Raw genomic sequence first — 113,444 nt, 5'->3', positions numbered from 1 at the left:
CGAGGCGATCCGCTCGCTGCAGGAGGCGGGCTGCGTGGAGTCCCGGCGGGGCCGCTACGGCGGCACCTTCGTCACCTACCGGCTGCCCGCCCCGGACCTCGGCCAACTGCGCCGCGCCGTCCAGGACATGGGTACTGAGCTGGAGGACGCCCTGACCTTCCGGATGGTACTGGAGACCGGCGCCGCCGAGCAGGCCGCCCGGCGCGGGCTGAGCGCGGACCAGTGCGCCTACCTGGAGCTGCGGCTGGCCGAGCTGGAGGGCGCCGACATCGAGGAGTACCGCCGCCTCGACTCCCGCTTCCACCTGGCGATCGCCGAGCTGACCGGCTCGCCCTCGCTGGCCGCCGGGGTGGCCGAGAGCCGGATGCGGCTCAACGACCTGCTGAACGCGATACCCGTGCTGGAACGCAACATCGAGCACGCCAGCGTGCAGCACCGCGCGATGGTGGAGGCGATCCTGGCCGGTGACGTCGCGGGGGCGCGCCGCTCGACCGAGGAGCACCTGGCGGGCACCGCCGCACTGCTGCGCGGCTTCCTCGGCTGACGCCGCCGCCGACGCGGACGTGGACGCAGACGGCGGACGTGGACGCAGACGCGGACGTGGACGCAGACGGCGGACGTGGACGCAGACGCGGACGTGGACGCAGACGGCGGACGTGGACGCAGACGCGGACGTGGACGCAGACGGCGGACGTGGACGCAGACGCGGACGCCGACCTCGGGCCCCGGCAGCGGGCCCCAGTGGCGGGCCCCGGCGGCCGGACCGGGCACGGACTACGGCGCGGGCGCGGTGTTGACCGTCTTGTCGGAGTCGTTCCCGCTCTGTGCGAAGTCGGCGGTGACATGGCCGGCCAGCCCCAGCACCAGGAAGGCCACCAGCAGCGCCTTGCCCGGCCCGCCCAGCACCAGCGGCCGGGTGGCCGAGACCGGCGGCTCCTCCCCCGGCGCCGGCCACTCCTCGCCGAAGAGGTACTTCGGGTAGGCGGAGGTGAGCATCAGCACGTAGGCGTTGAACCGGAAGCGGTAGCGCACGAAGGCCGCCGTGGCCTCGAAGACCGGCCGCGGCAGCCGCCCCAGGACCAGCGCCAGCAGCCAGATGAAGAAGGAGAGCACCACCCAGCCGGCGCCCAGCAGACTGTTGATGACGGCCGCCGGGATCATCAGGATCAGCCGGAAGAGGACGGCCAGCCGGTTCAACCGTCCCGGCCGCACCTGCACCAGCACCGGGAAGTCGGGGCGCTGCCGCAACGAGAACGGCGGATACCGGTCGATCAGCAGGGTCCCGCTGGCCGTCACCCGGGTGTCGTAGCCCAGGTAGCCGGTCAGGTACCGGGCGATCGGAGCGGGCAGCTCGGCGGTGACGAGCGCGGCGAACCAGCCGATGACGGCCGCGAAGAAGGCGATCACCGACAGCACCCACAGCACGATCGCCTGCGGCACCAGCAGGAGCCAGCGGAAGAGGATGGTGAGCCGACGCTGCCGCCCGGGCTCCGGGATGTCCAGGATCGGCAGGAACTCCGGCGGGCCGGGCGCCACCGGCATCGTCCAACCACCCGGGCCAGGCGTCTGGGCCATCGCGTGCTCCTTCGATTCGCGGCTGACTCCTCCTCAGCACCCTGGCAGCCGGGCCGCCGTCCGGCATCTCCACGGCGCCGGACGGGGTGCCCGCGGCGGGCGCGGCGCACGCAGCCCTCGGGCTTCACCCAGCGGGCCTCATTTCTGGCTGATGGCCAACGCGCTGATCGCCGTCGAGGGCCGGCTGCGCGAGCAGGCCGACGCCGCCGGCGACCGGCTCTGGCGCGACTACCTGGTGGCCGGCCGCCGCCAGGAGACCGCCGAGGTGGTCACCTTCGTGGTGCGTCCGCTGGACGGCGGCCCGCTGCCCGCGCTGCGGCCCGGACAGTACGTCTCGGTGCAGGTGGTGCTGCCGGACGGCGCACGCCAGATACGCCAGTACAGCATCTCGGGGCGCACCGACGACGCGCTCTGCTTCAGCGTCAAGCGGGTCGCCGCCGCGAGCCCCGAGGGCCCGGCCGGGGAGGTGTCGAACCACCTGCACGACCACGTCCAGGCCGGCCCGGGTGCTGCGGCTGAGCCCGCCGTTCGGCGATGTCCAGCTGGACGAGGACGGCGAGGGGCCGGTGCTGCTCGTCTCCGCCGGGATCGGCTGCACGCCGATGATCGGCATGCTCGACCACCTGGCCGCCACCGGCGCCACCCGCCAGGTGATCGCGGTGCACGCCGACCACAGCGAACAGACCCACGCCTTCCGCGAGACGCTGCGGCAGCTCACCGGGAAACTCGCCAACGCCAGCGCGGAGGTCTGGTACGAGCAGCCCGTCGGCGCGTGGCCCGCCGAGCGCACCGGGCGGATCGACCTGAGCACCCTCGCGCTGCCCACCGGCCTGACCGCCTACCTCTGCGGCCCGCTGCCGTTCCTGCGTGCCGCCCGCGCGCAGTTGCTCGCCGCAAAGGTCCCCGCGGCCGACATCCACGACGAGGTCTTCGGCCCCGACCTGTGGCTCGGCGAGCAGTCCTGACGGGCCATCACTTCGGCTCGCCGATCCAGGACATCCGTTCCGTGGAGCGGAACTCCCCCGGCGTGCGGCCGGTCTCGCGCAGGAAGAACTTGCCGAAGTTGGTCGGCTCGCCGAAGCCCACCCGCCGGCCGACCGCCGCGACCGGCAGATCGGTGTGGACCAGCAGGCGGCTGGCCTCCAACACCACGCGCTCCTCGATGAGTTGCTTGGCACTGCGCCCGGTGGCCGCCTGGCAGGCGCGGTTCAGGGTGCGCGGCGCCCAGCCGAGCCGGTCGGCGTAGTCCTGGGCCCGGCGCGTCTCGGCGAAGGAGCGCTCCAACTCCGCCTGGAACCGGCGCAGCACGGAGTCCGCCGGCAGGCCCGGGCCCGCAGCCGGGGTGCACCTGGCCAGCCGGACCAGCAGCCCGGCGAGCAGAAGCCGCAGCAGCTCGACGGTCAACTCACCGCCGGACGGCAGGCGTTCGTACTCGGCAAGCACCTCGGCGGCGGCACCGGCGAGCGGCGCGTACTCGGCCGGGGCGAGCGACCAGAGAGCGGCGGCCGGCGCCTGGAGCAGCGCGTCGACCTGCCCGGCCGCGCCCGACGCACCGAAGGCCGGGACGAAGGCCGGGGTGAAGAGCAGCACCGTCGCGTCCAGCCTGGCCGGCGCACCGTCCCGCGCGGTCGGCAGGCGCTGCAACTGCCCCGGGCGCACCCACAGCACGGTACCGGCCTGGCACGGGTGGGCGACGAAATCGACCATCGCCATGCCCTCGCCCCCGGTCACCAGGATCAGCTGGTGGAAGTCGAGCCGGCTGACCGGCCGGAACCGTCCCGGCTGCAGACGGCCGGAGAGCTCGGCATAGCTCAGCGCCTCGAGACCCAGCCGGGGGCGGCGCGGATTGTCGTAGCCGATCTCGACGACATCGGCGGCTTGTCCAGTTCTGACCATGATGAGGCCTCACCCTACCTCGCCCGCAGCACCCCCGGCGGCCGAAGCTCGGGTGGCGACGAGAACACCTCGCCGCCGGACCACCCACGCACCAGAACAGGAAGGCGACCGCACCATGCCCTTCGCCGCGATCGACCGCCGACGCTTCCACTACCAGGACACCGGCGGCCCCGGCCCGGTCGTCGTCCTGAGCCACGGCAACCTGATGGACCACTCCATGTGGCAGGCCCAAGTCGCCGCCCTGCGCGATGAGTTCCGCTGCATCAGCTGGGACGGGCGACTGCACGGGCGCACCGAGGACGACGGCGCGCCGCACGACTACTGGGACTCGGCGCGCGACCTGCTCGCCCTGCTCGACCACCTCGGCGTCGAGCAGGCCGCCCTGGTCGGCCACTCCCAGGGCGGCTTCCTCTCGCTGCGGGCCGCGCTGCTGGCGCCCGGCCGGGTGCGGGCCCTGGCCCTGGTGGACAGCGCGGCCGTGGCCTGGCCGACCCCGGCGCTGGCCCAGATGGCACTGGTGGCCGAGGGCTTCCGGGCCGGCGGCCCCGAGGCGGTCGCTCCCGAGTTGCTGGGCCTGCTGCTCGGACCGCGCGACCGGCACCCCGATCTGCACCGCACCTGGCTGGCCGGCTGGCAGCGCCAGCCGCGCGAGCGGCTGGCCACGGCGGTCGGCGTACTGATGGGCGTGGACGACCTGGCCGCCCGGCTGTCGGAGATCAGCGCGCCCGCCCTGGTGATCCACGGCGAGGCCGACCAGCCGGTACCGCTCGACCTCGGCGCAATGATGGGCGAAGTCCTGCCCGGCGCCCGGCCGTTGGTGACGATCCCGGGCGCGGGCCACACCCCGCCGCTCACCCACCCGGAGCCCGTGAACCTCGCCCTGACCGCCTTCCTGCACAGCCACGCACACCCGACGGCAGACGCGGCAGGCTGACCGGCTACCGGCGAACAGCTCACCGGTCCCGCTATGGTGACAGTCAGCACGGGTTCAGTCACTCCTGGTCGCCAGAAGAGTCGGAACGGGTTCCGGCTGCGCGACGACTGCGCCCGTGCGCTGTCCTGTTCCGGGTACTGAGGAGGCGTCACATGGCGAAGGCGAAGTTCGAGCGGACCAAGCCGCACGTCAATATCGGCACCATCGGTCACGTCGACCACGGCAAGACCACACTGACCGCGGCGATCACCAAGGTGCTCCACGACGCCCATCCGGACCTGAACCCGTTCACGCCGTTCGACGAGATCGACAAGGCGCCCGAGGAGCGGCAGCGCGGTATCACCATCTCCATCGCACACGTCGAGTACCAGACGGACGCCCGGCACTACGCCCACGTCGACTGCCCGGGCCACGCGGACTACATCAAGAACATGATCACCGGCGCGGCCCAGATGGACGGCGCGATCCTGGTGGTGGCCGCGACCGACGGCCCGATGCCGCAGACCAAGGAACACGTCCTGCTGGCCCGCCAGTCCGGCGTCCCGTACATCGTCGTGGCGCTGAACAAGGCCGACATGGTGGACGACGAGGAGATCATGGAGCTCGTCGAGCTGGAGGTCCGCGAACTGCTCAACGAGTACGAGTTCGACGGCGACAACACCGCGGTCGTCAAGGTGTCCGCCCTCAAGGCCCTGGAGGGCGACAAGGAGTGGGGCCAGAGCGTGCTGAACCTGATGAACGCCGTGGACGAGAACATCCCCCAGCCCGAGCGCGACACCGACAAGCCCTTCCTCATGCCCGTCGAGGACGTCTTCACGATCACCGGCCGCGGCACCGTGGTGACCGGCCGGATCGAGCGCGGGGTCCTCAAGGTCAACGAGACGGTGGACATCATCGGGATCAAGACCGAGAAGACCACCACCACGGTCACCGGCATCGAGATGTTCCGCAAGCTGCTGGACGAGGGCCAGGCCGGCGAGAACGTCGGCCTCCTGCTGCGCGGCATCAAGCGCGAGGACGTCGAGCGCGGGCAGTGCATCATCAAGCCCGGATCGGTCACCCCGCACACCGAGTTCGAGGCCACCGCCTACATCCTGTCCAAGGACGAGGGCGGCCGGCACACCCCGTTCTTCAACAACTACCGCCCGCAGTTCTACTTCCGCACCACGGACGTCACCGGGGTGGTGACCCTGAAGGAGGGCACCGAACTCGTGATGCCGGGCGACAACGTGGAGATGCACGTCAGCCTCATCCAGCCGGTCGCGATGGAGGAGGGCCTGCGCTTCACCATCCGCGAGGGCGGTCGCACGGTGGGCGCCGGCCAGGTCACCAAGATCACCAAGTAGGCGTACCACGGCGCCACCCCGGGCCCCTGCTCGCGCGCACCCGGCGCGTGAGCGGGGCCCGTACCGCGACCGGCTCAGTCCTCCAGTGACTCGCGGATCCGCCGCGAGGGGCTGAAGGCGTAGAGGTCGAGGACGCCCGGCGGCTCCACCGCGCCGGGACCGCCGGCCGCCACCCAGGCGGCGATGTCCCGGGCCGCCTCCTCATCGTTGACCTGCCCCAGCCAGACCGGACGCCTACCGGCCCGCCGGCCCTGCGGCGAGGGCTGTATGACGATCACGTTCGCCCGCTCACAGGCGTCCAGGCAGCCGACCGGACGCACCTCGGCCACCCCGGCGAGCGCCGCGCGCAACCCGGTCAGCTGGGCCGCATGGTCGAGACCCGGCACCTTCTCGGGCGTGCCGCAGCAGCACCCCCGGCACACCGTGACGGTGCAGCGCCCCGTCCCGCCGCGGCCTGCTGCCGCACCCTCCGCACCACTTCGCCGCCTGCTCACCCGGGCACGGTACCCCAGCCGGGGCAGAGTCGATCAAGCCCCGGCCCAGGGCCTTTCTCACGAAAGGCCCTGGCCCCGCCGCCAGCGGCCCTTCCGCACCCGGCTCCAGAACCAGCCCGCCGGCGGTCGGTCGGAGCGCCAGGGCTCCGGCTGCGGCGGCTCGCGGCGCCAGCGCGCGGCGAGCATCCGGGCCCGCCCGGACGGCTCGACCACCGGCGCGGAGCGGACGAACGCCTCGTCCAGCTCCACCGCGTCCCAGTCGTCCGCCGGTCCGGTGCCGTCCTCGGGCCCCTCGGACGGCGCGTCCGCGTTGCTCATCGACCCACCACCCGTGCTCGTTCCCCTGCTGCGCCCGTCTGTGGCTATCAACGCGCGACCGCCCCGCGCAGTGCCCGCAGACCGTTTGCCGGGCCGGGAGCGGCGGGCTACCCGACGTTCTGCCGGGCTCCGGTCTCGTCCGAGCGCCGGATCGCGTCCAGCAGCCGGTGCAGACGCACGCCGTCCTCGAAGTCCGGCACCGTGCGCCCACCCGTGCGCAGGTCGGCGGCGAGCTGCGCGTACTGCCGCGCCACATGGAAGCCCTGCTGCCCGACCGCCGCCGGGTCGAGGGCGAAGTAGTTCTCGGGGACGGGCAGTTCGGCCAGCTCCCGACCCGGCTCGGTGGCCCCGAGCAGGCGCAGCTCGCCGATCTGCAGACCCATCGGACCGGCCGGACCGGTGGTGACCAGAGCCAGGTCCCCCCGGGTGCCGGAGAGCTCGATCCGGGTGCGCGGGGTGGCGATCCTGCCCTCCTGGATGTGCGCGCTGAGCAGCCCGCCGCCGACCAGCGTGCCGTGCAGCACCAGCTCGTCGGGGCTGGTGACGGCCACCTCGGCACCGGTCTCCGCGACCCGCAGGACGGGCTGCCGCACCGCCATGGTGGCCGAGACCCGCTCGATGTCGCCGACCAGCTGCCGCACCGCGTCCAGCGTGTGACCGCCGGCCACCTCCAGCGTCCCGGCGGCCGTGGCGCGGTCCAGGGTGTACACCGCCCACTCGGGCAGCTCGCCGCCCGCCCCCTTGGGCTTGGTCGCGTGGACGGTCACCGCCTTGAGCTCGCCGAGGTAGCCGTCGGCGATCAGCCGGCGGGCGTGCTCGAGCGCGGGCGCCGACCGGGCCTGGAGCCCGAGTGCGGCGTGCACCCCCGCCGCCGCGGCCGCCTTGGCCAGCTGCTCGGCCTCCTCGGTGGTGCGGCCGAGCGGCCACTCGCAGTAGACGTGCTTGCCCGCGGCCAGCGCCGCCGAGACCAGCGCCAGGTGCGCGGGCACCCGGACGGTGACCACGACCAGGTCGACCTCGGGGTGCTCGGCCAGCTCGCGCGGATCGGCGAAGGCGTGCCGGACCCCGACGTGCTCGGCAGCCGCCCGGGCGCTCTCGATCCGGCTGGTGCCCACCGCGGTGATCTCGTAGTCGGGCAGCGCGCGCAGCGCGGGAATGTGCGCCCGGGTCGCCCAGCCCTGCTGCGGATTCACACCGATGATCCCGACCCGGATCGGCTTCGCAACCATGCCTGTCGCTCCCCTTCGAACAGCAAAACGGACAACTGCTGTCCGCTTCTCTGACTCTAGCTAACCGGACAGAGCTGGTCCAGTTATTGCTAGAATCCGGTCATGCCAAGGTCCAGCAGCGCCGTCGAACGCCTGATCGCCGACCCGGCGGGCCGTCAGCCCCGCGCCGACGCGCGGCGCAACGTGGAGCGCCTGGTGGTGGCCGCGCGGACGGCGATCGCCGAGATCGGCGCGGACGCCTCCGCGCACGAGATCGCCGCCCGGGCCGGGGTCGGCATCGGCACCTTCTACCGGCGGATCCCCTCCCGCGAGGCGCTGCTGCTCGCCGTACTGGAGGAGGTGCTCGACTCGATGGCCGAGGCCGGCGACCGGGCGCTCGCCGAGCCCGACCCCTGGCGGAGCCTGGCCGACTTCGCCCTCGCCTACGTCGGGCTGCGGGCCGAGAGCACCGGACTCTGCGAGGCGCTCGGCGGAGCGCGCGCGGAGGAGCTCGCCCGGGCCCTGGCGGCGCTGCGCGAGCGCTTCCGCCTGCTGGTGGAACGCGCCCAGGGGGCCGGCGAGATGCGCGCGGACATCGCCTGGCAGGACGTCCCGTTCCTGCTCGCCTCGGTGACCGGCGGCGAGCGGACGCTGGGCCTGCAGGCGACCAGCGACCAGTGGCGGCGCACGCTGCAGGTCCTGCTCGACGGGCTGCGCACCAGCGCGCCCAGCCCACTGCCGGGCACCGCGCCGAGCTGACCGGCCGCAACGGCATCACGCAACGCGGCCGGGCCGGGCAGCGGAAGTCTCGACAACCTGTCCCACGCCCCGCCGGCACCCGTACCAGGGCCCGTTCCGATCGCGTCAGGATCCGGCGCCCCGTCAGCCGCCGCTCCCGGCGAGCACGCCGCGCAGCCGCGCCAGCCGCTCGCGCCAGCGCTCCTCCTCGCCGGAGTCCGCCCACAGTTCGGCGAGCTCGCACTCCGGCAGGCCGACCCGGTCCAGCACCCGGACGGCCAGATCGGCCAGCTCCGCACCGACCAGCGGGATCGGCGACTTCGGCCCGTACGCCGGATCCACCGGCTCGCCGCCCGGACACTGCGCGGCCACCAGGGCGGCGGCGGCCACGGCCTCCGCCGCCTCGTCGCTCTCCAGGTAGCCCGGCACCAGCGCCTGCTCCAGCGCCGCGCGCAGCAGGCCGGTGCGACGTTCGGGAACGGCGGCGTCCAGCCGGCCGGCGAAATCCGCGGCGGTGTCGTTGTCGAACGGGCCGGCGTCCCAGGTACCCATGACTGCGCTCCTTGTTCGAGTGTTCACCGACCACCCTGGCAGCGGCCACTGACAATCGCGGAGAGCACCGACCGGATACCGGTCACCCGAGCCGTTCGACAGTCGATCCGTTCGACAGTCGATCCGGACGGCCGGCCCGGCCGGCCCGGGGTCACACCATCCGGCGCGGCGCCGCACCCGGCGGCTTGGCGAGCACGGTGAACCGGATCCCGGCCGTGCGCAGCCGCTCGATCAGCGCCGTACCCATCGCCGCCGCCGGCGTCACCTGACCGGCCGTCACCGGCAGTTCGTCGAAGGCCAGGCAGAGCGCCGCCTCGCCCAGGATCTTCGCCGTCTCGGTGTAGCCCGGGTCGCCCCCGCTCACCTCGGTGTAGACCCGGGCCCCGCCGCTCTCCGCGACGAACCTGACGGTGAACCAGGACTTCGCCCGCTGCGCGACGCTCGGCCCCTGTCCGGGCTTGAGCAGCGCGCCCAACGCCTTGCGGGTGAACGGGAGCTGGGCTGCCGCCAGCACCGCCGCGATGCCCGCGCTGCCACCGAGCGCGACCGCCAGGTGCTTGACGGCGGCGTAGTGCCGGTAGCGGAAGTCCGGGCCGTAGTCGTCCAGCGCGGCGGCCGAGCGCCCGACGACCTGCGCGTCGATGGTCGGCAACGGCCAGGCCCAGGCCCGCGCCTCGGGCGACCAGCGCGGCCGGTCCGGAGTGACCTGGATCCGCCGGCCCACCGGGCGGTCCTCCACCGCCTGCCGCTCCCGGGCCGCCCGCGCCATCGCCCGCGGACGGGACATCGCGACGAGCGCGGAGGCGAAGGTGCCGCCCGAGAAGCTGCCGCCGGCGCGGACGAAACCGCTCACCGAGACCGGGAGGTCCTTGGTGGCGATGGGCAGCCGGCCGAGGGTGAAGAGCACCCCGAGGTCGTACGGGACCGAGTCGAAGCCGCAGGTGTGCACCAGCCGGGCACCGGTGGCCCTGGCCCGCTCGTGGTGCAGCAGGTACATCCGGTCCACGAACTCGAACTCGCCGGTCAGGTCGAGGTAGTCGGTGCCGGCGTCGGCGCAGGCGGCGACCAGCGGCTCGCCGTGGCGCAGGTAGGGCCCGACGGTGGAGACGACCACCCTGGCCGAGCCGGCCACCTCGCGCAGCGCCGCCCGGTCGGCGGCATCCGCGGTGAGCAGTGGCAACTCGGCCGACCCGGGGTCGATGGCGGCGAGTTCGTCCCGCACCTGGCGCAGCTTGGCCGGGTCGCGGCCGGCCAGCGCCCAGCGGCAGCCCTCGGGCACCGCGCGGGCGAGGTACTCGGCGGTCAGCCGGCCGGTGAAGCCGGTGGCGCCGAAGAGGACGAGATCATAGGGGCGATCGGAGTCCATGACTGATCCCTACTGGCCGGTAGTCGAGCGGCTCACGCTAGGGACCGTACCGCCGGGGTGTCAATGCGCCGTTCAGGCCCCGGCGGTACGGCCCCGGCCGGAACGCGTCCAGTCGAGCAGCCGCTCCACCGGCCAGGTGGTGACCACCCGTTCCGCGGGCACTCCGGCCTGCGCGGCCCGCACGCACCCGTGGTCCTGCCAGGTCAGCTGGCCGGGGGCGTGCGCGTCGGTGTCCAGCGAGAAGAGGCAGCCCGCCGCCTCGGCCTGGCGCAGCAGGCGCAGCGGCGGATCCAGCCGCTCGGGGCGGGAGTTGATCTCCACGGCCGTGCCGTGCTCGGCACAGGCCGCGAAGACCTGCGCCGCGTCGAACTCCGACTCCGGGCGCGGCTTGTCACCGAGCAGCCGCCCGGTGCAGTGGCCGAGCACGTCGACCAGCGGGTTGGCGACCGCGGCCAGCAGCCGCCGGGTCATCGGCCCCGCCGCCATCCGCAGCTTGGAGTGGACGGAGGCGACCACCACGTCCAACTCGGCCAGCAGCTCGGCCTCCTGGTCGAGCGAACCGTCGTCCAGGATGTCGCACTCGATCCCGGTGAGCAGCCGGAACGGCGCCAGTTCGCGGTTCACCTCGGCCACCACGTCGAGCTGTTGGCGCAGCCGCTCGGCGCTCAGGCCACGGGCCACGGTGAGCCGGGGCGAGTGGTCGGTGAGCACCGCCCACTCGTGACCGAGGTCGCGGGCGGTGCGGGCCATCAGCTCGATCGGGCTGCCGCCGTCCGACCAGTCGGAGTGGAGGTGGCAGTCGCCGCGCAGGGCGGCGCGCAGGGCGGCGGCCGCGGGGTCGAGCTCGGCCAGCGGGGCGGCGGCCCGCTGCTCCAGCTCGGCCAGGTAGTCGGGGGTGCGGCCGTCGCGCGCCTGGCCGACCACGGCGGCGGTGACCGGCCCGAGCCCGGGCAGTGCGGCCAGCCCGGCGGTGGTGCGGGGCAGCTCGGTCCTGGACCGCAGGGTGTCGGCCGCCCGGCGGAAGGCCTGGACCCGGTAGGTGGAGGCGTGCTCCCGCTCCAGCAGGAAGGCGATCCGTTCCAGGGCCGCGATCGGGTCCGTCGGGTCGGTCATCCGCCCATCATCGGACGGGTCCTCCCGCGCGCCGTCCACGACGCGCCGGGCCGCGGTGGGCGCGGGCTGCCACCATCGGTGCCATGCCCGACCCCACCGCCACCGTGACCGAGGTGGCCGGCCGCCGACTGCGGCTGACCCATCTGGACCGCGTGCTCTATCCGCGCACCGGCTACACCAAGGCCGCCGTGCTGCGGTACTACACCCTGGTGGCGCCCGCGATGCTGCCGCAGCTGGCCGGGCGCCCGGCCAGCTTCCTGCGCCTGCCGGAGGGGGTCGAGGGGCAGCACTTCTGGGCCAAACGGGTCCCACCGGGCGCCCCGGCCTGGGTGACCGCCCTGGAGGTGCGGCACCGCCAGGAGACCATGCGGCAGGCCGTGGTGGCCGACCTGCCCACGCTGCTCTGGGCGGCCAACCTGGGGTGCCTGGAGTTCCACGTCCCGCAGTGGCGCGCGGAACCGGACACCCACGACCGGCTGATCATCGACCTGGATCCCGGCGAGGGGACGAGCGTCGTCGAGTGCTGCCGGGTCGCACTCGCCGCGCGCGAGCTCCTCGCGGCGGACGGGCTGGACTGCTGGCCCAAGACCACCGGGAGCAAGGGCCTGCACCTGAGCGTGCCCCTGGTGCCCGCGCCCGCCGAACGGGTGCAGCACTACGCCCGCGACCTCGCCGGGCGCCTGCGCCGGGCGCTGCCGGAGCTGGTGGTCGACCAGATGACCAAGCGGCTGCGCACGGGCCGGGTCTTCGTCGACTGGTCGCAGAACAACAGCGCCAAGACCACGGTGGCCGCCTACTCGCTGCGTGCCCGCCCCGAGCCGACCGTCTCCGCACCGCTCGACTGGCGCGAGGTGACCGAGTGCCGGCGCCCCGAGCAGCTGGTCTTCACCGCCGACCAGGTGGTGGCGCGGCTGACCGGGACGGGTGACCGGCACGCCGGCCTCACCGACCCCGCCCGGGCCCACCAGCTGCCGCCGAACGGGTGAGGGACGGGGGCGTGCGTCAGGAGACCGCGCGGAGCCTGCGCTTCTTCGCGCCCTTGCCCGCGCCCTGGAGGGCTTCGAGCAGTTGGTCCCGCGTCATCGAGGACCGGCCGGCGATGTCGCGCTCGGTCGCCAGCTGGTAGAGCTGCGCCTTGCTCAGCCCGTCCAGCCCGGCCGACGGCTCGTCCGGCTCCTGCGCCGCCCTGCCCTTGCCCTTGCTCTTCGCGGCGGGGCTCTTCGCGGCGGGGCTCTTGGCGGCGGGCGCGGCGGCCGGCTCCGGCTCCTCGCTGCCGGCCTGCTTCAGGCTGCGCTCCAGGACCGCCATCAGGTCGACCACATTGGTGGACTCCGGCGCGGGTGCGGCGGTGACCACCTCCTTGCCCGCCAGCTTCGCCTCGACCAGCTCGCGCACCTGCTCGGTGTAGCTGTCGTGGTAGTCGGCCGGATTCCACTCGGCGCTGAGCATCTCGATCAGCTGGCGGGCCGCCGCCAGCTCCTTCTCGGAGGGCTCGGCCACCGTCTCGGGCAGGTTGTCGATCTCCTGGTGCGGATCACGCACCTCCTCGGCGTAGTGCATGGTCTGCAGCACCAGCACGTCGCCCTCCACCCGCACCGCCGCCAGGTACTGCTTGCCGCGCATCACGAAGGTGGCCAGCCCCGCCCGGTTGGTGTCCGCCAGCGCGCGGTGCAGCAGCCCGTAGACCCGCGCGTACTCCTTGCCGCGCGGCCCGAGGTAGTACGTCCTGTCGAAGTAGATCGGGTCCACCTCGGCCAGGTCCACGAAACCGCTGATCTCGATGGACTTGGACCGTCCCGGTGAGATCTGCTCCAGCTCGGCGGGCTCCAGCACCACGTACTCGCCCTCGGCCAGTTCGAAGCCCTTGACCACCTCGCGGAACTCGACCTCCTCACCGGTCCGCTCGTTGACCCGCTGGTTGCGCACCCGGTCGGAGGTCCCGCGCTGCAGCTGGCGGAAGTGCACGGAGTGGTCCTCGGTCGCCGAGTACAGGCCGACCGGTACGGTGACCAGTCCAAAACTCAGCGTGCCCGTCCAGATCGGCCTGGCCATCGCCACCACCTCCTTGCCTTCACCGGGCCTCCAAGTATTTCACCGGATCATCAAGCATGCCGCCGAGCGGACCCGGTCGGCGGAACCTCCCGCGGGGCCCCGCGCAGTAGCCTGGCGCGGTTGCGAGCCGGGAGGGGAGAACCGCCGATGGGTGCGTTGGGCCAGCTGCTGCGAGCCGACCAGGGCCTGACCCGCTGGTGGGACCGGCAGGCGCCACAGGACGCCTGGCCGACCGGGGTGCGGCTGCCCGAGGCCGGCCAACTGCCGGGGCGACTGCTGGACCTGACGGTGCCGCACGAGGACATCAACCCGTTGCTGGCCGCCTGCGCGCTCACGGCCGGGGAGCCGGTCGCCGGCCGGCTGGTGGAGCGCTGCGCCGCACGACTCGTCCGGGAGATCGGCACGGTGGGGCGGCCAGCGCCCGAGCCGCCGCCACTGCCCCCGCTGCCGCCGGGGCTCGCGGCGTTCGGCCGCTGGTTCCCGGTCCTGGTCCATCTGACCGCACTCCCCCACACCCGCGCCTACCACCGGCAGCGCGGCATCCCCGTGGAGGTCTCCCGGCACACGCTCGCCGATCTCGGCCGCACCATGGCCCTGCACCGGCGCCGCCACGGCACCGGCGGCCTGCTGCACCCGCACTGGTTCGCGCACCACGTGCGCGGGGAGCTCTACCAGCTGGGGCGGCTGCAGTTCGAGCGCACCCGGCTCGGCGGGCGCTGCGGGCAGTCGGTCGCGGCCGCGGGGCTGCCGTACGGGCCGGGCACCCCCAGCCTGGCGATCCACATCCCGGACCACCTGGGCCCGTTGACGCCCGCCGCCTGCGAGGACGCGCTGGCGCGGGCCCGCGCGTTCTTCCCCCGGCACTTCCCCGAGCAGCCGCTCACCGTCGCCACCTGCCACTCCTGGCTGCTCGACCCGCAGTTGCGCGGCTACCTGCCGGCCGGCGCCAACCTGCTCCGCTTCCAGGACCGGTTCCACCCGTGCTACGAGCAGACCGAGCCGGACGACACCGCGCCGCTCGTGTACGTCTTCGGCACTCCCGACCCGCCCCTCGACGCACTGCCCGCGAGCACCACCCTGGAGCGGGCCCTGGTCGACCACCTGCGCGCCGGCGGCCACTGGTACGGCGGCAACGGGTGGCTGGAACTCTGAGGCGACGCCTACCTGTTCAGGCCTCCAACCTGCGCACCCGTTCCTCGTCCCCCGTGCGCGGGCAGGTGATGCAGGTGTCGGCCGGGCGCACCACGTAGTAGAGGCAGCAGCCCAGCCGGGTGCGCGTCAGGTGCTCGGCGCCGCCGCTGCCCGCCAGGCGCCGGAAGTCGGCCGAGCCGACCATCGGCGCCGTGCCGCCGGGCAGCAGCTCCGCGGCCCGCGCCACCGCGTCCTCCTCCCGGCCGAGTTCGCGGCCCAGGTACCAGAGCGCGGAGACCAGGTCGTCGGTGACCATCCCCCACAGCGCACGGCTGCCGCGCTTGGCGACCGGACGGAAGGCTGCCAGCACCGGCTCGGCGTGCTCCGCCACCGCCGCGCGCAGCTCCGCGCGCAGCTCGGACCCGCCCGGCACCACCCGCACACCCGCCACGCCCCGGGCCGCCGGATCGTCGGACAGGCAGGCGAAACCGCCGGGCCGGAAGGCCAGTTCACCGCTGTGCGGCGCGATCCACAGCTGATCGGCGCCGAGCACGGGGACCCGGCGCTCCAAGTACCAGGGCCCGACGGCGAGCAGGCAGACCGACCAGAGGTAGTGGTGCAGCAGGCGGGCGGCCGACACGTGCGGGGGCACCGCGCAGCCGTGGTCGGCGCGGATCCGGCGGGCCTCGCCGGCGACCAGCTCGTCCATCCGCTGCGCGAAGTCGCGGGCCGCGACCCAGCCGGTCGGCTCCGGCGCCGACCCCGGCCCGCCCTCCTCGCACACCCGCACCCGCAGCGCCGGACAGTCGGCGTTCAGCTGCCGGCAGGCGTCGGCGAGGAGCTCGGGGGCCGTACGGGGCGTCAACCCCGGGGGCACCATCAGCGTTTCGACCATCGCGAGAACTCCCCGTCAGATTCGGATCTTCAGAGTAAGGTAAGGCTCACCTTATAGGCGAGCTTGACTTTCTTAGGTTTGCCTAACCTAATATTGATCTCGTGTTGAGAATCGACCTGCCGGCCCCCGCCGGCCCGGCCCAGCGCTCGTCGGCACCCCGGCAGACCCTGCTGTTCGCCCTGAGCCTCGCTGTCCTGCTGCTCTGCCTGGCAGCGAGCCTGGCGCTGGGCTCGCGCTCGGTCCCGCTGTCCACCGTCCTCGACGCGCTGAGCGGCTCGGCCAAGCCGACCGACACCGGCGCCCAGGTGGTGACGGGCCTTCGGGTGCCGCGCACGGTGCTCGGACTGGTGGTCGGCGCGGCGCTCGGCGCGGCCGGCGCCATCGCGCAGGGCGCCACCCGCAACCCGCTGGCCTCACCCACCACCCTGGGCATCAACGCCGGCGCGAGCTTCGCGGTGGTCACCGCCATCTACGCGCTGCACCTCCACCAGCCCGTCCAGTACGTCTGGTTCGCCGTGGCCGGTGCGACGGTGGCCGCGCTGGCCGCGCACGCGATGGCCCGGCAGACCGGCGATCTCGACCCGACCAAGCTCGCGCTCGGCGGTACCGTGCTGGCCGCGGTGCTGACCTCCTGGACCTCCGCGCTGATGCTGTTCAGCCGCCGGACTCTGGACGAGGCGCGGTTCTGGCTGGTCGGCTCGCTGGACGGGCGCGGGCTCGACGTGCTGACGCCGGTGCTGCCGCTGCTGGTCCTCGGCCTGGTGCTGGCGATCGCCGTCGCCCCGGCGCTCAACGCGCTCGCGCTCGGCGACGAGGCCGCCCAGGCGCTGGGCGTGCCGGTGGCCCGGATCCGCGGCGCCGCCGGGCTGAGCGTGGTGCTGCTGGCGGCCGGCGCAGTGGCGGTGGCGGGGCCGATCGCCTTCGTCGGCCTGGCCGCCCCGCACCTGTGCCGCCAGGTGTTCGGCAACGACCACCGGCTGCTGCTGCCCGGCTGCCTGATCGGCGGTCCGATCCTGCTGCTGGCCGCCGATGTGCTCGGGCGGCTGGTGATCCGCCCCTCCGAGCTGGAGGTCGGCATCGTCACCGCCTTCCTCGGCGCCCCGCTGCTCGCCCTGCTGGCCCGGCGGGCCGCCCGATGACCACGACCCCGACCTCGCCCACCCGCCCCGCACCGCGCGGCGCCCGGGTCCGCCGGCGCCGGCGCACCCTGCTGATCTGCCTGCTGGCGCTGGCCCTGCTGGTGGTGCTCACCGCGGTCGGCCTGAGCACCGGCGAGGTGTCGATCCCGCCGCTGACCGCGCTGCGCGCGCTGTTCGGCTTCGGCGACTCTGGCGACGTCCTGGTGGTCCAGCAGTTCCGGGCGCCCCGGGTGCTGGCCGCGCTGATCGCCGGCGCCGGACTGGCCGTCTCCGGCGCACTGCTGCAGCGGCTCTTCCGCAACCCGCTGGCCTCGCCCGACGTGGTCGGGGTCACCGGCGGCGCCTCGTTCGGCGCGGTGCTGCTGCTCGCCCTGGGCGCCTCCCAACTCCTCGTGCCGCTGGCCGCGCTGGGCGGCGGACTGATCGCCGCCGCACTGCTCGGCGCCTTCGCCTGGCGCTCGCGCGCCGCGGTGGGGCGGCTGGTGCTGGTCGGGCTCGCGGTGCAGTCGGGGCTGGCGGCGGCGGTGAACCTGATGATCGTCCGCTTCCCGGCCGAGCTGGCCTCCTCCGCGCTGCAGTGGACCACCGGTTCGCTCTACGGGCGGACCTGGACGGAGATCTGGGTCGGCGGCGGCGCGATCGCGATCGCACTGACCGCGGTCCTGCTGCTGGACCGCCGGGTGGCGGTGCTGGACCTGGGCGACGACTCGGCCGGCGGCCTCGGCCTGCGCCCCGACCGGGCCCGGCTCCAGCTGCTGCTGCTCGCCATCACCCTCGCCTCGCTGGCGGCCGCGCTCACCGGCCCGGTCGGGTTCGTGGCGCTCGCGGTGCCGCACCTGGTGCGGTTCCTGGCCGGCCCGCCCACCCCCGCGACGCTCGCGCTGTGCGGGCTGCTCGGCGCCGTCCTGCTGCTCGGCGCCGACCTGACGGTGCTGCACCTGCTGCCCGTGGCCGGCCTGCCGGTCGGCGCGATGACCGCCACCCTCGGCGCCCCCTGGCTGCTGGTCCTGATGATCCGTCAGGGCCGACCGATGAACCGGAGTACCCGATGAGCCTGCTCGCCCCGCCGTCGACGGAGCACCCCAACCAGCTCGCCGCGCAGGGCCTGAGCCTGCGCTACGGAGCACGCACCATCGTCGACGGCCTGGATCTGACGCTGCCCGGCGGCGCGGTGACGGCCGTGGTCGGCCCCAACGCCTGCGGCAAGTCGACCCTGCTGCGGGGCCTGGCCCGGCTGCTCGACCCCGCGGGCGGCACCGTCACGCTGGACGGCTCGGACCTGCACCGGATGCCCGCCCGGGCGCTGGCCAAGCGGATGGGCCTGCTGCCCCAGCAGCCGGTCACCCCCGAGGCGATCACCGTCGAGGCGCTGGTCCGGCTCGGGCGCTACCCGCACCAGCGGCTGCTCAGCCCCTGGTCGGCCGCCGACCAGGCGGCCGTGGAGGCGGCGCTGGAGCGCACCGGCACCGCCGCGCTGCGCGACCAGCCGGTCGACCAGCTCTCCGGCGGGCAGCGCCAGCGGGCCTGGATCGCCCTGACGCTGGCCCAGGACACCGAGCTGCTGCTGCTGGACGAGCCCACCACCTTCCTGGACCTGCGCCACCAGCTCGACGTGCTCGACCTGGTCGCCCGCCTGCACGAGGAACTCGGCCGCACCGTGGTCATGGTGCTGCACGACCTGGGCCAGGCCGCCCGCTACGCCGACCACCTGGTCGTCCTGCACGACGGCCGCCTGGCCGCCGCCGGACCGCCCGCCGAGGTGCTCGACGCCGAGCTGGTGGAGCGCGTCTTCCAGGTGCCGTGCCGGGTCATCCCCGACCCCGAGACCGGGACGCCGCTGGTGATCCCGCGCGCCCGGGTCACCGCCGGCTGATCCCCCACAACGACCGACCGCCCCTTCCCCCTCGCAGAGAAAGCTCTCCCATGTCCCAGCGCACCACCCGTCTTCGCCGTCTGCCCGTCGCCGTCCTGGCCGCCGCGCTCAGCACCACCCTGCTCGCCGGCTGCGGCGGCGACAAGAGCAGCGCCGACGCCAAGCCCGCCGCGAGCGCCGGCAGCGACGCGGCGGCCGGCTTCCCGCGGAGCATCACGCAGGCGATGGGGACCACCGAGATCAAGAGCCGGCCCAAGCGCGTGGTGGTGCTCGACAGCGGCGAGCTGGACGACGTCACGCTGCTCGGCATCACCCCGCTGGGCGCGGTCTCCCCGCACCTGAAGACCGAGGGCGGCTTCCCGACCTACCTCAAGGGCGAGATCCAGGGCACCAAGGACGTCGGCCCGATGGCCGAGCCCAACCTGGAGCTGATCGCCTCGCTCAAGCCCGACCTGATCCTCTCCTCCAAGGTCCGCCACGAGAAGATCTACGACAAGCTCAGCGCGATCGCCCCCACCGTCTTCGCCCAGACCACCGGCGTGACCTGGAAGGACAACATCGCGCTGTACGCCAAGGCGCTGGGCAAGGAGGACGAGGCCAAGAAGGCGCTGGCCGACTACCAGGCCCGGGCCGCCAAGCTGGGCACCGAGATCAAGGAGAAGAACAACGGCACCATGCCGAACGCCTCGGTGGTGCGCTTCATCGCCGGCCCGACCCGGCTCTACCAGAAGGCCTCGTTCAGCGGCACCGTGCTGCAGGACGTGGGCCTGGGCCGCCCGGCCTCGCAGGACGTCGACGGCTCGATGATGGACGTCAGCCCCGAGCAGATCGACAAGGCCGACGCCGACCTGGTCTTCGTGACCGTGGCGGACGACCCGAACAAGACCCAGCAGAGCCAGGTCGAGTCCACCCCGGTCTGGCAGAACCTCAAGGCCGTCAAGGGCGGCAAGGTCTTCAACGTGCCGGACGAGACCTGGATGTCGGGCATCGGGGTGCAGGCCGCCGACCAGATGCTGAACGACATCGCCAAGGCGACCGGCGTCGCGCCGGTCAACTGACGGACCACCGGGGCGGGTTCCCTCCCCGCACCCGCCCCGGTCACCCGGCCCCGCCTCCCGCTCGGGTCATCCCCCCGGTCTCCCATCCGACCAAGGGGTTTCCACCGACGGCTCCACCAAGACGAGGACTCCATGCGGCTCTACCTGCTCGCGCTCAACCCCACCGACTCGGTCACCCAGGGCTTCCTGCCCGCCGCGGCCAGACTGGGCCTGGCGGTCACCGTGCTGACCGACCACGCCGAGGCGCACCGCCTGGCGTACGAGGGGCGCAGCGGCCTGCCGGAGGACTTGGTGGCGCTGCCGTGCGAGGTGGCGGACTTCCGCGAGGTGGCCGGGCTGATCTCCCGCCAGCCGCAGCAGCCCGCCGCCGTGTTCAGCAACAGTGACCACCTGCAGACCTCGGCCGCGCTGGCCGCCGCCTACTTCGGGCTGCCGGCCAAGGACTGGCGGGCCACCCTGCGGGCCAAGAACAAGGCCGAGCTGCGCCGCCACCTGGCCGCCACCGGCCTGGACACCGTGCACAGCGCCGAACTGACGCCCGGTCAGCAGCTGGACGAGCTCGACCTGCCGCCCTTCCCGTGCGTGGTCAAGCCGCGCGAGGGGGTGGCCAGCGAGGACGTGGTGCTGGTCGCCGACCACGCCGAACTGGCCGCCCGCTGCGCGGAGATCCAGCACCGCCGCCCGGCCGCCACCCTGGTGATCGAGGAGTTCCTGACCGGCGAGCTGTACACCCTGGAGACGCTGGGCGACGGGCGGCGCCGCGAGGTGCTGGGCGGGTTCCACACCCGGCTCTCGCCGCCGCCGCACTTCATCGAGGAGGTGCTGACCTTCCTGCCCGAGCACCCGCGCGAGGTGCTCGACCAGGTGCTCGCCCAGCTCGACGCGCTGGGCGTCGGGCTCGGCGCCTGCCACACCGAGTTCGTCGTCCAGCCGGACGGCCGGGCCCGGATCATCGAGGTCAACTACCGCGCCATCGGCGACCAGTGCGACCTGATGCTCGCCCAGCTGCTGGAGATCCCGTACTTCGAGCACGTGCTGCGGGTGCACCTCGGCCTCCCGCTGCCCGCCGAACTCGGCGCCCGTGACGACCTGCGGGGCCGCAACGAGGTGGTCTGCGCCGACCGCGCCGGCACGCTGGCCGCTGCGCCGGGACCGCACGACGAGACGGCGGACGGCGTGCGACTGAGCTACCGGCCGCTGCGCGACCTGGGCGAGCGCCACGAGCACTACCGCACCAACCGCGACTACCTGGGCGCGGTCTGGGCGATCGGCCCCGACCAGCAGGCCGTGGACAACGCCGTCGCCCGGTTCATCGCCGCGAACCGCTGGGAGATCAGCGCATGACCCTCGCCGAGACGGCCCCCGTGACCGCCGCCCCCGGCGCCGGCGACCCGCTGGCCGAGGCGCTCACCCTGCGGGTGCTCAGCGCGCTGCTGCGCGAGGACGTGCTCGGGCTGCGCACCCGCTCCCACCCGGAGCGGCGCCCGGACGGCGACTGGCTGGTGCACGGGCGACTGGCGCTGCCGGTGGCCCCCGACGGCTTCCAGTGCGAACTCGCCGCCCGGCTCCCGCTGCTGGAGCTGGCGGGCCGCGCGCTCACCGACCTGACCGAGATCCTGGCGGCGCTGCGGGCGCAGGCCGAGGAGACGGACCGCGCCGGCTTCACCGCCTTCGCCGCCGAGTGCGCCCAGACGCTGGCCACCATGCGCCTGCACGAGGCCGAAGCGCCCGCCGTGCTGGGCGCGTTGACCCGGTCCTGCGGCGCCGACCCGGCCCACTGGAGCGGACCGCGGGCGAGCCTGGGCTTCGACGTGCTGGCCGCCCACCTGGACCACCCGGTCTACCCCACCGCGCGCGGACGCTCCGGCCTGGACGTCGAGGCACTGCGCCAGTACGCGCCGGAGTGCCACCCCGCCTTCCTGCTGCGCTGGCTGGTGATACCGGCCGAGGCGCTGACCGTGCACGGCGAGGCCCCGCTGCCGTCCTGGTGGCCGACGCCCGCCACCCTCGGCCTGCCCGAGCTGAACGACGGTCACCTCACCATGCCGGTGCACCCGTTGTCGCTCGGCGAGCCGCTGACCGAGGCCCTGCGTGACAGCGGCCTGGCGGGCCGGGCGCAGCTGGCCGAGCGCCCGTACCTGGAGGTCACCCCCACGCTGTCGATGCGCACCGTCGCGGTCGCCCTCGACCCCGCGCTGCACGTCAAACTCCCGCTGGCCACCGCGACCCTGGGCCTGCGCAACCGGCGCACCATCAAGCCGGGCACGCTGGTGGACGGCGCGGCCGGGCAGCGACTGCTCGCCGAGGTGCTGGCCCGCGAACCGCGCCTGGCGGAACGGATCCTGCTCGCCGACGAGCAGTGCTACGCGCACGCCGGGCACGAGCTGCTCGCCGTCCTGCTGCGCCGCCTGCCGGACACCGGCCGGTCCGTCACCGTCTCGCTGGCCGCCCTGCTGGCCACCGCGCCGGACGGGCGCCCGGTGCTGGACTCGCTCGCCGACCGCTTCTACGGCGGCGACGCGCTCGCGCTCTACGACGAGCTGCTCACACTGCTGCTGGACTGGCAGTGCACGCTCTTCGGGTACGGGACGGCCCTGGAGTCGCACCAGCAGAACACCTCGCTGGTGCTCGACCAGGTGGCCGGGCGCACCCGGCTGCGACTGCTCTACAAGGACAACGACGGACCGCGGATCAACCGCAGCCGCGCCGAACTGACGTTCCGACAGGACCTGCTGGACGCCTTCGACGACGCGCGGGTGTTCGGCGACGACCGGGCGCTGACCGACCTGTTCACCACCATCACCGGCCACCTGTGCACCGCCTCGCTCGCCTTCGGGCTCGCCGAGCGCGGCCGGGCACCGCTGGCCGTCACCCTGGGGCTGCTGCGCCGGCGGCTGGCGGAGGCCATCGAGCGGCTCGGCGCCACCGGTGCCCCGCTGCGGGCCGCGCTGCTGGACGCCGATCGGCTGCCGGTCAAGGCGATGGTGAGCGCCGGCACGCTGCTCAGCAAGGAGCGCTCGGGCGCGGCGGACATCAACAAGCACTACACCAGCGGGCCGAACTACCTGGCGGACCGGTGAGCACGCAGCTGCGGCGCCAGGCCCACCCGGCCGGCCGGCCGGACACCCAGCCGACCGACCCGCAGGCCGCCCCCGCTCCGGCGGGCCTGGCCAGGCGCCAGGTGCACGCGGTGGCCGGCTGCTACTTCGTGGCCTCCTTCGCCGCGCTCGGTCTGCCGCCCTACCTCACCGCGATCCTGCCGGGCCTGGGCGACCCGCACGGCCGCTGGGCCGGCCTGCTCTACATCGTCCCCACCGTCTTCAGCGCGCTCGGCGCCCCGCTCTGGGGGCGCCTGGCGGACCGCTTCGGCCGCAAGCGCCTGCTGCTGCGGGCCCAACTCGGCCTGAGCGTCTCGTTCCTGCTCGCCGGGCTGGCGAACAGCCTGCCGGCCTTCGCGCTGGCGCTGGTGCTGCAGGGCTTCCTCGGCGGTACCTTCGCGGCCACCAACGGCTACCTGGCTGCCGCCCTGGAGGGTCCGGGCCTGTCCCGCGCGCTGACCCTGATGCAGGGCGCCGCGCGGGCCGCGCTGGTGGCCGCGCCGATCCTGGTCGGCGCGCTGTCGCCGTGGCTCTCGCCGCACCGCCAGTACGTGGTGATGGCCGTGCTGCCGCTGGCCGCAGCCGCGCTGCTGGCCCGGCTGCCGGAGCCGCGCCGGGCCGAGCCGGTCACCACCGGCGCGGCCGACGCCGGGACCGGGCCGGCCGAGCAGCAGCCGCCCACCGGCCTGCGGGCGCTCTACCTCTACGAGTTCGCCTTCGTCTTCGCCACCATCATCTCCTTCCCCTATCTGATCGCCCTGGTCGAGCAGCGGGTGCCGGGCCTGAACGGGACGGTGGCCGGCGCGCTCTTCGCCCTGCCGCACCTGGTCTACCTGCTGACCGCCTCCCGCGTGCACACCGCCGTCCTGGACCGGCCCCGGGCCGCCCTCGCCCTCGGCTTCGCCCTGGTCGCCGCGGGCCTGGCCGGACACGCTCCCGCGCACTCCACGCTCACCTTCGCACTGGCCCGCCTGGTGCTGGGCGCCGGCATGACCCTGGGGCTGGTCAGTCTCTCGGTGCTGGCCGCCGACGCCGCCCGCGGCCGCCAGCCGGGCCGGATGTTCGGCACGCTCGAACTCATCTCCAAGGGCGGCGCGGTGGCCGCGGGCGCGATCGCCGCCCTGGTCAACTCGGCGTTCGGCGCCGGCGCCACGGTGCTGGTCGGCACCGCAGCCGCGCTGGTCACCGCCGCCGCCTCCGTTCTCTCCCGCACCCGTTGGAGCCACTGATGCCGCCCACCGACACCTCCTCGCCCTCGCTCGCGCCCACCGCCCTGCCCGTGGCGGACGACGTGGTGGCGCACACCCTGGTCAACTGCCTGCTGCGGGAGGTCTCCGGACCCGAGCACCAGACCGCGGTGAACGAGGGCCGACTCCTGCTACGCCTGCCCAGGCGCGGCGCGCTGCTGCGGGTCGCGCTGCGCCGCACCTCGCTGCTGGGCGCGCACCGGTTCACCGGCCCCGTGCAGGTGGAGGGGCCCGACGGCTGGTCGGACCTCGGCTGGCGGGAGCTGGCGGAGCTGGTGCAGGCCGAACTGACGCTGCGCACCGGGGTCGCCAACGAGGAGTTCCTGGACCAACTGGCCTCCAGCCACGAGGGCGTGGCCGCCGCGCTGGCCGACCGGCCGGCGGCCGGTGCAGACCGCTACCTGGAGTCCGAGCAGGCGCTGGTCTTCGGCCACCGCTTCCACCCCGCGCCCAAGTCCCGTTCCGCGCAGGGCGCCGACGCCGGGACCTGGGCCGCGTACGCGCCCGAGGCCCGCGCCGCCTTCCCGCTGCGCTACCTGGCGGTGCGCGAACACCTGCTGGCCGAAGAGAGCGTGGACCCGGCGGCGAGCGCGCTGCTGGACGGGCTGCACGAGGTGCCGGCCGGCTACCGGCTGCTGCCCGCGCACCCGTGGCAGTACCAGCTGCTCAGCGAGCACCCCCGGCTGCGGGCCGCACTGGCCGACGGCGACGTGCTCGATCTGGGCTGCGGCGGGCCCGAGTTCACCGCCACCGCCTCGGTGCGCACGCTGCACGGTGCCGGCGCCTTCCTCAAGTTCAGCCTGAACGTGCGGATCACCAACTGCCTGCGCAAGAACGCCGCCTACGAGCTGACCGGCGCGGTCGCGCTGACCCGACTGCTGGACGGCGCGCTGGACGACCTGGCCGAGCGGTTCCCGGACGCCGCCATGCTGCGCGAACCCGCCTACCGCACCCTGGCACTGCCCGGCCCGGACGGCACCGTGGACAGTGAACTCTTCGAGGGCTTCGGCCTGATCGTCCGCGAGGACCTCGCCGCCCGGCTGCGCCCGGGCCTGACCCCGCTGCTGGCCGGCGCGGTCGCCGACGAATACCCCACCAGTTCGGCGCAGCTGGCCCAGCTGGTCGGCGGCGCGGGCCCGGCCGGCCTGCTCGACTGGTGGACCCGCTACCTGCGGCTGCTGCTGCCGCCGGTGCTCGCCGCCTACTTCGACCACGGCGTGGTGCTGGAGCCGCACCTGCAGAACGTGCTGATCGCGGTGGACGAGGCGGGGCTGCCCGCCCAGTTGCTCTTCCGCGACCTGGAGGGCACCAAGCTGGTGCCCGAGCACAACACCGCGCTGCTGGCCGAGCTGCCGCCGCAGGTGGCCGGCCCGATGAGCTACGACGCCCAGCGCGGCTGGGACCGGGTGGTGTACTGCCTGCTGGTCAACCACGTGGCCGAGCTGCTCGCCGCCATCGCCGACCAGGACCCGTCGCTGGAGCCGAGGTTGTGGGAGCGGGTGCGGGCGGCGCTGGGCGAGTACGCCGAAGGCCACGGCTGCCCGCCGCGGCTGCGCGCCCTGCTGGCCGGCGTGCCGCTGCCGGCCAAGGCCAACCTGCTGACCCGCTGGCAGCGCAAGGCCGACCGGGAGGCGGGCTACGTCCTGCTGCCGTCCCCCTTGGCCGCCTCGGTGCTGGCCCAGGCGGCCTGCCCGCCCGACCCCCGGCCGCTGGCCGACGAGCTGGTCCGGAGCGCCCGATGAGCACCACGCCCACCCTGACCCCCCAGGCCGCCCCGACCGCCCCGACCGCTCCGATCGCTCCGGTCACCCTGCCGGCCGCCGTCGCGGCCCAGGCCGGTGAACTGCCCGCCACCGCGCTGCCCGCCTACCTCTACGACCTGCCCGGCCTGCGCGCGCACGCGGCGGCGATCCGGGCCGCCCTGCCCGAGCGGGTGGAGCTGTACTACGCCGCCAAGGCCAACCCCGACCCCGCCCTGCTGATCGCCCTGCGCGACGCGGTCGACGGCTACGAGGTCTCCTCCGGCGGCGAGTTGGCCCATGTGCGGGGCGCCGTCCCCGGGGCGGCGCTGGCCTTCGGCGGCCCGGGCAAGACGGCCGAGGAGCTGGCCGTCGCGCTCGACGCCGGGGTGCACCGCTGGCACGTGGAGAGCGTGGCCGAGCTGCACCGGCTGGCCGAGGCGACCGCGCACCGCACCGGCGCCGACCGGGTCGACCTGCTGCTGCGCGTCAACCTGCCGCTGGGCGCGGGCGCGTTGGACGGCGTGCCGCTGGCCATGGGCGGGCGGCCCACCCCGTTCGGCCTGGACCCGGAGCAGGTGGCGCAGTGCCTGCGCCTGCTGGCCGGACCGCGCTGTGCCGGGCTGCGGCTGCGCGGCATCCACGCCCACCTGGCCAGCGGACTCGATGCGGCGGGCCAACTCGCCGTCGCCGAACAGGTGGTGGCCTGGGCCGCCGACCTCTCGGACCGGCTGCCGGCGCAGCTCGCGGGCGCGATCGAGGAGGTCAACGTCGGCGGCGGCATGGCGGTGGACTACGCCGACCCCACCGCCCGCTTCGACTGGACCGCCTACGGCGAGGGCCTGGCCCGGCTGCTGACCCGGCACCCGGGCCTGCGGCTGCGGATCGAGCCGGGCCGTGCGGTGACCGCCTACTGCGGCTGGTACCTGACCGAGGTGCTGGAGGTCAAGCGCAGCCACGGCGAGGAGTTCGCCGTGGTCCGCGGCGGCACCCACCACCTGCGCACCCCCGCCGCCCGCGGACACGCCCAGCCCTTCGCCGTCCTGCCCGTCGACGCCTGGCCGCACCCGTGGCCCCGCCCGGCGCTCACCAGCGGCCGGGTGACCCTGGCCGGACAACTCTGCACCCCCAAGGACGTGCTGGCGCACCGGGCCGCCGTGCCCGCCCTGCGCGCCGAGGACCGGGTGGCCTTCGCGATGGCCGGCGCCTACGCCTGGAACATCTCCCACCACGCGTTCCTGATGCACCCACAGCCCGGCTTCCACCTGCTGGAATAGGGCTCTCCACCCCTGGGTGGAGGCAGCGGGTCAACCCGTGCCCCACCCGGGGGCTGACGCCGCGGGGTCACCCGCCGGGCCAGTCTTACTGGTATGTCCACCACTGAGTACTGCATCCAAATCGCCCTGATCCTGCTGGTCCTGCGGCAGATGCGCGGCGGCAAGCTCGACCTGGCGGGTCTGGTGCTGCCGGTCGTGATGGTCGGCGCCACCGCCGTCTTCTACCTGCGCCCGTTCCCGACCGCCGGCGGCGACCTCACCCTCGAGCTCGTCCTCGGGGGCACGGGGGTGCTGCTCGGCACGCTGGCCGGGCTGGCCACCCGGGTCTGGCGCACCCAGGAGGGCGTCTTCGCCAAGGCGGGCCTGTGGGCGGCGATCCTGTGGGTCGGCGGCATCGGCGCCCGGATCGCCTTCGTGCTGTGCAGCGAGCACACCGGCTTCGGCGACCAGGTGACCCGGTTCAGCATCGACCAGCACATCACCGGCCAGCAGGCCTGGGTCTGCGCGTTCGTGCTGATGGCGCTGGGCGAGGCCGTCGCCCGCCTGGTGACGATCCGGGTGCGCGCCCTGACCGCCCGCACCGAGTCCCGCCCGCTCGCCGCCCGCGTCGCCTGACGACCGGACGGCCCCCGCGGCCCGCTGCCGCCGTTCGGACCCCCGACGGCGCCGCAGCGGGCCGCGAGCAGGTGGAGGCCGGCGCCGGCCAGCAGCGCGGCGGTCAGCGAGCGGGCGGCGAGATGTCCGGCCAGGCCCGCGCCGAGCGCGAAGCCGGTGAGCTTCAGGCTGGCGCCGGTGGTGAAGAGCCGCCCCCGCAGCGCCTCGGGCGCCTCCCGGTGCCGGATCGCGAAGAGCGCGGTGAGCTGCGGCCCCTCCGCCGCACCGACGAGCACCACGGCGGCCACCAGCGCCACCGCCGAGCCGGTCGCCGCCAGCAGCAGCGCCCCGGCCTGGAGCACGGGGGCGAGCCGCAGCACCGTCTCCGGAGCCGGGGCCCAGCGCGCCCCGGGCACCCGCGCGAGCAGGGCGTTGGCGGCCAGCGCCGCCACCGCGATACCCGAGAGCAGCACCGCTCCGTCGCCGGCCCCGCCCAGCACCCGCTCGCCCAGCAACGGCACACAGGCCACCAGCACCCCCTGCCCGGCACACGAGACCACCGAGCCGAGCGTCGCACGGGCCAGCACCCGGCTGTGCGTGATCGCCCGGACCCCGGTGGCAAGCTCGCCCATCAGCGAACCCGTCGAGCCGGTCGAACTCGCCAAGCCCGTCGAGCCCGCCAAGCCCGTCGAGCCCGTCGAGCCGGTTCCACCGGCCGCCCGCCGCGCCGCCGGCAGCCCCCACGCCGCGGGCACCGCCAGGCAGATCAGCGCGACCGCCACCGCCCCGGCCAGCGGCGCGCCGCACACCCCCGTCACCGTCCCGGCCAGCGCAGGCCCGGCCAGGCTTGCGACGTCGAAGGTCATCGCGTCCAGCGCGGTCGCCCGCGGCAGCCCGGCCGCCGCGACCACGCCCGGCAGCTGCGCCGTCCAGCCGCCGGACAGTGCCGGCCCCAGCAGCCCGGCCGGCACCGCGATCAGCGCGGTGACCGGCAGCGGCAGCCGTCCCAGGCTCAGCAACGCGGCTGCCAGCGCGCCCGCGTAGAGCGCGAGGGCCCCGGCCAGCAGCCGGCCCGGGCGGGCCGCGCGGTCGAGCAGCACCCCGAGGACCGGCCCGCCGACCGCCGCGGCGACCGTGAGGGCGGCCAGCAGCGCCGAGGCCGCGCCGGCCGACCTGGTGGCGGCCAGGCCCGCGAGCAGCAGGGCCGGTCCTGACATCTCGTCACCGGTCCTGGCCAGCGCCGCACCGACGAGATAGCCGGGCGTACCGAGGCGGGCACGGGGCACATCGCGCTTCTCCATGCGCGGCACGGTACGCAGGTAACGCAAAACTTCGCCACCTGCGTTACATTGACCCGATGCTCCCCACCCCCGCCGACTGGTCCGCCCGGCACTCCGTGACCGCCGTCGCCCGCCGCACCGTCGCGCTGGTCAACGCGCTGACCGGCGAGCCCACGAGCTCGGCCGCCCAGGTCGCCGCGGTGCTGCGGGAGCACGGCGAACCCGAGCCCGTCGAGCTCACCGCCGCCGACCTGGACGAGCTGCGCGCCGCCGCACTGCTGCTCCGCGAGGTCTTCGCCGCCGCGGACGTGGACGGTGCCGCCACCGCCCTCAACCGCCTGCTGGCCGCCCACACCGGGCGCCTGCGGCTCACCTCGCACGACGGCGGCACCCCCTGGCACCCGCACGTCGACGGCTCGGACGACGGACCGTGGGGCGCCTGGCTGCTGACCTCCGGCTGCCTGGCGCTGACCGTCCTGGTCTGGGACCGCCAGCGGCCGCCCGGCGGCCTGTGCTCCTCGCCCGGCTGCGGCAACGTCTACCTCACCCAGGGCAGCGGCCAGACCCGCCGCTACTGCTCGCGCCGCTGCGCGACCCGCGAACGCGTCGCGGCCCACCGCCGCAGCCGCCCCTGAGCGCCGGCTGCGCCTCGGCGTCAGCCCGTCGGCGCCGCGCCCCCGGGCCCACCCGGGCCGCCCGCGCCGTCACCCGCGCCCCCGGCCCCGCCCGCGCCGTCACCCCTGCCCCCACCCGCGCCGGGCCCGCGCAGCGTGCCCAGCCGTCGCAGGTACTCCTCCTCGTCGATCTCGCCGCGCGCATACCGCTCCCCCAGGATGCGCTCCGCCTCGCCGCCGCCCGCCCGGCCCGGCCAGGGGCCGCCGACCGCGGCGCCCGCCCCGGCACCGGACACGTGGTGCCGGTGGGTCGCGATGGTCCGGTACAGCATCACGATCAGCACGACGAGCAGCACCAGCAGCACGAACCCGCCGATCGAGAAGATCCAGAAACCGGCGTGCCAGCCGCCGATTCCCCCGTGGTGATAGCGGTGGAAGAACATCACGCGCCACCTCTCCGACCTCGCTCCCGAGGCCGTCCGCGCCGCACCCCCCGCTGGTCGAAACGCTTCCAGTGTGCTCCTGCTCCATGAGATTCCCTCTCAGAAAGCTGCGCGTTTCTGCTCGCTACGCCATTGAGCGTGCAGAAACGCACTGCTAGGGTCAGCCCACGGCCGGTGGCCCGCCCAGCACACCGCCCACAGCCGTGTCATGGCCGCGCCACCTGGCTCCCGCACCAGCGCCCATCCCTCCACTTCTCTGGACGGCTGTATGCGATCGCGCCGAACACCCCACCGCACCCCTCCCCGCAGACTCCGCCGGGCCCGCACCGCCTCGCTGGCCGCCGTGCTCGGCGTGCTCTGCGCACTGCTCGGCGGCCAGGTCGCCGCCCACGCGGACACCACCTCCGGCGGCACCCTCGCCCTGAGCGGCTCGCACACCCTCAGCTGGCAGAGCCCGGTCTTCGCCAAGGGCTCGGTCGCCGACCCGGCGCACTGCCCGAGCCAGGCGCAGGACCCGCAGGGCCTGACCTGCGGCCGCTACGACCTGACCGTCGACGTCCCCGCCTCCTACTGGTCGGGCAACCCGGACGGCGGCGTCCCGCTCTCCGTCCAATGGCCCGACCAGAACAACGACTTCGACCTCTACGTCTACGACTCCACCGGCCACGAGGTCGCCGAGAGCGCCAGCTCCGCCGACCCGGAGGCGACGGTGATCCCGAACGCCTCCGGCACCTACCACGTGCTGGTGGTCCCGTACGCGGTGACCGACTCCGGCTTCACGCTGACCGCGAGCATCCCGCAGGCCACCACGGTGGGCGCCGCCACCGCGCTGAAGCACGACGGCAACGGCTACCTGATCCAGGCCGGCGCCGCCCGCGCCCGGGTGGACTTCACCGCCGAGGACGTCTTCCGCCTCCAGCTGGCCCCGGACGGCACCTTCACCGACCCGCCGGGCAAGGAGATGGTGCCCGACCCGCCGGCCGCGATCGCCGGCACCCACGAGTTCGACGCCGGCGCCTACTGGGGGATCGCCTCCAAGGACCTGGTGCTGCGGGCCTACAAGAGCCCGCTGCGCTTCGCCCTCTACAAGTCCGACAACCGCACCGTCGTCTGGCAGGAGACCCGCGGCCTGACGTGGACCCAGGACGCGATGCAGCAGACCCTGGCCCGCGGCCCGCAGGAGCAGTTCTACGGCGCCGGCGAGCAGAACGGCAGCTTCTCGCACCGCGACCAGCAGGTGCACGTGGCCAACAGCTTCAACTGGAACGAGGGCGGCTACAACAACTCCCAGCCGTTCTACCTCTCCAGCGCCGGCTACGGCGTCTTCCGCGACACCTTCGCCCCGGGCCTGTACGACTTCGCCGACCCGGTGACCACCTCCGCCCAGGAGCGCCGCTTCGACGGCTACTTCTTCTACGGCCCGGACCTCAAGAAGATCATCGGCCAGTACACCGACCTGGTCGGCAAGCCCTTCATGCCCCCGGTCTACGGCCTGGAGCCGGGCGACTCGGACTGCTACCTGCACAACGCCAACCGCGGCGACCGGCACACCCTGGACGCGCTCAAGGTCGCCGACGGCTACACCCAGAACCAGACCCCGCTCGGCTGGATGCTGGTCAACGACGGCTACGGCTGCGGCTACGAGGACCTCGCGCAGACCGGCCAGGGCCTGCGCGACCACCACATGCAGCTGGGCCTGTGGACCTCCACCGGCCTGCCCAACCAGGGCGAGGAGGTGAAGGCGGGCGTACGGGTCCGCAAGCTGGACGTCGGCTGGGTCGGCCCCGGCTACCAGTTCGCGCTGGACGGCTGCCAGAGCGCCAAGGACGGGATCGAGCAGAACAGCGACGCGCGCGGCTTCGTCTGGCTGCCGGTCTCCTGGGCCGGCGTGCAGCGCTGCGGCGTGGTCTGGAGCGGTGACCAGACCGGCAACGACGAGTACCTGAAGTGGCAGATCCCCACCTACGCGGGCGCCACCATGTCCGGCATCGCCTACGACACCGGTGACGTGGGCGGCATCTTCGGCAGCGATCCCCAGGTCGAGACCCGCGACCTGGAGTGGAAGACCTTCATCCCGACCATCATGACCATGGACGGGTGGGCCACCAGCGACAAGCAGCCCTGGCAGTTCGGGGCGCCGTACACCGCGATCAACAACCGCTACCTGCAGCTCAAGGAGCAACTGCTGCCGTACTTCTACACGCTGGCCGCCCAGGCGCACCAGAGCGGCGTGGGGCCGGTGCGCCCGCTGGTGCTCGACTACCCGAACGACCCGAACACCTGGGGCGACGCGGCCACGTACGAGTTCCTGTCCGGTGACGACTTCCTGGTCGCGCCGGTCTACGACGGCTCGCAGACCCGCAGCGGGATCTACCTGCCCAAGGGCACCTGGGTGGACTACTGGTCCGGCAGGACCTACCAGGGCCCCACCACGATCAACGACTACCAGGCGCCGCTGGACACCCTGCCGCTCTTCGTCAAGGCGGGCTCCGTCGTGCCGATGTGGCCCAAGGGCACGCTCTCCTGGCAGACCCGGGACACCGGAAGGCTGGGCTACGACATCTACGCCCAGGGCCAGTCCGACTACACCCTCTACGAGGACGACGGCACCACCCGGGCCTACCAGCAGGGCGCCAGCGCCACCCAGCACGTCACCGTCCACGCGCTGGGCCAGGGCCACGGCGTGACCGAGGTGAACGTCGGCCCGAGCGTGGGCAGCTACACCGGCAAGCCGGCGGCGCGCTCCTACGACTTCAGCGTGCACGTGGGCGCCGCGCCCGCCGTGGTGCTGCTGGACGGCCGTCCGCTGGCCCGCTCCGGGGCGGCGGACGGCAGCAGCTGGAGCTACGACGCGACGGCGGGCGTGGTGCACGTGACCACGCCGAAGGAGTCGACCAGCGGCTCGTTCTCGCTGCTGCTGGCGGGCGCGGGCGGCCTGGCCGGCTGACCCCGCCGCGCTGTCCCCGTGCCGCCGGGCACCACCCCGTGGGGTGCCCGGCGGCACGCTGCTATCGATGGGATGATCGGACTGAGGAGCGCCCCAGACGCCGCCCCCACCCTGGCAGCCACACCCGGCGCACCCCGCGCCGCCGAGCCGGCAGGAGGACCATGGCCGACCGCCAGCCACGCTCCTTCGACGGGCCCGGGCAGACCGGCCGCGACCCCCTGATCGCCTTCCTCGACGACGACCAGGCCCGGCGGCTGCTGGCCGAACTGGCCTGCGGCTGCGACGACCACCGCGACGAGTTCGACGTCCTGCTCACCGACTACCACCTCGCCCGCCAGGTCCTGGACGGGGCCATGGTGGGCATCGCCGTCTTCGACACCGAGCTGCGCTACCGCTACGTCAACCGGACCCTGGCGGAGATCAACGGGGTCCCCGCCGAGGAGCACACCGGGCGCCGGATGGCCGAGGTGATCCCGGGGATCAACGTCGACGCCGCCGAGAGCGCGCTCCTGGCGGTGCTGGCCGACGGCGAGCCGCGCACCCACATCGTCGAGGGCACCACCCCCTCGGGGCCGCCCACCGAGCCGCGCTGGTGGCACAACGCCTACCACCGCCTGGACAGCGAGGCCGGGACACCGCTGGGCGCGGTGGCCATGGTGCTGGAGATCACCGAGGACCGCCGGATCCGCCAGGCGCTGGACCGGGCCCGCACCCGGCTGGCGCTGCTGGACGAGGCGGCCACCCGGATCGGCACCACGCTCGACGTCGAGCAGGCCTCCAAGGAGCTCACCCGGCTGCTGGTCCCGCAGCTGGCGGACGTCGCACTGGTCGACGTCCTGGAGCCCGGCCGCCGCTTCGCCGACCCCCCGGAGCCCGGCGCGCTGGCCATGCGCCGGCTCGCGCTGAGCAGCACGCCCGAGCTGGTCGGCACCGGCGCCACGGTCGGCGGCGCGGGCGCGCTGATCGAGCCCCAGGCGGGCTCCGCGGCCGCCCGCTGCGTGCTCGACCGGGCACCGGTCGTGCTCAACTTCCCGACCGACGAGGAGATCCGCACCTCCGCCACCAACGCCGAACGGGTCGCCCTCTACCGGCGGCTGGGCCTGCACTCGGCGGTCTACGTGCCGCTCACCGCGAGCGGCACGGTGATCGGCGTGGTGCTGCTGGCCCGCGCCGGCCGCTCGCCCGGCTTCAGCCCGGACGAGGTCGCGCTGATGGTCGAACTGGCCAGCCGGGCCGGCTCCAGCATCAGCAACGCCCAGCGCTACTCGCACGAGCACGCCTCCACGCTGGCCCTGCAACGGGCGCTGCTGGCCGAGCCGATGCGCCCGCACCCCGACGTCGAGAGCTGCGGCCGCTACCTGCCGGCCGGGGCCAGCGCCGAGGTGGGCGGCGACTGGTACGACACGGTGGCGCTACCGGGCGGCCGGACCCTGCTGGTGGTCGGCGACGTGATGGGCCACGGCCTGGACGCCGCCGCGACCATGAGCGAGTACCGCACCCTGGTGCGCGCGCTGGCGCTGCAGCGCCGCTCGCCGGCCGGGATCCTGCGGGAGGCCGAGCGCATCGTCGCGGCACAGGGCCAGGAGCGGGTGGCGACCTGCGTGCTGGCGCTGCTCGACCCGGCCGCGCGGTCCTGCACCTACGCCAGCGCCGGCCACCTGCCGCCGCTGCTGCTGGCCCCGGGCGACCGGGCCCGGCTGCTGCGGCTGCCGGTCGCCCCGCCGCTGGGCGTGGACGTGGGCGGCCACCAGCAGCTCATCCTGCCGTTCGCCCCCGGTGCCACGCTGCTGCTCTACACCGACGGCCTGGTGGAGCGGCGCGACCGCGACATCGAGCAGTCGCTCGACGCGCTGGCCGCGCTCGCCCTGGACCCGACCGCGCCGCTGGAGCACCTGATCGACACCGCGCTGACCGGGCTGGGCGCCGGGCACGGCGAGGACGACGTGGCGGTGCTGGCCGCCCGGGTGGCGGACGGCCGGCCGCCACCGGGCCGCTGACCGGGCTCAGGCCTCGCCCGGGTGCCAGTTCGGCCACTCCCACGGGTGGTCCTGCCACTCCACCTGCTCGGAATCCTCCAGGTCCAGGCCCGGGAAGAGCCGGGCCGCCTCCGCTCGGAACTCCTGCCGGTCGACCGGCTCCCAGTCGTGGCCCTTGAACCGGACCAGGCGGTAGCGGTTGTCGCTGCCGAGCGGGGCGACCTCGACCAGCGGGTCGTGACTTCCATGTGTGTCCATAGCACCAGCGTGCGACAGCCACCGCGGTTCGTCCTGGCGGGGAGCCGCCAGGGCCTGTCCGGCGGATCTTGTCGGATCAGCGCGCGGCGTTGGGGGCCCGGCTGGGCGTGCGCCCGAGTCGCCCTCGTACTGGGTCGTACTTGGGCGATTCGGGCGTGCGTCCAGGCGGGATTCCCGGCGTCGCGCGCCCGGCAAGATCCGCCGGACAGGCCCTAGGGGACCGGCGGCATGGTCAGGAGCTGCAGTCGCTCTTGTAGAGGAACCGGGCCACGCTGGGGTCGCCCACGTTGTCCCGGGTGATGCTGGCCAGGTCGGTCTGGATCGAGGGGGTGACCGGCTTCTTGGTGAGCGCGTCGACCAGCTGGTCGACCGCCTGCTGCCCGATCCCGTAGGGGTCCTGCGAGATCAGGGCGTCCACCGCGCCGCTCTTGAGCGCGGCGACCTGCTGCGGGCCGGCGTCGAAGGAGACCACCTTGATGCTGCCCTGCTTGCCCGCGTTCTTCAGGCCGGTGCCGACCCCCTCGCCGGTCTGCGAGTTGGCCGTGAAGATGCCCACCAGGTTCGGGTGGGCGGCGAGTTCGTCGCCCACCGCGGAGGCGGCACCCTGCGCGGTGTCCCCCACCTGGCGGACGTCGTCGATCTTCAACCCGGGGTACTTGGCGGCGAGTTCCTGCTTGAAGCCCTGGATCCGGGCATTGGTGGTGGTCGTGGTCAGGTCGGGCGTGAGCACCACCACCTCTCCGGTTCCGTTGACCAGCTGGGCCATGGTGTCGGCCGCCTTCTGGCCGCCCTGGAGGTTGTTGGAGGAGATCCGGGTGACGCCGATCGAGCCGTCGGTCAGCGTGGTGTCGACGATCGCCACCTTGGTCCCGTTGTTCTGCAGGGTCCGGATCGGCCCCTGCAGCGAGTTCGGGTCCACCGGCGAGATCAGCACCCCGGCCGGCCGGGTGGCGGTCACGCTGGTCACCGAGCTGACCTGCTCCGGCACGCTCCACTCGGCCGAGCCGGTGGCGGTGAACTTCTCGCCGAGCTTGCCCGCCTCCGCCTGGGCGCCGCACTTCATGGTGATGTAGAACGGGTCGCCGGTGTTGCCGGCCACGAAGGCGATGGACTTGCCGCCCGCGCCCCCGCCGGAGCCGCCCGAGCTGCCACAGCCCGCCACCAGCGCCAGCAGGGCGACCGCGCCTACCGCCAGAATCCTTCTCTGCACCGTGAGTTCCACCTTTCTGGGATCATCGGTTGCTGCGTCTGCGCCGGCGCAACTGGTCGAAGTAGACGGCCAGGATCAGCACCGCGCCGACCGCCACGGTCTGCCAGAAGGACTGCACCTGGAGAATGGTGAAGCCGCTCTGCAGCACCGCGGGGATGAAGACGCCGATGACGGTGCCGATCACCGTGCCGACACCGCCGAACAGGCTGGTACCGCCGAGCACCACGGCGGCGATGGCGTTCAGGTTGTCCTGGGCGCCGCTGGTCAGCGTGGTGCTGCTGTAGTGCGCGAGGTTGAGCACGCCCGCCAGCCCGGAGAGCAGGCCGGACAGCGCGTAGACCTTGATCAGGTGCCGGTCCACCCGGATGCCGACCCGGCCGGCCGCCTCCTCGTTGGAGCCCACCGCCCGGGTGTAGCGGCCGAACCGGGTGGTGTTCAGCGCGAGCGTCGCCAGCGCGACCACCAGCACCGCCACCACGATCAGCCAGGGGATGCCGAACACGCTGCCGCTGCCCACCGAATTGGCTAGCGAGGCCGGCACGTTGCCGACGTCCACACCGTGCGTGAGGATCTGCGCCAGGCCGAGCGCGATGCCCAGCGTGCCCAGCGTGACGATCAGCGGCGGAACCTTCGCCTTGGCCACCCAGAAGCCGTTGAAGACTCCCCAGACCAGCCCGGCGAGCAGCCCCGCGGCCACGCCGGCCAGCACGACCCCGATGCCCGGGTTCGGCCCCGCGTCCAGCCCGTTCATCGTCCGGACCGCGACGACGCCGGAGAAGATGAGCACCGAGCCGACCGACAGGTCGATGCCGGAGGTGACGATCACGAAGGTCTGGCCGACCGCGAGCACCACCAGGATGGCCGACTCGACGGCGATGGACTTGAACTCGAAGGTGGTGGCGAAGGCGTTCGGGCGCAGCGCCGAGAACACCGCCACCAGGACGAGCAGGACCAGGAAGGTCCACAGGGTGTTCTGGCCCCTGGCCCGCTGCCAGAGCAGCGCGAGGGCATGGTCCACCGGCGCCGGGCCTTTGCTCATGTCTCCTCCTCCTCGGTCGCCAGCGCCCCGGTCATCGCGGCCACCAGTTCGTCCAGCGTGGTCTCCGCCGCCTGGAAGCGCGCCACCCGCCGCCCCAGCCGCAGCACTTCGACCCGGTCGGCGACCGAGAGCACCTCGGGCATGTTGTGGCTGATCAGCACCGTGGACACGCCCTGGTCGCGGACCCGCCGGATCAGGTCGAGCACCCGCCCGCGCTGGAGCACGCCGAGCGCGGCGGTCGGCTCGTCCATGAAGACCACCCGGGAGGCCCAGGCCACCGAGCGGGCGATCGCCACGCTCTGCCGCTGGCCGCCCGAGAGGGTGGCCACCGGCGCGTCGATGTCCTTGAGCTCGACGCCGAGTTCGGCGAAGGCGGCCACCGAGTGCTCGCGCATCCCGCGCTTGTCCAGCACCCCGAACGCGCCCAGCAGCCCGGGGCGCAGGCGCTCGCGGCCGAGGAAGAGGTTGGCGGCGGCATCCAGGTCGGCGGCCAGCGCCAGGTCCTGGTAGACCGTCTCGATGCCCAGGCGCTGGGCGTCCCGCGGGCCGGCGAAGGAGACCGGGCGGCCGTCCAGCAGGATCTCGCCCTCGTCCGGAGCCACCGCGCCCACCAGGGTCTTGACCAGGGTGGACTTGCCCGCGCCGTTGTCACCGATGAGCGCGACCACCTCGCCCGGGTACACGGTGAAACCCGCTCCGCGCAGTGCTTCCACCTGGCCGTAGGTCTTCCACAGGCCTCGTGCGTCGAGTAGCGGTTCGGTCATTCCTACCTCCGCCCTGACAACGTTGTCGCCTCTGGCATGAACTCATGGCGGTCGATCACCGTCAAGACTCCGAACCGAAGAAACGGCCGTCAATATCGCTTCGTAACACGCGAGTTCAGCAACTTACCGTCCGCCTGGGCACTACCTATACTGCGCTGGCAACGTTGTCAGAGCCGTCATGTCCACCGCACTCGGAAGGCGGCAGCTCCATGCCTGCACGTCAGGCGCGCCCCGCCGCGGAGCCGGCCGGGCGGTCCACCATGAAGGACGTCGCCGCCGCGGCGGGCGTCGGCGTCAAGACCGTCTCCCGGGTGGTGAACGAGGAGTCCGGGGTCACCGCGGCCACCGCGGCCCGGGTCCGCGAGGCCATCGAGGCACTCGGCTACCGGCGCAACGACGGGGCCCGGCTGCTGCGTCAGGGGCTGCGCACCGGCAGCGTCGGCCTGGTGCTGGAGGACCTCGCCGACCCGTTCTACGCGCCGCTGTGCCGGGCGGTGGAGGAAGTCGCCCGCCGGCACGGCTCGTTGCTCTTCTCCGGCTCCTCCGCCCAGCAGCCGCAGCGCGAACGCGACCTCGCGCTCGCCTTCTGCGCCCGCCGGGTGGACGGGCTGATCCTGGTGCCGACCGGCACCGACCAGGGCTACCTGCTGCCCGAGCAGGCGGCCGGCACCCCGATCGTCTGCGTCGACCGACCGGCCTGCGGCCTGGTGGCCGACACCGTGCTGAGTGCCAACGCGCGCGGCGCCCGCGAGGGCATCGAGCACCTGCTGCGCCAGGGGCACCGCCGGATCGGCTTCCTGGGCGACGCCCCCGAGATCCACACCGCCACCGAACGGCTGCGCGGCTACCGCGCGGCGCTGGCCGCGGCCCGGCTGCCGGCCCGCGAGAGCTGGGTGTCGATGAGCGCGCCCGAACCGGCCCGGATCCGCCTGGCGCTCCAGCGGATGCTCGCGGGCCGCTGGCCGGTCAGCGCCCTGCTGTGCGGCAACAACCGGATCACCGTCGCCGTGCTGCGCGAGCTGGCCGGGCTGCCGCACCGGCCCGCCCTGGTCGGCTTCGACGACTTCGAGCTCGCCGACCTGCTCACCGTGCCGGTCACCGTGGTGGCCCAGGACCCGGCCCGACTCGGGCGCACCGCCGCCGAGTTGCTCTTCGCCCGACTGGCCGGCGAGCACGGCCCGGCGCAGCGGATCGAGCTGCCGACCCGGCTGATCCCGCGCGGCTCCGGCGAACTGCCGGTGCGCTACGCCTGATCCACGCCCGACCTCGCCCCATACATCTGACGAGTCGTCAGTTCTTTCCGCCCTGAGCCTCGTCCGCCGCCTGCTCGGCGGCCCGTACCTCGGCCGCCACCTCCTCGGCCGGCCGGCGCACCAGCTGACCGCCGTGCCGCTCGGCCAGCTCGTCCGCGGGCCGCTGGTCGTGCTCGTGCAGCTCGACGATCAGCATCGCGTGCCCCTCCGCCAGGTCGCGGCTGTAGACCAGCAGGCCCTCGGCCCCCTCCTGGAACTGCTTCAGCTCGGCGGCCCCGCCGAGCACCGTGCCGGCCGTCCAGCCGAGCAGCACCCCCACCGGCCCGCCCAGCAGACCGAGCAGCCCGCCGACGATCCCGGTGGCGACCGTCGGCGTCCCGGCTCCGCGCACCCAGCTCTCCGGCGTGTCGAGCAGTCCCTCGGCCGAGCGCCGCAGCACGGCCGCCTGCCGCGCCCCGGGCAGTTCCTTCGCCTCGGCGAAGGCGGCCAGCGCGGCGGCCGGGTCGGCGAAGGTGACGAAGAGCATGGTGTGGGCGTCGTCCGACATGGGGTCGTCCTCTCCGGAGCTGTGCGGCGCACGGGAGCCGTACCGCGCACGCTGGGGTCTGTCCGGTCGATCCTGCCCGGCAAGATCGGCTGGACAGACCCTAAGCGCCGCGCCCGGGCGGGGCGCGGTGCGACACGCGCGACCCAAGGGGCCGCCGTGGTAGTGCCGAGGGGTGTGTGCGCGGACAATCAGCGCATGTCGCTCCGTGCCGCGCTCAGCGTCCCCGCCCGCTACGGCTGCCTCGTCGCGGGCATGTTCCCGGTGCTCGCCTTCCCCTCGCTCGACCTGGAGCCGCTGGCCTGGGTCGCCCTGGTCCCCGGCCTGCTCCTGCTGCGCGCCGCGCCCAGCGCCCGGGAGGCGGCGGTGCGCGGCTGGTGGTTCGGCACCGGCTTCGTGCTGGCCGCGATGTACTGGCTGCTGCCCAGCGTGGGCCCGGCGCTGCCGCTGATCGCGGTGGTCTTCGGCGTGCTGCAGAGCGGCTTCGGCGTGGCCGCCCGGGCGCTGCTGCGACCGGCGCTGACGGCGCGTCGAGCGCTGGCCGCACTGGTTCTGCTACCGGCCGTCTGGGTGGTGGCGGAGTTCGCCCGCTCCTGGCAGGCGCTCGGCGGCCCCTGGGCGCTGCTCGGCGCCACCCAGTGGCAGCACCCCACCGTGCTGGCGCTGGCCTCGATCGGCGGCATCTGGCTGGTCAGCGCCGCGGTGGTGGCGGTCAACACCGCCGTGCTGCTGGTGCTGGTGGCCGAGCGCACGGCGCTGCGTGCGCTCGGCGCAGGCGCGGCGGCGGCCCTGCTGCTGGCCGGCCCCGCCGCCTTCGCGCTGACCCCGGCCCCGGTCGCGGTGCGCACCGCCACCCTGGCGCTGATCCAGCCGGGCACCAGCCCCGACGGCGCCTCCCGCCTCGGTGCCTCGGCCGCACTCACCAGCGCCCTCACCGACCAGCCCGACCTGGTGGTCTGGGGCGAGAGCAGCGTCACCACCGACCTGTCCCGGGACACCGCCGCACTCTCGCGGCTGCGCGCGCTGGCGGCGACCGGCCACACCGAGCTGCTGGTCAACGAGGACGCCCGGAAGGCCGACGGACACATCTCCAAGGACGCCGTGCTGCTGGACGCGACCGGCATCCAGGCCCGGTACGCCAAGATGCGCCTGGTCCCGTTCGGCGAGTACATCCCGTTCCGCGCGGCGCTCGGCTGGCTGACGGGGATCAGCAAGGCAGCCGCCGAGAACCGCACCCCCGGCCACAGCTTCCACCTCTTCGAACCCGTCGACCGCTCCGGGCGCCCGCTGCCCACCGGGGTGCTGATCTGCTTCGAGTCGGCCTTCCCCGACCTGTCCAGGACCGCCACCCTGCAGGGCGCGCAGCTGCTCGTCTACCAGTCGGCCACCTCCACCTTCCAGCACACCTGGGCCCCGGAGCAGCACGCCTCCCTGGCCGCACTGCGCGCCGCCGAGACCGGTCGCCCGGTGGTGCAGGCCGCGCTCACCGGCGTGTCGGTGGCCTTCGACCCGCAGGGCCGCGAGCTGGCCAGGTACGGCACCGGGCAGCGCGGCACGCTCACCGTCCAGCTCGGCCTGCCCGACCCGCGGGTGCGCACCGTCTACGACCGGATCGGCGACGTGGTGCCCTGGTCGGCGGTGGCGCTCAGCCTCGGCGCGGCCGGCTGTGCCCTGCGCCCGGGCCGCCCGCGCCGCGCCGCCACCGCCCCGGCCGACGAGGGCGCCGAGCAGCCCGCCACCGCGAGCCGCACCTAGCCCCGTCCTACGGCGTGTCCTACGGCGTGTCCGGCGGATCGTGCCGGGCCCGGCTCGGCTGCACCCGCGGCGGCTCGCCCGGCGCCTTCGGGTGATCGGGCGGGTAGGGCATCTCGCCCAGCCCCTCGTCCCGTTCCTGACGCTCCGCCAGCTCCAGCACCGCCTCCAACCCGAAGGCGTGCTCGTCCAGTTCGGCGTACGGATCGCCCAGCTCGGCCAGCCGCGCGGGCACCGTGCGCAGCGTGAAGTCGCCGGGCGCCGCCGCGTCCAGCTCCGTCCAGTGCAGCGGGGTCGAGACGGTCGCCTCGGGCCGCGGGCGCAGCGAGTAGGGCGAGGCGATGGTGCGGTCGCGGGCCATCTGGTTGTAGTCGACGAAGACCCGCCGGCCCCGCTCCTCCTTCCACCAGTGCGTGGTGACCTGGTCCGGCATCCGCCGCTCCAGCGCCCGACCGAGCGCGATCGCGCAGCGCCGCACCTCGGCGAAGGTCCACTCGGGGCGGATCGGCACGTAGACGTGCAGGCCGCGCCCGCCGGAGGTCTTGGGCCAGCCGGTCAGCCCGCACTCCGCCAGCACCTCGCGCAGCTGGTGCGCGGCGCGCACCGCGTCCGTGAAGTCGGTGCCGGGCTGCGGGTCGAGGTCCAGGCGCAGCTCGTCGGGCCGGTCGGTGTCGGGGCGGCGCACCGGCCAGGGGTGGAAGGTCAGGCAGCCGAGGTTGGCCGCCCAGAGCACGGCGGCCGGCTCGCCCGGGCAGATCTCGTCCGCGAACCGCCCGCTGGGGAACGCGATCCGCGCCGTGGGCAGCCAGCCGGGCGTGTTCTTCGGGGCCCGCTTCTGGTAGAAGAACTCGCCCTCCACCCCGTCCGGGAACCGCTGCAGCGTGGTCGGCCGGTCCCGCAGCCCGCGCAGCACCGCCTCGCCGACCGCCTGGTAGTACTGCGCGACGTCCAGCTTGGTGTACCCGGGGCCCGGGTAGTAGACCTTGCCGGGGTTGGACAGCTTGACGCTCCGCCCCCCGACCTCCAGCTGCACCGATTCGCCCATGTCTCCACGCTAGGTGCACGCGCTGCGGGGCGCGCGGGGGTGACGCAGGATCAGTGCATGGACCTTCCCGTGATGCCGCCCGTGCAGCCGATGCTCGCCAAGGCGGTCGACGAGATCCCCGCCGGCATGCACTACGAGGCCAAGTGGGACGGCTTCCGGGCGATCGTCTTCCGGGACGGTGACGAGGTGGAGGTGCTCAGCCGCACGGGCAAGTCGCTGGCCCGCTACTTCCCCGAGCTGCTGGAGGCCTGCCGCGCCGAGCTGCCGGCCCGCTGCGTGCTGGACGGCGAGATCGTGCTGGCGCACGACGGCCGGCTGCACTTCGAGGAGCTGCAGGAGCGGATCCACCCCGCGGCCTCCCGGGTGCGCAAGCTCGCCGCCGAGCACCCGGTCACCTTCATCGCCTTCGACCTGCTCGCACTGGACGACCAGGCGCTGACCGAGCAGCCGCTCTCCGTGCGCCGCCCCGCGCTGGTGCGCGCCCTCGCGGACGCCGGGCCCTGGGTGCACGTCGCGCCGGCCACCCGGGACCGCGAGCTGGCCGGCACCTGGTTCACCCGGTTCGAGGGCGCGGGGCTGGACGGCATCGTGGCCAAGCCGCTGGCGGAGCCGTACCGCCCGGGGGTCCGTTCGATGTTCAAGATCAAGCACGGCCGCACCGCCGACTGCGTGGTGGCCGGCTACCGCGAGCACAAGGACGGCCAGGGCGTCGGCTCCCTGCTGCTGGGCCTGTACGACGCGGCGGGCACGCTCCAGCACGTCGGCGTCTGCGCCTCCTTCACCGCCGCCCGCCGCCGCGAGCTGGCCGCCGAACTAGCCCCGCTGCGGCTGACCGATCCCGCCGGGCACCCGTGGGCCGCCTGGACCGAGGAGAGCGCGCACGAGGCGAGCCGGATGCCCGGTGCCCCCAGCCGGTGGAGCAGCGGCAAGGCCGGCCAGGCCGCCAAGGACGCCACCTGGGTCGCGCTCCGCCCTGAGCGGGTCTGCGAGGTCGCGTACGATCACATGGAAGGGACCCGGTTCCGGCACACCACCCGCTTCCAGCGCTGGCGCCCCGACCGGACCCCGCGAAGCTGCGACTACGGCCAGCTGGAGGAGCCGGTCGGCTACCACCTGGCGCAGCTGCTGGACGACGGCAGGTCGCCGGACCGGTGACGCGCGAGGACGTACCACCTGGCGCGGCACCCGAAGGGACAGCAGGTGAGGATCATGGTCCTGTCACGGCACGAGGCTCGGGAGAGCCGGCGGATCGAGGCGCGGCTGACGGCCGAGGACCCACAGCTGGCCCGCCGCTTCGAACAGTGGCGCCGCAGCCGCGAGCGAGTCGCGGAGGCCGCCGCCCTGGCCACCGGGCGCGGCGTGGAGAACCCGCTGGACGACTCCGCCACCCGGCTGCGGCGCCTGTGGCACGAGCTGCTGCGCGGCCGGATCCCGCTCCCCTAGAGCCTCTCCCCCGGGCCACCGGATCCCCCGATCGGGCGCACCCGCGCGCCCGCGCCGCCCGGCGGACCGTTCGTTTTGGCACCATCGACTCAGGGGACACGCGAGGCCGAGAAGGTGAGAGCGGATGTCCAGTGACGCGATCGTGCTGCTGAAGCAGGAACACAAGGAGCTGCAGCGGCTCTTCAAGGAGTACCGCGCGCTCGGCGCCGACCAGTCGGCTGCCCGCGGCGATCTCGCGCTGCACATCGTGCACGACCTCACCGTCCACTCCTACCTGGTCGACGAGGTGCTGTATCCGCAGGTCAGCGCCGTGCTCCGGGATCCGGCCCACGAGGCGCTGCGCGGCTACCGGGACCACCGGGTGATCGACCGGCTGTGCGAGGAGGTGGCGGCGCGCTCGCCCACCGAGCCGGGCTTCACCGGCCAGATGGACGCCCTGCTGTCGGCCGCCGCCCAGCAGATGAGCCGGGAGGAACGCGAGTGGTTCCCGCAGCTGCGGGCCGCGCTGCGCCGCACCGACCTGCAGCAGATCGGCACCCGGCTGCTGGCCGTGCGCGAGACCGCACCGCGCCACCACCCACCGGTTTCCGGGACCCCGTCCGGGGCACCGGGCCAGACGGGGGCGTGACGAGCCCGGGACGGGTACCTGAAGAGCACGGGGGCACCGAGCACCATCCGCCAGCACGACAGCCAGGAGGCACCCGCTATGCAACCGACCGCCACCCCGGACGGCGACCCCGGGGGCGTCGCCGCCCGCAGCCTGCTCGACGAGCGACTGCTGCACGAGCTGGAACAGCTCCACCGGACCAGGCACGAGACCTTCCTCTACGGGTCCGACGACGCGCTGCGGCACCACAACGAGCGCACCGCCGAACTGGAGGCGGAGTACCTGCGGCGCTTCCCGGACCGCCTGGTCACCGCGGGACGCACCCGCTCCGGTGCCCGGGCCAGGGAGACGGCCGCGCACATCGAGGCCACCCCGCAGTGAGCCGACCCGCCAGCACGCCGACCGCCGTGGCACCGCGCAGTGAGGAGGGCCCGATGAGCCAGGAGGGCGCCGACCGGCGCCGGCGCGAGGTGCTGCGCCTGTACGCCGAGGCGCTGGCCTCGGTGGGGCGCCGGGTCCAGGGCGTGGCCGCCAACCAGTGGCAGACCGCCAGCCCGTGCTCGGCGCGGTCGGTCCACGAACTGGTCAACCACCTGACGGCCGAGCAGCTCTGGGTGCCCGAGCTGCTGCGCGGCGCCACCCCCTGCCAGGTGGGCGGCCGGTTCGCGGGTGACGTGCTGGGCGCCGACCCGGCCGCCAGCTGGAGCGCCGCGGCCACCGCCGCCCGGGAGGCGTTCGGTGCGCCGGGGGCGCTGGAGCTGGCGGTCCGCCTGTCCACCGGTGAGCGCCCCGCGCTGGAGTTCTGCGCGCAGCTGACCGTCGATCTGACCGTGCACACCTGGGACCTGGCCCGAGCCACCGGCCAGGACCCGCACCTGGCACCCGAGCTGGTGGAGTTCGCCCTGCACGAGCTCGCACCACGCCCGGGGCCGGCGGTTGCGGTCGGGTGCTTCGCGCCCGCGGTGCCGACCGTGCCGCACGCCGATCCGCAGACCAGGATGCTCGGCCTGGTCGGCCGCCGCTGCGCGCCGCAACCACCGTTCGACCCCGAACTCACCGACTGACCTGATCGTCCGCCAGACCGGGCCCGAGGGACCCGGCCGGACCGGCCCGCCCGCGCGCTTGAACGCGCGTCACGCCGGCCCGACGATCGGTCAGGGACAGCTCCGCCCTGGTCATCGACCTGGGCGGATCGTCCGGTATCGTCCCGCTCTCAAGACGCAATGCCCCCGGCCGGCCGCCCGGCCCGCCGGGGCGGTGCGCTCTCACCACAGTGCGCCTACGTTCCCAGGGAGCAATCTCAGTGCACCACCCTCTGCGCCGGACTCTTCCGGCTCTGGCGGCGCTCGGCATAGCCGTGACCGCCCCCCTCCTCGCCGCCGGGCCCGCCCAGGCCCACGAAGGCGCGCGCTGCGACGACGCCGGTCTCAGCTACTCGACCGACGGCACGCACTGGGTCACCAGCGGCGGCCTGTCGGGCACCACCGGCAGCGTCCAGGTCAAGGTCGACGGCGCCAGCAAGGGCTGCTCGTACCAGGTCTCGCTGGCCTCGTACAGCACCCAGGGGCCCACCTGGGCCAGCTCCGGCACCCAGACCTTCCTCGGCTGGGCGACCACGACGCTGACCAGCGCGAAGCCGCAGGCGACGCTGGACATCAGCGCCCACCTGCCGCAGTGCTACGGCCAGATCGACCTGTACAGCGGTTCGGCCAAGCACGACGGGGTCAGCGCCCCGCTGCCGCACTACCCGACCGCCGTCTACAACGGCGACCTGATCAGCGCCTGGAACGGCGGCAAGGCGTGCCAGGCCCCGACGCCCACCCCGTCGCCCAGCGTCCCGGCCCCGACCCCGTCGGCCGGCGCGAGCGTCCCCGGCGTCCCGTCGCCCTCGCCGTCGGCGCCCACCTCGCCGAGCCCCTCGGCCGGTGTGCCGTCGCCGAGCGCCTCGGCCCCCGGCACGGGCACGCCCAGCGCCTCGCACCCGGCCTCGCCCAGTGCCTCGGCCCCGGCGGGCCCGAGCACCAGGCCGAGCGCCTCGGCCACGGTGCAGCCCACCAGCTCGGCCCCGGCCTCCGCGGTCGCCGTCGCGAGCCCGTCCTCGCCGGCGCCCACCGCCTCGGCCGACGCCACCGGTGAGCCGGTCGGCACGCCGTCGGTCAAGCCGGTCTCGGCCACGCCCACCGGCCTGGCCTTCACCGGCACCAACGGCACGCAGCTGACCGCCTTCGCGGGCGGCGGCGCGGCGCTGCTGGTGATCGGCGCCGGCGCGGTGTACTTCGCCCGCCGCCGCAGCGCCCAGCGCTGACCCACCCGCGCCCGTGTCACCGGCCTGCTCGGCCGGTGACACGGACGCATGCGTCTGTCGGCCCGGGTTCAGTGGGCCCGGGCCGCGGCGCCCCGCACCTCCAGACCGGCCAGCAGCTGACCGGTGGCCGCGGCGATGTCCGCGACGGCCTGGTCGAACACCACCCGGTTGTGTGCGGCCGGCGCCCGGAACCCGGACACCTTGCGGACGTACTGCAGCGCCGCCGCGTGGATGTCGGCCTCGGTGACCTCGGGCGAGACGGGCGGGCGGAGGGTCTTGATGCTTCGGCACATGCCTCCAGTCTGCTCCTCGTCCCCGCGCGCCCCCGCGCCACGCCGGCCTGCTCCCGTCGCCGGCCAGGAGTAGCGCCGCCCGGGGCAGCGGGCGAGCATGAGGGCATGCTGCTGGCCGACCTCGCCCGGACCTCGCAGGAGGTCGCCGCCACCTCGGCCCGTTCCCGCAAGACCGCGCTGCTGGCCGAGCTGTTCCGGACCGGCGAACCGGCCGAGGCCCCCACCGTGATCACCTACCTGGCCGGCCGCCTGCCGCAGGGCCGGCTCGGCGTGGGCTGGAAGCTGCTCGCCGAGCCCGTTCCCCCGGCCACCGACGCCACCTTGACGGTCCGCCAGGTGTCCGCCGCACTGGACCGGCTCGCCGCCGTGCGCGGCGCCGGCGCCCAGGCCGAGCGGCGCCGCCTGCTGGCCGGGCTGCTGGCCGCCGCCACCGCGCCCGAGCAGGAGTTCCTGATCCGGCTGATCGGCGGCGAGGTGCGCCAGGGCGCCCTGGACGCGCTGGCGGTGGAGGCACTCGCGGCGGCGGCCGGCGCACCCGCCGAACAGGTGCGCCGGGCGGTGATGCTCGGCGGCACGCTGGGTGCGGTGGCCGAGCGGCTGCTGACCGAGGGCCCGGCGGCGCTGGCGGAGTTCCGGCTGACGGTCGGCCGCCCGGTGCTGCCGATGCTGGCGCAGAGCGCGAAGAGCGTCGACGAGGCGCTGGGGCGGCTGGGCCCGTGCGCGGTGGAGGAGAAGCTGGACGGCATCCGGATCCAGGTGCACCGCGACGGGCGGGCGGTGCACGTCTACACCAGGACGCTGGAGGAGATCACCGACCGGCTGCCCGAGGTGGTGGCCGCGGTGCTCGCGCTGCCCGCGACGCGCGTGGTGCTGGACGGCGAGGTGATCGCGCTGGACGCCCGTGGCCGGCCGCGTCCGTTCCAGCAGATCGCGGGTCGGGTCGGCTCCCGGCTGGACGTCGCCGGCGCCACCGAGTCGGTGCCGCTCTCCCCCGCCTTCTTCGACCTGCTGACCCTGGACGACCGGGACCTGCTGGACCTGCCCGCCGAACGGCGGCACGCCGAGCTGGCCCGTCTGGTGCCGCAACCGCTGCGGGTGCGCCGACTGGTGGCGGCCGACCCGGCGGACCCGGCCACCCGGCAGGCGGCCGAGGCCTTCGCCGCCGCGGCGCTGGCCGGCGGGCAGGAGGGCGTGGTGGTCAAGGCGCTGGACGCCCCGTACACGGCGGGCCGGCGCCAGGCGTCCTGGCTCAAGGTGAAGCCGGTGCACACGCTGGACCTGGTGGTCCTGGCCGCCGAGTGGGGGCACGGGCGCCGGGCCGGGCGGCTGTCCAACCTGCACCTGGGCGCACGGCGGGCGGACGGTTCCTTCGCCATGCTCGGCAAGACCTTCAAGGGACTGACCGACGCGCTGCTCGACCGGCAGACCGAGCAGCTGGCCCGCCTCGCCGTGGAGCGACCGGCCTGGGGCGTGCGGGTGCGGCCCGAGCTGGTGGTGGAGATCGCCTTCGACGGGGTGCAGCGCTCGACCCGCTACCCCGAGGGGGTCACGCTGCGCTTTGCCCGGGTGCTGCGCTACCGCGAGGACAAGCCGGCCGCCGAGGCGGACACGGTCGAGGCGGTGCGGGCGCTGCTTCCGGAAGAAGTCTGAGGAATCCGGGCGACCCGGAAATATCTGACTAGTCAGGTACTGTTCCCTCTGACGACAGGCCGTACCGAACCCCGCAAGGAGAGCCACCATGTCCAAGATCACCGTCTTCGGCGCCAACGGCACCATCGGCAGCCGCATCGTCCGCGAGGCACTGAACCGCGGCCACCAGGTCACCGCCGTGGTCCGCGACCCCGCCAAGATCACCGAGACGCACCCGTCGCTGACCGTCACCCAGGGCGACGTGCTCGACCCGGCCTCGGTCAGCGCCGTCGCCGCCGGCCAGGACGTGCTGGTCAGCGCTGTGGGCGGCGGGGACGGCCCGGGCCACCTGGCCACCATCGAGCCCTCCGCCAAGTCCCTGGTGGCCGGCCTGCGGGCACTGGGCGACGGCGCGCCGCGGCTGATCGCGGTCGGCGGCGCCGGCTCGCTGCGCACCCCCGACGGCAAGCAGGTCTGGGACAAGGAGGGGCTGCCCGAGTTCCTGCTGCAGATCATGCACGCGCACGGTGACGCGCTGGACTTCTACCGCACCGTCAGCGACGTGACCTGGACCAGCTTCAGCCCGGCCGGGACGATCGAGCCCGGCGAGCGGACCGGCGCCTACCGCACCGGCCTGGAGGACCTGCTGATCGGCGCGGACGGCACCAGCCGGATCTCCACCGAGGACTACGCCCTCGCACTGGTCGACGAGATCGAGCAGCCGGCGCACCTGGGCGAGCGCTTCACCGTCGGCTACTGAGACAGGCTGCTCGGGACGACCCCGGGGCGGGGCCGCCGGCCACCCACTGGACCAGCGGCCCCGCTCCGGCCACGATGGGGCACCGGTCGTCGCGGCCCGCGGCGGCCCGCCGGCCGGACCGTGACAGAGCGACCGGACCAGCAGACCGACAGGACCCCAGGGAGTGCCACCCGTGCCGGAGACCGCCCCGCAGCCCCGCACCGCCGCGCAGGTCGCCGCCGATCCGCGGATCCAGGCGATCGGCGTGCTCTTCAACACCTCCGCACTGATGGAACGGCTGCTGGGCGGCGCGATCCAGCGCGCGGCGGGGATCAGCCACTCGATGTTCGAGGTGCTGCTGATCCTGGCCGCCCACCCCGACGGCACCCCGATGAGCCGCCTCTCCGGCGGCCTGGTGCTCACCAGCGGCGGCGCCACCCGGCTGATCGACCGCATGGTGGAGGCCGGCCTGGTCACCAGGTCGCCCTCCCCCGCCGACCGGCGGGTCCAGCTGGTGACCATGACCCGCCAGGGCGAACGGACCCTGGTGACCGCCGCCGCGGCCCACACCCGCGAGGCCGAACGGCTGATGCACGGCGCCCTGTCGGCCGACGAGGCGAGCGGGCTGGTGACGGCGCTGGACCGGCTGGGCACCCACGCCCGCGCCGAGCTGCCGCCGCTGGGCTGACCCCGGCCGCTCACCGGTCCCGGCCGGGCGATCCGCCGTCAGGGCGAGGTGCTGTCCGGGTGACCGTCCAGCCGTCCCGACCAGTGCGGCTCCACCGCCGCCCAGCCGCTGGCCCAGCGCTGCCCGCCGCGGCGCTCGATCACCTGCCGGCGCAGCCCGTAGGCGGCGAGCACGGCCGCGCTCGTCAGCAGCCACAGACCGGTGCCCGTGCCCACCGCCAGCAGGGCCAGGCTCAGGCGGGAGGGCGGCGGGTCGGCGAGGGCGCCGTCGTCGGTCACCCAGACCGGCACCGTGCCGCCCTGGAGGGCCGCCTGCGGCAGGTCGATCCGGGCGGTCACGGCGTACCCGGCCGGATAGTCCCAGGTCACGACCACCCCGTCACCGCCCTTGAAGCGGTGGCCGGGCGAGGTGGCGTCGGGGCGCACCGAACCGGTCACCACCGCCGCGATCCGGTGCAGGCGCGCGGTGCGGTCGGCGGCCCGGGCATCGGCGGCGAGCACGCCGCGGACGGCCGGCAGGGCGCCGAGCAGCAGCGCGGCCAGCAGGCCGAGGACGAGGAGCAGCAGCGCCCGGCTGCGGGCGCGGTCCAGCGGGCGACAGAGCGGGCCGAGGTCACCGCCCAGCGCGCAACGCAGGTGCTGCCAGGTCGCGTTGGGCATGCGCTGTCCGGACGGGACCCGCCGGTTCGGCGGCTCGCGCCGGTCCGGCTGGGGGTGGGTTCCAGGGTTGCGCCGCACGGTCATCCCTCCCCTCCCGTGCCGCACTGACAATCTGACGATAACTCAGCCAAGGGCCCCAACGGCAAGGGTCAGGACGGGGCGGATCCATGCGACCGCGGCGGGCGGACCATCAGTCGGTGCCGGCCGGACAGAGGCCGAAGGCGGCGCCCTGACGGTCGCCCAGCACGGCGATCCGCCGCCCGCCCGCCAGGTCCATCGGCCCCATCAGGGCCCGGCCGCCGAGCTCCTCGGCCCGCCGCACCGTGGCGTCCACCTCCGCCACCGCGAAGTAGGGCAGCCAGTGCGAGGGGACCTCGGGCGGAAACTCCTCGCCCAGCGCCGCCATGCCGCCGAAGTCCGCCCCGTCGATCCCCCACTGGCTGTAGCCCGTGCCGGCGTTGAGGCTCCAGCCGAAGACCTCGCGGTAGAAGGCGGTGGCCGCCGGCACGTCGCGGGTGTGCAGCTCGACCCAGCCGAGCGAGACCGCCTCGTTGATCACCGCCGCCCCAGGGAAGGCCCGCGCCTGCCAGAGCGCGAAGACCGCGCCGGTGGGGTCGGCGGCCACCGCGAAGCGGCCCGCGTCGAAGACGTCCACCGGCTCCACCACCAGCCGTCCGCCCGCCCTGCTCACCGCCGCCACGGCGGCGTCGGTGTCGGGCACCGCGAACGAGACGCCCCAGGCGGTGGGCTGCCCGGGAGCGTAGAGCGGGCTGAGTGCGGCCACCGGCTGCTCGCCGCGCAGCAGCATGGTGTAGCCGCCGGCCTCCGGCCGCGGGTCGGTCTCGGCGCGCCAGTCGAAGAGCTCGCGGTAGAACTCCTTGGCGCCCTCCGGGTCGGCCGTGCCCAGCTCCACCCAGCACGGCCCGCCGGTGACCACTTTGTCGTACTTCACCCTGATTGCTCCCTCGGACAGGCCCTGGCCGGGACTCTAGCGGCCACCGTCCGACCCCGCCGGGCAGCGCGCCACGCCCGGACGATGGATTTCACCTCCCTCCGGCCCTTCCCCGGGCCCGGCGACCGGCCCGGTGGCCGGTCCGATGGCCGGTCCGGTGGCGCGGGTGATCCGGCCGCCGAGCTCGCGCAAATGGCTGACGAGCTCGGCCGGCTCCTCCACCTCGAAGTCGCAGCCGAGGGTGAGCAGCCGGAAGGCCAGCCACTCCAGCGTGTCCGCGCCGGAGCGCAGCCGGCAGCGCCGTTCGTCCAGCTCCTCCAGCTCGACCGGCGCCCCGCCGAGCCGGCGCGCCACCTCGGCCGCCGACAGCGGCAGCACCACCACCGCCCGGTAGGTCCGGGCCCGCTCGCGCAGCTTGCCCGCCACGTACGCCGCCGCGTCCGGCGCGGGCAGCTCGCGCGGCGGGCACCGCACCCCGGTCGGCTGTGCCGCCGTGATCCGGTCGACCCGGAAGATCCGCCAGTCGTCGCGGTCGTTGTCGAAGGCGACCAGGTACCAGCGGTGCCCCGTGGCGACCAGGCGGTGCGGCTCCACCTGGCGCCGGCTCTCGGCGCCGTCCGCAGCGCGGTAGGCGAAGCGCAGCCGCTGCGGCCCCGCCACCGCGCCGGCCAGCGCCGCGAGCAGCTCGGGGTCGATCGCCGGGCCGCCACCGGGCAGCGGGACGGTGGCCGCGTTGAGCGCGGTGACCCGGTGCCGCAGCCGGGTGGGGAGCACCTGGACCAGCTTGGCCAGCGCCCGCACCGAGGCCTCCTCTATCCCGCTGATCGCGCTGCCGGCCGCCGTCCGCAGCCCGACCGCGATGGCCACCGCCTCCTCGTCGTCCAGCAGCAGCGGCGGCATCGCCTTGCCGGCGGCCAGCCGGTAGCCGCCGACGGCGCCGAGGCTGGCCTGGACCGGGTAGCCCAGCTCGCGCAGCCGCTCCACGTCGCGCCGCACGGTGCGCGCACTGACCCCGAGCCGTTCGGCCAGTTCGCTGCCCGGCCACTCGCGCGGGGTCTGCAGCAGGGAGAGCAGCTTGAGCAGGCGGGCCGGTGTGTCGGTCATGCCCCCAACGATGCCAGTCATCTGGGACAGGAACTGGCCTAGATGGCGTCTACCGTCCTTCTCGTCGACCCCCCACCCGCCAGGAAGGCACCCACCTGATGACCGGCACACCCCCGACCGCAGCCGACCAGTTGTCGGCCGTCCACGATCGGCGGCGCTGGATCGCGCTGGCGATCGTGATGATGGCCTCGTTCATGGACCTGGTCGACGTGACCATCGTCAACGTCGCGATCCCGAGCATCCAGGAGCACCTGGGCGCCTCGTTCAGCGCGATCCAGTGGGTGACCGCGGGGTACGCGCTGGCCTTCGCGGTGGGCCTGATCACCGGTGGGCGCCTGGGCGACATCTACGGCCGCAAGCGGGTCTTCCTGATCGGCATCGGCGGCTTCACCCTCGCCTCCGCGCTCTGCGGCCTGGCCGTCGACCCCGGGATGCTGGTGGCCACCCGGATCCTGCAGGGCGCGACCGCCGCGCTGATGGTGCCCCAGGTGCTGTCGATCATCCACACCAGCTTCCCGGCCCATGAGCGCGGCAAGGTCTTCGGGATGTTCGGCGCGATGGTGGGCTTGGGTGCGGTCAGCGGCCCGCTGCTCGGCGCGCTGCTGACCGAGTGGAACCTGGGCGGGCTCGAATGGCGCCCGATCTTCCTGATCAACCTGCCGGTGGGCGTGGCCGGTCTGCTGCTGGGCCGGCGCTTCATCGACGAGTCGCGCTCGGCCCAGAGCCTGCGCCTGGACCTGGTGGGCATGGCGCTGGCCGCCCTCGGCCTGCTGATGCTGCTCTACCCGCTCACCCAGGGCCGGGAGTCCGGCTGGCCGCTGTGGGGCTTCGTCTCGATGGGCCTGAGCCTGCCGATGCTGGCGTTGTTCGTCCGCTACGAGCGGTTCAAGGCCCGCAAGGACGGCTCGCCGCTGGTCGAGCTGTCGCTCTTCAAGGTGCGCAGCTTCGCCGGCGGCATCGGGGTGCAGCTGGTCTTCGGGGTGACCTGCGGCATCTTCTTCCTGGTCTGGACGCTGTGGATGCAGATCGGCCTCGGCTGGAGCCCGCTGCGGGCCGGCACCACCGGGATCCCGTTCTCGATCGCGGTCTCGGCGGCGGCCGGGATCTCGGTCCAGCAGCTGGTGCCGCGCTTCGGCCGCAAGGTGCTGCAGACCGGCGCCCTGGTGATGGCCGGCGGCGTGCTGCTCTACCTCTGGGAGGCGCACCGCTACGGCACGGCGATCCACTCGTGGCAGATGGCGCTGCCGCTGGTCGTGATGGGCCTGGGGATGGGGCTGATCGTCGCGCCGCTGACCGACGCGGTGCTCGCCGACGTGCCGCGCGAGCACGCCGGCTCCGCCTCCGGCCTGGTCAACACCACCCAGCAGCTGGGCAACGCGCTCGGGCTGGGCCTGGTCTCGGTGGCCTTCTTCGGCGTGGTGGACGGATCGGCGCCCGGGCGGACGGTGGGCGCCGTCTTCACCCAGGCCTTCAGCCACTCGCTCTGGTGGCTGGTCGGCTGCCTGCTGGCGGTCTTCCTGCTGATGTTCGCGCTGCCGAACCGCAGGCCGGCCACGGCCGAGCCGGTCGAGGCGAGCGAGGCCGCAGCCAATCGCGAGCCGCTGCCGGTCGGCTGACCGCCGCCCGCGGCAGCCGGCCGCGAACCACGCCGGGCCACCAAGCCGCGCCGGGCCGCTGACCAGCCGTCAGCGACCCGGCGCGGTGGCGTGCGGCCTGGCGCGGCGGCGTGCGGCCCGCTGCGGGCCCCGGTCTCAGCCCAGCCGCACCGGCGCGGGCCAGGACCAGGGCAGGCGCGATCCGTGCACCGCGTGCTCCGGACCGGCCAGCAGGTCGCTCGCGGGCACCACCAGCACCGCGCAGTGCGCGTGCGCGTGGCAGTGCCGGGCCACCGAGCCGTGCCGCAGCCGGGCCACCCGGCCCGGGCGGCCCGCTCCCACCACCAGCAGGTCGTCCGGCCGGTCGGCCGCCACCACCAGCGCCGCGCCGGCCTCCGCCCGCACCACCCGTGGCCGCAGCAGCAGCCCGGCGGGGTAGCCGCCGAAGGCCTGCTCGAAGATCACGTCCAGTCGGCGCCGCGCCGCGTGCTCGATCTCGGACAGCGGGCGCAGCGGGTCGTCCGTGGGCAGCCAGGCGGCCACCGGCACCAGTTCCGCATCCCGGTGCACGGCCTCCCAGGCCGCGCGATGGACGGCCGCCAGCGAGCTCACCGAGCCGCTGACCCCGACGATGACCCGTCCCTGGTCAACCATGGCGACCGCTTCCTCTCCGCGGGCCGGCCCTGTGCGCCGACCGCATTCGGCGCACCCGGGACCCGGCTCCCCATCCATTGGAGCCCCAGGACCCCGCTCGGGCACCGCCCCTTGACGCGCGCCCTACGCCGCGGGTCCGCTCCTTGACGGTTCCCGTACGTCCGAGGACGCCGCGCGGTGCAGGAGCAGCAGCGCGGCGTCGTCCTCGGCGTCCAGCCGCTCGCCGAGGGTGTCGCGCACGTGGTCGGCGAGCGCGGGCAGCGCCGCCGGTCCGCTCCCGAACACCTGGGCCAGCCGGGCCAGTCCGACCTCCAGGTCCTCGCCGGGCCGCTCGACCAGGCCGTCGGTGTAGAGCACCATGGTGTCGCCGGGGGCGAGCCGGAAGTCGGTGTGCGGGTAGCCGGCGGGGGCCCAGTCGACGGGCAGGCCCAGCGGCAGCCCGGTGGCCACCTCGATCCGGGTCACCGTGCCGTCGGCGTGCCGCACCAGCGGCGGCAGGTGCCCCGCGTTGGCCGCCCGCACCCAGCCGGTGGCGAGCGCGACCTGGGCGTACAGGCAGGTGGCGAACCGGTCGGCGTGCAGCTCCGCGAGGAACGACGAGGCCCGCGCCAGCACGGCGCCGCTGCTGTGCCCCTCGGCGGCGTAGGCGGTCATCGCGATCCGCAGCTGCCCCATGATCGCGGCCGCCTCGGTGTCGTGGCCCTGCACGTCGCCGATCGCCACCCCGACCACGTCCTCGGCCAGCGCCACCGCGTCGTACCAGTCCCCGCCGATCCAGATGCCCTCGCGCGCGGTGCGGTAGCGCACCGTCAGCGCGCCGCCGACCAGCACCGGCAGGCGGCGCGGCAGCATCGCGTTCTGCAGACCGGCGGCGATCTCCCGGGACTGGTCGACCAGCATGGCCCGTTGCAGCGACTGCGCGATCGCGCTGGCCAGCGTGGTGAGCAGGGTCCGGTCCTGGCTGCTGAAGCTGCGCTTGCCCTCGTAGACCAGGGCGAGTGCGCCGATCGGGCGCCCCTGGGCGGTCAGCGGCAGGAACGCGGCGGCGGTGGCCAGGCTGTCGGTCAGCTGGTCGGCCAGGTCCGGGTAGCGGCGCACGAAGGCGTCGCGCGAGGTGAAGAAGGCGGCCTCTCCGGTGCGCACCACGTCGTTGAGCGGCCGGGGCTCGGTCAACCGGGCCCGGTGCAGCTCGCGCAGCCGCACGTTCACCCCGCCCACCGCGCCGACCAGCCTGATCCGGCCCTGGTCCACCACGCCGAGGGTGATCCCCTGCGCGCCGAGCCGGCGCATGCTCTGGTCCCCCGTCAGCACGGTCACCACGTCCTCCACGCTGAAGGCCTCGCCGAGCGCCCGGGCCACCTCGCGCAGCGCCTCCTCCTGGCGCTGGCGGTCGTCCTCGGCCATCAGGCGCAGCGCCGAGTGGGCCAGCTCCTGGGTGGCGTCGCGGACCACCCCCACCACCCGCAGGCCCGGATCGCGGATCGCCTGCCCCTGGGTGTGGGCCCAGTGCACCGAACCGTCGCGGTGGCGGACCCGAAAGTAGCTGCTGTACGAGTCGGTGCGCCCGGTGCGGATCTCCTGCACCAGGGTGACCAGCCGCAGCACCTCCTCCACCGGGATCCGCCGGGACAGGCCGGCCACCATGCCGCTGTACTCCTCGGGCCGCAGGTCGAAGACGGCAAGGCCGCCCTCGTCCAGGGTGAAGCGGCCGGTGTCGGGGTCCCACTCGAAGCAGCCGAGCCCGGTGGCGGCGATCGCCTCCACCGGGTCGACGTGCGGGTGCGGTCGTTCGGTCATCGTCTGCCAGCCTTTCCCGGCAGCTGAGGCACCGCCACCGGGAGGCCGCCGGGCGGCCGGTACGGCAGGATCGAGGAGTGACGACGACACCTCAGGACGGCGGGCTGCGGCTGAACACCCGCCAGGGCCGCTGGGTGGTGCTGGCTGCGGCGCTCGGCTCGGGCATGGCGATGCTGGACGGCACCGTGGTGAACGTGGCGCTGCCGACCATCGGCCGCGACCTCGGCGCGAACCTGGCCGCGCTGCAGTGGACGGTCAACGCCTACCTGCTGACGCTGGCCGGCCTGATCCTGCTCGGCGGGGCGCTCGGCGACCGCTACGGGCGCCGACGGGTCTTCGTGATCGGCGTCTGCTGGTTCGCCGGCGCCTCCGGGCTGTGCGCGGTGGCCCCCGACGTCGACGTGCTGATCGCCGCCCGCGCGCTGCAGGGGATCGGCGGCGCGCTGCTGACGCCCGGTTCGCTCGCGCTGCTGCAGGCCACCTTCCACCCGGACGACCGCTCGGCGGCGGTCGGCGCCTGGTCGGGCCTGGGCGGAGTGGCCACCGCGGTGGGCCCCTTCCTCGGCGGCTGGCTGGTGAGCGGCCCGGGCTGGCGCTGGATCTTCGTGATCAACCTGCCGATCGCCGTCGTGGTGGCCGTGCTGACCCTGCGCCACGTGCCGGAGAGCCGCGACGAGCAGGCCTCCGGCCGCTTCGACGTGCCCGGCGCGGTGCTCGCCGCACTCGCCCTGGGCGGGGTCACCTACGCACTGACGGCGGCGGCGGGCGCGGTGACGCCGGCGGTCTGGCTGGCGGCCTGCGCCGGTGTGCTGCTGGGCGTCGCCTTCGTGGTCGTCGAGCGGCGCAGTCCGCGGCCGATGCTGCCGCTGGAGCTGTTCGAATCACGGCTGTTCAGCGTGATCAACGTGCTGACCCTCGCGGTCTACGGCGCACTGAGCGGGGTGTTCTTCTTCCTGCAGGTCCAGCTGCAGACGGTGTCCGGCTTCACGCCGCTGGTCTCCGGGGTGGCCTTCGCGCCGGTCACGCTGCTGATGCTGCTCTTCTCCGCCCGGGCGGGCCGGCTGGCGGGCCGGATCGGACCCCGGGTGCCGCTGACCCTGGGGCCGCTGATCAGCGCGGGCGGCGTGCTGCTGATGCTGCGGATCGGCCGGCATGCCTCGTACTGGACGGACGTGCTGCCGGCCGCCGTGGTCTTCGGGACCGGGCTGACCCTGCTGGTGGCGCCGCTGACCTCGACGGTGCTGGCGGCGGTGGAGGTGCGCAGGGCCGGTATCGCCAGTGGGGTGAACAACGCGGCGGCGCGGGCCGCGGGCCTGCTGGCGGTGGCGGCGCTGCCCCTGCTGACCGGCCTGAGCGGGGACGAGTACCAGGTGCCGGAGGCGGTGGACTCTGCGTTCCGCACCGCCGTGCTGATCTGCGCCGGCCTGCTCGCGGGCGCGGGCCTGCTGGCGCTGGCCACCGTGCCGGGGCGCACCCCGGCCGCGCCGGAGGTCACGACCGAGCCGGACAGCACCTGGTACTGCTCCACCACGGCCCCGCCGGTGGACCCGGGCCACGAGTGCCCCGGGTCCACCGGCTGACGGCTGCCTACAGGATGTCGCCGGGCGCGTACTTGGCGGCGGCCGGGTAGCGGTCGGCCACGGCCTCGATCCGGCGCACCATCTCGGCCACCTGGGCCCCGGCGGCGCCTGTGAAGGAGAGCCGGTCGGCCAGCAGCGCGTCCAGCGCGGCCCGGTCCAGCGGGATCCGCTCGTCGGCGGCGAGCCGGTCGAGCAGCTCGTTCTCCCGCGCACCGGCCCGCATCGCCAGGGCGGAGGCGACCGCGTGCTCCTTGATCACCTCGTGGCCGACCTCGCGGCCCACGCCCGCGCGCACCGCGCCCATCAGCACCTTGGTGGTGGCCAGGAACGGCAGGTAGCGGTCCAGCTCGGCCTCGATCACGGCCGGGAAGGCGCCGAACTCGTCCAGCACCGTCAGGAAGGTCTCCAGCAGGCCGTCGAAGGCGAAGAACGCGTCCGGCAGGGCCACCCGGCGCACCACCGAGCAGGAGACGTCGCCCTCGTTCCACTGGTCGCCGCCGAGCTCGGCGGTCATCGAGGCGTAGCCGCGCAGGATCACGGCCAGGCCGTTGACCCGCTCGCAGGAGCGGGTGTTCATCTTGTGCGGCATCGCCGAGGAGCCGACCTGGCCCTCCTTGAAGCCCTCGGTCACCAGCTCGTGCCCGGCCATCAGGCGGATCGTCTTGGCCAGGCTGGAGGGGCCGGCGGCCAGCTGGACCAGCGCGCTGAGCACCTCGAAGTCCAGCGAGCGCGGGTAGACCTGGCCGACGCTGGTCAGCACGTTGTCGAAGCCGAGGTGGCCGGCCACCCGCAGCTCCAGCTCGGCCAGCTTGGCCTCGTCGCCGCCCAACAGGTCGAGCATGTCCTGCGCGGTGCCGACCGGGCCCTTGATCCCGCGCAGCGGGTAGCGGGCGATCAGCTCCTCCAGCCGGACGAAGGCGACCAGCACCTCGTCGGCCACGGTGGCGAACCGCTTGCCGAGCGTGGTGGCCTGGGCCGCCACGTTGTGCGAGCGGCCGGCCATCACCAGCTCGGAGTGCTGGGCGGCGAGGCGGCCCAGGCGGACCAGCACGGCGACCACGCGGTCGCGCACGTGCTCCAGCGACTGACGGATCTGCAGCTGCTCGACGTTCTCGGTCAGGTCCCGGGAGGTCATCCCCTTGTGGATCTGCTCGTGGCCCGCGAGCTCGCTGAACTCCTCGATCCGGGCCTTCACGTCATGCCGGGTGACCCGCTCGCGGGCGGCGATCGAGGCCAGATCGACGTTGTCGACGACCCGCTCGTAGTCGGCGACGGCGGTCTCGGGCACATCGATGCCCAGATCCCGCTGGGCCTTGAGGACGGCGAGCCACAGGTGGCGTTCGAGGACCACCTTGTGCTCGGGGGACCACAGCTGGGCCAAGGTCGCCGAAGCGTACCGGGCGGCCAGGACATTGGGGATCTGGGGCTTGGCGCTCACGCTTCGCAAGCCTAACAGTGGAGGTCAGCGCGGCCGGACGACGGGGCGGCGGCAGCGGGTGCGACCGCCCGGCGCCCGGCAGCCGTCGGGGCGCTCAGCTCGCCAGCAGCGGCAGCAGCTGCTCGCACATGCCCAGCAGCCCGGCCCGCTGCTCGGCGCTGAGCGAGTCCAGCGCACGGTGCGCCCGGGTCATGTCGGCACGGATCTTGAGCAGGGTCTCGCGACCCGCCTCGGTGATGGTCACGATCTTCACCCGGCGGTCGGTGGCGGCCGCCTCGCGACGGGCCAGGCCCAGCGACTCCAGGCGGTCCACGATCCCGGTGACGTTGGAGGCGTCGCAGCCCAGGCGGCCGGCCAGCGCGCGCATCGGCACCGGCTCCAGCACCACGCCGAGCGCCTTGGCCTGGGAGGAGCTGAGCCCGTGCCGGCCCGCCGCGCCGGCGAAGTCCTGGAAGTAGGCGGCGCTCACGGCTGCCACCGCCTCCATCAGGGCGGCGGTGGTGACAGGTGATGCGGCGGTCGTCATGGGCACTATGAGATCACAGGAGGCATAAAAGTTTCATTCGCTTGAGCTTTGAGTTGCTCAAGCGACCTCGCCGCCCCCACCGGCGGCCCCGCTCAGGCGACCAGCTGCTCGAACAGCCGTGCCAGCTCCTGCTCCGCGTCACCGGTCAGACCGGTGTGCACCGGGCCGGGCTGGACGACGGCGCTGCGCGGCGCGGTGAGCCAGCGGAACCGCTGCCCGGGGGTGTCCCCGGCCGCCGGCCCCGCCGCCGGACCACCGGCGCAGACGCCCTCGATCCCGCGCAGGGCCCGCGCCAGCCCGGCCAGGTCGACCGCCGGATCCAGCGCCAGCAGCTTCGCCTCCGGCAGCAGGGTACGGGCCAGCAGCCGCTCCTGCCCGCGGCAGTAGAGCAGTACCCCGAGGTTGACGCACTCGCCGCGCTCCACCCGGGGCACGGCGCGGACCACCGCGTACTCGTAGTCGTGATACGCCACGTCATGGCGGTCCATCAGGCACTCACCTCCGTCAGCACGGGCAACCAGTCGCGCGGCCCGGCCAGCCGCGCCGACAACTGGGCGATGTAGGCGGCCCGGACGGCCTGCGGGTCCGCGAAGCCGGGCTCGTCGAGCAGGAACTCCACCGGGACCGCCGCCACCGCGCGGGCCAGCAGCTCGGGGGTGGCCGCGGCGGCGAGCGCACCGTCCGCCGCCGCCAGTGCGCCCGGGCCGGTGCAGAACCGGCGCAGCGCGTGGTCGCCGGCGTCGTACGGGCGCCGGGTCCAGCCGGCCGCGCCGGGCCAGTGGTGGTGGAAGATCAGGCTGGCGCCGTGGTCGATCAGGTGCAGCCGCCCCTGGGCCACCAGCAGGTTCGGGTTGCGCCAGGACCGGTCGACGTTGCCGATCAGCGCGTCGAACCAGAGCACCCGGGCGGCCTGGTCCGCGTCCACCTCGAAGCAGAGCGGGTCGAAGTTCAGCGCACCGCTGACGAAGGCCAGGCCCACGTTCACCCCGCCGCTGGCCCGCATCTGCTCCTGGATCTGCTGCTCCGGCTCGCTGCGGGCGAGCACCGGGTCGAGGTCGACCCGGACCAGCTCCGGCACCGGCAGCCCGAGCCCGCGCGCCAGCTCACCGGCCAGCACCTCGGCCACCAGCGCCTTGCGCCCCTGTGCCGCGCCACTCCACTTCAGCGCGTACAGCCGGTGGTCGTCGGCCTCCACCAGGCCCGGCATCGAGCCGCCTTCTCGCAGTGGCGTCACATAGCGGACCGCCGTCACCTCACGAAGCACGCGCCAACCCTACCCATCCGACCGGTTGCGGTGGCGCGCCCCCATGGGCCGTGCGAGGGTGGCCAGGATGTGGCGCCCCGTCACCCGGGCCCCACCGGAACCTTCGCCCCGAAGGGGCCTAGCGAAGGAAGTCAGATGGAACGTCCTCGGATCCTGGTGGTGGGCGGCGGCTTCGCCGGACTGGAGTGCGCCCGTCGGCTGGAGCGCAAGCTCGCCGCGACGGAGGCCCGGATCACCCTCGTCGCACCGTTCAGCTATCAGCTCTACCTGCCCCTGCTGCCGCACGTGGCCGCCGGCGTGCTCACCCCGTCGTCGGTCGCGGTCTCGCTGCGCCGCTCGCTGCACCGCACCGACATCATCCCGGGCGGCGCCATCGGGGTGGACCCGCAGGCCAAGGTCTGCATCATCCGGAAGATCACCGACGAGGTGATCGCCGAGCCCTACGACTACCTGGTGCTGGCCCCCGGCAGCGTCACCCGCACCTTCGACATCCCGGGCCTGACCGACCACGCGCGCGGCATGAAGACCCTCGCCGAGGCCGCCTACGTGCGCGACCACGTGATCTCCCAGCTCGACCTGGCCGCGGCCACCCTGGACCAGGAGGAGCGCGCCTCCCGGCTGCAGTTCGTGGTGGTCGGCGGCGGCTACGCCGGCACCGAGACCGCCGCCTGCCTGCAGCGGCTGACCACCGCGGCGCTGAACCGCTACCCCCGGCTGGACCCGCAGCTGATCAAGTGGCACCTGATCGACATCGCGCCCAAGCTGATGCCCGAACTGGGCGAGCACCTGGGCAACCGGGCGATGAAGGTGCTGCGCGAGCGCGGCGTCGAGGTCTCGCTCGGGGTCTCGGTGGCCGAGGTCGGCGACACCACCGTGACCTTCACCGACGGCCGGGTGATCCCCTCGCGCACCCTGATCTGGACCGCCGGGGTGGCCGCCAGTCCGCTGATCGGCACGCTGGACGCGGAGACGGTGCGCGGACGGATCGCGGTGACCGCCGAGCTGCGGGTGCCGCAGTTCGAGGGCGTCTTCGCGCTCGGCGACGCGGCGGCGGTGCCCGACCTGGCCAAGGGCGACGGCGCGGTCTGCCCGCCCACCGCCCAGCACTCGGCCCGCCAGGGCCGCCGGGCCGCCGACAACCTGGTCGCCGCGCTGCGCAACCAGCCCCTGGAGCCCTACTACCACAAGGACCTGGGCCTGGTGGTCGACCTGGGCGGCAAGGACGCGGTCTCCAAGCCGCTCGGGGTGGAGATGACCGGCGTGCCGGCCCAACTGGTGGCCCGCGGCTACCACCTGATGGCGATGCGGACCAACGTGGCGAAGTTCCGGGTGGGCGCCAGCTGGCTGCTGAACGCCACCGCCGGGGACGACTTCGTGCGGCTGGGCTTCCTCTCCCGCCGGCCCGCCACGTTGCGCGACTTCGAGTACACCGACGCCTATCTGAGCAAGGAACAGATCCGCGAGCACACCCAGGCGCTGCACGCCAAGCACTGACGCGCCGCACCCGGACGCCGCCGCCGGCCCTCCCCGGGCCGGCGGCGGCGTGCTGCGTGCTGCGCGCGAGGGCTCAGGAGCCGGTCAGGTACATCCCCGAGGCGTCCTGGCCCGGCGTGTTGCGGCAGGCGGCATTGCCGCTCCCCTGCGCCCAGAGCAGCGACAGGCAGCGGCCGAGCGCGAGCTGGGCGTAGTAGTCGGGGTGCATCGACTCCTGGGTGGTGCCCTGGCTGGCACTGGTGAGGCCGGAGTCGACGAAGCGGGCCCACTCGCTGGTGGTCGCCGAGGGCGGGCTGTCCGCGGTGGCCTGCTGGGTGGCGGTCGAGCACACCTCACGGCCCTGGAGCAGGTCGCGCAGGTCCAGGAACTGCACGCCCTTGGCGGCGGCCACCGCCGCCAGCCGGTCGGAGACCTCGGGAACCATGGTGTCCCTGGCCCAGTCCGAGTCGGCGTTCCAGAACGGGCAGCCACCGGTGGAGGCGCGGGACCAGCCGCTCTCCGGGTAGCGGTTCTCGGCTGCGCGCGGGATCGGCGAGGGGTAGGACTGCAGCACGATCCGGTAGGAGCCGGCGGCGTAGCCGTCACCGGTCATCACCGCGCGGATGTCGTCGATCGCCTTGCCGACCCCGGCCATCGCGGCGGGCATCTTCGCCTCGATGGCGGACTGCTGGCTGTCCGCGCAGGTCGAGTCCCAGATCAGGTAGTCCTCGGCGCAGGTGCTGATGACGTCCGAGAAGCCGAGGTCGTTGCCGCCGATCGACAGCGTGATCAGCTTGACGTCGTTGCGGGCGGCCACGGTGGCCAGCTGGTCGGCCTGCGGGGCCTCGCCCTTGAGGCTCTGGCCGCCGTCCGCGGCCCGCAGGACGTTGGCGCTGGTGGCGCCCGAGCAGGCCAGGTTGATGCTCTGCTGGGCGATCCCGGCGGCGCTGTCGGCCTCGGCCACGTCGGAGCGGTCGCACCCGCTGGCGTAGGTCGAGCCGTAGACCGTGCTCGGGTCGGCGGTGCTGCCGTTCCAGGCCCGGTCGGTGCCGTCGTAGCCGCCGGAGGTGGCGTCGCTGTTGCCCATCCAGCGGCCGGCCTCCCCGGAGATGTAGCTGTCGCCGAGCGTGACCGCGGCGGTGGGGCCGGCGACGGCGTGCGCCGGGGCGGCCAGCGTGAGCAGGCCGGTGGCGGTGAGCGGGAGGGCGAGCAGGGCGGCCAGCGGCCGGGTGGCCCTGCGGGTGCGCGTGGTTCTGGTCCAGCTTTCGGGCACGGCGGAACTCCTGCGTACGGCGGCTGCCCGAGGTGGGGTCGGGCGCCGCTGCGGGTGAGGGTGGGCCGCCGGCCGGTGGCGTGAGGAATCTGGCATGCCCGCGCCGGTTACCGCTAGGTAGCTGCACCATCTTTTCCGACGTGTTACCCGCGAGTTCAGACTCCGCGGCCCAGGTGCGCCCGCTGTTCAGATCTGCCGGGCACCCGCCTCCGTGCGGCCCAGGACCGCCGCGAGATCGGCGGCCAGCCGCGGCGCCTCGGCCGGATCCAGCCGGGCGACGGTGATCCGGATCCCGGGCGGCGACTGCACCCGGAACGCCGCCCCGGGCGTGACCGCCCAGTTCCGCTGCAGCAGGCCGACCACGACCGCGGTCTCCTCCGGCACCGCGACCCAGACGTTGATCCCGCTGGCGCCGTGCGCGGCGATGCCGTGCGCCGCCAGCGCCGCGAGCAGCGCCTGGCGGCGCTCGCCGTACGCCTGCGCGACGCCGGCCGGCCCCGCGCCGTGGGTGCGCCACAGCTCGGCCACCGCGCGCTGGAGCAGGTGGCTGACCCAGCCGGTGTCCAGCCGCTGGCGGCCCAGCAGCCGTCCGACGGTGTCCTGGTCCCCCATCAGCACGGCCAGCCGCAGGTCCGGGCCGAACGCCTTGGCGGCGGAGCGGACCACCACCCAGCGCGAGCAGATCGGCCGCCGGTCCGGCCCGCAGACCAGGGTGGCGAAGGGCAGGTCGGTGATGCCGTGCCCGTGGTCGTCCTCCAGCAGCAGCACCTCGGGGTGCCCGGCGAGCACGGCGCGCAGCGCGGCGGCGCGGGCGGTGCTGACGGCGGCCCCGGTCGGGTTCTGCGCCCGGCTGGTGACGACCAGCGCGCGGGCACCGGCCGCGAGCGCCGCGGCCACCGACTCGGGCAGCGGGCCCTGGTCGTCCAGGGCGACCGGCAGGGTGCGCAGGCCGTGGGCGGGCAGCAGGTCGAGCAGGCTGCCCCAGCCCGGGTCCTCCACCGCGACCAGGTCGCCGGGCCGCAGGCAGGCGGCGAGCACCCGGTCGATCGCGTCCAGCGCACCCGCGGTGACCGCGAAGGCGGCTCCGGGCACCCCGTCGGCCAGGAAGCCCGCCGTGGCGAGCTCGACCAGGTCGGGATCGGCGGCGGGGTGGCCGTAGAGCACCGGGGCCCGCTCGGCCGCGGCGGCGGCCACCGCGAGCGCCGGGCCGAGGTCGGGCAGCAGGCGCGGGTCGGGGTTGCCGGCCGTCAGGTTCCGGGTGCCGGACGGGACGTCCACCCGCACCTGGTCGCGGTAGCTGGTGACCGGGCGGGGGCGGATCCGGCTGCCCCGACGCCCGGCGGTCTCGATCACCCCGCGGTCGCGCAGCAGGCGGTAGGCCGCGGCCACCGTGTTGGGGTTGACGCCCAGTTCCTCGGCCAGCTCGCGCAGCGGGGGCAGCCCCTGGCCGGGCTCCAGCTCGCCGGAGCCGACCGCGCGCTCGACGTCGGCCGCGATCTCCGTGGCGCGTCGTCCTTGAATCCGATAGTCTCCTAGCACAAAGACAATTATGCACTAGTACATAGGGGGCTGTCATGTCGGACCCGCAGGCGCGGCGGACCGATCGGAGCGAGGAGCAGGGCGAGGAGACGGGCACCTCCTACGCGCGCACCACGCGGACCACACCCACCCGCTACAAGGACCGGGCCAGCTGGGAGCGGGCCGAGATCCACGCCGTGCTGGACACCGCCTGGGTCTGCCACCTGGGCTTCGTCGCGGCCGGCGGTCCGGTCGTGCTGCCCACGATCTTCGCCCGGGTGGACGACCGGCTCTACATCCACGGCTCCACCGGCAGCCGCCCGCTGCGCGCCGCCGGCGGCGAGGGCGGGCTGCCGGTCTGCGTCACGGTCACCCAGCTGGACGCCCTGGTGCTGACCAAGTCCGCCTTCAACCACTCCGTGAACTTCCGCTCGGTGGTCGCCCACGGCATCGCCGAGCAGGTCACCGACCCCGAGGAGCTGACGCTGGCGCTGGACGCGCTGGTCGACCACGCGGTCCCGGGGCGCTCCAAGGACTGCCGGCCCGCCAACCCCAAGGAGCTGGCCAAGACGGCGGTGATCCGCCTGGTGCTCGGCGAGGTCTCGGCCAAGAGCCGCGCGGACGGCGCCCACGACGATCCGGAGGACATGGACCTGCCGTACTGGTCGGGCGTCGTGCCCGTCAGCACCGTCTACGGCACGCCCGTGCCGCTCCCGGGCACCGAGCCCGAACTGCCCGGCTACCTGCGCGACTTCCAGCCGCCCGGTGCGCCGTGCTGATCCGCTCCTGGGACCGGGGCGAGCCGGCCGAGTGGCGCCAGTGGCTGGCCGGGCGCGACTTCGGCGTGCTGGCGGCCAACGGCACGGGCGGGAGCGGCCCGGTGCTGGTGCCCACCCACTTCGTGCTGGACGCCGACCGGGGCGAGATCGTGCTGCACCTGGGCAAGCCCAACCCGCTCTTCGCGGCGATCGAGGCCGACCCGCAGGTGACCCTCGCGGTGACCGACGACTACGCCTTCGTGCCCGGCTACTGGCGGCCCAGTCAGGTGCCCACCAGCTACTACGCCTCGGTGCAGTTCGACTGCCTGGCCGAGCCGGTGGACGACGCGGCGGGCAAGGCCGCGATCCTCAACCGGCAGCTGGCGCACTTCCAGCCGGAGACCCCGCAGGTCCGGGTGGTCCCGGGCGCCGAGCCGTACGGGCCGCAGCTGTCGGGCATCCGCGCGCTGCGGCTGGCGGTGCGCCAGGTGCGGGCGAAGTTCAAGTACGACGACAAGGTGCCGGCCGAGCAGCAGGCGGCGATGGCCGAGCGGCTCGCCGAGCGCGCCGGCCCCGGGGACGCGGGGGCCCGGGCGCAGCTGCTGCGGCGCAACGCGCAGCGGGGCGGCTGCCCGCTCGGACCGCCGTAGGGCTGACATACCGGGCTCGTTGCGGGGCAGACGGGCGCTCAGCTGATCTGATGGAACGGATCGCCTCCGCCCACCCCCGGGAGCCCGCCCTGTCCAGGACCGCCTCGGCCCACCCCTCCCCCGAGCTCGCCCCGCTGGGCCATGTCGTCTTCATCTCGGCGGCGGCCGCCATGGGCGGCTTCCTGTTCGGCTACGACAGCGCGGTCATCAACGGCGCGGTCACCGGCATCCAGAAGCACTTCCGGGTGGGCAGCGGCGAGACCGCCTTCGTGGTGGCCATCGCCCTGCTCGGCTCGGCAGCCGGCGCGGTCGCGGCCGGCTGGCTGGCCGACCACTTCGGCCGGGTGCGGACCATGGTGCTGGCCGCCGTGCTCTTCGCGGTCAGCGGCGTCGGCTCGATGTTCCCGCCGAGCATCCAGGTGCTGGCCACCTGGCGGGTGCTGGGCGGCATCGCGATCGGCCTCGCCTCGGTGATCGCGCCCACCTACATCGCCGAGGTGGCGCCCCCGGCCTACCGGGGCCGGCTGGCCTCCTTCCAGCAGATGGCGATCGTGCTCGGCATCACCATCTCCCAACTGGCCAACTACGCGCTCAACTCGGCAGCCGGCGGGGAGTCCACCGGCCACCTGGCCGGGATCCAGGCCTGGCAGTGGATGCTCGGCGTGGAGACGGTGCCGGCGCTGGTCTACGGGCTGATGGCGCTCAGCATCCCCGAGTCGCCGCGTCACCTGATCGCCACCGGGCGGGAGGAGAAGGCCCGTCAGGTGCTGCGCGAGGTCGAGGGGCCCGGGGCGGACCTGGACCAGCGGACGGCGGAGATCCGCGCGGTGCTGCGCAGCGAGCACAAGCCCCGGCTCACGGACCTGACCGGCGGGCGCCTCGGCCTGCTGCCGATCGTCTGGGTGGGCATCGGTGCCTCGGTCTTCCAGCAGTTCGTCGGCATCAACGTGATCTTCTACTACTCCTCGCTGCTCTGGCAGTCTGTCGGGATCAACGAGAGCAACTCGCTGCTGATCAGCCTCTCCACCTCGATCGTCAACGTCATCGGCACGGTGATCGCGATGCTGCTGGTGGACCGGATCGGCCGCAAGCCGCTGGCGCTGGCCGGCTCGATCGGCATGGCGGCCTCGCTGGGCACCGCCGCCTGGGCCTTCTCCTACCGCCACGGCACCGGCACCAGCGCCACCCTGCCGAGCGCGCAGGGCACCGTGGCACTGGTCGCCGCCCACGTCTTCGTGCTCTGCTTCGCCTTCTCCTGGGGCGTGGTGGTCTGGGTGCTGCTCGGCGAGATGTTCCCGAACAGGATCCGCGCGCTGGCCCTCTCGGTGGCCGCCTCGGCCCAGTGGATCGCCAACTGGGCGATCACCGTCAGCTTCCCCGACCTGGCGGACTGGAACCTGTCGGCCACCTACGTGATCTACGCCTGCTTCGCGCTGCTCTCCATCCCGTTCGTGGCCTTCTGCATCAAGGAGACCCGCGGCAAGACGCTGGAGGAGATGGGCTGACGCCCCACCGGTGGCGCGCGACACGCCGATCATGGGCCGGGAACTGACTGCCGCTCGGCTCCCGGCCCGCATACCATCATCCCCGCGGGCCGCCCGGCCCGGTCCGCGGCTCACCAGGAGATGCCCGATGGCCGACCCCACCTCTGGAGCGCAGAACGTCACCTTCCCCAGCAACGGGGACCAGGCGCACGGCTACCTCGCGCTGCCACCCGCCGGGCGCGGGCCCGGGCTGCTGGTGGTCCAGGAGTGGTGGGGGCTGACCACCCACATGACCTCGATGGTCGACCGGTTCGCCGCCGAGGGCTTCCTGGCGCTGGCCCCTGACCTGTACGGCGGCGCCACCACCCACGACCGCGCCGAGGCCGCCGAGCTGCTCGCCGCCCTCCCGGCCGAGCGCGCCGCGCAGGACCTGCGCGGCGCCGTCGACTTCCTGCTCGAACACCCCGCCCTGGTCGGCGACGCGGTCGCCGTGGTCGGCTTCTGCATGGGCGGCGGCTTCGCGCTGCGCCTGGCCGCGCAGGAGGGTGACAAGGTGGCCGCCGTGGTCCCGTTCTACGGCCTGCCACGCGAGCAGGGCTACGACTACCGGGGCCTGACCGCCCACGTCCTGGGCCACTTCGCCGAGTACGACAAGGGACTGCCCACCGAGGCGGTCGACGAGGCCGCCATCCTGATCGGCGAGGCCACCGACCGCCGCCCCGAGATCCACTTCTACCCGGCCGGCCACGCCTTCATGAACGACGAGAACCTGCTGGGCACCTACGACCCCCTGCAGGCCAAGGTCGCCTGGCGCCGCACCCTCAGCTTCCTCCGCGGCCACCTGGGCTGAGGGCTTCGAAGGCGGGGTAGCCGGGCAGCGTGGGAGCGCTCCAGCCCGACGCCACGGTCGTCAGGAGCCGCTCCATCGTCCCGCTCAGCGCCGGCAGTCCGGGCAGCGCCGCCGCCTTCGCCCAGCGGTGGCCCAGCAGCTGGCGCCGGGTGGGCACCGGGCGCCGGGTGCGGTGCATCGGAGCGTCCTCGGGCAGGGCGCGCGGCAGCAGGCCGACCGTCAGGTCCACCGTCCACACCGCGACCGCCTCGGTCATGCCCTGCTCCCAGCACGCGTCCTCGGCCAGCTCGGGCCAGCTCGCCACCACCTCGGCGCGGAAGGTTCGCTCGACCTCGTCCGCCAGTGCCGCCGGCGGCTCGAAGACGCACCAGCAGGTGGCGAAGGGCATCCGGCAGTAGGCGGCGGTCAGGAAGACCGACTGGAAGCAGGCCGACTCGAAGTCGATCAACCGCAGCCCCCCGTCGGTCAGCAGATTGTTGTCCGGGCAGGTGTCACCGGGTGTGAAGCCGAAGTAGCGCTCACCACCGGCCGTGCCGATCCGGGCCAGCTCCGCCGCGAGCCCCGGAGCGGGCTCGACACCGGCCGCCGCGAGCACGGCGGGCAGGTCGGCAGCGTTCTGCGCGATCCACGGCTCGTGCGTCCAGGACGGCAGGCCCTGGTCGTAGCGCGCCCACAGCCGCTCGAACTCCGCGCGCCGGGTGGCGCCGGCGGCGGCCAGCCGGCCCAGGCCGCGCGCCCACGCCAGCCGTCCGCGCTCGGCGGCCTTCGGGTCGCTGCCGAGCAGCAGGTCGGCCAGGGTCGGCGCGGTGCCCAGGTCCGCCATCACCAGCAGCGGGAACTCCCGGTCCACTGCGAGCAGTTCGGGCCCGCCCAGGCCGAGGGCGAGCCCGGCCGCCTCGGCGGTGAAGGCCCGGTGCGACTCGGGCTCGGCGGTGAAGGCCTTGACGATCACCGTGCCGCCCGCATCCGTGCGGCAGCGCAGGACGGTGCTGCGGCGGCTGCCGCCCAGGTCCACCGGGTCGGTCAGCTGACGGCCCAGCAGGGCGCTCGCGGTGCGGAGGATCTGGTCCATCGGGGCATCGTGCCAGCACGGAGGCCTCGGCACAGTTGATTTTCGATCAGCGCCGAGTTGTTTTCGATCGGCTTCTGCCGGGTAACTCACCCAACCTGTCCGTACCTGTCCGTAGCGTGGACAGGCAACCATGCCACCGTCATAGTCAGGCGAATGCCGAACCGAACCAAGGGCCACACCCGTCCGCCCGCCTGGGCCGGCCGCGAGTACCTGATCCAGACCGGCGCCACCGTGGTCAGCGGCCTCGGCAACGCCGGCGCACCGATCGCCACCGCCTTCGCGCTGCTGCGGATGGGCGGCGGCGCCGCCGCGATCGGCTACGTCACCGGCGCGCGGCTGGCCGCCACCGTGCTCTTCCTGCTGATCGGCGGCGCGGTGGCCGACCGGCTGCCGCGGCACCGGGTGATGGTCGCCGCCAACATCGGCAACGCGCTCTCCCAGGCGGCGCTGGCGGGCCTGGTGCTGACCGGGTCGGCCCGGCTGTGGCAGGTGGTCCTGCTGGCCGCGGCGAACGGGATCGGCCAGGCCTTCTACGCACCCGCCGCCGAGGGCATGATCATGGAGTCGGTCGACCAGGAGCAGGCCCCACGGGCCTTCGCGCTCTTCCGCACCGCGCTGAACTCCGCACAGATCGGCGGCGCCGCGCTCGGCGGCGCGCTGGTAGCGGCGGTCGGACCGGGCTGGGTGCTCGCCCTGGACGCCACCACGCTGGCGGCGGCCGGCGCGCTGCGGCTCTTCCTGCGCGGGCCCGCGCCGACCGGGCACGCGGCGGACGGGCACGCGGCAGGCGGGAGCCCGGCGGACGCGCACGTGGCGGACGCCGTCGCCGAGCGTGGGGCCGGGCCCGGAATGCTCGCCGATCTGCGCGAGGGCTGGCGGGAGTTCACCTCCCGGCGCTGGCTGTGGGCCGTGGTGGTGCAGTACGGGGTGGTGAACGCCTGTCTGATCGCCGCCGAATCGGTGCTCGGCCCGCTCGTCGCCGACCAGCGGCTCGGCGGTCCCCGGCCGTGGGGCCTGGTCAACGCGGCGATGGGCGCCGGGCTGGTGGCCGGCGGCCTGCTGATGGTCCGTTGGCAACCGCGCCGGCTGCTGCTGGCCGGCACCGCGGGCGTGCTGCTCTTCGCCCTGCCCGCCGCCACCCTGGCGGCCGGCGCGCCGCTCGCCGTGCTGGGCGGCGCGATGTTCGCCTCCGGGATCGGCGGCACGGTCTACGGGGTCTGCTGGATGATCGCACTGCAGCAGGAGATCCCGGCCGCCAGCTTCTCCCGGGTCGCCGCCTACGACTGGTGCGGCTCGGTGGCGCTGGCCCCGGTGGGCACGATGGCAGCCGCGCCACTGGCCGGCGGGCTCGGCCTGAACGGGGCGCTGTGGGCCTGCGCGGGCGGGATGACGCTGCTGTCGCTGCTGGTGCTGGCGGTCCCCGAGGTGCGGCAGCTGGCCCGGGTGACGGCGGACTCGCCCTCGACCGCACCGCGCCCGCCGGTGCCCGCCCCGGCCGCGGGCCGCCCGGAGACCGTTCCCGGCCCGGCGGAGGCGGCGGCCTGAGCACGGCCGGGACCACCCCCGCCCGGCCCGCGGCAGGCGTCCACCGTCCTGATCAGGCGCCGCACCGTCCTGGTGAGCGACTACGGCTACCCCGACACCCCCGCCTTCGCGCTGCGCACCGCTCTCGCCGTCTCCACCACGGGCAAACTGCTCGACACCGCCTTCCGCCACCGGCCCGAGGGGGACGAGGCGGTCCTCGCCGAGATCAGGCTGATGCTGAACGGCTGGCTGCTCGACCGCTCCCGCTCGTCCGGCTGAACTCGCCGACGCGGCACAACCTTTCACCCCCGGCGGCGGTCTCACTCGACAGGACTTCGAGGTCCGCCGCCCGGGAGGGAGACCCGTTGCCACGGCCGCCGCAGCTCTTCGTCTCCGACCTGCCGTCCGCCCGGCCGGAGGACCGCTGCTGGCTGGTCGAGCTGGCCGGCGTGGACGGCCGCCGGTACGCCTACCGGGTCTACGCCTCCGAACACGCGCTGCCGGGCGACCTGTTCTGGTCCGCCCTGCACCACCACGACGAGGGGCCGCTGCCGCGTGCGCTCGACCTCTTCGACAGCGCGCTGATCCGCCTGCTGGGCTGACGGCCGGGGCCCCTGACAGCTGCGGGTGCCGCGGTCCGGCCCGCGGCACCCGCAGCCGCTACCGGGGGATCAGGAACGTCAGGAACCGTGCGCGCACCGCGACGTAGATCACCGCGATCACCGAGACGTCGAAGAGGGTGTTGCCCCAGAAACCGCGCGGCCCGATCACGAACGGGATCAGGAAGACGAAGAAGCTCTGCGCGACGTAGACGTACAGCGAGCTCCGGCCGAACGGCAGCAGCACCCGGCCCACGGTCCGCGCGATCGGCTGCTCGAACCTGCGGACCAGCAGGAAGGTGCCCGCGAAGCTGATCGGGGCCGCGAACGGGCGCAGCAGCCCCAGCCGGTTGTTCTGGAACAGGTGGTTATAGGTGGCCGGGTCGACGATCAGTTCGGGGTGGAAGAGCAGGATCATGCCGACCACGTAGAGCGCGATGGTCGCCACGACCAGCCCGGTGCTCAGCACGCGCCGCGCCGTGGGCGAGAGCCGGCCCACCAGCCGCCGCAGGTCGTCCCAGTGGTAGCCGGCGATGGTGCCGAGGAAGAAGTACACGCCCCACTGCAGGAACGGGCTGAAGAACTTGGTGTCGTAGTGCGAGGGCAGCAGGAAGCCGGCGTAGGCCAGCAGCACGACCACCGGCGCCAGGCGGCGGGAGAGCAGCCACACCATCAGCGGCGCGAGCAGGAACATCGGCACGTAGAAGGTCAGGAAGTCCGCCCAGCCGTAGGTGTAGCGCAGGGTCAGGGTGTTGGCGACCAGGCCCAGCGGCGAGGAGTCGCTGTCGAGGCCGTCCTTGACGTTCGAGATGCCGTGCGCCACCGCGAGACGGCCGATCACGGTGAACAGCAGGGTGAGGGTGACGGCCAGCACGTACAGCTGGCCGGCCCGCTTCCAGGCATTGCGCGCCATCCGCATCGGGCCGTGCTGCTCCAGGTCGCGGCGGCGCAGCATCCCCACCAGCAGGCCGGAGATCAGGAAGAAGTTCTCGGCCTCGGAGACCAGCAACGAGCCGCGACCGTCGAAGAGGCCCAGCAACGAGGGGACGTAGTCCAGGTGGACCGCGGCGAGCACCCCCACGTAGTACCCGCGCATCAGATCGAGCGTCAGAAGGCGGGGCCGTCTCGCGACGGTCCCGCCAGGACCGGTCAGACCGGTCGCGCGCGCGGTGACGTTGGCCGGGGCCAGGGCAGGCAGATGCAGGAACGTCATGTGCCCATTGCGCCAGGCAAGTCTTTGACGCAGGTGAGAAGAGGGTTCACCCGGGCTCAGATATCAGGATCTTCTCAGGTTCCGCCGCGTGGCGTTCCCGGTGCTATCCGTTGCCGACCGCCAGCACCTGGGCCACCGCGCTGCCCGCCGCGCCCGCGCCGTGGCCGCCGCCCTCCACCTCGGCGGCCACCGCGAGGTTGCCCCGGTAGCCGGTGAACCAGCTGTTGGGGGCCGGGGCGCCGTCCACGTCCGCGGTGCCGGTCTTGGCGCCGACCTCGCCGCTCAGGCCCGCCATCGCCTGCTGGGCGGTGCCGGCGGCCGCGGTCTGCGCCATCATCGCGCGCAGGCCCTTGGCCACCGGGGCCGGCAGCGACTCGGCAGCCTTCACCTGCTGCTGGCCGGGCAGCAGGACCGGCTGGCGGAAGGTGCCGTTCTGCACGGTCGCGGCGACCGAGGCCATGGTCAGCGCGTTGGCCTGGACGGTGCCCTGCCCGATCGCCTCGGCCGCCGCCTGGTCGGAGGCGTCCGGGTCGCCCGGCACCGGGATCCTGGCGTCGAAGCTCTGCACGCCCGGGGCCGTCGACCAGCTGAGGCCGATGCCGAACTGATCGCGCGCCACCGTGGTCAGGGTGCCGGAGGGCAGCTTGGCGCTCTCGTTGATGAAGGCCGTGTTGCAGGACTGGGCGAAGTCGTCGGCCAGCGTGTAGCCGGGGAACGAACCCTGTTCGTCGTTGTGCCAGAGCCGGGGCGAGTTGGCGGTCTCGGGGCAGGCCACCGGGGTGCTCGGCGTGTCACCGGCCTCCAGCAGGGCCGCCGCGGTGATCACCTTCATCGTCGAGCCGGGCGCGAGTTCGGCCAGGAACGCCTGGTCGAAGCCGCCCGCGGGCGCGTTCGCGACGGCCAGGATGTCGCCGGTGCTCGGCTCCACCGCGACCAGGCCGGCGGCGTTGCTGCCCGCCTGGCTCTGCAGTGCCTGCTCGGCGGCCCGCTGCACGTCGGCGTCCAGGGTCAGCCGCACCTGGCGGCCGGCCGACGGCGGCGTCACCACGAAGAGCTGCTGGGCCGGATTCCGGCCCGAGTCGTCCAGGAGCACCACGGCCTGACCGTTCCCGGTGTCCGGGTCGGCGCCACCGTCGGGTGGGGCCGCGGACGACGCGCCGGCCGGGGAGAGGGCGGCCGAGGACGAGCCGGCGTTGCTCTGGATCGCGGCGATCAGCGGGGCCAGCGAGGGAAAGCCGGCGAGCGAGCGGCCCTTGCGGTCGGTCACCACCGCGGCCGCCTGCGGGGCGATCGCGCGCAGGGCGAGCGTCTGTCCGTTCGTCAGCTGCGGGTAGAGCACGCTCGGCGCCCAGTGCACCAGGGCCCGACCGTCGGCGGTGCGCAGCACGCCCAGCTGTCCCTGGTACTGCCAGGCCTGCGCGCCCGCGGCCGGGAAGCCGACCGTGGCCGTGAACCCCAGCGTCAGTCGGCCGGGCGCGGCGAGGGGCGATGCGCCCGACCCGGCGCCCGTGGCGGGCGAGGCGCTGTCCGGGGTGAGGGCCAGCGCGCTGAAGCCCAGTTGCTGGTGGAAGGCGCCGAGCGCGTCACCGGCGTCGCCCGGGTCGTCGGTCAGGCCGGCCGCGCTCGTCAGGTCGCCCTTGGCCCAGGCGGCCAGGAAGGCATCAACCGTGCCGGCGGCCTCGGCGGCGGTGGGCGGGGTGGGCGAGGCCGTCGCGCCGGACGCCGTGTGCGCGGTGGCGCCGGGCGCGGAGCGGGTGCCCAGCACCGCGGAGGCCAGGTTGTACGCGCCGCAGCCACCGACCGTCAGCAGGCCGGCGAAGACCAGCCCGCAGGCGATCCGCACCGCCGTGCGCGAGGGAGTGCGGCGGGCGGTGGGCGGGTCCTGTCCGTCGTGGCCCGCGTCCGCCCGGTGTTCGTCCTCGGGTTCCATCTCCGTGCTCCCCCTGTCGTCGGCCTTGACCGCTGTTCCGTGAGTCTGACGCGCCGACGCGGGAAGATGTTGCGGCGATTTCGATGAATCTTTCCCGGGCCGATCCGACGTGCATACTTACCGTCCGGACGCCGTCGGACGGCCCCGGTGAGCGGACGAGGGAGGGTGCATTGCGCGAGCGGTCGGACGACTGGATCCGTGTTCCGGTCGGCGATGAGGCGCACCGATGGGCCACCCGCGGGCGGTGCAAACGGGTCCTGCTGGTGGTGCACAACGTGACGGCCGCCACCCGCCTGCTCGACGTCATCCCCCTCTTCCGTGACGACCTCCGGATCCAGCTGCTGGCCACCTGCACGGGGTCCTCGCCGTTCGGGGCGGGCGTCACGGCTCTGCTGGCGTCGGTCGGCGTGCCGGTCCTCCCCTGGGAGCAGGCCACCCGGATACCGGTCGACCTGGCGATCTCGGCCAGCTTCGGCGGCCAACTCGACGCGATCAGAGGGAAGTTGGTAGTCCTGTCGCATGGCGTCGGATACAATAAGACGCTCGCAGCACCGGACACCGGACACCGGACACCGGACACCGGACATCCGGTCTTCGGCCTCGCCCCCGAGTGGCTCCTCGCCGACGGTGCTCCGGTCGCCGACGCGATGGTGCTCTCCCACCCCGAGCAGCTCGACCGGCTGCGCGAGGCGTGCCCCGAGGCAGTGGCGACGGCGGTGCTCGGCGGGGACCCGTGCTTCGACCGCATCCTGGCCGCCCGTCACCACCGTGACCGCTACCGGCGGGCGCTGGGTGTCCGCCCCGGACAGCGCCTGCTGCTGCTCAACTCCACCTGGAACCCCGCCTCGCTCTTCGGGGACGGCGGCGAGGAGGACGTCCTGCCACTGCTGCTCCCCCGGCTGACCGAGGAGCTGCCGCTGGACGACTACCGCCTCGCGGCCGTCCTGCACCCGAACATCTGGCACGGCCACGGCGCCGGCCAGATCCGGCTCTGGCTGGACCGGGCGCGCCGGGCCGGCCTGACCCTCGTCGACCCGCTGGACGGCTGGCGCCAGGCGCTCATCGCCTCGGACCTCGTCCTCGGCGACTTCGGCTCGGTCTCCTACTACGCGGCCGCCCTGGGCACACCCGTCCTGCTCGGCGCGGCGCCGCTGGACCTGCTCGGCCCCACCTCCCCGGTGGCCGACTTCGTGCGACGAGCACCCCGGCTGGACCCGTTCGCACCACTGCTCCCCCAGATCGACCGCCTCCTCCACGGGCATCAACCGCTGCCCGGCCCGGCCGAACTGACCAGCTCGGCCCCCGGGCGGTCGGCCGAGCTGCTGCGCGGGCTCTTCTACCGCCTGATCGGCACCCCGGAGCCCGCCGGACGAGCCGTGCTGGAGCCGCTCCCGCTGCCGCCCCACGAACCCGCGCCGCGCCGCGCACCACTGCGCGTGCTGACCCAGCTGCTCGACGGGGCCGAGGGCCCCGAGATCGCCCTGCACCGGTACGCCGACCCGCGCCACGAGCCCCAGGGCCCCGGCGAAGGTCAGCTGGCCGTTCCCGAGGACACGCTCGACCCGGGCGTCCTGGCGCTGGCCGACCTGATCCTCCGCCACGGCCCCGCCCACGACCCGCGCCTGGGCACCCCGCAGGCATGGGCCGCCGAAGTCCTGGAGCGGCACCCCTCCTGCACCCTCGCGGCCTACCTCACCGAGCCGGACGGCTGCACCGCACTGCACCGCGACGGCACGCTGTTCCGCCTCACCGCCGCTCCGGCCGGCGCCGACCCGGCCGCACACGCCTCCGCCCTGCTCGCCTGGCTGGGCGCCGGCCGGGCCGTCCCGCCCGGCCTGGAGCTCGCCGTCCGCACGGGGGCCGGCGTCGACCGGGTGAAGGTCACCGCTGTGGCTCCCGGCAGCGCCGGCGCAGCGCCTCGAGATGGACGAGATGGGTCTCCGCCTTCTCCTCGGTGAGGATCACCGCGGCCTCGTCGATCAGGGCCAGCGCCTCGGCGGGCCGCCCGGCGAGCAGGCGGGTCTCGGCGAGGTCGGTCAGCGTCCGGGCGGCGTTGTACTGCTCGCCGCCGTCGGCGCTGCGGAAGAACGCCAGTGCGCCGCTGAGCAGCTCGTCGGCGTGGGTCAGGTCGCCGAGCCCGCGCCGGGCCCGGCCGCGGTGGCGTTCCAGCAGGGCGCGGGCGCGCGGCAGCTCCTTGGCGTCCGGGTCGTCCTCGGCGATCCCGTCGAGCACCCGGTCGGCCTCCTCGAAGCAGCACAGCGCGTCCTGGAACCGCCACTGCCGCAGGCGCAGCAGGCCCAGCGACTCGACCGCGGTGGCCCGGCCCAGCGGCCGCCCGGTGGCCCGGGCGGCGTCGCCGGCCGCGCGCAGCTGGGTCTCGGCCTCCTCGTAGAGCTGGGACTCCATCAAGCCGTGGGCGAGCTGGGTGTGCATCCGCGCGACCATGCGCGGATCGAGGTCGCGCAGCCGGCCCGCGGCCCGCGCCCCAGCCCGCAGAGCGGGGAGCAGGACGTCGACGTGACCGACTTTCAGCTGCCAGGCCCAGAGCGCCTCCACCAGTTGGCAGACGGTGTCCGGATCCCCGAGGTCCTCCGCGGCACGGACGGCTTCGAGGAGGTTGCCCATCTCCTCGCCCAGCGCTGCCAGCGCCTTGCCCTCGTCCTCGTACGGACCTTGGCCCAGCTGCTCGAAGAGGGGGCCGACGTGCCAGCGCTTCGGCAGCGCCCGGTGGTCCGCCCGGACGGCGACGTGCAGGTACCACTCGACCAGCGCAGCGGTGGCCGCGGCGCCGGCGGCCGCGCCCTCGGTCCGCAGCGCCTCCTGCTCGGCGTGCTTCCGCGCGGCCGGGCGGTAGCGGTACCGGCCGCTGCCCGTCTCCTCGAGCAGGCCCAGCACGGTGAGTTCGGCGAGCATCCGGGCCGCCTGTGCGTGCGGGACGCCGGCGGCCACGGCCGCGCTGTCGGCGCTGACGGACGGCCAGGGGCGGAGCGCGTTGCGCCGGTAGAAAGCGGCGAGCTGCGGGTCGAACTCGCGGTACCGGTCCGCGATGACGGTGCGCACCGGATCCGCGGCGGTGCTGCCGCCGCCGTGCCGCGGGGGCACCGCCGTCAGGTGCCGGGCCGCCGCACGCAGCGCGAACGGGGAGCCGGCGCAGCGCTCCAGGACCGAGGGCAGGGTGGCGCGCGCCGCCGCGACGGCCTGCTTGCCCGCCACCTCGACGAGCAGGCGCTTGGCATCCCGCTCGGGCAACGGCCCGACCTCGATCGGCACCGCGTCCAGACCCGTCAGGGGACGGCGGGCGATCACCACGAGGAAGACCCCCGGAGCGGTGGTGATCAGCGGCTGGACCTGGCCGGCGGACTGGGCGTGGTCGAGCACCACCAGGAGGCTCCGGTCGGCCAGCAGGGTGCGGTAGAGATCGACCCGGTCCTCCAGCGTGGCCGGCAGCTGTGCGTCGGGCACGCCCAGTCGGCTCAGGAAGTACCGCAGGACGACGGCCGGTTCGGGCGCCGAGCCGAGCGCTCCACCGCGCAGGTCGGCGTAGAGCTGGCCGTCGGGGAAGCGCTCGGTCTCCCGGTGCCCGAAGTGGACGGCCAGCGCCGTGGTCCCGATCAGCTCGGGCCCCACCAGCATCGCGATCCGGGCCCGTCCGTCCGGCTTGCGCGCCGCCTCGCGCTGCAGGGCGGCCAGTTGCTTCGCGCGGTCGGTGAAGAAACGGGTCGACGGCGGCAGCAGCGCCGGCGCACCGTGGCCCGGCGAGCGCCCCATCGCTCCCGCGGCCCCCATCCACACGGCCAACGCCTGGGCCTGCTCCGGTTCCTGCCGAAGCCGCTCCACGATCAGCGCAGCCAGCGCCGCCCGCTCCTGGGCCCCGCGGGGAGCCGGAACCTCCCGGCCGAACGCCCGCCGGACCACCCCGCCGAAGGACTCGTAGACCGCCTTGCCCGCCTCGGTGGCCATGCTCGCGCTCATCGCGCTCAGGACTCCCGTGACCGCCGAGACCGACAGCGGATCCACCACGCGCCACCCCCTGCTCCGTCGGCACAGCCGACCAGCACTGCTGCTCCTACCCTGCGTCACCCCAACCGTAGCCCCCGCAGGCCCCGTTGTCCGGCAACCCCTTCGTCCACGACCACCACCGGCGCCCGTGCGGGGACCGGCCGGCTACTGGGTGCCGTAGGTCAGCTTTCCGACGGTTCCGATCTGGAGCACCGTCCCGTGCACGGTTCCCTCGTTGTGGTTGTGCACGACGACCGAGGGCTGAGCCGCGTTCCCAGGGTCCAGGATGTCGAGCAGCGAGCGCAGCTCAGCCGCTGCTGCCGGATCGCTCGCCAGTAGTTCGCGCAGGCGTGACTCCCAGTCCTGCTGGATCCTCTGGACGACCGCACCATCGCCGGTCTCCTCGGCGAGCGCGAGTTCCGCGTACGCGACCTCCAAGCGCGCCGCCTCGGCCCGGTCGGCACGACCGTGGGTCAGCAGCCGGCCCGCCCGCTCCTTCACCTCCCCCCACAGGTCGGTTGCCGCGGCGCTCACGAACACCGCCGCGCCGCTCATCGCCAGCTCCACCAGTTCCGCCCCCATGGCGCCCCTCCTTCGACCGGGCTCGGGCAACCACCCTAGAGACAGCGGGAGTGGTTGGGTAGTGACCGTCCCGGGCGTGCCCGCATGCGGCGGCCGCAGGCGGCTCTGCCGCGCCACCACTGGTCACATAAAATGTGCTCACGATGCCAGCTCTGAGCAAACGGGGCGGTCAGCCAGTCAAGATGCCCGCTTCGCCGACTCAGGGAATCGAGGTCCAGGGGTTGTCCAGGAGCCGATCATGCGGTATCCAAAGTGGCCGCGAGCCGCGAGCCGCGAGCCGCGAGCCGCGAGCCGCGAGCCGCGAGCCGCGAGCCGCGAGCCGCGAGCCGCGAGCCGCGAGCCGCGAGCCGCGAGCCGCGAGCCGCGAGGCCGTAGAGATCAGGGTTGAGCCAATGGTGCGGGGCGAGCGTGGACGGTAGGGCGAGTCTGCGGGCCCCGGTCGGCCCGGACGCCTGGCGCTGGCGTACCTTCCAGAGCGTCCGGACCCTCGTGGTCCCCGCCCGCACCGTCACCTCCACGGTGCGGGTGCTCGAAGTCCTTCCCGACCTGCTGCGCGGCGACGACCGGGTCTGCGTCGTGTTCGCCTACGATCCGACCTCCGCGTTCAGCGACGGGGTGCTGGAGCTGCTGCGCAGCGCGGATTGCCGCTTCGTCCCCTGGGACCACCTGTCCGATGTCGCGCCGCACCTCATCCTGTCGGCCAGTGAGAACATCGACCTGCCGGACAGCGACTGCCCGGTGCTCGTGCTCCCGCACGGCGTCGGTTTCCAGAAGCTCGTCCCCGACTCCCGCAGCACCGGCAGCCGACTGTCCGGCATGGTGTCCGAGAGGCTGCTGAAACGGGCCCGGCTTGCCGTCTCCCACCCGGACCAGGCGGCTCAGCTGCTGGCAGCGCACCCGGAGACCGAGGGACGCACCGTTCTCATCGGCGATCCTTGCTACGACCGGCTGGTGGCCAGTGTGCCGCAGCGCGACACGTACCTGCGGGCACTGCGCCTGGAGCCCGGCCAGCGGCTGGTGGTGGTCAGCTCGACGTGGGGACCGACCTCGCTGATCGCCCGGGTCCCGGATCTCCCTGCCCGCCTGCTGGCCGAGCTCCCGCTCGACGAGTACCGGGTCGCGGTCGTCCTGCATCCCAATATCTGGTCGACGCACGGGGCTTGGCAGATCCGCACGCTCCAGGCCGCCGCGTTGGAGGCCGGGCTGCTGATCATCCCGCCCACGCGCGGCTGGCAGGCGGCCGTCGTCGCCGCCGCCGCGGTCGTGGGCGATCACGGCTCGGTGACGCTGTACAGCGCGTCGCTGGGGCGGCCCGTGCTGCTCGCGGCCTTCGGCGACGACGCGGTGCCCGGGACCGCGGGGGCCGAGCTCGGTCGACGCGCTCCTCGGCTCGACCTCCAGGCCCCCTTGCGCGCCCAGGTCGAGCAGGCCATCGCCGGCCAGGAACCCGACCGGTGGACCGACATCGCACAGCGGGCCTTCGACCAGCCGGGCCGGGCCATGGAGCGACTGCGCTCCGCCGTCTACGACTTGATCGGGCTGCCGGAGCCGACCGGCCCGACACCCGTGCACGCGTTCCCGGTACCGCAGGTCCAACCGGGCCCGGTCACCGCGGCGGTGGTCTCGCTCCACCTCACCGCGGACGCCGACGGCTGGTCGCTGGCCGTGGAACGGTATCCCGCTCCGGTCGCGCGCCGGGCCGACGAGGGCCCCGGCGAGTTCCGCTACCTGGCCTGCGACCTGGCGGAGCCCGATCCGAAGCAGGTGCTCAACGCGTCGGTGCTGATCGAGCGGACACCACTCGACGCGACCGCGGCCACGCACCGGATCGCCGAGATCCTCCGGGCCTGTCCGGGAAGCCGCGCGGCGGCCACGGCGCTGGAGACCGCCGGCGAACACCTCGTCGGGCTGCGGGACCACCGCCTGATCCGGGTGACCACCGCCGACGGGGCGGCGGACCCCGATCTCGCAGCAGCCGCCGTCTACGCCTGCCTGCGTGCGGACATCCCCCTCGACGGAGCCCGGCTGACCGTGCGGATCGGTTTCGCGCGGACACCGGCCGTGCGGACACGGACCGTGGAGCTGCGTCAGCTCCGGAGAGGTTGAGGCGGTCCTACCGCTCCTGAGGACCGTCCTCCTCCGCCAGCCGACGCCGCAGGTCCTCCGCCTCCGGGCTTCCTCCCGCCTCGAAGATCTCCAGGGCACGGGCACGATGACGCCGGGCTCCGGCCCGGTCCGCCGTCGTCCGCTCGATCAGGTCGGCCAGTGCGATGCGGGCCCGTGCCTCGTAGTGCGTGGCATCCGCGTTCCGCAGGGCTTCCGCTGCCCGTTCGAGGTCGCCCCGGGCTCCCTCGACCTCACCCAGGCGCGCCCGAGCCCGACCGAGGGCAGCCAGCGCCCGGGCCGCCATCCTGCGGTCCGGCGGGCCGAGGCTCTCGAACTGCGTGATGACCCGCCGCAACGTGACGCAAGCCGCCTCGGGGCTGCCCGCGGCGTCCTGCGCACAGCCGAGGAAGTAGCTGGCGACGGCCACCCCTCGCGGGTCCTGGGCCTCGTGGTTGAGTCGGAGCGACAGCTCGAAGACCGTGACCGCACGAGCGGGGTCGTGCCGCTCCCAGTAGCGGCCGAGGAACTCCTGCACCGAGGCACGAAGCAGGAGGTGCCCCGACTCCTCCGCACGCACCACGGCCGTCTCCAGTTCGGCACTGGCCCGGTCGTCCTCCCCGAGATCGAGCAGGGGGCGGGAGAGCAGACTGCGCAGACGCGCTTCGGCCGCCACCGCCCGGTCGGCGATCGCGGCGTCCACGCCGAGTCGCAGGGAGTCGCACCAGTCGCCCAGGTGCCGGTGATGCAGGAAGAGCGCGGTGAACGCCTCGGCGAGCTGCCAGGCCTGCCGGTCCAGCGCCTGCCGCCGGGCGGCCCGCAGCACCGCGAGGACGTTGCCCCGCTCGGCCTCCAGCCAGGCCAGGGCCAGTTGGCCGGCCTCCTGCCCGGCCTGCGCGAAGGGGTCCGGAGCGTCCCGGAGCAGGTCTCGCAGGTCGGCGATCCGCAGCCGGTCGGCCTGGACGGCCCGGTCCGCCAGCGCGGTGAGGGCCAGGTAGTGCGTCACGAGGCGGGACAGAGCCGTGGCCTGCTCAGCCTCGGGGGTCTCCAGCTCGGCGCAGTGACGTGCGTGCAGGCGCACCAGGTCGTTCAGGTGGTAGCGGCCGTCGGCCGTCGCCTCCAGCAGGCTCGCCCGGACCAGTTGTGCCATGAGCCGCTGGACGGCGGCCGTTTCGAGCCCGCCGGCCGCGGCCACCGCGCCGGCGTCGAAGCTGGGCGTGGGCAGGATCCCCAGCAACCGGTAGAGCCAGGCCTGCTCCGGTGCCAGGGACCGGTAGGCGAGATCGAAGGCACCGGACACACTGCGCTCCCCTCCGGGGGTCTGTAGCGTCATCACCGACAGCCGGGCCGCGTCGTCCTCGAGTTCCCGTGCCACCGACGCCAGTGTGAGGTGCGGTTGCATCGACAGCCGGGCCGCCACCAGGTGCAGGGCGACGGGAAGCCCGCCGCACAGGGCCACGACCCGACGCGCGGCCGTCGGGTCGGCGCGGACCGGCTCCGGTTCGCACAGGGCGGTCAGCAGCTCCAGGCCGGCCGACTCGTCCAGCGGGTCCAGCTTCATCAGTCGCACGCCGTCGAGCCTCAGCTCGCCCAGCAGGATGTCACTGGTGGCCAGGAGCGCACTGCCCGCTCCCTTGGGGGTCAGCATCTGGACCTGGGCCGGCTCGGTCACATTGTCGAGCACCACCAGCAGGCGGTGCGCGCCGGACAGCCGACGGTACTCGCGCAGCCGGTCGTCGACACTGTTCGGCAGGTACTCCTCGGCCTGCCCGAGGGCCTTCAGGCAGACCGCCAGCGCCTCGGCGACGCTCCCGCCCACGCCGCCGTCCGAGGCCGCGAAGTCGACGTAGAGCTGCCCACCGGGGAAGCGCTGCCTGCAGTCGTACGCGAGCCGGCGGACCGTCGCGCGCCGACCGACCCCCGGCAGTCCGCTCACCACCGCCGACGCGACAGCATCGGCCGCGTCGTCATCCAACCATGCGCTCAGGGTGCCCAGTTCACTGACCCGGTTGATGAACCGGGACAGGTGCTGCGGCACGTCGTCAGGCCTGCTGCTGCTCCTGGAGGGCGTGGCCACGGGCACGTTGACGGTGATACCGCCGTGGACCCGACCGATCTGCAAGGCGTTGCCGTGGACCGTACCGTCCAGGACGTTGCGGACGAAGGTCCGCTCAGCCGGCTCCTCGAAGCGGTCGTGGTCCATCCACTCTCCTGTCCTGGAGCCAGCCTGACAGGCCATCACGTTACCGGAGCACCTCCTCCACCACCGCTGGCTTCCCGATTTCCGGCACCGCGCTCCGAGCCGCCCCGTGGGTTCGGCCGGAGTCGCCCGGCACCCGGGCCTATACGGCCGGGTCCACCCTCTGGTCCGCGGCGGCCTGGGCGCGCGCGGCGTACTTGCCCGAGAGGACGAACGGAACCACGAAGCCGAGCACCTGCACGGTGACCAGCGCCGCGGCGGCGGAGTGCGCGCAGCCGACGATGGCGGCGCAGGCGATCGCCGCACCGGTGAAGCCGGCCGCCCAGATGCCGGTGAGGACCTTGTTGACGTGGATGAAGCGCGGGGCGTTCCAGAACTCCTCGGGGACCTCGGCACGCGCGAAGGAGAGCGTGAAGGGCTTGCCGACGGCGAGCGAGCCGAGCGCCACGGCGGCCAGGGTCGCGTTGGCCAGCGCGCAGGTCCACCGGTGCAGGCCCGAAGTCGGGTCGGCCACCGCGATCACGGCCATCACCACGAAGAAACCGCAGGTGGCGGCGGACAGCAGGTCGGCTCCCTGCCGGCGTACCGCGCCGAGGAGCAGCAGCACGGCGGCGGTGGCGGCCGTGCACATGCCCAGGCGCCAGTCGAAGGCGCCCAGTACCGCGTAACAGAGCCAGGGGGCGAATCCGCGGACGTAGTTCACCGCGATGATCTCCTTCCGGAGCGACATTCCACTATTGGACGGTCACAGTGTGACCGGTCAGTCTTGGTCTGTCCAGACCTGACAGGTCAGCCCGGTAGTAGAGTGAGCCCATGAGCCTGCGCCACGCCGTCCTGGGCCTGCTGGCCGAGACCCCCAGCAGCGGATACGACCTGCTCAAGCGCTTCGAGTCGTCACTCGCCGCCGTCTGGCCCGCGAAGCAGAGCCAGGTCTACGGCGAGCTCGCCAAGCTCAGCGAGGCGGGCCTGATCGAGGTCACCGGCACCGGCGCCCGCAACCGCACCGAGTACGGCATCACCGACGCCGGACGTGCCGAACTGAAGGAGTGGCTGACCGGCCCCGGCGCCGACGCCGCCTACCGCAGCGCCGCACTCCTGCGCGTCTTCTTCCTCTGGACCCTCCCGCGCGAGGAGGGCGCCGCGTACCTCAAGGAGTTCGCCCGCCGCAACCAGGAGCGCAACGCCGTCCTTGCACGCGTGCGTGAAGAGGCCGAGTGGATCGGCGACCCGGTCCAGGTCTGCGAATGGCTGGCCCTGGAGTTCGGGATCCGCGCTTCGCAGTCCGCCGGGGACTGGGCGGACTGGGCGGCCGAGCAACTGAACGAGCACCTGTAGGGCCACCCGGAGCGCCCGGAGCGTCCGACGACGAGATCATCGACGCCCTCACCGTTCTCAACGGGAGAAGGCCAGTTGAACGCTGCCGCACACCGCCTCCCGGCACCCGCCCCCTGACGGACCGTCCGGCGTGCGACCCCGCCATCGACCCCCTACGGTGCGTCAGGAGGGGGCGTCCAACCCGAGAGGTGAAGATCCATGGCAGGGAAGTTCGAACTGTTCACCGACGAGAGCGGCATGCACCGGTTCCGGCTCAAGGCCAGCAACGGCTCGGTCGTCGTGGTCGGCGACGCACACGAGACCAAGGAATCGCTGCTGCAGAACATCGAGTCGCTCCGCAAGCTCGCGCCGTACGCGGAAGTCCGCGAAGCGAGCGCGAGCCCGGCGTAGCAGGTCTCGACACGGGTCGCGACGCGGGTCGCGAAGGCGCGGCGGGGAGCGGCCACGGTCGGCCGCTCCCCGCCGCTTTGCCCAGCCCGACCGGGCCAGACCCGCCGGATTGGCCCTGTTGACGGTTCCTGGGTACCCGTACGCTCGGGGAATGCGCATCTCGATCATCGACGCCTTCACCGACCGACCGTTCGCCGGCAACCCGGCCGGCGTCTGCCTGTTGGAGACGGCCAGCTGGCCGGACGAGAAATGGATGCGCCAGGTGGCCCGCGAGCTCAACCTCTCCGAGACGGCCTTCGTCCGCCCGCCGAGCCCGGCCGAAGCGGCCACCGGCACGGCTACCGCTACCGCTTCGGACGGCGAAGTCGACTGGCTGCTGCGCTGGTTCACCCCGATGACCGAGGTCCCGCTCTGCGGCCACGCCACCCTGGCCGCCACCCACGCGCTGCGCACCCAGGGTCTGACCAACAGCCGCCCGATCCGGTTCGGAACGCTGAGCGGGGTGCTGACCGCGGTGCCGCAGGCGGACGGGACGATCAGCCTGGACCTGCCGGCCGCGCGACCGGAGCCGGCCGAGGTGCCGGACGGCCTGGCGCAGGCGCTCGGCCGACCGGTGGTCGGCTGCTGGACCACCGGTGAGCTCGACCTCCTGCTGGTCGAGCTGCGCAGCGAGCACACCGTCCGGGGCCTGGCCCCGGACCTGGCGGCCGTCACCCGCCAGCAGGCCCGCGGCGTGGCGGTCACCGCGCTCGCCGAGTACCCGGCGGACGGCTACGACTTCGTCTCGCGCTACTTCGCCCCGGCGGCCGGCGTGCCCGAGGACCCGGTGACCGGCAGCGCGCACACCGCGCTGGCGCCGTTCTGGGCCGAGCGGCTGGGACGCACCGTGCTGAGGGGCTACCAGGCCTCGGCCCGCGGTGGCCTGGTCCACTGCGAACTGCGCGGTGCGGCCGGGACCGGCTGGGACCGGGTGCTGCTCTCCGGCGGGGCCGTCACCGTGTTGGACGGCCGGCTCACCCCGTCGGCAGCCAGCTGACGTGACCGGCCAGCAGCGCGTACCCGACGAAGGCCGTCGTGTCGATCAGCGCGTGCGCCATGGCCATCGGCATCACCCGGCCCCAGCGCCGGTAGAGCAGGCAGAAGATCGCGCCCATCACCATGTTGCCGACCAGCCCGCCGACGCCCTGGTAGAGGTGGTACGAACCGCGCACCAGCGAGCTGGTCAGCACCACGGCCGGCCAGCCCCACCCGCGTTGTTCGAGGCGGCGGATCAGGTAGCCGAGCACCACCACCTCCTCCAGCACGGCGTTCTGGCAGGCGGAGCCGATCAGCACCGGGATCCGCCACCAGACGTCGGGCAGGCCGGAGGGCACCACGGTGAGGTTGGCACCGGCCGCCCGCGAACCCAGGTAGAGGGCCAGGCCGCTGCCGCCGATCACGGCGGCCACCGCCGCGCCGCGTCCGAGGTCGGCGAGCTTGTGGCGCAGGTCGAAGCCGAGCACCCGCAGGCTGGTGCCCTCGCGGATCAGCAGGTAGCCGACCAGCACCACCGGCATCAGGCCGCGGCCGATGTAGTAGAGCTGGTAGGCCAGGTCGATCCAGGGCCGCCCGGGGGCGGCCGAGGAGTTCAGCGGCGCGACCTGCTGGCTGAGCGCGGCGTGCTGGGTGAGCGAGTCGGCGAAGCTGATCGCCGCGTAGATCCCGCTGGCGCCCAGGGACAGGCCCAGGACGATCAGCAGCTCGGCGCCGAGCAGCCGCCGCCCGGGCGAGCCGGGCGGCAGGATGTTCTCCGGGGAGGCGGGCGGTGCGATCGTCATGGCCGATCATCCTGTCACACCGCCATGAGCACGCCCTTCACGGCTTTCACCCCCGCGCCGACCCGGCCGGCCCTCACCCCACCGGCCAGGTGTGCACGGGTTCCCCGCCGCGCATCAGCTCCATGTACCGCTTGGTCATGGTGGCCAGCGCGGTCGCCTGGTCCATCCCGTAGCGCTCGCGCAATTGGTGGACGGTGGCGGCCTGCCAGGCGGCACCGTTGGTCCGCCGCAGGCAGCGCTGCTCGATGATGCCCAGGTAGCGGTCCCGGTCGGCCGGCTGCACGCCCCACTCGTCCAGGCCCTGGTGGGCCAGCGGCAGCAGCTCGCCGAGCACCAGGTCGACCACCGGCACCTCGGCGAGCGCGCCGCGCGCCCCGCGGCCCTGGCGCGGCCAGTGCAGCGCGGTGTCGATGCCGTAGCGCGCCGCGGTGTGGAAGTTCCGGTCGGCCCGGTCGAACGGCAGCCTGGTCCAGATCGGCCGGCTCTGCTCGGCGAGCACCCGGACCAGTCCGTAGTAGAAGGCGGCATTGGCCAGCGTGTCGGCGACCGTGGGACCGGCCGGCAGGCAGCGGTTCTCCACCCGCAGGTGCGGCACGCCGTCGGCCACGTCGTAGACCGGCCGGTTCCACCGGTAGATGGTGCCGTTGTGCAGCCGCATCTCGGCGAGCCGCGGGATACCGCCGCAGGAGAGCACCTTGGCCGGGTCCTCGTCGTCGCAGATCGGCAGCAGGGCGGGGAAGTAGCGCAGGTTCTCGGCGAAGAGCTCCGCGGCCGAGTCCACCCAGCGCTCGCCGAACCAGGTGATCGGGCGCACCCCCTGGGCCTTGAGCTCGGCCGAGCGGGTGTCGCAGGCCTGCTGGAAGAGGACCGGACGGGTCTCGCGCCACAGCTCGCGTCCGAACAGGAAGGGCGAGTTGGCCCCCAGCGCCACCTGGACGGCGGCGATCGCCTGGGCCGCGTTCCAGACCGGGGCGAAGCGGTCCGGGGTGACCTGCAGGTGCAGCTGCAGCGAGGTCGCCGCCGCCTCCGCCACCATGGTCACCGAGTCCAGCACCAAGTGCTCGACCCCTTCGATGTCCAGCGCGATGTCCTCGCCGCGCGCCGCCATGATCTGGTCGCTGAGCAGCGTGTAGCGGTTGTTGTGCGACATCGAGTCCAGGCCGGTGTGCTCGACCCCCAGGGTCGGCAGCACGCCGACCATGATGATCCGGGCGCCGGCCTCGGCGGCCCGGCGGTCGGCGTAGCGCAGGCCGGTGTCGATCTCCTCGCGCAGCTCCTCGAAGACGTGGCCACTGAGCCGGTGCGGGGCGATGTTGACCTCGATGTTGAACTTGCCCAGCTCGGTCTGGAAGTCGGCGGAGCCGATCGCCGCGAGCACCTGCTCGTTGCTCATCAGCGGCAGGCCCTGCTCGTCGGCCAGGTTCAGCTCGATCTCCAGGCCCAGGACGGCCCTGGGCCGGTCGAACCGGCCCTCGCGCAGCATCCGGTCCAGCGCCTCCTGACAGGACTGCAGTTTGCGTCGGTACTGCTGTCGGTCCGCCAGGTCGGCCCGGGTCGCGATGACCTTCTCCCCCACGGATACCCCCTTCGGCCGGTGCCACCGTGCCCAGCATCATGGTGCCCAGCATCATGCCCAGCCGGAAGATCGATACCCGATGCGCCCTTATGCCTTGCGCCACAAGGGAACTGACGGCTTCTCACCTGTGTTTCCCGACTTGCCGGGCACGACAGAAGGTGATAAACAGGTCACCCTGCGCACTTGTTCGAGTAGGCTTCGCGCTGCACGCCGCCCCGACCCTTGGCCGAGGCGGCTCCCTCGCTTGCCGCGTGGCCCCCTCGCGCGCTCAGCCCCGCGATCACGCCCAACCGGACCCGGCTCTGTCGCGCCACGCCGGTATGCCGCTTTCGCACGCCGATCTCGCACGGAGAGGCGACCCGCCATGACCTTGCAAACGCCCCAGCCCCCGCCGAGCGCCCTGCGCGCCGTCCTGGCCGCCCTGAACTCCCAAGCCGCCCTGCGGCAGGCCGGGGCCGCCGCGCTGCGCAGTCCCACCGGGCCGCTGCAGCCCTCCCATCCCCTGGCGGTTCACCAGCTGCCGCCCGCGACGGCGACGGCGCGCGCGCTGGCGGAGGCCCCGCGCACGGGTTGGCGGTTCCTGATCGAGCACGGCGGCCAAGTGGTGGCGGCGGCCGAGGTGGTGAAGTCGGCCGAGGGCCACAGCTTCGCGCACTTCGCGGCGGGACCCTATCTCGACTCCACCATGCGGGCACTGGCTCAGGCCCGACACCTGGTGCAGTCGCTGCGCACCAGCCACCAGGCGCGGCTGCTCTCGATGCCCGGGCACTACGCCACCGCACTGTGGCTGCACGGCATCGACGCCGCGCCGGAGGAGGACCTGCTGATCCCGCTGGCCCCGGCCCCGCTCGGGGTGGCCGCGCACCGCGCCCATCCAGCGGGCGACCTGCTCGCGCTGCTCGCCCGCCCGAGTGCCGCGGCGCCGGTGCGGCCGGCCGCGCCCGCTCCGTTGGCCGCGGCGGTGCCCGCCCTCTGACCCCACCCGTTCGGACTACCTCGCAGCCACCCGGTCGAGTCATGGCCGGGTGGCCCGTTTTTGCGCCGCCGCCCGGTTCGACCATCTGAATGGGTGATCTCTGCCCTGGAGTTGTGGCGCATGTCACCAAACAGCTGCGGGACGGCCTCCGGATGCCGACACTGGGAACTGCGTGGAAGGACCACCTGTCCTACCCACAGAAGCGCCGACTCACACCTGGGCCGGCGGGACAGGATCCGACCACCGTCAACGGCGTTCCGGGGTTCGTGGGGCCACAGGGCCCGGGCCGGCACCGCTGAGGGGGGCGGGATCGTGAGTGAAGCGGGGTACAACGATGTGCCAGCACCGACCTGAGTGTCCGTCGGCCGAGTCGGCCGACCGTGAGGCGGCGGTTCCGGTCGCCCGCCACCCCGAGCAGGGCTGGAGCCTGCTCTGCAACGGGGTCCTGCTGTTCGAGGACACCGGTGAGCTGCTGCCGGACGGCCGGGTGATCGCGCCGCACCGTTCGCGGCTGGTCGCCGCCTGACAGCCCACCCGGACGGGTTGCGGCCCCGGCCCACCGGGGCCCGGACGTGACGAGGTCCCCTGCGGAACCTGCCGCAGGGGACCTCGTCACGCGCGCGGCCGGGGCCGGCCCACCGGGGCCGACCGCCGGCTCATCCCGCTCAGGAGCCGTACTCGTCCAGCGGCGGGCAGGAGCAGACCAGGTGCCGGTCGCCGTAGGCGCCGTCGATCCGGCTCACCGGCGGCCAGTACTTGTCCGCCGGGTTCACGCCCGCCGGGAAGACCGCCTCCTGGCGGCTGTAGCCGTGCGCCCAGTCGCCGGCCAGCGTGGCGGCGGTGTGCGGGGCGTTGCGGAGCGGGTTGTCGTCCGCGGCCCAGGTGCCCGAGCCGACCTTGTCGATCTCGGCCCGGATCTCGATCATCGCGGCGCAGAACCGGTCGATCTCGTGCAGGTCCTCGGACTCGGTAGGCTCGATCATCAGCGTGCCGGCCACCGGGAAGGACATGGTCGGGGCGTGGAAGCCGTAGTCGATCAGGCGCTTGGCGATGTCGTCCACGCTCACCCCCGTCTCCTTGGTGAGCGGGCGCAGGTCGATGATGCACTCGTGCGCGACCAGGCCGCCGGGGCCGGTGTAGAGCACCGGGAAGTGCGGGGCCAGCCGCTTGGCGATGTAGTTGGCGTTCAGCACCGCGACCTGGGTGGCGCGCTTGAGGCCCTCGCCGCCCATCAGCCGCACGTACGCCCAGGAGATCGGCAGGATCGCCGCCGAGCCCCAGGGCGCGGCCGAGATCGGGCCGACACCGGTGGCCGGACCGGCCTCGCTCTGCAGCGGGTGGTTGGGCAGGTACGGCGCCAGGTGCGCGCGCACCGCGACCGGGCCGACGCCCGGGCCGCCGCCGCCGTGCGGGATGCAGAAGGTCTTGTGCAGGTTCAGGTGCGAGACGTCCGCACCGAACTTGCCCGGCTTGGCCAGGCCGACCAGCGCGTTGAGGTTGGCGCCGTCCACGTAGACCTGGCCGCCGGCCTCGTGCACCAGGGCGCAGATGTCGGTGATCTGGGTCTCGAAGACGCCGTGGGTGGACGGGTAGGTGACCATCAGCACGGCGAGCTGCTCGCGGTGCTGCTCGATCTTGGCCTTCAGGTCCTCGACGTCCACGTCGCCGTCGGTCAGCGTCTTGACGACGACCACCCGCATGCCGGCCATCACGGCGGAGGCGGCGTTGGTGCCGTGCGCCGAGGCCGGGATCAGGCAGACGTCGCGCTGGGTGTCGCCGTTCGCGTGGTGGTAGGCGCGCACCGCGAGCAGACCGGCCAGCTCGCCCTGGGAGCCGGCGTTCGGCTGGATCGAGACGGCGTCGTAGCCGGTGACCTCGACCAGCTGCTGCTCCAGCTGGCGGATCAGGGTCAGGTAGCCCTGGGCCTGGTCGATCGGGGCGAAGGGGTGCAGCTGGCCGAACTCCGGCCAGGTGACCGCCTCCATCTCGGTGGTGGCGTTGAGCTTCATGGTGCAGGAGCCGAGCGGGATCATGCCGCGGTCCAGCGCGTAGTCCCGGTCCGAGAGGCGGCGCAGGTAGCGCAGCATCGCGGTCTCCGAGCGGTGGCTGTGGAAGACCGGGTGGGTGAGGTACTCGTCCTCGCGCAGCAGGTCGGCCGGGAGCGTCTCGGCGACCGAGTCCGCGTCCACGCCCGCGACGCCGAAGGCGGCCCAGACGGCGGCCAGGTGCTCGCGGGTGGTGGTCTCGTCGCAGGAGATCGAGACGGTGTCGGCGTCCACCTGGTAGAGGTTGATGCCCGCCTCGCGCGCGGTGGCGAGCACCGCGGCGGCACGGCCCGGGACCTTGGCGGTCACGGTGTCGAAGAACGCCTCGTGGGCGAGCTCGACGCCGCCGGCCCGCAGGCCCGCGGCCAGCGCGGCGGCGTAGCGGTGGGTGCGGCGGGCGATGTCGGCCAGGCCGTCGGGGCCGTGGTAGACGGCGTACATCGAGGCCATCACGGCGAGCAGCACCTGGGCGGTGCAGATGTTGCTGGTGGCCTTCTCGCGGCGGATGTGCTGCTCACGGGTCTGCAGCGCCAGCCGGTAGGCGCGGTGGCCGTCGGCGTCCACCGAGACGCCGACCAGGCGGCCGGGCAGCGAGCGGGCGTACTCGGCGCGCACCGACAGGTAGCCGGCGTGCGGGCCGCCGAAGCCCATAGGGACGCCGAAGCGCTGCGAGGTGCCGCAGGCGATGTCGGCGCCGAGCGCGCCGGGCGACTTGAGCAGGGTGAGCGCCAGCAGGTCGGCGGCGACCGCGACGATCGCGCCGAGCCCGTGCGCCTGCTCGATCACGGCGGCCAGGTCGCGCACCGCGCCGGAGGCGCCGGGGTACTGCAGCAGCACGCCGAAGACGCCGCCCTCGGCGATGTCGGCCGGGATGCCCTCGGACAGGTCGGCGACGACGACCTCGACGCCGGTGGGCAGCGCGCGGGTGCGGATCACCGCGAGGGTCTGCGGCAGGGTGTCGGCGTCGACCAGGAAGACGCCGCCCTTGACCTTGGTGACCCGGCGGGCCAGCGCCATCGCCTCGGCGGCCGCGGTGCCCTCGTCGAGCAGCGAGGAGCCGGAGGTGGGCAGGCCGGTCAGGTCGGAGACCAGGGTCTGGAAGTTGAGCAGCGCCTCCAGGCGGCCCTGCGAGATCTCCGGCTGGTACGGGGTGTAGGCGGTGTACCAGGCCGGGTTCTCCATGACGTTGCGCAGGATCACCGGCGGGGTGAAGGTGCCGTAGTAGCCCAGCCCGATCATCGGGGTGAGCACCTGGTTCTGCCGGGCCAGCTCGCGCAGTTCGGCCAGTACCTGGGCCTCGCTGCGGCCGGCCGGCAGGTCCAGGCCGGTGATGCTGCGGATCGCCTCGGGGACCGCGGCGGCGGAGAGCTCGTCCAGCGAGCCGTAGCCGACCTGGGCCAGCATCTTCTCCTGGGCGGCGGCGTCGGGGCCGATGTGGCGGGACTCGAAGGGGCTGGCGGTTTCGAGCTCGGCGAGGGTGGCGGAGCTGCGGGGGCGACCGGCGGTCGGCTGGGCAGTCATGGTGGTCGAGGCCTCCTGGTCACGGACCGGCGGGGGCACGCACGCCGCGGGCCCGCGCCGCTGTGGAGAGCGGATGGACCTGGACGGGCGAGCCCGACAGGCCTCCCCCTCTGTCATCGGGACCTGAGAGCTTCGCCCGCACGGAGCTGACGCCCCGCCGGCTTGCACCGTCGGTGAGGGTGGTGCCCGCCGGCTCCCTCGCCCGCGGCCCTGCCCTGCTTTCCAGAGTGACCTATCCCACACGGTACGGATGCCTGAGAGATTCCGGGGAGGGTTTGCTCCTTCGGCGCCCCAGTCCCCTCTGTTCCGAAGGGTGGGGACTCTCCCGAGCGGGTTCGGCGGTCGCGCCCAGGGTACCAGCGCGGGCCTGTCGGACGACCGTGCAGGTGAGCGAATGTGCTCGCCCACTTGGCGCAGTCCGCGCACGGACGGCGGCGCTTGGCTCGCCGTCATCCGATCCGTGCCTTTTGGTGTGAATCGCAGGCAGCAGCCACAGGAGGAAGAGGAAAGCGTGCAGACCGACATCGATCCCCGAGACCTGATCGGGCACAAGGCCGTCGACCGCAACGGCGACAAGATCGGCACGGTGGACGAGGTCTACCTCGACGACGCCACGGGCGAGCCCGAGTGGGCCGCCGTGCGCACCGGGATCTTCGGCCGGGACGCGTTCGTCCCGCTGACCACGAGCGAGTTCTCCGGCGAGGAGCTGCGCGTGCCCTACGACAAGTCCCTGATCAAGGAGTCGCCGGACTTCGGCGTCGGTCAGCACCTCTCGCCCGCCCAGGAGCTGCAGCTCTACCGCTACTACGGCCTGGACTCCCCCGGCACCGGCCGCACGACCGAGCGCGCCACCACCACGAACGGCTCGCCGGACCTGGACTTCGGGGTGGCCGCCGCCCCCGTGGCAGCCGCTGCGGCCCGCACCAACGGCTCGGCCGAGGCGGGCGCGGGCCAGCCGACCACCCAGCTGCCCCGGGCCCAGGGTGCCGCGCAGTCGGCGCCGGCCACCATCGGACTGGACAAGCCGGTCGAGCCGCCGCCGAGCCCCACCCCCGACCCGGTGCGCACCGCGCCCAAGACCGGCGCCGACCACGGCCCGGCCACCAACGCGCCGCCCGGGCCGGTGGAGCTGACGCTGCGCGAGGAGCGCCTGGAGATCGTCAACGAGTGGCACGTGCTGGGCACCGCCAGTCTGCGCAAGTACGTGGTGGCCGAGCCGGTGGAGCGCCGGATCGAGGTGGTGCGCGAACGGGTCCGGGTGGAGCGGGTACCGGTCAGCGATGCGGAGCGGGCCACCCTCACCGCGCAGGAGATCGCCGAGGCGGTCGAGGAGGTGACGCTGCGCGAGGAGCGTCCGACGGTGCGCAAGTACGTGGCTCCGCTCGAACGGGTGCGCCTGGTGGTCGAGCGGTACACCGAGGAGAAGGTGATCCGCGACGAGCTGCGCCGTGAGCAGGTGGAGATCCACGACAGCACCGCCGCCACGCCCGGGCACACCCCGATGCCCGCGCCGCAGCAGGCGGGCACCCCCACCGGCCTCGTCGGCTGACCCCCGGCGGCCCGGCCGAACCGGCCCGATCGAACCGGCCCGGACCCGCTCGCGCGGGTCCGGGCCGTCGGCCTCGACAAAGCTTCAGCGGTAGATATTTGACAGAGTGAAGCACTTTCGGCATGGTTACTTCAGTTCATTGACTATCGCTGGCTTGAAGCAGCTGGAAAGCCGCTCAGCCCGTTTCTGAAGGAGCCACCGTGAGTGAGGCAGTCAAGCCCACCGCCTCGGCCGCGAAACCGAGCAGTGCCCGGGTACTGCCCGCCCTGATCCTGGCGATGCTGGCCTACAGCGTCATCCAGACCGCGGTCGTGCCGATCCTGCCGTCGCTGGCCCTGGAGCTGAAGGTCTCGGGCTCCAACATCACCTGGCTGATGACCGCCAACCTGCTCTCGGCGGCCGTCCTGACCCCGCTGCTGGGCCGCTTCGGCGACCTGCGGGGCCGCAAGCCGATGCTGCTGATCTCGCTGGGCGGGCTGGTGCTCGGCTCCGGGCTCGCGGTGGCGACCCACTCCTTCACCCTGCTGATCGTCGCCCGCGTGCTGCAGGGCGCCGGCGGTGGCGTGCTGCCGCTGGCGATCAGCATCGTCCGCGACGAGCTGCCGCGCGAGAAGATCACCGGCGGCGTCGCCGCGATCAGTGCCTCGATGGGCGTCGGCAGCGGTCTCGGCCTGGTCGCCACCGGCGTGCTGCTGGAGCACTGGGACTACAAGTCCATCTTCTGGATGGGCCTGGTCGCCGCCGTCGTCGCCATCGCCCTGGTGGTCCTGCGGGTGCCGAACGACCCGGTGACCGACAAGAACGGCGGCGCCGACCCGCTGGGCGCCATCGCCCTGGCCGGCTGGCTCTCCGCCCTGCTGATCGCGGTCAGCCGCGGCAACGAGTGGGGCTGGACCTCCACCAAGACGCTGGGCCTGTTCGCCGTCGCCGCCGTGGTCGCGCTGATCTGGGGCATCATCGAGGTCAAGGTCAAGCACCCGCTGGTCGACATGAAGATGATGGCCCGCCCGGCCGTCGCCTTCACCAACATCTCCGGCCTGCTCATCGGCTTCGGCATGTACGGATCCTTCCTGGTGATCAGCAACTTCACCCAGACCCCCGCGCAGCTCGCCCACTACGGCTTCACCGCCACCGTGCTGCACGCCGGTGTGCTGCTGCTGCCCTCCGCGGCCGGCTCGATGGTCGCCGCCCCGATCGGCGCGATGCTGATCGGCCGCAGCGGCCCGCGCCTGCCGCTGGTGCTCGGCGGCCTGTTCGGTGCCGTCTCGATGGCCTACCTGGCCCTGCGGCACAGCGCCGAGGGCGACGTCTACTTCGCCGCCGGGCTCTTCGGCCTCGGCGTCGGCCTGGCCTACGCGGCCATGCCCGCCTTCATCAACGGCGCCGTCCCGGCCGAGCAGAGCGGTATCGCCAACGGCATGAACGCGGTGCTGCGCACCGTGGGTGGCGCGATCGGCACCGCCGTGCTGGGTGCGGTCCTGACCGGCGACACCATCAAGTTCCCGCCGCAGATCGCGGCGATGGTCAAGGTGCAGCTGCCGACCCTGGACGCCTACAAGCACGCCTACTGGATCACCGCCGTGATCTGCCTGATCGCCGCCCTGGTCCCGTTCGCGATCCGGACGGCCCGGCAGGCCACCGCCCCGGTCGACCAGTCGGCCGACGCGCCGCAGCCCACCAAGACCAGCGCCTGACGCGTTGGGGCTCCCGCCGGTGCACGACCGCCGGGAGCCCGCCCGGCGCCGTCCAGGGATCGGTGGCGCCGGACCGTCGAACGCCCCGCCCGAGCTTCTCGGGCGGGGCGTTCGCCCTTTCCGGCCTGTGGCGCCCTGGGGACGACCGGCCCTGGCCGGGTGGCTACTCCTCCACCGGCCGCAGCGGCAGCGGCTCGGCCGGGCTCAGCGCCGGGTCGTCCACCAGGAAGGTGCGCACCCGGCCCGGCGGCGAGTCGGGCGTCTCGAAGCGGACCGTGACCCGGCCGACCCCGCTGCCCTGCACCCAGCCGGCGCCGAACTCCTCGTGCCGCACGTCCTGGCCCGGCATCCAGATCCGGGTGCCCAGCGCCTGGTCGGCCCCCGCCGTCGGGGTGGGGGCGGTGGCGGGCTCGCCCGGCTCCGTCCGGTCCGCCTGCTCGGCCTCGGCCGCCGCCTGCGCTTCGGCCTCCTCGGCCGCCTCGGCCGCCGCCTGGGCGAACAGGTCCTCCTGGGTGAACTCGGCCAGCTGGGAGACCCCGACGCCGAGCAGCCGGATCCCGCCCGTCAGGTTGACCTGGGCGGCCAGCCGTCGGGCGGTGGCGGCGATCACCCGCTCGTCGTCGGTGGGTCCGCGCAGCGTCTCGGAGCGGGTCAGCGTGCTGAAGTCGAACCGGCGCACCTTGATCACCACCGTCCGACCGGAGCGGCCGGCCGCCCGCAGCCGGCGCACGCAGCGCGCGGCCAGCACGTCCAGTTCGTGCAGCACCCGGTCGCGATCGGCCAGGTCGACCTCGTAGGTGTCCTCCACGGAGACCGACTTGGCGTCCCGGTCCGGGACCACGGCGCGCTCGTCCAGCCCCCGCGCCATCAGCGACACGCCCGCCCCGTGCGCCCGTCCGAGCAGCCGCACCAGCTCGTCCTCCGGCTGCTCCGCCACCTCGGCCACGGTCAGCAGCCCGGCCCGGCGCAGCGCCTGCTCGGTGGCGGGGCCCACCCCCGGCAGCGCCCGCACCGGCATCGGACCGAGCACCGCCCGCTCCTGGCCGGGGGCCACCAGCACCAGGCCGTCCGGCTTGGCCTGCTCGGAGGCGATCTTGGCCATCAGCTTCGAGCCGGCTGCGCCGATCGAGGCGGTCAGTCCGGTGCGGCGGCGGATGTCGGCCCGCAGGTCCTGGGCGATCGCCTCGACGAGCGCGGTGCCCTCGCCCGGCGGCACCGCGGCCAGCGCCGCACCGTAGGGGCCGGCGGCCAGGTCCACGTACGCCTCGTCCACGCTCAGCTGCTCGACCAGGGGCGACAGCTCGCGCATCATCGCCATCACCTGCTCGCTGATCTCCCGGTAGGCGACGAAGCGCGGCCACAGGTAGGCGGCGTTCGGGCAGAGCCGACGGGCCACGGCCATCGCCATCGCGGAGTGCACCCCGAAGACCCGTGCCTCGTAGGAGGCGGTGGAGACCACGCCGCGGCCGCCGAGGCCGCCGACGACCACCGGCTTGCCGCGCAGGCTCGGCTTGGCCGCCTGCTCCACCGAGGCGAAGAAGGCGTCCATGTCGAGGTGGAGGATGCTCGGCACTGTCCGCACGAGTCGATCATCGCGCAGTGGTCTGACAGAGCGGGGCTGACAGAGCGGGTCCGGCAGGCACGGGCCGACCGGGCCCTCGCCAGGGCCTGTCCTAGCCCGCCGGGTGCACGGCGTCCGCCAGCGCCCGCGCCACGCCCGGGTCCTTGGGCCCGAGATCCGTCGGGTCCGGGTGGAAGAGGGCGCTGAAGGCGGCCTTGTCCGCCCCGGGCAGCTCCCGCAGGCCGCCGTAGTACCAGGTGGCGTCACGTGTCTCGGGCACCCCGACGGCGTAGGAGTCGATGCCCGCCGCCCGGCAGAGCGCCAGCGCCCGGCGCACGTGGTAGTCCTGGCTGACCAGCACCGCGTGGTCGACGCCGAAGATCCGCCGGGCCCGGTCGCAGGAGTCCCAGGTGTCGAAGCCCGCGTAGTCGCGCACCACCCGCACCGCCGGCACCCCGTGCGCGACCAGGTAGTCGTACATCGTGCCGGGCTCGTTGTAGTCGGGCCGGCTGTTGTCCCCGGTGACCAGGATCGCCTGGACCTTGTGCGCCCGGTAGAGCTGCAGGGCGGCGTCCAGCCGGTGCGCCAGGTAGTCCGAGGGCTGCCCGTTCACCACCCCGGCGCCGAAGACCACCGCGACCGGCTCGGCCGGCACGTCGGCCACGGTGCGGATCCGGGAGTCCTGCGAGCAGAACAGCCAGGCGCTGGGCAGCAGCGCGGCCGCGCCGAGCAGCACCAGGCCCTGGAAGATCCGCCGCTGCCGCCGACGCCCCCGCAGCAGCCCGCTCACTCGTATCCGCACCCGCACGATCAGTCCGCCCCTGGTCGACCCATGATCCATCACCAGCGCGGACGAGTGGCCGATCCCGGATGGTTCCGCGGCGGGGCGCCCGCTGTCACGGCCGCCAGTGCAGGGCTCAGACCGCGCGGTTGCGCCGCTGGGCCAGTTCGTCGGCCGGGTCGTGTCCGAGCAACGTCTCGCCGGTGTCGGTGCGCTCGGCGTGCAGCCGGGACAGGGTGCCCTCCAGCTCCTGCGCCACCGCACCCACCGCGATGCCGAACATCCCCTGACCGCCCTTCAGCAGGTCGACCACCTGCTGCGGCGAGGTGCACTCGTAGACCGTCGCCCCGTCGCTCATCAGGGTCAACCCGGAGAGCGCGGCCACCTCGGCGCACTGCAGATGGGTGACGGCCACCCGGATGTTCTGCAGCGATACGCCGGCGTCCAGCAGCCGCTTGACGATCTTGAGGATCAGGATGTCCCGGAAGCTGTAGAGCCGCTGCGCACCGGTCGGGTACGAGGCCCGCACGCTCGGCTCGAGCAGGCCGGTCCTGGCCCAGTAGTCGAGCTGACGGTAGGTGATGCCCGCCGCCGCACAGGCCGTCGGCCCGCGATAGGCCAGCGTCCCGGGGGCCGGGGTGATCCGCTCGACGGCCGGTTGGCCGGGCTGGACCGCGGGGAAGCGGCCGACTCTGGGCAGGTCGGCGATGGTCTCGACCGCCGGAGCCTCCCAGGAACGGCCGATCATCGCCCGGTTGCCACGTGGCGGATGGAGGGCGCACGGGCCTCCCAGGGCCGCCTCGTCGCCGCTGCTGCTCATGCCAACCTCCGTCCACTCGTGCGCCGGGCGCCCGGTTCAGGTCAACCCGGCGGCCACCCCTGACGGTAGGCAGTCGTCCAAGACGCGTCAACGATCGCCACGCCGGGTTGGCGAAACCGAATCACTCCGGAGAGTGGTTTCGCGTGCCCCCAGTGTGGGTACGACCGAACACTTTGGCAAAACAGCTGATCGACTCCCGCTCGGACGCCGGACCGCGCGACCCGCTGCGGGCCGCTCGCCGACCGGATCCGCGGCTACTGGGCGCTGCCGCCGAAGTCCTCCGGCGAGACCTGGTCGAGGAACTCGCGGAACTTCTCGACCTCGTCCTCCTGCTCGTCCGGGATCGCGATGCCGGCCTCTGCCAGCACCTCCTCGGCACCGAAGATCGGGGTGCCGGTGCGCAGCGCCAGCGCTATCGCGTCGGAGGGCCGGGCACTGACCTCCACACCACCGGTGAAGACCAGCTCGGCGTAGAAGACGCCCTCGCGCAGGTCGGTGATCCGCACCTCGGTGAGCTGCTGGCCCAGCGCCTCCAGCACGTCCTTGAACAGGTCGTGGGTCAGCGGTCGCACAGGCGTCATGCCCTGCTGGGCGAAGGCGATCGCGGTCGCCTCGCCTGGGCCGATCCAAATCGGCAAGTACCGATCACCCCCCACTTCGCGCAGCAGGACGATCGGCTGGTTGGAGGGCATCTCCACCCGGACACCTACGACGTCGAGCTCATTCACAAGGCAACCCTATGGCCCCGCTCCGAGATATGAAAGCGCGGCCGGTCCCCGCGCACGGGCGCGCCGCACCCGACCCGACCTCGCGGGTCAGAACACCTAGGGCCGCAGCCCGGCCTGGACCATGGTGGCGTGCAGCCGCACGGCCAGGGTGGCCAGCTCGCGGGCGGTGGTCTCGGCGTGTGCCCTGGTCTGCGGGTTGCGGTGGCGTCGCAACGGGGCGACCACCTGGTCCACCAGCGCGATCTCCCGCTCGGCAGCGGCCTTCACCTGGCGCAGGTGGCGCGGTTCGAGACCGAACCGGCCGAGCTCTGCCACCAGACGGGCGATCTGCAGGGTGTCGGCGTCGTACCCGCCGTCCGGTCCGGCCACCACCAGGCCGTAGGACTCCCAGGCGGCCAGGTCCCGCTCCTCGGCCCCGGCGGCGGCCAGCAGCTCGGCCCGGCCCAGCCGCACGCCCGAGCTCGGGCCCGCGGCTGCGACCAGCTCGCGGTCGGCCTCCTCCAGCGGGCCGGGGCGGGCGTCCGCCGCCGGCAGGGCCGGCGGCGCCTCCCCGCGCTCGATCGCGTCCAGGTGCTCGCGGATCACCCGCAGCGGCAGGTAGTGGTCGCGCTGCATGCGCAGCACGTAGGCCAGCCGCTCGACGTCGGAGGGGCCGAACTTGCGGTAGCCCGAGGGCGTGCGCTGCGGCTCGACCAGGCCCTCCGCCTCCAGGAAGCGGATCTTGGAGATGGTGACTTCCGGGAAGTCCTCGCGCAGGAAGGCGAGCACCGCGCCGATGCTCAGCAGCTCGCCGCCGCGTGGTTCGGCCGCCCGGGGCACGAGGCCGCCGGGGCGACGCTGGGGGGTCACGGTCTGATTCGAGGTCACTCGCGCTCTCCTGCCGCCGTCGTGGTGCCGAATCCCCCCGCCGTCCGCCCGTGCCCCAGCCCCGTGCCCCGCCGGCGCCCCCGGTGCCTCAGTACCGCTGAGGTCCCGCGAAGAACACCAGGCGGTACTTGCCGATCTGCACCTCGTCACCGTTGTTCAGACCGACCTCGTCGATCCGCTCACGGTTGACGTACGTCCCGTTCAGGCTGCCGACGTCCGCGACGCTGAAACCACCCGGGCGACGGCGGAACTCCACGTGCCGGCGCGAGACGGTGACGTCGTCGAGGAAGATGTCGCCCTGCGGGTGCCGACCGGCGGTGGTGACGTCCGCGTCCAGCAGGAAGCGGCTGCCGGAGTTCGGACCGCGCTGGACGATCAGCAGCGCGGAGCCCGGGGGCAGCGCGTCGATCGCGGCCAGCACCTCGGCCGAGAGCGCCGGGGTGGCCCCGGTGCCGGTGGCCGTGGGGTCGTAGGACTCCAGGCCGGAGATCGAGATGGTCGAGGTGGTCTCGGCCGGCATCTCCGGCGCACCACCGCGCAGCGGGCTGCCGCAGTTGTTGCAGAACCTGGCGGTGGCCGGGTTCTGGTTGCCGCACCGGGGACAGACGATCGGGCCGGTCATGTTCGCAGCCTCCTGGCGCGGTACTCCCCCTGGGACATGCCCGGCATAGGACTCCGGGGCAAACCCTCCACCAGAGGTTGAGGGTCCTGACGGGAAACCTATGCGCGGGCCGCCCGAAGGGTCAACCGACGCGCCGTAGCCCGCGTCGCGGAAGAGCGGGCGCTCACCGGCCGGCTGGTAGCCGTCCTGCGGGGCGCCACGCATCCCGGGGACCTGGCCCGCCTCGTCCTCCTCGCGCCGATGGCGCGCGGTGGGCATTTCCACCGCCGCGCGACGGCGGTTGGAGCGGCCGAACAGCTTCGAGAAAAAACTCACGGGCGAATCCCCTTGCGTGAAACAGACCCGCCCGCGGGGCAGGGTGAGAACCTCGGACAGGCGGCGAGCCCGGCGTTCGGCCGGGGCTTCGGGAGTGGTACAGCACAGTCTGACCGACGCCGTTCCGGTGGTCTGCACCGGGGGGCGCTCAGTCGCGCAGGTGGGAAGTGGTCCAGCCGACGGGGCGTCAGGCGAATCGGATGGTTCCTCACTTCGCCGCCGGCTTGGCGAACTGCGCCGATCCGGGTGCGGCCAGTGCGTCCACCGTCAGCTTCTGCTGCTCCGAGATGTTGGTACCCACCTGCTCCTTCTCCAAAGTACGGACGATGCCGCCCGGAATGTTCAGAGCGGGCGTCAGGTCCTGCGGACTGCCGATCACCGTGAAGCGGTACGGCTGCGCGACCTTCTTCCCGTCGATCGCCACCCCGCCCGAGGGCAGGTCGGTGAAGTAGGTGTGCGCCACCACTCGGACATCGTTGATCTGAATCGCCTCCGCCCCCGCAGCTCGGAGTTCCTGCAGGGTGTCCAGCAGCATATCTGCCTTGACCTGCCCCTGGGGGTCATCGACAGTCAGTACGATCCCCGGTCCGCTGGCCTTGACCGTGCCGGCCAGCACGCCCAGCTCCAGCGCCTTCTGCCGGGTCTGCTCCTGCGCCTCCTTGGCCTGGTTCGAGCTGTTCTCCAACTGGGTCAGGGACTGGTCCAGTTGACCCTTCTCCTGTTGCAGACGCTGCTGACGGCTGTCCAGTTCGTCCAGGATCCGGACCAGGTCCTCCTGACGGGCGCCGCGCAGCGCGCTGTGGTCGTTGGTGCTGCGCACCTGGATCGCCAGGCCCAGGCCCAGCGCGAAGAGCAGCAGGGCCACCACCAGCTGGCCACGGGACAGGCGCGGCGGCCACAGGGCCTTGCGCAGGCGTCCGCGGCCGTCGAGCGGGGGCCGCGCGGGGGCGGACGACTCGTCGGCCCTCTCGTCCCCGGCGACGCCCTCCGCAGCCGGGGCCTGCTCCTCGGCGGGTTCGTCCGTGCCGAGTCCGTCCGTGCCGGGGTCCTCCGTGCTGAGTTCGTCCGTGCCGGGGTCCTCCGTGCTGAGTTCGTCCGTGCCGGGGTCGTCGCCGACCGGCTCGTCGGTGTCGGGTTCGCCGCCGTCAGGTGCGTCGATCGGGGGCGCGCCGGTCTCGGGCGCCGTCGCGTGGCGCTCCCCCGGCTCGCGCGGTTCGTCCGCAGTCTCGTCCTGTGTCACGTCTCGCCCCGGCCTCAGGCCCGGAACACATGGCGCCGAATGGCGGCCGCGTTCGAGAAGATCCGGATGCCCAGCACCACGACCACGCCGGTGGACAGCTGCGACCCCACGCCCAGTTGGTCGCCGAGGAAGACGATCAGCGCGGCCACCACCACGTTGGACAGGAAGGAGACCACGAAGACCTTGTCGTCGAAGATCCCGTCCAGCATCGCCCGCACCCCGCCGAAGACGGCGTCCAGCGCGGCCACCACCGCGATCGGCAGGTACGGGACCACGGCGGCCGGCACCGAGGGCTGCACGAAGAGTCCGGCGACGACCCCGGCCACCAGGCCCAGTACGGCGATCACGGCTTGGATGCTCCTGTCGTTGAAGGCGAGGGGCCTATGGAGGCTGTGGAAGAGGGCTTGGCTGCCGGACTCCCGGCGGGAGCGGGTGCCGGGCCTGCGGAGGACACCGGTGCGGGAGCGGCCGAACCCTCGTCGGGTGTGGCGAGCCGCAGCGTGAAGCCGACCGCACCCGGCAGGTCCAACGAGTGCTGCGGGCTGACGGTCGCCCTGATCCCGTAGCTGTCCTCCAAAAGCCGGAGGTACTGACCGCCCATGCTGTCCTGGAAGGCGCCCGGCAGCCGCTTCTCGTCGCCCACCGCCAGCACCGTGTACGGCGGCACCAGCGGCCGGTTGTCGACCAGGATCGCGTCACCGGCGGCCCGGATCGCCGAGAGCGCGGTGAGCCGCTGTCCGTTCACCGCGACCGCCTCCGCACCGGCCTGCCAGAGGCCGTTGACGATCAGTTGCAGGTCCCGGTCGTGCAGCCGCTCGCCGCTGAAGTTGTCGGCGGTGCGCGGGTCGACCCCGCCGCCGCCAGTATCGGAGGCGTCGTCGAGGACCAGCTTGAGACCGGGGCCCTTGACCGCGCCGGTGCCCACCGCGGAGGTCAGCGCGGCGAGGGCGGCGTCGTCGCCGTTCTCCTTCAGGGCGCGCCGCTGCTCCTGGTCGACCTGGGTCCGCGCCGCCTCGACCTGCGCCTGCAGCTTGTCGTCGGCCGCGGTGCCGTCGTTGACCCGCTGGACCAGCGCGTCGTGCTGCTTGGCCAGGGTGGGCTCGGCCTCGTGCGCGTTGACCCCACTGACCGTCACCACCGCGGCCGCCAGGGCCAGACCTGTCGCGAGCACCAGCCGGCCCTTGGCGGTGGTGGGCAGCCGACGGCGGCCCACCTCGCCCCGGGCCCGGGCGGCAGCCGCGTAGCCCTCGTCCAGGCTCTGGTCCATGACGGTGGTCAGCAACGTCATCGAGGCGTCAGGGCGGGAGAACCGCCCGTGTCCCCTGGTCGGTGGCCGCGTCGCTGACATGCGGGACATCGTCCCATGACCGCGCGGCCCGCGACGACCAGCCCCCGACGTCAGGGACCGGCCGTGACGGGCCGCGCGGTCAGGCCTGGCTCAGCGTCCGGCGCTGTCGACCACCGCCGCCCACTCCTCCAGCAGGCTCTGGGTCGCCTCGTCGTCCGGCCCCTCGGCCCACAGGTGGGTGACCGCCTCCGCCGGGTCGGGCAGCACCAGGGTCCAGCGGCCGTCCGGCTCGACCACCCGGACACCGTCGGTGGTGTCCAGCAGCCGGTTGCCGGCCGCCTCCACCACCGAGCGCATCACCATGCCCTTGGCCGCCCACGGGGTGGCCACGTCGCGGCGCTGCATGTGGGCCTGCGGAATCCGCGCGTCGATCTGACTGAGCGTCAGCTGGGTGCGGGCCACCAGGCCGACCAGCCGGACGAACGCCGCAGCCCCGTCGAGCACCCCGCTGAACTCGGGGACCACGAAGCCGCCCCGGCCGTCACCGCCGAAGATCGTGCCCTCGGCGGCAGCCGCCTTGGCGAGGTCGTCGGGCGAGGTGCTGGTCCAGGTGACCTGGGTGCCGTGGTACGCCGCGACCTGCTCGGCGATCCGCGTGGTGGTCACCGGCAGCGCGGCCTGCCCGCTGCGCCGCTCGGCGGCGACCAGGTCGAGCAGCACCAACAGCGCCCGGTCGTCCTCGATCACCCGGCCCAGCTCGTCCACGAAGGAGACCCGCTCGCCCACCGGGTCGAACCGCACCCCGAAGGCCGCCCGGGAGGAGGCCACCAGGGCACCGAGCCGGGCCAGGCCCGCCCTGCGCTCCTCGGCGTCCTCGGTGGGCCTGGCCTCGTCCAGACCGCTGCTGACGCTCAGTGCCTCCACCCCGAGCCGGCCCAGGATGCTGGGCAGGACCAGACCGGCGCTGCCGTGCGCGGTGTCCACCACCACCTTGAGCCCGGCCTCGCGCACCCCCGTGGTGTCGATCGCCCGCAGCAGGTTGCCCGCGTAGGAGTCGAAGACACTGGACGGGAAGGTCAGGTCGCCGATCTCCCCCGGGAACGCCCGGCGGTACTCCTGGCGGGCGTAGACCCGGTCCAGCTTGCGCTGGCCGGCCTGCGAGAGGTCGGCACCGCGCTCGTCGAAGAACAGGATGTCCAGCGAGTCCGGCACACCGGGCGTGGTGCGCAGGAAGATCCCGCCGGCACTGCCGCGCGCGGTGTGCTGACGGGCCACCGGCATCGGCACGTTCTCCAGGTCCCGGACGTCGATCGCGCTGGTCTGCAGTGCCGAGATCATCGCCCGTTTGAGCGCACGGGCACCACGCGAGTGGTCACGCGCGATGGTGACGGTCGCGCCCTTCTTCAGGGTGGTCGCGTACGCGCCGGCCAGCCGCACGGCCAGCTCCGGGGTGATCTCGACGTTGAGGATGCCGGAGACGCCGCGGGCCCCGAACAGGTGCTCCTGGCCGCGCGACTCCCAGATCACCGAGGTGTTGACGAAGGCGCCGGCCTCGATGGTCTTGAACGGGTAGACCCGCACCCCGCCGGCGATGATCGACTCCTCGCCGATCAGGCACTCGTCGCCGATGACCGCGCCGTCCTCGATCCGGGCCGCGCGCATCACATCGGTGTTCTTGCCGACCACGCAGCCGCGCAGGTTGGTCTGGGGTCCGATGTAGACGTTGTCGTGGATCACGGCCTTGTGCAGGAACGCGCCACGCTTGACCACCACGTTGCTGCCGAGCACCGTGTGCTCGCGCAGCTCCACACCGGCCTCCACCTTGGCGTAGTCGCCGATGTAGAGCGGGCCGCGCAGGACCGCCTCCGGATCCACCTCGGCGCCCTCCGCGACCCAGACGCCCGGCGAGATCTCGAAGCCGTCCAGCTCGACGTCGACCTTGCCCTCCAGGACGTCGGCCTGCGCCTTGCCGTAGCTCTCGTGCGTGCCGACGTCCTCCCAGTAGCCCTCGGCCACGTACCCGTAGACCGGCTTGCCCTCCTTGAGCAACTGGGGGAAGACGTCACTCGACCAGTCCACCGACTGCCCCGCCGCGACGTAGTCGAAGACCTCGGGCTCCATGACGTAGATCCCGGTGTTCACCGTGTCCGAGAAGACCTGCCCCCAGGTGGGCTTCTCCAGGAACCGCTCGACCCGGCCCTCGTCGTCGACGATCGTGATTCCGAATTCCAATGGGTCGGGGACCCGGGTGAGGCAGACGGTGACCAGGGCGCCCTTGCTCCGGTGAAAAGCGATCAGCTCGGAAAGATCAAAATCGGTGAGGGCGTCTCCGGAGATCACCAGAAAGGAGTCGTCCCGCAGTGCGTCCTCGGCGTTCTTGACGCTCCCCGCGGTGCCGAGCGGAATCTCCTCGTTCGCATAGCTGAGGCTCATACCGAGTTCCTCGCCATCGCCGAAGTAGTTCTTCACCAGCGATGCGAGGAACTGCACGGTGACGACCGTATCGGTGAGGCCGTGCCGCTTGAGCAGCCGAAGCACGTGCTCCATGATCGGGCGATTGGCCACCGGCAGAAGCGGCTTCGGCATACTCGAAGTCATCGGGCGGAGACGAGTTCCCTCGCCTCCTGCCATCACAACGGCTTTCATTGCGGGTGCGTCCTCCTTCGCGGCAATGGACTCGCCGTCCATCAAACCGTTCCAGGACACCTCTACCCGGCAAAAATGATCCGACGCGCGGGAGCGCGGGTTAACTGCGCCACGATTACAGCGTGTCGGGCACCGTGTCTCAGAGGGTGGTCGCTCCGGTCGCCGCCCTGGCGATCTGCCGGGTCTGCATCGCATAGAGGATGCCGGCCCACCAGTACAGCACCGTGCCCCACCAGATGAACGCCCAGCTGACGGCGTTCGCCGTGCTGTGGAACCAGCCGTCGCCCTGCCCCAGCAGCAGCAGCGGGAAGCCGTACATCAGATTGAAGGTGGCCGCCTTGCCCAGAAAACTCACCTGCAGCGGGCCGTAGCCGTGACGGTTGAGAACGGGCAGCAGGCAAGTGATGAAGAGGTCGCGGGCCAGCAGGATGCCGGTCAGCCACCACGGCAGGATCCCGCGCCAGGTCAGCCCGAGCAGGGTGGAGAGCACGAACAGCCGGTCCGCCAGCGGATCGAGGATCTGACCGATCCGGCTGATCTGCCCCCAGCGGCGGGCCAGCTTCCCGTCCAGGTAGTCGCTGACACCGCTGAACATCAGGATCGCCAATGCCCAGCCGTCGTTGTTCGGCCCACCGAACTCGGGCCAGAGGATGAGCCAGAGGAAGACCGGGACCCCGACCAGCCTCGCCATGCTGAGCAGGTTGGGGATGGTGAGGACGCGGTCGGTCTGGACGCGCGTCTCCTGGACCTCCACCCGGAGCCTCCTGTCGTACGGTGACGTTGCGGGCAAGACTTTACCCGGCACCGTCGCTAAACGCGAAGAAGCCCCCTTCCCGAAGGAAGGGGGCTTCTTCTGAATGATTGTTCGGCGGCGTCCTACTCTCCCACAGGGTCCCCCCTGCAGTACCATCGGCGCTGTGAGGCTTAGCTTCCGGGTTCGGAATGTAACCGGGCGTTTCCCTCACGCTATGACCACCGAAACACTATGAAACTGTCGACCGGCAACCATCCGCATTCGGATGGGGGTCGTTGTTTCAGAACAACACAGTGGACGCGAGCAACTGAGGACAAGCCCTCGGCCTATTAGTACCGGTCAGCTCCACCCCTTACAGGGCTTCCACATCCGGCCTATCAACCCAGTCGTCTACTGGGAGCCTTACCCTCTCAAGGAGGTGGGAGTGCTCATCTCGAAGCAGGCTTCCCGCTTAGATGCTTTCAGCGGTTATCCCTCCCGAACGTAGCCAACCAGCCATGCCCTTGGCAGGACAACTGGCACACCAGAGGTTCGTCCGTCCCGGTCCTCTCGTACTAGGGACAGCCCTTCTCAACACTCCTACGCGCACAGCGGATAGGGACCGAACTGTCTCACGACGTTCTAAACCCAGCTCGCGTACCGCTTTAATGGGCGAACAGCCCAACCCTTGGGACCTACTCCAGCCCCAGGATGCGACGAGCCGACATCGAGGTGCCAAACCATCCCGTCGATATGGACTCTTGGGGAAGATCAGCCTGTTATCCCCGGGGTACCTTTTATCCGTTGAGCGACGGCGCTTCCACAAGCCACCGCCGGATCACTAGTCCCTGCTTTCGCACCTGCTCGACCCGTCGGTCTCACAGTCAAGCTCCCTTGTGCACTTACACTCAACACCTGATTGCCAACCAGGCTGAGGGAACCTTTGGGCGCCTCCGTTACTCTTTAGGAGGCAACCGCCCCAGTTAAACTACCCACCAGACACTGTCCCTGATCCGGATCACGGACCCAGGTTAGACATCCAGCACGACCAGAGTGGTATTTCAACGTCGACTCCACAACAACTGGCGTTGCCGCTTCAAAGTCTCCCACCTATCCTACACAAGCCGAACCGAACACCAATATCAAGCTATAGTAAAGGTCCCGGGGTCTTTCCGTCCTGCTGCGCGAAACGAGCATCTTTACTCGTAATGCAATTTCACCGGGCCTATGGTTGAGACAGTCGAGAAGTCGTTACGCCATTCGTGCAGGTCGGAACTTACCCGACAAGGAATTTCGCTACCTTAGGATGGTTATAGTTACCACCGCCGTTTACTGGCGCTTAAGTTCTCAGCTTCGCCCCGACGAATCAGAGCTAACCGGTCCCCTTAACGTTCCAGCACCGGGCAGGCGTCAGTCCGTATACATCGCCTTACGGCTTCGCACGGACCTGTGTTTTTAGTAAACAGTCGCTTCTCGCTGGTCTCTGCGGCCGGCCCCAGCTCGGGCAGCAAGTGCCTCCACCAGTTCCGGCCCCCTTCTCCCGAAGTTACGGGGGCATTTTGCCGAGTTCCTTAACCATAGTTCACCCGAACGCCTCGGTATTCTCTACCTGACCACCTGAGTCGGTTTGGGGTACGGGCCGCCATGAAACTCGCTAGAGGCTTTTCTCGACAGCATAGGATCATCCACTTCACCACAATCGGCTCGGCATCAGGTCTCAGCCTTAATGAGTGACGGATTTGCCTATCACTCGGCCTACACCCTTACCCCGGGACAACCACCGCCCGGGCTGGACTACCTTCCTGCGTCACCCCATCGCTCACCTAATACCCTGTTGGATCAGCGGCTCCACCACGTCCCATTGTCCGAAGACTCCGGGCCGGCTTCACGGCTTTAGCATTCAGAGGTTCAGCGTTGGCGCTTCAAAGCGGGTACGGGAATATCAACCCGTTGTCCATCGACTACGCCTGTCGGCCTCGCCTTAGGTCCCGACTTACCCTGGGCAGATCAGCTTGACCCAGGAACCCTTGGTCAATCGGCGCAAGAGTTTCCCACTCTTGTATCGCTACTCATGCCTGCATTCTCACTCGTATACCGTCCACGACTGGATTCCTCCGCCGCTTCACCCGGCACACGACGCTCCCCTACCCATCCACAGCGCCGTTGGGCGTATTCTGTGAATGACACGACTTCGGTGGTGTGCTTGAGCCCCGCTACATTGTCGGCGCGGAATCACTTGACCAGTGAGCTATTACGCACTCTTTCAAGGGTGGCTGCTTCTAAGCCAACCTCCTGGTTGTCTCTGCGACTCCACATCCTTTCCCACTTAGCACACGCTTAGGGACCTTAGTCGGTGTTCTGGGCTGTTTCCCTCTCGACCATGGAGCTTATCCCCCACAGTCTCACTGCCACGCTCTCACTTACCGGCATTCGGAGTTTGGCTAAGGTCAGTAACCCGGTAAGGCCCATCGCCTATCCAGTGCTCTACCTCCGGCAAGAAACACGTGACGCTGCACCTAAATGCATTTCGGGGAGAACCAGCTATCACGGAGTTTGATTGGCCTTTCACCCCTAACCACAGGTCATCCCCCAGGTTTTCAACCCTGGTGGGTTCGGTCCTCCACGCGGTCTTACCCGCGCTTCAACCTGCCCATGGCTAGATCACTCCGCTTCGGGTCTTGGGCATGCAACTACGCATCTAAAAAGACACAGCGCCCTATTCGGACTCGCTTTCGCTACGGCTACCCCACACGGGTTAACCTCGCTACACACCGCAAACTCGCAGGCTCATTCTTCAAAAGGCACGCAGTCACGGCTGATCAACAAGCTGACCAACGACGCTCCCACGGCTTGTAGGCACACGGTTTCAGGTACTATTTCACTCCGCTCCCGCGGTACTTTTCACCATTCCCTCACGGTACTATCCGCTATCGGTCACTAGGGAATATTTAGGCTTAGCGGGTGGTCCCGCCAGATTCACACGGAATTTCTCGGGCTCCGTGCTACTTGGGAGAAGCTCAAGTGAGCCGTACAAGTTTCGTCTACGGGGGTCTTACCCTCTACGCCGGACCTTTCGCATGTCCTTCGACTACCCATACGGTTTCTGACTCACCCGATCGCCGGCAGACGACCGAAGAACTTTCCCACGACCCCGAAGTGGCAACCCCTGCCGGGTCTCGCACCACAACGGTTTAGCCTCATCCGGTTTCGCTCGCCACTACTCCCGGAATCACGGTTGTTTTCTCTTCCTGCGGGTACTGAGATGTTTCACTTCCCCGCGTTCCCTCCACATACCCTATGTGTTCAGGTATGGGTGACAGCCCATGACGACTGCCGGGTTTCCCCATTCGGACACCCCCGGATCAAAGCTCGGTTGACAGCTCCCCGGGGCCTATCGCGGCCTCCCACGTCCTTCATCGGTTCCTAGTGCCAAGGCATCCACCGTGCGCCCTTAAAAACTTGGCCACAGATGCTCGCGTCCACTGTGCAGTTCTCAAACAACGACCAGACACCCACCTACACAACCCGGCAAACACCAGGTCGGTCCGTGGGACCGGCACTGAGACAACGATTACTCGTTCCCTCAGGACCCAACAACGTGCCCGACACACCAGACTCAAGAAACGCTTTCCACGCCGAAGCAGTACTCACGAACCATCACCCAGTGTGCC

The 113,444-nt window shown here is 73.3% G+C and carries 100 protein-coding genes, 2 rRNA genes, 1 pseudogene and 1 riboswitch (1 of these 104 only partly in view); of the genes and pseudogenes, 49 read left to right on the top strand and 54 right to left on the bottom strand.

The window, feature by feature from the left end; translation table 11 throughout:
* Positions 1–544: the 3' portion of a FadR/GntR family transcriptional regulator gene (locus tag OG500_RS32270; RefSeq protein WP_442789377.1), read on the top strand. It extends 173 nt beyond the left edge of the window; 544 of the gene's 717 nt are visible here — the last part of the coding sequence; the start codon falls outside the window, past its left edge; it ends in the stop codon at positions 542–544.
* A gap of 230 nt (positions 545–774) precedes the next feature.
* On the opposite strand, the gene OG500_RS32265 is transcribed toward OG500_RS32270, so the two are convergent.
* Both OG500_RS32265 and OG500_RS32260 read right to left on the bottom strand, forming a co-directional pair.
* Entirely contained in the window at positions 775–1,575 is an 801-nt protein-coding gene (locus tag OG500_RS32265; RefSeq protein WP_329585248.1) for a DUF4389 domain-containing protein, read from the bottom strand.
* A gap of 228 nt (positions 1,576–1,803) precedes the next feature.
* The gene (locus OG500_RS32260) at positions 1,804–2,001 is read right to left on the bottom strand and encodes a hypothetical protein (RefSeq protein ID WP_329585245.1); all 198 of its coding nucleotides are present in this window, start codon (positions 1,999–2,001) and stop codon (positions 1,804–1,806) included.
* An 80-nt stretch (positions 2,002–2,081) separates the two neighbouring features.
* On the opposite strand from OG500_RS32260, the gene OG500_RS32255 reads away from it, so the two are divergent.
* Entirely contained in the window at positions 2,082–2,540 is a 459-nt protein-coding gene (locus OG500_RS32255; RefSeq protein ID WP_329585243.1) for a hypothetical protein, read from the top strand.
* Between the two features lie 7 nt (positions 2,541–2,547).
* Here OG500_RS32255 and OG500_RS32250 read toward each other — a convergent pair whose 3' ends face one another.
* A complete protein-coding gene (locus OG500_RS32250; RefSeq protein WP_327070362.1) occupies positions 2,548–3,471 on the bottom strand; it encodes a helix-turn-helix domain-containing protein in 924 nt (307 codons plus the stop codon).
* A 115-nt stretch (positions 3,472–3,586) separates the two neighbouring features.
* On the opposite strand from OG500_RS32250, the gene OG500_RS32245 reads away from it, so the two are divergent.
* Both OG500_RS32245 and tuf read left to right on the top strand, forming a co-directional pair.
* Positions 3,587–4,405 (top strand): alpha/beta fold hydrolase, encoded by an 819-nt coding sequence (locus OG500_RS32245; RefSeq protein ID WP_329585238.1) that lies wholly within the window; start codon positions 3,587–3,589, stop codon positions 4,403–4,405.
* A gap of 152 nt (positions 4,406–4,557) precedes the next feature.
* Positions 4,558–5,751: an elongation factor Tu gene (gene tuf, locus OG500_RS32240; RefSeq protein ID WP_327070360.1), complete on the top strand. Its 1,194-nt coding sequence runs from the start codon at positions 4,558–4,560 to the stop codon at positions 5,749–5,751.
* Between the two features lie 74 nt (positions 5,752–5,825).
* Here the strand turns inward: tuf and OG500_RS32235 are convergent, their stop codons facing one another.
* From OG500_RS32235 to OG500_RS32225, 3 genes are all read right to left on the bottom strand, one after another.
* The gene (locus OG500_RS32235; protein ID WP_329585235.1) at positions 5,826–6,245 is read right to left on the bottom strand and encodes a (2Fe-2S) ferredoxin domain-containing protein; all 420 of its coding nucleotides are present in this window, start codon (positions 6,243–6,245) and stop codon (positions 5,826–5,828) included.
* Between the two features lie 57 nt (positions 6,246–6,302).
* The gene (locus tag OG500_RS32230; protein WP_329585232.1) at positions 6,303–6,563 is read right to left on the bottom strand and encodes an SGM_3592 family protein; all 261 of its coding nucleotides are present in this window, start codon (positions 6,561–6,563) and stop codon (positions 6,303–6,305) included.
* Between the two features lie 107 nt (positions 6,564–6,670).
* On the bottom strand, positions 6,671–7,792 hold the full coding sequence (locus OG500_RS32225; protein WP_329585231.1) for a Gfo/Idh/MocA family protein: 1,122 nt from the start codon (positions 7,790–7,792) through the stop codon (positions 6,671–6,673).
* A gap of 102 nt (positions 7,793–7,894) precedes the next feature.
* Here OG500_RS32225 and OG500_RS32220 point away from each other — a divergent pair, with 102 nt between their 5' ends.
* Complete coding sequence (locus OG500_RS32220; RefSeq protein ID WP_329585229.1) at positions 7,895–8,530, top strand: TetR/AcrR family transcriptional regulator; 636 nt, start codon at positions 7,895–7,897, stop codon at positions 8,528–8,530.
* A 123-nt stretch (positions 8,531–8,653) separates the two neighbouring features.
* On the opposite strand, the gene OG500_RS32215 is transcribed toward OG500_RS32220, so the two are convergent.
* The 3 genes from OG500_RS32215 to OG500_RS32205 all read right to left on the bottom strand — a co-directional run bounded on the left by OG500_RS32215 (position 8,654) and on the right by OG500_RS32205 (position 11,540).
* Entirely contained in the window at positions 8,654–9,061 is a 408-nt protein-coding gene (locus OG500_RS32215) for a DUF4259 domain-containing protein (protein WP_329585227.1), read from the bottom strand.
* A 151-nt stretch (positions 9,062–9,212) separates the two neighbouring features.
* Complete coding sequence (locus tag OG500_RS32210) at positions 9,213–10,427, bottom strand: saccharopine dehydrogenase family protein (RefSeq protein WP_329585224.1); 1,215 nt, start codon at positions 10,425–10,427, stop codon at positions 9,213–9,215.
* Positions 10,428–10,499: 72 nt separating this feature from the next.
* Entirely contained in the window at positions 10,500–11,540 is a 1,041-nt protein-coding gene (locus tag OG500_RS32205) for a PHP domain-containing protein (RefSeq protein WP_329585222.1), read from the bottom strand.
* A gap of 83 nt (positions 11,541–11,623) precedes the next feature.
* Here OG500_RS32205 and ligD (OG500_RS32200) point away from each other — a divergent pair, with 83 nt between their 5' ends.
* Complete coding sequence (ligD, locus tag OG500_RS32200; protein ID WP_329585220.1) at positions 11,624–12,526, top strand: non-homologous end-joining DNA ligase; 903 nt, start codon at positions 11,624–11,626, stop codon at positions 12,524–12,526.
* 16 nt (positions 12,527–12,542) lie between these two features.
* On the opposite strand, the gene ku is transcribed toward ligD (OG500_RS32200), so the two are convergent.
* On the bottom strand, positions 12,543–13,592 hold the full coding sequence (gene ku / locus OG500_RS32195; protein WP_329585217.1) for a non-homologous end joining protein Ku: 1,050 nt from the start codon (positions 13,590–13,592) through the stop codon (positions 12,543–12,545).
* A 147-nt stretch (positions 13,593–13,739) separates the two neighbouring features.
* On the opposite strand from ku, the gene OG500_RS32190 reads away from it, so the two are divergent.
* Positions 13,740–14,744, top strand: a complete 1,005-nt coding sequence (locus OG500_RS32190) for an acyltransferase domain-containing protein (RefSeq protein WP_329585214.1) — start codon at positions 13,740–13,742, stop codon at positions 14,742–14,744.
* 16 nt (positions 14,745–14,760) lie between these two features.
* Here OG500_RS32190 and OG500_RS32185 read toward each other — a convergent pair whose 3' ends face one another.
* Positions 14,761–15,618 carry a (2Fe-2S)-binding protein gene (locus OG500_RS32185; RefSeq protein WP_329585211.1) on the bottom strand — a complete coding sequence of 286 codons (858 nt, stop codon included), beginning with the start codon at positions 15,616–15,618 and terminating at the stop codon, positions 14,761–14,763.
* Between the two features lie 110 nt (positions 15,619–15,728).
* Between OG500_RS32185 and OG500_RS32180 the strand changes: the two genes are divergently transcribed.
* From OG500_RS32180 to OG500_RS32140, 9 genes are all read left to right on the top strand, one after another.
* Positions 15,729–16,757 (top strand): FecCD family ABC transporter permease, encoded by a 1,029-nt coding sequence (locus OG500_RS32180; RefSeq protein WP_442907155.1) that lies wholly within the window; start codon positions 15,729–15,731, stop codon positions 16,755–16,757.
* A complete protein-coding gene (locus tag OG500_RS32175; RefSeq protein WP_327070348.1) occupies positions 16,754–17,809 on the top strand; it encodes a FecCD family ABC transporter permease in 1,056 nt (351 codons plus the stop codon). The genes OG500_RS32180 and OG500_RS32175 overlap by 4 nt, the downstream gene beginning before the upstream one ends.
* Positions 17,806–18,630: an ABC transporter ATP-binding protein gene (locus OG500_RS32170; protein ID WP_327070347.1), complete on the top strand. Its 825-nt coding sequence runs from the start codon at positions 17,806–17,808 to the stop codon at positions 18,628–18,630. The genes OG500_RS32175 and OG500_RS32170 overlap by 4 nt, the downstream gene beginning before the upstream one ends.
* Before the next feature lie 50 nt (positions 18,631–18,680).
* A complete protein-coding gene (locus tag OG500_RS32165; protein WP_327070346.1) occupies positions 18,681–19,688 on the top strand; it encodes an ABC transporter substrate-binding protein in 1,008 nt (335 codons plus the stop codon).
* A gap of 132 nt (positions 19,689–19,820) precedes the next feature.
* Entirely contained in the window at positions 19,821–21,032 is a 1,212-nt protein-coding gene (locus tag OG500_RS32160) for an ATP-grasp domain-containing protein (RefSeq protein WP_329585207.1), read from the top strand.
* Positions 21,029–22,768, top strand: coding sequence for an IucA/IucC family protein (locus OG500_RS32155; RefSeq protein WP_329585204.1), 1,740 nt, complete (start codon positions 21,029–21,031; stop codon positions 22,766–22,768). Before OG500_RS32160 ends, OG500_RS32155 begins: the two co-directional genes overlap by 4 nt.
* A complete protein-coding gene (locus OG500_RS32150; protein ID WP_442907092.1) occupies positions 22,765–24,015 on the top strand; it encodes an MFS transporter in 1,251 nt (416 codons plus the stop codon). Before OG500_RS32155 ends, OG500_RS32150 begins: the two co-directional genes overlap by 4 nt.
* Positions 24,015–25,775 (top strand): IucA/IucC family protein, encoded by a 1,761-nt coding sequence (locus tag OG500_RS32145; RefSeq protein ID WP_329585202.1) that lies wholly within the window; start codon positions 24,015–24,017, stop codon positions 25,773–25,775. The genes OG500_RS32150 and OG500_RS32145 overlap by 1 nt, the downstream gene beginning before the upstream one ends.
* Entirely contained in the window at positions 25,772–27,049 is a 1,278-nt protein-coding gene (locus OG500_RS32140; protein ID WP_329585199.1) for a type III PLP-dependent enzyme, read from the top strand. Before OG500_RS32145 ends, OG500_RS32140 begins: the two co-directional genes overlap by 4 nt.
* Before the next feature lie 677 nt (positions 27,050–27,726).
* Here the strand turns inward: OG500_RS32140 and OG500_RS32135 are convergent.
* Positions 27,727–28,944, bottom strand: a pseudogene (locus OG500_RS32135) (MFS transporter); the annotation flags it as partial.
* A gap of 56 nt (positions 28,945–29,000) precedes the next feature.
* Here OG500_RS32135 and OG500_RS32130 point away from each other — a divergent pair.
* Positions 29,001–29,558, top strand: coding sequence for a CGNR zinc finger domain-containing protein (locus OG500_RS32130; protein WP_327070340.1), 558 nt, complete (start codon positions 29,001–29,003; stop codon positions 29,556–29,558).
* Positions 29,559–29,578: 20 nt separating this feature from the next.
* Here OG500_RS32130 and OG500_RS32125 read toward each other — a convergent pair whose 3' ends face one another.
* Positions 29,579–29,980 (bottom strand): SHOCT domain-containing protein, encoded by a 402-nt coding sequence (locus OG500_RS32125; protein ID WP_327070339.1) that lies wholly within the window; start codon positions 29,978–29,980, stop codon positions 29,579–29,581.
* A 268-nt stretch (positions 29,981–30,248) separates the two neighbouring features.
* Here OG500_RS32125 and OG500_RS32120 point away from each other — a divergent pair, with 268 nt between their 5' ends.
* Positions 30,249–32,927, top strand: coding sequence for a glycoside hydrolase family 31 protein (locus OG500_RS32120; RefSeq protein ID WP_329585193.1), 2,679 nt, complete (start codon positions 30,249–30,251; stop codon positions 32,925–32,927).
* A 161-nt stretch (positions 32,928–33,088) separates the two neighbouring features.
* On the top strand, positions 33,089–34,924 hold the full coding sequence (locus OG500_RS32115) for a SpoIIE family protein phosphatase (protein WP_329585191.1): 1,836 nt from the start codon (positions 33,089–33,091) through the stop codon (positions 34,922–34,924).
* Positions 34,925–34,930: 6 nt separating this feature from the next.
* On the opposite strand, the gene OG500_RS32110 is transcribed toward OG500_RS32115, so the two are convergent.
* The 4 genes from OG500_RS32110 to OG500_RS32095 form a co-directional block, all read right to left on the bottom strand.
* Positions 34,931–35,161 (bottom strand): hypothetical protein, encoded by a 231-nt coding sequence (locus OG500_RS32110; RefSeq protein ID WP_327070336.1) that lies wholly within the window; start codon positions 35,159–35,161, stop codon positions 34,931–34,933.
* Between the two features lie 232 nt (positions 35,162–35,393).
* Positions 35,394–36,371, bottom strand: a complete 978-nt coding sequence (locus OG500_RS32105; RefSeq protein WP_327070335.1) for an ABC transporter substrate-binding protein — start codon at positions 36,369–36,371, stop codon at positions 35,394–35,396.
* 22 nt (positions 36,372–36,393) lie between these two features.
* Positions 36,394–37,410 (bottom strand): ABC transporter permease, encoded by a 1,017-nt coding sequence (locus OG500_RS32100; protein ID WP_327070334.1) that lies wholly within the window; start codon positions 37,408–37,410, stop codon positions 36,394–36,396.
* On the bottom strand, positions 37,407–38,174 hold the full coding sequence (locus OG500_RS32095; protein WP_329585188.1) for an ATP-binding cassette domain-containing protein: 768 nt from the start codon (positions 38,172–38,174) through the stop codon (positions 37,407–37,409). Before OG500_RS32095 ends, OG500_RS32100 begins: the two co-directional genes overlap by 4 nt.
* Positions 38,175–38,383: 209 nt before the next feature.
* Here OG500_RS32095 and OG500_RS32090 point away from each other — a divergent pair, with 209 nt between their 5' ends.
* Positions 38,384–39,427 carry a LacI family DNA-binding transcriptional regulator gene (locus tag OG500_RS32090; RefSeq protein ID WP_327070332.1) on the top strand — a complete coding sequence of 348 codons (1,044 nt, stop codon included), beginning with the start codon at positions 38,384–38,386 and terminating at the stop codon, positions 39,425–39,427.
* 37 nt (positions 39,428–39,464) lie between these two features.
* Here OG500_RS32090 and OG500_RS32085 read toward each other — a convergent pair whose 3' ends face one another.
* Positions 39,465–39,974 carry a histidine kinase gene (locus OG500_RS32085; protein WP_327070331.1) on the bottom strand — a complete coding sequence of 170 codons (510 nt, stop codon included), beginning with the start codon at positions 39,972–39,974 and terminating at the stop codon, positions 39,465–39,467.
* A gap of 195 nt (positions 39,975–40,169) precedes the next feature.
* On the opposite strand from OG500_RS32085, the gene lnt reads away from it, so the two are divergent.
* Positions 40,170–41,726 carry an apolipoprotein N-acyltransferase gene (gene lnt / locus OG500_RS32080; protein ID WP_329585183.1) on the top strand — a complete coding sequence of 519 codons (1,557 nt, stop codon included), beginning with the start codon at positions 40,170–40,172 and terminating at the stop codon, positions 41,724–41,726.
* Between the two features lie 19 nt (positions 41,727–41,745).
* Here the strand turns inward: lnt and ligD (OG500_RS32075) are convergent, their stop codons facing one another.
* Complete coding sequence (ligD, locus tag OG500_RS32075) at positions 41,746–42,768, bottom strand: non-homologous end-joining DNA ligase (protein WP_329585181.1); 1,023 nt, start codon at positions 42,766–42,768, stop codon at positions 41,746–41,748.
* Between the two features lie 57 nt (positions 42,769–42,825).
* On the opposite strand from ligD (OG500_RS32075), the gene OG500_RS32070 reads away from it, so the two are divergent.
* From OG500_RS32070 to OG500_RS32045, 6 genes are all read left to right on the top strand, one after another.
* Entirely contained in the window at positions 42,826–43,923 is a 1,098-nt protein-coding gene (locus tag OG500_RS32070; protein WP_327070328.1) for an ATP-dependent DNA ligase, read from the top strand.
* 54 nt (positions 43,924–43,977) lie between these two features.
* Positions 43,978–44,211, top strand: a complete 234-nt coding sequence (locus OG500_RS32065; protein WP_327070327.1) for a DUF3040 domain-containing protein — start codon at positions 43,978–43,980, stop codon at positions 44,209–44,211.
* Between the two features lie 124 nt (positions 44,212–44,335).
* Entirely contained in the window at positions 44,336–44,839 is a 504-nt protein-coding gene (locus tag OG500_RS32060) for a hemerythrin domain-containing protein (protein WP_327070326.1), read from the top strand.
* 78 nt (positions 44,840–44,917) lie between these two features.
* On the top strand, positions 44,918–45,199 hold the full coding sequence (locus tag OG500_RS32055) for a DUF6158 family protein (protein WP_329585175.1): 282 nt from the start codon (positions 44,918–44,920) through the stop codon (positions 45,197–45,199).
* A 53-nt stretch (positions 45,200–45,252) separates the two neighbouring features.
* Positions 45,253–45,882, top strand: a complete 630-nt coding sequence (locus OG500_RS32050; protein ID WP_329585172.1) for a TIGR03086 family metal-binding protein — start codon at positions 45,253–45,255, stop codon at positions 45,880–45,882.
* A 293-nt stretch (positions 45,883–46,175) separates the two neighbouring features.
* Positions 46,176–47,123: a hypothetical protein gene (locus OG500_RS32045; protein ID WP_327070323.1), complete on the top strand. Its 948-nt coding sequence runs from the start codon at positions 46,176–46,178 to the stop codon at positions 47,121–47,123.
* A gap of 68 nt (positions 47,124–47,191) precedes the next feature.
* Here the strand turns inward: OG500_RS32045 and OG500_RS32040 are convergent, their stop codons facing one another.
* Entirely contained in the window at positions 47,192–47,416 is a 225-nt protein-coding gene (locus tag OG500_RS32040) for a DUF2277 domain-containing protein (protein ID WP_327070322.1), read from the bottom strand.
* Between the two features lie 105 nt (positions 47,417–47,521).
* On the opposite strand from OG500_RS32040, the gene OG500_RS32035 reads away from it, so the two are divergent.
* The 3 genes from OG500_RS32035 (at position 47,522) to OG500_RS32025 (ending at position 50,472) form a co-directional block, all read left to right on the top strand.
* Positions 47,522–49,066, top strand: a complete 1,545-nt coding sequence (locus OG500_RS32035; protein ID WP_329585168.1) for an ATP-dependent DNA ligase — start codon at positions 47,522–47,524, stop codon at positions 49,064–49,066.
* Positions 49,067–49,154: 88 nt separating this feature from the next.
* Entirely contained in the window at positions 49,155–49,805 is a 651-nt protein-coding gene (locus tag OG500_RS32030; RefSeq protein ID WP_329585165.1) for an NAD(P)-dependent oxidoreductase, read from the top strand.
* 172 nt (positions 49,806–49,977) lie between these two features.
* Positions 49,978–50,472, top strand: a complete 495-nt coding sequence (locus OG500_RS32025) for a MarR family winged helix-turn-helix transcriptional regulator (RefSeq protein ID WP_327070319.1) — start codon at positions 49,978–49,980, stop codon at positions 50,470–50,472.
* A gap of 38 nt (positions 50,473–50,510) precedes the next feature.
* Here OG500_RS32025 and OG500_RS32020 read toward each other — a convergent pair whose 3' ends face one another.
* From OG500_RS32020 to OG500_RS32010, 3 genes are all read right to left on the bottom strand, one after another.
* Positions 50,511–51,131: an Rv1733c family protein gene (locus OG500_RS32020; protein ID WP_329585162.1), complete on the bottom strand. Its 621-nt coding sequence runs from the start codon at positions 51,129–51,131 to the stop codon at positions 50,511–50,513.
* A gap of 190 nt (positions 51,132–51,321) precedes the next feature.
* The gene (locus OG500_RS32015; protein WP_327070317.1) at positions 51,322–52,083 is read right to left on the bottom strand and encodes a VOC family protein; all 762 of its coding nucleotides are present in this window, start codon (positions 52,081–52,083) and stop codon (positions 51,322–51,324) included.
* 36 nt (positions 52,084–52,119) lie between these two features.
* Positions 52,120–53,187, bottom strand: coding sequence for a helix-turn-helix transcriptional regulator (locus tag OG500_RS32010; RefSeq protein WP_327070316.1), 1,068 nt, complete (start codon positions 53,185–53,187; stop codon positions 52,120–52,122).
* 98 nt (positions 53,188–53,285) lie between these two features.
* Here OG500_RS32010 and OG500_RS32005 point away from each other — a divergent pair, with 98 nt between their 5' ends.
* Positions 53,286–54,803 (top strand): MFS transporter, encoded by a 1,518-nt coding sequence (locus tag OG500_RS32005; protein ID WP_329585157.1) that lies wholly within the window; start codon positions 53,286–53,288, stop codon positions 54,801–54,803.
* 135 nt (positions 54,804–54,938) lie between these two features.
* On the opposite strand, the gene OG500_RS32000 is transcribed toward OG500_RS32005, so the two are convergent.
* On the bottom strand, positions 54,939–55,436 hold the full coding sequence (locus tag OG500_RS32000; RefSeq protein ID WP_329585154.1) for a universal stress protein: 498 nt from the start codon (positions 55,434–55,436) through the stop codon (positions 54,939–54,941).
* Between the two features lie 123 nt (positions 55,437–55,559).
* Entirely contained in the window at positions 55,560–57,233 is a 1,674-nt protein-coding gene (locus OG500_RS31995) for a SpoIIE family protein phosphatase (protein WP_327070313.1), read from the bottom strand.
* 77 nt (positions 57,234–57,310) lie between these two features.
* On the opposite strand from OG500_RS31995, the gene OG500_RS31990 reads away from it, so the two are divergent.
* Complete coding sequence (locus OG500_RS31990; RefSeq protein ID WP_327070312.1) at positions 57,311–58,813, top strand: MFS transporter; 1,503 nt, start codon at positions 57,311–57,313, stop codon at positions 58,811–58,813.
* Positions 58,814–58,820: 7 nt separating this feature from the next.
* Here the strand turns inward: OG500_RS31990 and purB are convergent, their stop codons facing one another.
* The 4 genes from purB to OG500_RS31970 form a co-directional block, all read right to left on the bottom strand.
* Entirely contained in the window at positions 58,821–60,251 is a 1,431-nt protein-coding gene (purB, locus tag OG500_RS31985) for an adenylosuccinate lyase (protein ID WP_329585148.1), read from the bottom strand.
* Between the two features lie 94 nt (positions 60,252–60,345).
* Positions 60,346–60,777, bottom strand: coding sequence for a MarR family winged helix-turn-helix transcriptional regulator (locus OG500_RS31980; protein WP_327070310.1), 432 nt, complete (start codon positions 60,775–60,777; stop codon positions 60,346–60,348).
* 92 nt (positions 60,778–60,869) lie between these two features.
* A complete protein-coding gene (locus OG500_RS31975; protein ID WP_327070309.1) occupies positions 60,870–61,265 on the bottom strand; it encodes a DUF3037 domain-containing protein in 396 nt (131 codons plus the stop codon).
* Positions 61,265–62,041: a HipA family kinase gene (locus tag OG500_RS31970; RefSeq protein ID WP_329585144.1), complete on the bottom strand. Its 777-nt coding sequence runs from the start codon at positions 62,039–62,041 to the stop codon at positions 61,265–61,267. The genes OG500_RS31975 and OG500_RS31970 overlap by 1 nt, the downstream gene beginning before the upstream one ends.
* 135 nt (positions 62,042–62,176) lie before the next feature.
* Here OG500_RS31970 and OG500_RS31965 point away from each other — a divergent pair, with 135 nt between their 5' ends.
* Positions 62,177–63,535, top strand: a complete 1,359-nt coding sequence (locus OG500_RS31965; RefSeq protein ID WP_329585142.1) for an NAD(P)/FAD-dependent oxidoreductase — start codon at positions 62,177–62,179, stop codon at positions 63,533–63,535.
* A 73-nt stretch (positions 63,536–63,608) separates the two neighbouring features.
* Here the strand turns inward: OG500_RS31965 and OG500_RS31960 are convergent, their stop codons facing one another.
* On the bottom strand, positions 63,609–64,787 hold the full coding sequence (locus OG500_RS31960; protein ID WP_329585140.1) for a GDSL-type esterase/lipase family protein: 1,179 nt from the start codon (positions 64,785–64,787) through the stop codon (positions 63,609–63,611).
* Positions 64,788–64,973: 186 nt separating this feature from the next.
* A complete protein-coding gene (locus tag OG500_RS31955) occupies positions 64,974–66,326 on the bottom strand; it encodes an aminotransferase class I/II-fold pyridoxal phosphate-dependent enzyme (RefSeq protein WP_329585138.1) in 1,353 nt (450 codons plus the stop codon).
* A gap of 35 nt (positions 66,327–66,361) precedes the next feature.
* Here OG500_RS31955 and OG500_RS31950 point away from each other — a divergent pair, with 35 nt between their 5' ends.
* From OG500_RS31950 to OG500_RS31935, 4 genes are all read left to right on the top strand, one after another.
* Entirely contained in the window at positions 66,362–67,084 is a 723-nt protein-coding gene (locus OG500_RS31950; protein ID WP_329585136.1) for a pyridoxamine 5'-phosphate oxidase family protein, read from the top strand.
* On the top strand, positions 67,078–67,713 hold the full coding sequence (locus tag OG500_RS31945) for an FMN-binding negative transcriptional regulator (RefSeq protein ID WP_329585135.1): 636 nt from the start codon (positions 67,078–67,080) through the stop codon (positions 67,711–67,713). The genes OG500_RS31950 and OG500_RS31945 overlap by 7 nt, the downstream gene beginning before the upstream one ends.
* A gap of 50 nt (positions 67,714–67,763) precedes the next feature.
* Positions 67,764–69,218, top strand: a complete 1,455-nt coding sequence (locus OG500_RS31940; RefSeq protein WP_442789275.1) for a sugar porter family MFS transporter — start codon at positions 67,764–67,766, stop codon at positions 69,216–69,218.
* Between the two features lie 127 nt (positions 69,219–69,345).
* Positions 69,346–70,047, top strand: a complete 702-nt coding sequence (locus tag OG500_RS31935) for a dienelactone hydrolase family protein (protein WP_327070302.1) — start codon at positions 69,346–69,348, stop codon at positions 70,045–70,047.
* Here OG500_RS31935 and OG500_RS31930 read toward each other — a convergent pair.
* Positions 70,019–71,119, bottom strand: coding sequence for a hypothetical protein (locus tag OG500_RS31930; RefSeq protein ID WP_329585134.1), 1,101 nt, complete (start codon positions 71,117–71,119; stop codon positions 70,019–70,021). The genes OG500_RS31935 and OG500_RS31930 overlap by 29 nt on opposite strands.
* 153 nt (positions 71,120–71,272) lie before the next feature.
* On the opposite strand from OG500_RS31930, the gene OG500_RS31925 reads away from it, so the two are divergent.
* From OG500_RS31925 to OG500_RS31915, 3 genes are all read left to right on the top strand, one after another.
* Positions 71,273–72,664, top strand: a complete 1,392-nt coding sequence (locus OG500_RS31925; RefSeq protein WP_329585132.1) for an MFS transporter — start codon at positions 71,273–71,275, stop codon at positions 72,662–72,664.
* Between the two features lie 72 nt (positions 72,665–72,736).
* On the top strand, positions 72,737–72,922 hold the full coding sequence (locus tag OG500_RS31920) for a hypothetical protein (protein ID WP_329585130.1): 186 nt from the start codon (positions 72,737–72,739) through the stop codon (positions 72,920–72,922).
* Between the two features lie 86 nt (positions 72,923–73,008).
* On the top strand, positions 73,009–73,245 hold the full coding sequence (locus OG500_RS31915; protein WP_329587963.1) for a hypothetical protein: 237 nt from the start codon (positions 73,009–73,011) through the stop codon (positions 73,243–73,245).
* A 58-nt stretch (positions 73,246–73,303) separates the two neighbouring features.
* On the opposite strand, the gene opgC is transcribed toward OG500_RS31915, so the two are convergent.
* Positions 73,304–74,455, bottom strand: a complete 1,152-nt coding sequence (gene opgC, locus OG500_RS31910; protein WP_329585129.1) for an OpgC domain-containing protein — start codon at positions 74,453–74,455, stop codon at positions 73,304–73,306.
* Positions 74,456–74,558: 103 nt separating this feature from the next.
* Positions 74,559–76,385 carry a penicillin-binding transpeptidase domain-containing protein gene (locus tag OG500_RS31905; RefSeq protein WP_327070297.1) on the bottom strand — a complete coding sequence of 609 codons (1,827 nt, stop codon included), beginning with the start codon at positions 76,383–76,385 and terminating at the stop codon, positions 74,559–74,561.
* 170 nt (positions 76,386–76,555) lie between these two features.
* On the opposite strand from OG500_RS31905, the gene OG500_RS31900 reads away from it, so the two are divergent.
* Complete coding sequence (locus tag OG500_RS31900) at positions 76,556–78,343, top strand: hypothetical protein (protein WP_327070296.1); 1,788 nt, start codon at positions 76,556–76,558, stop codon at positions 78,341–78,343.
* Here OG500_RS31900 and OG500_RS31895 read toward each other — a convergent pair.
* The gene (locus OG500_RS31895) at positions 78,267–80,405 is read right to left on the bottom strand and encodes a tetratricopeptide repeat protein (protein ID WP_329585126.1); all 2,139 of its coding nucleotides are present in this window, start codon (positions 80,403–80,405) and stop codon (positions 78,267–78,269) included. The genes OG500_RS31900 and OG500_RS31895 overlap by 77 nt on opposite strands.
* Positions 80,406–80,549: 144 nt before the next feature.
* A complete protein-coding gene (locus OG500_RS31890) occupies positions 80,550–80,966 on the bottom strand; it encodes a hypothetical protein (RefSeq protein WP_327070294.1) in 417 nt (138 codons plus the stop codon).
* A gap of 408 nt (positions 80,967–81,374) precedes the next feature.
* Between OG500_RS31890 and OG500_RS31885 the strand changes: the two genes are divergently transcribed.
* Complete coding sequence (locus tag OG500_RS31885) at positions 81,375–83,072, top strand: hypothetical protein (protein WP_327070293.1); 1,698 nt, start codon at positions 81,375–81,377, stop codon at positions 83,070–83,072.
* Between the two features lie 7 nt (positions 83,073–83,079).
* Here OG500_RS31885 and OG500_RS31880 read toward each other — a convergent pair whose 3' ends face one another.
* Both OG500_RS31880 and OG500_RS31875 read right to left on the bottom strand, forming a co-directional pair.
* Positions 83,080–85,272, bottom strand: a complete 2,193-nt coding sequence (locus OG500_RS31880) for a hypothetical protein (protein ID WP_329585125.1) — start codon at positions 85,270–85,272, stop codon at positions 83,080–83,082.
* A gap of 139 nt (positions 85,273–85,411) precedes the next feature.
* Positions 85,412–85,999, bottom strand: a complete 588-nt coding sequence (locus tag OG500_RS31875; RefSeq protein WP_327070291.1) for a hypothetical protein — start codon at positions 85,997–85,999, stop codon at positions 85,412–85,414.
* 83 nt (positions 86,000–86,082) lie between these two features.
* On the opposite strand from OG500_RS31875, the gene OG500_RS31870 reads away from it, so the two are divergent.
* From OG500_RS31870 to OG500_RS31860, 3 genes are all read left to right on the top strand, one after another.
* Positions 86,083–86,604 carry a PadR family transcriptional regulator gene (locus tag OG500_RS31870; RefSeq protein WP_329585079.1) on the top strand — a complete coding sequence of 174 codons (522 nt, stop codon included), beginning with the start codon at positions 86,083–86,085 and terminating at the stop codon, positions 86,602–86,604.
* Positions 86,605–86,802: 198 nt separating this feature from the next.
* Complete coding sequence (locus tag OG500_RS31865; RefSeq protein WP_327070289.1) at positions 86,803–86,994, top strand: YegP family protein; 192 nt, start codon at positions 86,803–86,805, stop codon at positions 86,992–86,994.
* A 151-nt stretch (positions 86,995–87,145) separates the two neighbouring features.
* On the top strand, positions 87,146–88,030 hold the full coding sequence (locus tag OG500_RS31860; RefSeq protein WP_329585077.1) for a PhzF family phenazine biosynthesis protein: 885 nt from the start codon (positions 87,146–87,148) through the stop codon (positions 88,028–88,030).
* On the opposite strand, the gene OG500_RS31855 is transcribed toward OG500_RS31860, so the two are convergent.
* Together OG500_RS31855 and OG500_RS31850 are read right to left on the bottom strand one after the other, a co-directional pair.
* Positions 88,008–88,811 (bottom strand): CPBP family intramembrane glutamic endopeptidase, encoded by an 804-nt coding sequence (locus OG500_RS31855; RefSeq protein ID WP_327070287.1) that lies wholly within the window; start codon positions 88,809–88,811, stop codon positions 88,008–88,010. The genes OG500_RS31860 and OG500_RS31855 overlap by 23 nt on opposite strands.
* A 73-nt stretch (positions 88,812–88,884) precedes the next feature.
* Positions 88,885–90,387, bottom strand: coding sequence for a glutamate-cysteine ligase family protein (locus OG500_RS31850; protein ID WP_327070286.1), 1,503 nt, complete (start codon positions 90,385–90,387; stop codon positions 88,885–88,887).
* 364 nt (positions 90,388–90,751) lie between these two features.
* Here OG500_RS31850 and OG500_RS31845 point away from each other — a divergent pair, with 364 nt between their 5' ends.
* Positions 90,752–91,363, top strand: coding sequence for a hypothetical protein (locus tag OG500_RS31845; protein WP_327070285.1), 612 nt, complete (start codon positions 90,752–90,754; stop codon positions 91,361–91,363).
* Between the two features lie 334 nt (positions 91,364–91,697).
* Positions 91,698–91,889 carry a DUF5999 family protein gene (locus tag OG500_RS31840; RefSeq protein ID WP_327070284.1) on the top strand — a complete coding sequence of 64 codons (192 nt, stop codon included), beginning with the start codon at positions 91,698–91,700 and terminating at the stop codon, positions 91,887–91,889.
* A 139-nt stretch (positions 91,890–92,028) separates the two neighbouring features.
* Here OG500_RS31840 and gcvP read toward each other — a convergent pair whose 3' ends face one another.
* The gene (gene gcvP / locus OG500_RS31835; RefSeq protein ID WP_329585073.1) at positions 92,029–94,929 is read right to left on the bottom strand and encodes an aminomethyl-transferring glycine dehydrogenase; all 2,901 of its coding nucleotides are present in this window, start codon (positions 94,927–94,929) and stop codon (positions 92,029–92,031) included.
* A 232-nt stretch (positions 94,930–95,161) separates the two neighbouring features.
* Positions 95,162–95,267: riboswitch (glycine riboswitch) on the bottom strand.
* 173 nt (positions 95,268–95,440) lie between these two features.
* On the opposite strand from gcvP, the gene OG500_RS31830 reads away from it, so the two are divergent.
* Together OG500_RS31830 and OG500_RS31825 are read left to right on the top strand one after the other, a co-directional pair.
* The gene (locus OG500_RS31830) at positions 95,441–96,478 is read left to right on the top strand and encodes a PRC and DUF2382 domain-containing protein (protein WP_327070282.1); all 1,038 of its coding nucleotides are present in this window, start codon (positions 95,441–95,443) and stop codon (positions 96,476–96,478) included.
* 200 nt (positions 96,479–96,678) lie between these two features.
* Positions 96,679–98,172, top strand: coding sequence for an MFS transporter (locus OG500_RS31825; protein WP_329585069.1), 1,494 nt, complete (start codon positions 96,679–96,681; stop codon positions 98,170–98,172).
* 163 nt (positions 98,173–98,335) lie between these two features.
* On the opposite strand, the gene OG500_RS31820 is transcribed toward OG500_RS31825, so the two are convergent.
* The 13 genes from OG500_RS31820 to OG500_RS31760 form a co-directional block, all read right to left on the bottom strand.
* Entirely contained in the window at positions 98,336–99,754 is a 1,419-nt protein-coding gene (locus OG500_RS31820) for a DNA polymerase IV (protein WP_329585066.1), read from the bottom strand.
* Between the two features lie 91 nt (positions 99,755–99,845).
* Positions 99,846–100,574, bottom strand: coding sequence for a SanA/YdcF family protein (locus OG500_RS31815; protein WP_442789274.1), 729 nt, complete (start codon positions 100,572–100,574; stop codon positions 99,846–99,848).
* A 76-nt stretch (positions 100,575–100,650) separates the two neighbouring features.
* A complete protein-coding gene (locus tag OG500_RS31810; RefSeq protein ID WP_329585063.1) occupies positions 100,651–101,334 on the bottom strand; it encodes a MerR family transcriptional regulator in 684 nt (227 codons plus the stop codon).
* Between the two features lie 254 nt (positions 101,335–101,588).
* The gene (locus OG500_RS31805) at positions 101,589–102,062 is read right to left on the bottom strand and encodes a bifunctional nuclease family protein (RefSeq protein ID WP_327070278.1); all 474 of its coding nucleotides are present in this window, start codon (positions 102,060–102,062) and stop codon (positions 101,589–101,591) included.
* A gap of 96 nt (positions 102,063–102,158) precedes the next feature.
* Complete coding sequence (gene ftsR / locus OG500_RS31800; RefSeq protein ID WP_327071766.1) at positions 102,159–102,845, bottom strand: transcriptional regulator FtsR; 687 nt, start codon at positions 102,843–102,845, stop codon at positions 102,159–102,161.
* A 172-nt stretch (positions 102,846–103,017) separates the two neighbouring features.
* Entirely contained in the window at positions 103,018–103,866 is an 849-nt protein-coding gene (locus OG500_RS31795) for an FHA domain-containing protein (RefSeq protein ID WP_442789273.1), read from the bottom strand.
* Positions 103,867–104,074: 208 nt separating this feature from the next.
* Positions 104,075–105,106: a DUF881 domain-containing protein gene (locus tag OG500_RS31790; RefSeq protein WP_329585060.1), complete on the bottom strand. Its 1,032-nt coding sequence runs from the start codon at positions 105,104–105,106 to the stop codon at positions 104,075–104,077.
* Positions 105,107–105,120: 14 nt separating this feature from the next.
* The gene (locus OG500_RS31785; protein WP_327070276.1) at positions 105,121–105,453 is read right to left on the bottom strand and encodes a small basic family protein; all 333 of its coding nucleotides are present in this window, start codon (positions 105,451–105,453) and stop codon (positions 105,121–105,123) included.
* A complete protein-coding gene (locus OG500_RS31780) occupies positions 105,450–106,463 on the bottom strand; it encodes a DUF881 domain-containing protein (RefSeq protein ID WP_442907091.1) in 1,014 nt (337 codons plus the stop codon). Before OG500_RS31780 ends, OG500_RS31785 begins: the two co-directional genes overlap by 4 nt.
* An 81-nt stretch (positions 106,464–106,544) precedes the next feature.
* Positions 106,545–109,040 carry a mannose-1-phosphate guanyltransferase gene (locus OG500_RS31775; RefSeq protein ID WP_327070274.1) on the bottom strand — a complete coding sequence of 832 codons (2,496 nt, stop codon included), beginning with the start codon at positions 109,038–109,040 and terminating at the stop codon, positions 106,545–106,547.
* Between the two features lie 139 nt (positions 109,041–109,179).
* Positions 109,180–109,794 carry a CDP-alcohol phosphatidyltransferase family protein gene (locus OG500_RS31770; protein ID WP_327070273.1) on the bottom strand — a complete coding sequence of 205 codons (615 nt, stop codon included), beginning with the start codon at positions 109,792–109,794 and terminating at the stop codon, positions 109,180–109,182.
* A gap of 109 nt (positions 109,795–109,903) precedes the next feature.
* A 5S ribosomal RNA gene (gene rrf / locus OG500_RS31765) occupies positions 109,904–110,020 on the bottom strand.
* Between the two features lie 83 nt (positions 110,021–110,103).
* Positions 110,104–113,238, bottom strand: a 23S ribosomal RNA gene (locus tag OG500_RS31760).
* Between the last annotated feature and the right edge of the window lie 206 nt (positions 113,239–113,444).

The organism is Kitasatospora sp. NBC_01250, from assembly GCF_036226465.1.
Taxonomy (GTDB): Bacteria; Actinomycetota; Actinomycetes; order Streptomycetales; family Streptomycetaceae; genus Kitasatospora.
Note: the sequence above shows the minus strand (reverse complement) of the source record. Positions and strands in the feature narration are given on the sequence as shown.

Excerpts from the sequence above, each read along its gene's own strand:
- OG500_RS32265 (WP_329585248.1), bottom strand. The coding sequence starts at position 1,575 with ATGGCCCAGACGCCTGGCCCGGGTGGTTGGACGATGCCGGTGGCGCCC.
- OG500_RS32250 (WP_327070362.1), bottom strand. The coding sequence starts at position 3,471 with ATGGTCAGAACTGGACAAGCCGCCGATGTCGTCGAGATCGGCTACGAC.
- OG500_RS32245 (WP_329585238.1), top strand. The coding sequence starts at position 3,587 with ATGCCCTTCGCCGCGATCGACCGCCGACGCTTCCACTACCAGGACACC.
- tuf (WP_327070360.1), top strand. The coding sequence starts at position 4,558 with ATGGCGAAGGCGAAGTTCGAGCGGACCAAGCCGCACGTCAATATCGGC.
- OG500_RS32230 (WP_329585232.1), bottom strand. The coding sequence starts at position 6,563 with ATGAGCAACGCGGACGCGCCGTCCGAGGGGCCCGAGGACGGCACCGGA.
- OG500_RS32225 (WP_329585231.1), bottom strand. The coding sequence starts at position 7,792 with ATGGTTGCGAAGCCGATCCGGGTCGGGATCATCGGTGTGAATCCGCAG.
- OG500_RS32220 (WP_329585229.1), top strand. The coding sequence starts at position 7,895 with ATGCCAAGGTCCAGCAGCGCCGTCGAACGCCTGATCGCCGACCCGGCG.
- OG500_RS32215 (WP_329585227.1), bottom strand. The coding sequence starts at position 9,061 with ATGGGTACCTGGGACGCCGGCCCGTTCGACAACGACACCGCCGCGGAT.
- OG500_RS32210 (WP_329585224.1), bottom strand. The coding sequence starts at position 10,427 with ATGGACTCCGATCGCCCCTATGATCTCGTCCTCTTCGGCGCCACCGGC.
- OG500_RS32205 (WP_329585222.1), bottom strand. The coding sequence starts at position 11,540 with ATGACCGACCCGACGGACCCGATCGCGGCCCTGGAACGGATCGCCTTC.
- ligD (WP_329585220.1), top strand. The coding sequence starts at position 11,624 with ATGCCCGACCCCACCGCCACCGTGACCGAGGTGGCCGGCCGCCGACTG.
- ku (WP_329585217.1), bottom strand. The coding sequence starts at position 13,592 with ATGGCCAGGCCGATCTGGACGGGCACGCTGAGTTTTGGACTGGTCACC.
- OG500_RS32190 (WP_329585214.1), top strand. The coding sequence starts at position 13,740 with ATGGGTGCGTTGGGCCAGCTGCTGCGAGCCGACCAGGGCCTGACCCGC.
- OG500_RS32185 (WP_329585211.1), bottom strand. The coding sequence starts at position 15,618 with ATGGTCGAAACGCTGATGGTGCCCCCGGGGTTGACGCCCCGTACGGCC.
- OG500_RS32175 (WP_327070348.1), top strand. The coding sequence starts at position 16,754 with ATGACCACGACCCCGACCTCGCCCACCCGCCCCGCACCGCGCGGCGCC.
- OG500_RS32170 (WP_327070347.1), top strand. The coding sequence starts at position 17,806 with ATGAGCCTGCTCGCCCCGCCGTCGACGGAGCACCCCAACCAGCTCGCC.
- OG500_RS32165 (WP_327070346.1), top strand. The coding sequence starts at position 18,681 with ATGTCCCAGCGCACCACCCGTCTTCGCCGTCTGCCCGTCGCCGTCCTG.
- OG500_RS32160 (WP_329585207.1), top strand. The coding sequence starts at position 19,821 with ATGCGGCTCTACCTGCTCGCGCTCAACCCCACCGACTCGGTCACCCAG.
- OG500_RS32155 (WP_329585204.1), top strand. The coding sequence starts at position 21,029 with ATGACCCTCGCCGAGACGGCCCCCGTGACCGCCGCCCCCGGCGCCGGC.
- OG500_RS32145 (WP_329585202.1), top strand. The coding sequence starts at position 24,015 with ATGCCGCCCACCGACACCTCCTCGCCCTCGCTCGCGCCCACCGCCCTG.
- OG500_RS32140 (WP_329585199.1), top strand. The coding sequence starts at position 25,772 with ATGAGCACCACGCCCACCCTGACCCCCCAGGCCGCCCCGACCGCCCCG.
- OG500_RS32130 (WP_327070340.1), top strand. The coding sequence starts at position 29,001 with ATGCTCCCCACCCCCGCCGACTGGTCCGCCCGGCACTCCGTGACCGCC.
- OG500_RS32125 (WP_327070339.1), bottom strand. The coding sequence starts at position 29,980 with ATGTTCTTCCACCGCTATCACCACGGGGGAATCGGCGGCTGGCACGCC.
- OG500_RS32120 (WP_329585193.1), top strand. The coding sequence starts at position 30,249 with ATGCGATCGCGCCGAACACCCCACCGCACCCCTCCCCGCAGACTCCGC.
- OG500_RS32115 (WP_329585191.1), top strand. The coding sequence starts at position 33,089 with ATGGCCGACCGCCAGCCACGCTCCTTCGACGGGCCCGGGCAGACCGGC.
- OG500_RS32110 (WP_327070336.1), bottom strand. The coding sequence starts at position 35,161 with ATGGACACACATGGAAGTCACGACCCGCTGGTCGAGGTCGCCCCGCTC.
- OG500_RS32100 (WP_327070334.1), bottom strand. The coding sequence starts at position 37,410 with ATGAGCAAAGGCCCGGCGCCGGTGGACCATGCCCTCGCGCTGCTCTGG.
- OG500_RS32095 (WP_329585188.1), bottom strand. The coding sequence starts at position 38,174 with ATGACCGAACCGCTACTCGACGCACGAGGCCTGTGGAAGACCTACGGC.
- OG500_RS32090 (WP_327070332.1), top strand. The coding sequence starts at position 38,384 with ATGCCTGCACGTCAGGCGCGCCCCGCCGCGGAGCCGGCCGGGCGGTCC.
- OG500_RS32085 (WP_327070331.1), bottom strand. The coding sequence starts at position 39,974 with ATGTCGGACGACGCCCACACCATGCTCTTCGTCACCTTCGCCGACCCG.
- lnt (WP_329585183.1), top strand. The coding sequence starts at position 40,170 with ATGTCGCTCCGTGCCGCGCTCAGCGTCCCCGCCCGCTACGGCTGCCTC.
- ligD (WP_329585181.1), bottom strand. The coding sequence starts at position 42,768 with ATGGGCGAATCGGTGCAGCTGGAGGTCGGGGGGCGGAGCGTCAAGCTG.
- OG500_RS32070 (WP_327070328.1), top strand. The coding sequence starts at position 42,826 with ATGGACCTTCCCGTGATGCCGCCCGTGCAGCCGATGCTCGCCAAGGCG.
- OG500_RS32065 (WP_327070327.1), top strand. The coding sequence starts at position 43,978 with ATGGTCCTGTCACGGCACGAGGCTCGGGAGAGCCGGCGGATCGAGGCG.
- OG500_RS32060 (WP_327070326.1), top strand. The coding sequence starts at position 44,336 with ATGTCCAGTGACGCGATCGTGCTGCTGAAGCAGGAACACAAGGAGCTG.
- OG500_RS32055 (WP_329585175.1), top strand. The coding sequence starts at position 44,918 with ATGCAACCGACCGCCACCCCGGACGGCGACCCCGGGGGCGTCGCCGCC.
- OG500_RS32050 (WP_329585172.1), top strand. The coding sequence starts at position 45,253 with ATGAGCCAGGAGGGCGCCGACCGGCGCCGGCGCGAGGTGCTGCGCCTG.
- OG500_RS32040 (WP_327070322.1), bottom strand. The coding sequence starts at position 47,416 with ATGTGCCGAAGCATCAAGACCCTCCGCCCGCCCGTCTCGCCCGAGGTC.
- OG500_RS32035 (WP_329585168.1), top strand. The coding sequence starts at position 47,522 with ATGCTGCTGGCCGACCTCGCCCGGACCTCGCAGGAGGTCGCCGCCACC.
- OG500_RS32030 (WP_329585165.1), top strand. The coding sequence starts at position 49,155 with ATGTCCAAGATCACCGTCTTCGGCGCCAACGGCACCATCGGCAGCCGC.
- OG500_RS32020 (WP_329585162.1), bottom strand. The coding sequence starts at position 51,131 with ATGCCCAACGCGACCTGGCAGCACCTGCGTTGCGCGCTGGGCGGTGAC.
- OG500_RS32010 (WP_327070316.1), bottom strand. The coding sequence starts at position 53,187 with ATGACCGACACACCGGCCCGCCTGCTCAAGCTGCTCTCCCTGCTGCAG.
- OG500_RS32005 (WP_329585157.1), top strand. The coding sequence starts at position 53,286 with ATGACCGGCACACCCCCGACCGCAGCCGACCAGTTGTCGGCCGTCCAC.
- OG500_RS32000 (WP_329585154.1), bottom strand. The coding sequence starts at position 55,436 with ATGGTTGACCAGGGACGGGTCATCGTCGGGGTCAGCGGCTCGGTGAGC.
- OG500_RS31995 (WP_327070313.1), bottom strand. The coding sequence starts at position 57,233 with ATGACCGAACGACCGCACCCGCACGTCGACCCGGTGGAGGCGATCGCC.
- OG500_RS31980 (WP_327070310.1), bottom strand. The coding sequence starts at position 60,777 with ATGACGACCGCCGCATCACCTGTCACCACCGCCGCCCTGATGGAGGCG.
- OG500_RS31975 (WP_327070309.1), bottom strand. The coding sequence starts at position 61,265 with ATGGACCGCCATGACGTGGCGTATCACGACTACGAGTACGCGGTGGTC.
- OG500_RS31965 (WP_329585142.1), top strand. The coding sequence starts at position 62,177 with ATGGAACGTCCTCGGATCCTGGTGGTGGGCGGCGGCTTCGCCGGACTG.
- OG500_RS31950 (WP_329585136.1), top strand. The coding sequence starts at position 66,362 with ATGTCGGACCCGCAGGCGCGGCGGACCGATCGGAGCGAGGAGCAGGGC.
- OG500_RS31940 (WP_442789275.1), top strand. The coding sequence starts at position 67,764 with ATGGAACGGATCGCCTCCGCCCACCCCCGGGAGCCCGCCCTGTCCAGG.
- OG500_RS31935 (WP_327070302.1), top strand. The coding sequence starts at position 69,346 with ATGGCCGACCCCACCTCTGGAGCGCAGAACGTCACCTTCCCCAGCAAC.
- OG500_RS31930 (WP_329585134.1), bottom strand. The coding sequence starts at position 71,119 with ATGGACCAGATCCTCCGCACCGCGAGCGCCCTGCTGGGCCGTCAGCTG.
- OG500_RS31925 (WP_329585132.1), top strand. The coding sequence starts at position 71,273 with ATGCCGAACCGAACCAAGGGCCACACCCGTCCGCCCGCCTGGGCCGGC.
- opgC (WP_329585129.1), bottom strand. The coding sequence starts at position 74,455 with ATGACGTTCCTGCATCTGCCTGCCCTGGCCCCGGCCAACGTCACCGCG.
- OG500_RS31905 (WP_327070297.1), bottom strand. The coding sequence starts at position 76,385 with ATGGAACCCGAGGACGAACACCGGGCGGACGCGGGCCACGACGGACAG.
- OG500_RS31890 (WP_327070294.1), bottom strand. The coding sequence starts at position 80,966 with ATGGGGGCGGAACTGGTGGAGCTGGCGATGAGCGGCGCGGCGGTGTTC.
- OG500_RS31880 (WP_329585125.1), bottom strand. The coding sequence starts at position 85,272 with ATGGACCACGACCGCTTCGAGGAGCCGGCTGAGCGGACCTTCGTCCGC.
- OG500_RS31875 (WP_327070291.1), bottom strand. The coding sequence starts at position 85,999 with ATGTCGCTCCGGAAGGAGATCATCGCGGTGAACTACGTCCGCGGATTC.
- OG500_RS31870 (WP_329585079.1), top strand. The coding sequence starts at position 86,083 with ATGAGCCTGCGCCACGCCGTCCTGGGCCTGCTGGCCGAGACCCCCAGC.
- OG500_RS31865 (WP_327070289.1), top strand. The coding sequence starts at position 86,803 with ATGGCAGGGAAGTTCGAACTGTTCACCGACGAGAGCGGCATGCACCGG.
- OG500_RS31860 (WP_329585077.1), top strand. The coding sequence starts at position 87,146 with ATGCGCATCTCGATCATCGACGCCTTCACCGACCGACCGTTCGCCGGC.
- OG500_RS31855 (WP_327070287.1), bottom strand. The coding sequence starts at position 88,811 with ATGACGATCGCACCGCCCGCCTCCCCGGAGAACATCCTGCCGCCCGGC.
- OG500_RS31845 (WP_327070285.1), top strand. The coding sequence starts at position 90,752 with ATGACCTTGCAAACGCCCCAGCCCCCGCCGAGCGCCCTGCGCGCCGTC.
- OG500_RS31840 (WP_327070284.1), top strand. The coding sequence starts at position 91,698 with ATGTGCCAGCACCGACCTGAGTGTCCGTCGGCCGAGTCGGCCGACCGT.
- gcvP (WP_329585073.1), bottom strand. The coding sequence starts at position 94,929 with ATGACTGCCCAGCCGACCGCCGGTCGCCCCCGCAGCTCCGCCACCCTC.
- OG500_RS31815 (WP_442789274.1), bottom strand. The coding sequence starts at position 100,574 with ATGGATCATGGGTCGACCAGGGGCGGACTGATCGTGCGGGTGCGGATA.
- OG500_RS31810 (WP_329585063.1), bottom strand. The coding sequence starts at position 101,334 with ATGAGCAGCAGCGGCGACGAGGCGGCCCTGGGAGGCCCGTGCGCCCTC.
- OG500_RS31780 (WP_442907091.1), bottom strand. The coding sequence starts at position 106,463 with ATGTCCCGCATGTCAGCGACGCGGCCACCGACCAGGGGACACGGGCGG.
- OG500_RS31775 (WP_327070274.1), bottom strand. The coding sequence starts at position 109,040 with ATGAAAGCCGTTGTGATGGCAGGAGGCGAGGGAACTCGTCTCCGCCCG.